Genomic DNA, 115,343 nt, shown 5'->3' with positions numbered 1-115,343 from the left:
GGAGTTGAGTACTCCTGAAGCGGTTCCTGAATATCCTACCAGGTAGAGTCCTTCTTTGAGGGCTTCCACAGTGGACTTTTTCAAAGGAATGTCTCTTAGGATGCTCGGTTCCGTTTTTTGAACGATTGAGTTGTCAAGAGGGCTGCGGATTTCGGACACAATGTACGGTTTATAGATTTTTCCGTTGTTGATGATTGCCATATAGAAGAGAGCCATCTCCAAAGGAGTGACCGATAAAAACCCTTGCCCGATGGAAAGGTTGACCGTGTCTCCGTCGAACCATTTGTTTCCATAGGTTCTTTTTTTCCATTCGGAACTAGGAATGAAACCTGTGATTTCACCAGGAAGATCGACTCCCGTTTTTTTATCCAAACCGAATAATCTTGAGTAGGCGAGGATCGGTTCCGCTCCCAACTTATATCCCAGTTGATAGAAATATACCGAGTTCGATTTTTCGATCGCTTGCGCTAGATTGAGTTCTCCGTGATTTTTTTTGTCCCAGTTCAAGAATACCTGATCCGGAACTCCTTTGAATGTGGACTTGAGAGTGAAGCTCGCAGGGCAGGAAAAGGTTTGTTTGGGATCGTAATTGATTTTATGTTCGCTCTCCATTGCTGCGAGCGCCACGAGCACTTTGTATGTGGATGCGGGAGGGAATTTCGACTGGATTCCTAAATTTAAGAACCCTCCGTTGTTTGTGACCCTTACGAAGTGATTGGATCTGTCCAATTTGTTTTTACCGGACAGAATGTTCGGATCGTAGGAAGGGTTGGACGCCATTGCAAGAATTTCGCCGGTTGTGGGACGAAGGGCTAGAACTGTTCCTCTTACTCCTTTCAGCGCTTTATAGGCGGCGATCTGCATGTCTCTGTCGATCGTTAGAATGAGGTTGTTTCCCGGAACGGAATGTTCTATGACTCTTTCTTCTTCGATGTTTCCTTCCGTATTTCTTTTTTGGATTCGGAAACCGTCTTGCCCTCTTAGGATGGTGTCATAAAGGGATTCTATCCCTCCTTTTCCCACCAATTGATAGGATTTGATTTCTTTTTCCTGAATATCGCTGGTTGTCGGTTTTCCCACATAACCGGAAACATGCGCAAGAGCGGGTCCCATGTGATAGACTCTTGCAGGAGAGGAAACTAAATAAACATAACGATTGATGTTATCGAGAACTAAGATCCTTTCCTGTTGCTCTCTCGAAATTCCTTCCAGAAGCACGAAAGGTTCTCTGGTTCTGATCTTTTTGATCAAACGGTTTTCTTGGAGGTCTTTTTCGAAGTAAGCGATCGGGATGGAAAGAGCTTCACAGAAACGATAGATGAATTCTTTTACCTTTTTGGGATCGTTTTTCAGAAGGCTTGTGTTGAGAATTACATCTAACGAGGCTGAGTTGGAAACGAGAGGCTGGGAAGTTTCCGGTGTTAGGAAGTTTCTGTCGAAAATTTGCCCTCTGTCCGCAGGGATAGACTCACTTCTTCTTACGAAACGTTCCGCTTTTAGGGAGTTTTCACTTCCTTGGATCACTTGCAGATTGAATAACTGAAGGATGTATGCAGTAAGTGTGAATACGATCATTCCAGTGAAGAAATAAAGTCTTCTTCGGAATGAATTTTCTAAACGAAACTCGGATGCGGATTGACTCATTGCCTCACCTCATCCGGATCCAATCGGTAGGCCCATGTGAAGAAAAAGAAAAGTGCGGGGCCGATGAATGCATTGTATAAAGATACATAAATAAAGGAATAGGAATGATTCGAGTGAAAGAACATCCAGAAAAGAAAATAAGTGATCACTCTGGATAAGAAAGTGAAACCCATTACATAGATTGTGATGGATATATAGTTTTCTGTGTATGCATTTCTTGTCACTTTACCTATGATGTAACCTATAATGGAATAGGATAATGAGTGCAGTCCTATCTTATAATACACTGCATTGTCCGCACCGATTTCTCCGCCTAAGGATGTATCGGTGAGAAGGCCTCCGAAAAATCCCAGCCAAAGTCCGTACATGGCTCCTTTGCGGAACGCAAAGAAAATGACGAAGATGACCATAAAGTCCGGACGAATCGCATTTCCTAATTCGAATATGTTGGAGCCGTTGAGAAAGTGGGACAATAACATTCCCACAACGATGAATACTTTATCTAGGATCATGGATTTGCCTCCCCTGGAGTGTTATCTGCTGGAGGAGTTGTGGTCGTAGTAGTAGGGTTAGTTGTCGATTCTCTTCCCGTATTTTGATTCGACCTTGTGTTTGTTCCTTGCGTCGGTTTACGGATGTTTTGTTGTTTCGGAGTATTGTCTTTTTCTCTAGGAAAATCGATTTCTCCGAAATAAGGGCCTTCGATTTGAATCGTTTTTTCCGCAGGCCATTCTTCTCTCCATTTTTCCGGAAGTTTCTTCAGCACGATTACGTTTTGGATGTTGTCGAATTCCACGAAAGGTCTCACATAAGCCGTCTTAAAGGATCCGTTTCTGGCTCCTTCTTCTACGATGATTCCCACAGGAATGCCGGGAGGATAAACTCCTGATCCTCCGGAACTGAATACCGGTTTTCCGATTTTACTGAAACCTTCCGTGAAGAAAGAATTTCCTCCGGTATTGTTCGGCTGTACAGGACCCATAGGAAAGGAACCGATCGCTTTCGGATCGATTACGATTCCTGAATCGATATAGTCTAACAAAACTTCCGTTCCTCGACCGCTGTTTCCGTTGAGAGAAGCCCAAAGGTTCGTGCCCGGCACTGCGACTCCCATAGAGAAGTTGGAATTGATCAAAGGTTGTACGACTGCGGAACCTTTGGAGACTGCGATGATTTTTCCTACGAGTGCTTCCGTGAATTTGCCTTTATCGTCTAGCGCACGTGCTACGACAGGCATGTAAGGTTTGATTCCTACTTCACTTCCTTTATTGATGATGATGGTTCTGTAGATTGCGTTCAGCCTTACGCTGAGGACTTCCGCTCGAACGGAAGGATAATCGCTTCGAAGAGGAAAGTTTAACTCTTGTCTTAGGATGGCATTTTCCGCCTTCAATCGGTCTACGTCTTTGGACAATTGGCGGTATTCCTCCATGACGTTCAGGCAGGAATCCCTTTCTTCCCTGACTCTTTCGAATGACTCAAGTTTGTTGTATGAACTTTTGATCAAACTTCCGAAGGAATCGAATGAGCCCGAGAAAAAGTCACCTACACCTTGAAAGGTGGCGATTCCTCTGACCATAAAATTCCCGTTCCAGATCAGTGAGGTGAAGGAGAATAGGAATACGAATCCTAAGGAAAGTGCTTCTCCGTTGCGGCTAAATCGGTTCCAAATCATTGGTATTATGTCACATTAAATTCAAGGGAAAGAATATTTCAAGCCGGTTATCTTAGGTCGGGATTTTTGGGACAGGCTTGGGTTTTGGTAGGTACCACAATTTAGGGAGAGGGTAGGGGGCAAGGGAGGAGCTGCCGAGATTTGTGGTACCTACCATGCGCCCCGGACAGAAGGAGCGCCCTCGTCGACTGATGGCCGGAAAGGCGCCCAGGGAAATAAGTTTAAGGCTGGGGATTTCTGGTATTTTGTAGTACCTCCTACGTTTGAGAGCGAGGTTTAGAGCAGAATGGGGAAAAGACGGTGCTTGGGGAAGGGAAAACTCGGCAGAAGGATTCAAGAGAAGGACTGCCCAGCTTCTTTCGGCAAGGCAGTCTTTTGGAGATCTTTATTGTTTTTTAGATTGGATTAACGGTCTGTGCAGACCCATTCATCTTCCCAATCGGCTTCATCATGATTTTTCCAATGCCCTCTTAGGTGTGTAGGTTTCGGTGATTTCCTTTCGATGGAAACTTGCCATTCAAATTCCCCATAAGATCCGTCATTTTCCGTCCAGTTTCCGGAAACATAATTGTCCGAGATTGTACCAGCGACTGTGCCACCGTTATTGGTGTAGGTGCCTGTAATTTTTTTTCCGTTTTGTTTGAGCACCATGGTTCCCAAGTCTCCACAGTTCCATCGTCCAGCGATGCTTTTGGAGAATCCGCCGTTTGGTTCTTGGTATACGGGTGCCTGTTGGCCGTTGGTAGGTCCAGTGTAACTAGGTACTTGTTGGTAATCTCCCCCTTTAACACCTTTTTGAGAATAGATGCTAGAAAATATGAAGAGTAGAGTTATACTTGCATATAACGAAATTCGATTGTGTTTCATGGAACCTCCTTGGGTTAGAGCAGGAAGGTAGTGGAATGAAAAAGGAATGTAAAGTAAAAAAATTATAGAATATAAAACTTTATTCCGAATGTTCTGTTTCTGTTAAAAACGCACGATTAGGATCTGTACTAAGTGCAACGATGACTAGTTCTAATATTTGAGAATTCAACTGTCTGTACATAAAGTTATACATTAGCAAATCCCTAAAAACCTTATATCTTGGATTAGAATCTGCAAAGCGGCTTTTTTCATCAAAAACCAAATTGATCAGCAAGGTATAAGCAAATAGTTCGTTGATGAATTTAATATTTGGAAATCTAAGTAATAAATCATCATCAGGGTTACTGATCCATTGAATCGGCTTTCTTCTAAAGACCCAGTAGGAAGTATATGCCGCTACTTTCTGTGGTTTAGCTTTCTCAATATTATGAAATTCTTTCAGACGTATTAAATCGGCAAAATAATCAACGACAGCTTCTTCGATAAGTGCATCATTTATAGAAAAGACTTCATTAAAATTGAGTGAATGAGCTTTGCAGATTCGATTTAAAAAATCGATTGCCTTTTCTCTTACAAAGATAAATCGATTCAAGATTTTATCTTATTTTGGCTGATTGATTAAATCGGCAAAGTCTTCCGACTCTAAGTATGCTTTGTAATTTTTGGATGCCTTTTCCAAAGGATAATCATCTGATTTGTTCGGAAGTGTATTCTTTTTTAGGATTCCTGATTTAATCCTATGGATGAATTTTTCTCCCGCTTGGATGGATTCCTGGCTAGCATCTTTCAGAATATTTTCCATAATCTTTGCCATTCCAGAAAACCTATCGATTTGAGTGCAGTGAAAATAGATTCGGTGAGGTTCTTTGTAGAAATCTATAATGCCAATAATTGTCGTACAGCACAAAACGAGACATAAAATGGAAAAATTTTTTCCCGAATCTAAGGATAGATGATCAAAAATATAAACGCTGCCAAATTCACTAGGAGCACAACTCCATAGACTATATTGCTTCTTCCTCTACTCAAAGACAACATTACAGTGAATACGGATAATCCCAGTAAGATGATGGATTTGATATCAAGTCCTAGAATGATTTTCATATCATAAAGAACACAAACGACCGCTACACTGGGAATGGTCAGTCCTATACTTGCCAATGCGGAGCCGAGTGATAAATTCAAACTGGTTTGAAGTTTGTTGTTTCTTGCGGCGATGATCGCTGCAACTCCTTCCGGAAGTAAGATGATGGCAGCGATGATGACTCCTACTAGAGTTACAGGTAAGTCGTAACTAATGATGATCCTTTCGATGGAAGGAGAAAGGGTTTTGGCTAATAATACAACGATTCCCAGACTAACGACTAGAAACAGTAAGCTGGTTCCTAAAACCCAATTACTGATCGTAACGCTGCTTTCTTTTTCTTCCTCTTCTTCTCCCGATAGAAAATACTCTCTGTGTCTTTTGGTTTGTGCGAATAGGAAAAAGGCATAGATGATGAGACAAGCGATCGATGCAAAAACAAGCTGAGGAATCGAGTAGTAAGATCCGTGTATGCTTTCCGTGAAAGTAGGGACAACAAGAGTTAAGACTACGATGGAGACGAGTGAAACAAGAGCGATGGTTACCGAATGTTGAGAGAAGGTTTGTTCGTGATGTTTCAGTCCTCCTATGAAAAGACAAAGGCCTACAATACCGTTGAGTATCAGCATCGTTGCGGAGTAGACAGTATCTCTTGCGAGAGAAACGGAATCTTCTCCTCCAGAAATCATCAGTGAGATGATGATGGAAACTTCTATGACTGTGATTGCGATGGCAAGGATGATCGTTCCATAAGGTTCTCCTACTCTATGGGCGATGATTTCGGAATGATGTACTCCCGACATTACACTCAAGATCAAGAGTACGCTGGCTATGGCTTTAAAGAGGTCGCTGTCTGGGATGAGTCCGGAAAAGAATAATCCCCAAGCGAGGGTAGGTATCAAAACGGTCCATTGCAGTAGTAATCTCATGTTATATATACTAGAGTTCATCCGCCTAATGGCAAACTTGTTTAGTTAGCTGGTTAAAAATGCTTTACTCGCATTCAAAAGTGCATCTGCTTTGTCTGCTCTATTTGCTTGTGAAAATTCTTGCATTTCTTCATTTATCTTCGCAAGGGAATCAGCTAAAAGGGCCTTTTCTTCGTTAGTGGATTTGCCTGGTGATACTTTATGTAAACCGAGAAGTGTTTCTAAATCTTTAAAGTTCATAATTATGTCTCCCAGCCATTCCATTCTCCTTTCAAATTGTTTTTGTACAATGAAAAAAGTAAAGAACCTTCGGTTTTTATATCGATATCTTCCGTCAGGTTTGGATAGATTCGTATTTTTTTATCGAGAAAATAGAATAAAACGGAACTATTCGAATTACTTCCTGTCGCATCGAGGATGAGTAATCCTCTGGCGTATGTTGGCCACAAATAACTTTACAATTGACCTGAATGTTTTTTGATTAAATCAAATCCTTTCTTCATATTTGATTTAGCTTCTGGGACAAAGAGCATTTCATCTAATTCTTCAATATCGCTTTCTGATATCCATTTGACTTCTTGATGTTTTTCACAATTGGGTCTTATGTCTGCATTTTCATCAATTAATTTTGCCAAATAAATAAAACCGGGAATGCACCCTTCATTTTCGGATAAAATTTCATATTCACTAAAAGGTAGTCTGTTTATTACTTTTATATTAATCCCAAAATCTTCTTTGTATCCATATTCAATTGATTGAATTAAGGATTTGTTCTTTTCTAGTTGTGAGCAGCCAAATTCCCAAATATCAGGGAATCTTTTTTTTGTCGATTTCCTTTTTGCAATTAAGAGACGATTGCCTTCTTTATTAAATACAAGTGCAACACAATGAACTTCGGCAAGCTTCGCATTCATTGACAAAGAAAGATATCTTTCTGAGTCTATAAATGATTTGTTATATTCAAATGCATCGTTGAATTCATCATAAATAAATGATCTTTCAACTTGCTCAAATATGTTTTCTAATTCATCAATGTTTTTAGTGTTTTGATTAACTATATTTTCAACTAATGGAAATTCTTTCTTGTCATCGTAATAGAAAGTATTTTTTATATTATCCCAGTTTTCATAATACCAAATTATTGGATAATGCCTTCCTAGCCATATTCCCTTTAACTTCTCATATCCAATAATTCTGAATTTTGACAAGAATTCCGATTTTTTTAATTTTGCTTCGAAATTGACCTTTAGTAGAAAAAACATCAATTCTGCTGAGACTACAATTTTTTCTCGCATTGAAAATTTTGCGATTCTGAATCCTAAGTCAATATCACTACCAATAAAATCAAGTAGAGGCTTATCGTAAAAGCTATTCAAAGATACTTGTATATTACGTAGATTTTCTTTTGGGGTTAGTGTATCGTAAGTTTGATTATCAGATTCAGCAACACTTGCCGACCAAATCACAGATTTAACTGAAATTAGCTTTCTTTGAGTTTCGTTAAACTTATGAAGAGCGTCAATAATGGATTTTAAAGCAGAACTTGCGAGTTCGAAAAGAGCAATTATACTTTCTATTGTTTTGGGTTTATAGTAGAATATTATTTCATCACCATAGTATTTCCAAACTTTAATATCTTCTATTTTTGAAGAAATTTCTTTATTAGTTAGTTGATAAAATCTTTGAATAGTTAAATGCCAATCGGTAGGGAATTTTTCTTTGAGCTCTGTTGAGTTTACTAAATCAAATGATAAGAATATATAAAATAAAGATCCTTTCCTTAGATCTTCTACAATATTCTCTTTTTTTAAAGATAAGCTTAAATCAAGTAAATTTCGTTGTTCATTGCTCTCCAATGGGAATAACTACCAAGAAAACAATCCAAGCCATTTTCCGCGCATTTCAGCAGCGTCTGCCGAAACACTAAAGTATTCAGAAAGTTTAGAAACATCTACTTTCCCGTTTTGTTCGAGTTCATAACATTTCTTAATAAATAAATTTTTTGGCATTAGCAAGCATGCAGCAAATTCATTTGCTTCACTTTCTTGTAAGGAGAAGCCTTTACGTGCATAAGAGTCTTTAAAATCAACAAGAGAATTCCATTTATCGTCATCGATTAGGAAACCCATATGTAAGAAAAGGTGGCCAAGTTCATGAGCAATAGTAAAATTATTTCTGCTTTTGGGCTTATTGTTATCGATGCTGATTTGGAAGGCAAAACCGACTTTTTGAATTAAACCATCTAGATCGCTTTCAAGCGAAGTATAATTGATTTTTCCCCCTAATTGCACAACTAAGTTTTCTAAATCAACAGGGATTGAGATTTGAAAAAAATCTAATAATCGGTCTACAATTGCTTGAATCGCTCTTCTTCGCTCAGGAGACATAATTGCACCAATCCTTCATTTTATTTAAACTTTGTCAATTCTTAATACGGTCAGCTTTTTTTTATACTTTAAGCTGAAACTAGATGATTTATAGAAGTTTTTCATGAAAATACCGTATCTATTATGTTTTGTTACGAAAGTAAAGTATAAATAAAGCTGCGACAACTAACTTAAGAAAACAATCTTATTGTTAGGTGTCATCCCTTGCCCCGGATCAACCGAGCGTTGCCGTCGAGGGCGAGCCGGAAAAAGGCCCTTTTCTTTATCTAGCGGAATGCCATATAACAAAAAAGGGAACTCGAAAGTTCCCTTTTGAATCCCGATCCCTTATTGTGTTAAGAAATCTGTAAATTTTCTCTATCAAGAATGCAATTGCGATCTTGAAAAAGAAAAACGCCTGTTATCTGATTCCCGGTTTGATGTATTTGAGTTCGTCTAGGTAACGACCTGTTCCAAGTACAACGCAAGTCAGAGGGTTTTCTGCACGGAAAACAGGAACTCCTGTTTCTTTTGTGAGGTAGTGCTCCAATCCGCGAAGCAAACAACCACCGCCAGTTAGAACGATTCCTCTTTCTACGATGTCGGCAGCAAGTTCAGGAGGAGTTCTTTCCAATACGGATTTGATTCCATCCAAAATTTCGTCTGTAGGTTCTTTGAGGGCTTTTCTGATTTCGTTGGAATCTAGTTCCAATGTGCGAGGAAGACCGGAGATCGCATCTCTACCTTTCACTTCCATCGTATCCACTCGTTTGTCTGCGAATGCGTTTCCGATGGTCAGTTTGATATCTTCCGCAGTTCTTTCTCCCACGACCAAGTTGTATTGGTTACGAAGGTATTTTACGATAGCTTCATCGAATTCGTCCCCTCCTGTTCGGATGGACTCTGCGATCACCATACCACCGAGGGAGATCACAGCGATTTCTGTGGTACCTCCTCCGATATCTACGATCATGTTTCCTGCAGGTTCATGGATCGGGATGTTGGCGCCGATGGCAGCAGCCAAAGCTTCTTCAATGAGGAAAATCTCTCGTGCTCCTGCTTGTTCTGCGGACTCACGCACGGCACGTCTTTCTACTTCGGTGATTCCGGAAGGAACTCCGATGACGATGCGCGGTTTTACAAATGTAGTGCGATTGTGGACTTTTGCGATGAAGTAACGGATCATCTTTTCCACGGTTTCGAAGTCGGCGATGACCCCGTCTTTCATGGGGCGGATGGCGACGATATCTCCGGGAGTCCTTCCCAACATTCTCTTCGCTTCTTGCCCTACTGCAAGCACTCTTCCTGTGGAAGCCTGGACGGCTACTACGGACGGTTCGGAGAGAACGATCCCTTGTCCTTTTACATGCACGAGTGTGTTTGCTGTGCCAAGATCGATTCCCATATCGTTTGAGAAGAGTCCGTAGAGATTGTCAAAAATCATATAATGTCCTGGTGAAAATCTGAAAAGGTAGGAAACTCGGGATGGTAAGGTCAAAAACCATCAGAAATGCATAAAACTACCTGTTCCCAATAATTTTCGGAAGGTTTTTGCTTTCAACCGTAAAAATTTTCCTTAGGGTTGGTACTATAAAAATGCTACCATTCAGCCAACTTTTAAAGAAGAGAAGTGAGAACGGTTCCGGGGAAAAGATCCTGGCCGCCATCGATTTAGGTACGAATTCCTTTCACATTGTCATCGTCCGTATCCGTCCGGACGGCACTTTGGATTCCCTCACTAAGGAAAAAGAATCCGTTCGTTTGGGAAGCGGTAGCGGGGATTATGCGGTGATCCAGGACGATGCCATTGAAAGAGGGATCGCCTGCTTAAAAAGGTTTAAAACATTGGCTGAATCGTATAAGGCGGAGATACGTGCAGTCGCCACAAGTGCGTTACGTGAAGCGGAGAATAGAGACATATTTCTTTCCCGCGCAGAAAAAGAAGTGGGTCTTAAGATCGATGTAGTCTCCGGAAATGAGGAAGCAAGGCTCATTTATTTAGGAATTTTGCAGGGTTTGCCTGTGTATGATAAGCGAATTCTTATGATCGATATCGGGGGAGGAAGCACGGAACTCTTGGTAGGAGAAAAAGGAGAAATTCTTTTTTCCACAAGCTTGAAGTTGGGGGCCATTCGCCTCACAGAAAAATTTCTGAAGAAAGATCCCATCACCATGATGGATCTTCAAAAATGCCGCATTCATATCGAATCCGTACTTTCATCTTTTTTACCTCAGATCGAACAATGGAAACCATTTCAGGTGATCGGTTCGTCCGGGAGTATCACCTCCGTAGCTTCCATGATTCTGGAAAAAAAAGGAGAGAAGAGGGAAAGATTGAACGGAGCCGAATTCACTTACGATCAGTTCAAAGAAATTCGAAAGGCGGTTTTGGAAGCGGACTCAATCAAAAAAAGATTAAAAATTCCCGGCTTGGACGCTAAAAGAGGGGATATCATCGTGGCGGGAATTCTTGTGTTAGATGAAGTTCTACACAGATTGAAATCCCCTTCTTTAGTGGTATCTGACTTTGCTTTGCGGGACGGGATCGTTTACGATACCATCGAATCCTGGTATCGTTTTGAGAACACGACTCTCCCCGCTTTGGACAATATCAGAGAGAAGGCGATTAAATCCGTTTCCAATCTCTATCCCCAAGGCAAAAAACATGCGGAACAAGTCGCCAAACTCACTCTGCAGTTGTTCGATGACCTAAAAGAATTACATGGATTAGGTGCTCAAGAAAGGGAATATCTGGAGACTGCCTGCCATCTCCACCAAGTAGGGCTTTGCATTTCGCACCACTCCTACCACAAACACAGTTACTACATCATCAAAAACGCGGAGTCCATGGTGGGATTCTCCAACGCAGAGATTGAAATCATCGCTCTTGTGGCTCGTTACCATCGCAAAGGCGGGCCGAAAGGAAAACACGAGGAATTCAAAGTGCTCCGTATTGAAGATCAGACTCTTGTCAAAAAATTGGCTGCTTTCCTTCGCATCGGAGACGGTTTGGATCGTTCCGAAAAATCACTTCTCGACCGGGTCGAAGCCAAGACGGAAGGAAATAAAGTGATTTGTGAGATGATTCACAAAAAGGAATCCGACCCTCATTTGGAATTATGGTCCGTGGAAGAAAAAAAAGATCTGTTTGAAGAAACCTTCGGAGTAAAATTGGAATTTCGATCCCAATCCCTATGAAATTTTTTTTTGACAAACAGTTGAAGAGTTTCGGCTCCTTCATACTCCACTGCTTTATCTTCTTATCTTCCTTTTCGTTGTTCGCATTGCCGATCGACCTGAGTAAAAATTGGAATGTCACCAACCATTGGATCGTAAAAGATCTTCCCAGTGCGCCGGATTGGATTCGTTTGGATACCCTTCCTCTGAAGAATGTATCCGATAAACTGTCGTTTGATGAAAACAAATTGCGGTATGTGACTTTGCATAAGACCTTTCTTATATCAGGCAAAGATATACAGGAAACGGAAGCGGATGCCTTCAGCCTTCATGTTCCTTATATCTCGAACGTCTTCGAAATATATCTGAACGGAGAAAGAATCAACGCTTCCGGGAAAATAGAAAACGGAAGGATCGTAAGAAGCGGTTACAGACGTCATATCATTATTCCCATAGACCGCAATTTGATTCGCGTGGGACAGAATGAGATTCGTATCTTAGTTGCGGCGGAACCTGGAGAAGAGTTAGACGTTTATTTATTGTTTAACGACATCCCCGCTAAAATAGACCTCGCTTCCGAAAATCAGAAGATCAACGAGGAATACCTCACCTACATGCTTTTGTTTCTTTATTTCTTCGTAGGTGTTTACCACGGACTTTTTTATCTCAAAAGAAGAAACGAAGAGTACAATTTATATTACGCTCTTTTTGCTATCGGCTTGTCCGTGTATATGGTGTTTCGTTCTCAAGCGATTTATCTATTGGAATTGGATCCTTACCTTCAATCTAGGCTGGAATATTTCGTAGTGTTCTTCACTCCGATTTGGTTGCCGTTGTTTGCGGATCATTTTTTCAGAGGAAAGGTGAGTCGCATTTCTAAATACTATCTGTATTTCGTTATCGTTATCGCAATCGTTCAGTTCTTCGTAAGCAGATCCTTATCCATCAAAATTCTGTTGAGTTGGCAGATCTCCGTTCTTATCTTTGCTCTTTACACCGTTTATATCATGGCGGCAGCGGTTGTTGCCAAAAATAAGGACGCCTATCGTATGTTTATCGGTTTTGCGGTCCTTATGATTACCGGAACCTGGGATGTGCTCGGTGCGACTGGGCTTCTCCCCATTCAAAACCTGAATTTACTTCGATTCGGTTTTTTGACTTTCGTTTTGGGGATTGCGGTCGTATTGGCGAATCGTTTTTTAAGAGTCCATAGACAGGTAGAAGTTTTGAACGCCACCTTAGAGAAGAAGGTGGAAGAAAGAACGAAAGAATTGCAAAATACTTTATCCAGAGTGCAAGAATTAAAGACCCAGCAGGACGGAGATTATTTCCTAACCTCACTTTTGTTAGATCCTATTTCGGGAACGAACGGAGAATCTGATTTACTGAACATTCAATCCTATACGAAACAAAAGAAAGAATTCGAATTCAGGGGCAAAAAAAGGGAGATAGGAGGAGACATCATCATCAGTGATGTGATCTTTCTACAAGGGAAATCTTACACGGTTTTCGTCAATGGAGATGCGATGGGAAAATCCATCCAAGGCGCAGGTGGTGCTTTGGTTTTGGGAGTCGTCTTTTTATCGGTTATCAAAAGAACCCAGTCCAAGGAAGAATACAGAAACAAATCTCCGGAACGATGGTTGAAGGAATGTTTTGTGGAACTTCAATCCATTTTCGAGTCTTTCGACGGTTCCATGCTTATTTCCGTTGTGCTCGGGTTAGTCGAAGAAGAGACAGGTCTTTTGTATTATGTGAATGCGGAACATCCTTGGACGGTTTTGTATAGGGACGGAGTCGCCGGTTTTATAGAAAACGAATTGGAACTGAGAAAGATCGGTACGAAAGGAATGGAAGGAGACATTCGTGTCCGCATTTTTTCTTTGGAGAAGGAAGATGTTTTGTTCGTAGGTTCCGACGGGAGAGACGACATCGTTCTGGGATCAGACCTTAACGGGAATCGTCATATAAACGAGGACGAAACTCAATTTTTAAGACGAGTGGAAGAATCGAAAGGTGATTTAAAAGGTTTGCTGGAGGAACTTTCCCGTTTCGGTGAATTATCCGACGACCTAACATTGATGAGAATCGAATGGAAGGGAGAAGCGAAACGTTTATCCAGAAAAGAATCTTTCGAAATTGCGGAAGGGGAAATTTTCCCCGACTCTGAATACCGCAGACTATTGGATTCAGGAAACGTTTCATCCGCTTGGGAACATATCCGAGCTTTGCTCGACCGTCCTTCTTTAGGAAAAGAGATTCAAGTTTATCTGTTGAGAGAAGCGGGAAGAGTCTCCCTATTATCAAAAAACTTTGCTTATGCGGCAGAGACTTTGGAATCCGTGCTTCCTTATTTTCCTACGGACAACGAGATTCTTCTTCAATTGAGTTTCGCATATAGAAAGTTAAAGAATTATGAGAAGGCGATCAATCTTTCGGAAAGAGTGAGATCCAGAGATCCTAAACATTTCAGGAATTTGGTTCATTTGGTGGAATGTTATAAAAACATCGGCCAACTAGAAAGAGCGAAAAAACTTTTTTCTAAGCTGGCCGGGCTGGCACCTGAGCATCCTCAGACGCTCAAGTGGAAGGAAATTTTATTCGGCTAGGGTTTCTGCCAAATCAACGAGTAGTCGGACTCCGTAACCGGTAGGTCCGCTCGTTTGTGTGCCGGAAGCTTTTTTTCTCCAAGCGGCTCCTGCGATGTCGATATGAGCCCATTCGATTTTTTCATCGACGAACTTCGATAAGAACATAGCAGCAGAAACGGTTCCGCCGCCTTTGCCGCCGCCTGTGATGTTTTTGAGATCTGCGATATCCGATTTTAAATCCTCTCCGTATTCGTCCCAAAGAGGAAGTTCCCAAATACGATCGTCCGAACTTTCGGAGGCTTTTTGCAGAGCCGTACGAAGAGGATCCGATTTTGTCATGATTCCTGCAGCTTCATGTCCTAGCGCGATGATGACCGCACCTGTCAATGTCGCCAAATCGACCATAAAATCAGGTTTGTGGTGTTTGGAAACGTATGCGAGAACATCACCTAACACAAGTCTTCCTTCTGCGTCCGTGTTTTGCACTTCCACAGTGAGACCGTTGTAAGCGGTATAAACGTCTCCCGGTTTGATCGCTTTTCCATCCGGCATGTTTTCCGCAACACCTATGGCTGCGATCACATGGATGGGGATCTTTAGTGCCGCAATGGCACCTATGGCATGTATGGCGGCGGCTGCACCGCACATATCGTACTTCATCTCGTGCATTTCTCCGGCAGGTTTGAGAGAAATTCCTCCCGTATCGAAAGTGAGACCTTTTCCTACGATTGCGAATTTCTTTTTCGCCTTAGCCGGTTTGTATTCTATGATGACCATCTTTCCGTTGAGTTCGGAACCTCGGCTGACTGCTAAAATTCCACCGAAACCTTCTTTTTTCAACTGAGGATCGTCCCAAACCTTAACGGTGAGTTTGTTTTCCTTTGCGATTTCCTTCGCTCTCGCTACGAAATCGTTAGGAGTGAAATAATTGGCAGGGAGGTGAGCGATATGTCTGGCACCATTCACATGTTTGGCGGTGATCCTGCTTTTTTCGAGACCTTTCTCCGCTTTTTTTTCTGCGGATTTATCTTCGAAAACGAAAGCGATCGGACCTGGATTCGTTTTTTCTTTTTTCTTTGTCTGCAAAACGGATACAGGATAGGAACCTATCGTCAAGGAATTGGCGACTTGATAGGCGATTCTTTCCGGAGAAAACTTTTTAGTGATTTCTTTGGAGAAATGAATTTGAAAACCTACTTCGTTCCATTTTAGAATTCGTTCTCCGAATTTGAGAAAAAGACCAGCCAGTTTTCTGAAAACCAGTTTCTCTTTTTCACCTAATCCTACGTAGATGATTTTTTCGGATTCGTCTTTCAACTCTTGTCCGAAGTCACCGCTGAAAACTTTTGCGTTGATTTGAGTTGGAAATTTTTTTCCCAATTCGTCTTTTACTTCTTCTTGAAAGAGTAGGATGAGTTTATAAAAAGAATCGCCCTTCAACGGGCCGATCTGAAAGCTTAGAGGAGAAGTTTCTATTTTCATTTTCCTTCCAATTCCTGGATATCTTTGATGATTTCTTCTACGTGACCTTTCACCTTCACGCTGTCATAGATTTTTTTGATTTTGAGAGACGAATCCAAAATAAAAGTGGATCTTACGATTCCCAGACCCTTTCTTCCCATAAAAACTTTCTCTCGCCAAACACCGTATTTTTCACAGATTTCTCCTGTTTCATCGGAAACCAATTCGAAGTTCAGCTCTTGTTTTTCGATGAATTTCGTATGAGATTTGGGACTGTCTTTGGAGATCCCGACCACATTGTATCCCAATTTTTTGATTCTAGCGAAGTTATCTCGAAAGTCGCAAGCTTCCGTCGTACATCCTGGAGTCATGTCCCTAGGATAAAAATAAAGCACTACACCTTTCTTTCCGACTAAGTCAGCAAGTTTCACCGTCTCATCTTTTGCGTTTTTTGCGGAGAAACTCGGGGCTTTTTTGCCTAATACTAATTCTGACATACACTCTCCCTGTTTTTCTTTCTCTTTTAGACAAAATTCTGTTGTAAAAGCAAGTCTTTATAGCGATAACTTAAACATGGAAGCCAAACTCAGAGCGCAATTGATTCGTGAGGGAAACCAAGCATTCAATGCGGGAGACATTCGCAAAGCCAGGGAAATTTTTCTCAAGACCGGCTACCAAGACGGACTCATTCGTCTGGGCGATCATTTTATGTACGATAAAAGGCTTCCTATGCTTGCTTTCGGTTATTATAAAAAGGCAGGCAGACAAGACAAAGTAGACGAGATCTTCCAAAGAATGGTGATGGCTTTGTCAGAATGGTTAGGAAAAGATAAATTCAAAACAAGCGAACCGATGTCCGCACCGAAAGAGGCGGCGGCTGCCAATGAGGAAGAAGGTTCCGGTGCGAAGGAACTCAATCCGGACGATTTCAGAGTGCACCCGATCTTAAGAGCGAAAGCGATTGAAATCCTGAACAAAGGGAGATGAGCCAAATCCGTTAATGATCGATTCCTTCACCTTACAAGCATTTATAGTTTCCGCACTGATTCTTTTTTCGATTCTTTCCAGTAAACTTTTTTTCCGCTTCGGATTCCCTATTCTGTTGATCTTCCTCGTATTTGGGATGTTAGCTGGTTCTGACGGTCCGGGAGGATTGGAATTCAGCGACTACAAAATGGCACAGTCCATAGGTACTTTTTCTTTGATGTTCATTTTGTTTTTGGGCGGATTGGAAAGCGATTGGGACGCTTTGTCCTCCAATCTTTCCGTCAGTTTAAAACTTTCCATCTTCGGAACCATACTCACCGCTTTGATTTTGGGAGTTCTCATCCACTGGTTTTTTCCGGTACTAGGTTTGATGGAATCTTTGCTTCTAGGTTCCATCGTAAGTGCTACGGATGCGGCATCCGTTTTCAATATCTTCAAAACGGGAAGTTCCGATTTGGAAGAAAGTTTGAAAAAGATTTTGGAATTCGAATCGGGTTCCAACGATGCGATCGGAGTTTTACTCACCACCATATTCATCAGTCTTATCACTGCGGATGCATCCACATTCTCCGGCTGGTATTTCGCTCGTTTTTTCTTTCTTCAGATTTTTGCGGGTGTTCTGATGGGATACAGTTTCGGGATGGTGATCGTTTACTTGATGAACTCCGTCAAACTAGGATATGACGGTCTTTATTTGGTATTCATTACCGCTTGCGTTCCTTTCGTATTTTCAGTAACTACCATCTTTCAAGGAAACGGATTTTTGGCCGTTTATATCGCAGGGATTTTGATCGGAAGATTCAAGTTCATTCATAAAAAATCCATCTTCCGATTTTTAAACGGATATGTCTGGATTTTGCAGATAGGCATGTTTCTCTGTTTCGGTCTTCTTGTCTTCCCTAGTCGTTTGGCTCAGATTTGGATTCCTGGAATCAGTATCGCTGTGCTGCTGATGGTGTTCGCCCGTCCTTTGGCCGTCTTCGTATCGTTAATCGGTGAAAAGGTTCCTTTAAAAGAAAAATTATTTATTTCTTGGGTGGGTTTGCGAGGGGCTTCTCCCATCATTATGGCGACTTTCCCTATCGCTGCCGGTTTAGCTGGCGGAGAACTTTTGTTCCATATAGTATTCTTCGTGGTATTGGTCTCTCTTTTGGTTCAGGGTTCTACAGTGCAAAAGATGGCGAAGTGGCTGGGAATTTTGAAGAAAGATTCTGAAAGTTTATATCGTCCTAGAGATTTCGACAATATAGAATTTCCGGGAATGAGCCTACAAGAGATGATCGTACCTTACAACTCTAAGGCGATTGATAAAGCATTATTCGAGATTAAACTTCCTGCGGAATCACATGTGCTTTTGATCGCAAGGGGAGAACAGTTTTTGATTCCTTCCGGAAACACCCAGGTTAAAGGCGGGGATGTAGTCTGGGTGCTTGCGAAGGATGAAGTTCTTTCCGAAATCGGAAGAACTTTCAGCGAAACTTAAACGATCTTCTATAAATTAAAATCTTTGGAAATTCCCAATTGGAGAGTTGTTGTCTCCAAACGTCTTCTTTCCGAATAGAATATATTGTCATAAAGAGTTTTTTGCACCAAGTCTCCCGCCAAACGAGTGTTTCTTGTCGTAAGGGAGGCATAAATGGAGCCCGCACTTCCTATGGAATTGCTCATATCCGTCACGATGATGTCTTTTTCCGTTGCGAAAAAAACTTTGATCGTGTCGGAAAGTTTCAAACTGATTCCCAACAAAAATCTGTTTCCGCTTACCTTAAAAGTTCCTTGGGAAGATTCCAAAGTAGTGTAAGAGGCCAAAGTGGTGTTTGAAAGAAGATAACCTTCCATCCTGGATTCGACAGTATATTTTCCGTCGGATCGAACCAATAAATTGCTGAATAACAATGAGTCGAAATAAAGAGTTAGTGTAGGAGTAAGATCGTATTCCAATCCCAGTCCCAAATAACCGAGTGAAGTCGAGGCTTTGTAGGTTTCCGAACCGGAAAGATAAACCAAATCGGAACTGCTTTCCAAATACATATTTTTGTTTTTCAGGTTTTGGTTGATCGATCTGAAAACGAATTTGGGAATCACTCTAAAAGATTCGAAAGGTGCGATTACGGTTCCGAAAGTAAGTTCGGTTTGAGTGAGTCCTGATTTATAGGTTCCGGGATTGATTTGAGAAAACCCGTATCTGTTGCCTGGAAAATTTCCGGAAAGAGAACCGTAACTGATTCCAAAGAGCAGATGAGTGAAAAGAGGATGGCTCAAAGAGGCATAATAGTCTAATCCTAGTTTGCCGCCAGCCGCCTTGTTCTGATCTTTCCAGTTTTCTTCCAACATCCTTCTGTAAAAAGGGGTGTATGTTTGGTTTCTTTTTTCCCAGTCGGATTCGTAGATCCCGTATTGAGCCGCTAATTTCAAGCGGACAACGCTTTTTTCCAATTTTCCCGCTTGGGAAAATACCGGTAGAGACACGGTCAGAAACAAAAGAGTGAGTATGAGTTTTTTCATATATCTCCTGTAAGGTTTTTATCGGGTGAGTTCTTTGTGAAGAGAAGGTGTTTTTTTATGTAGTTTAAAAAGGTAATACGTAGGTATGGCGGTAAGAGTGATCGTAAGACCCCAAAGAGCTGTCACGGGTTTTTCCGTAAATAGAACCACCATCACCGCGACATTTGCGAAAATATAAATGAGTATGGGAAGAGGATAAAAAGGAATTTTATAATCCGATTGAAATCCCATTTTTTTGAATCGAAAGGGAGTGGCGGCGGTCAAGCAGGACAAAAGAAGGATCGAACAAGTGATCATATAAAGAAGGGATTCGATATCTTTGATCGTCAAAAACAGAATGGCGATTCCTGCTTGGAAAAAAATCGCTACATAAGGACTTCCGTATTTCGGATGTAAGTTGGCAAAATTACTGAGAAAAGCTCCGTCTCTTGCCATTGCAAAATAGACTCTGCTTCCACCGATGAGAATCGCGGAAAGAGATCCGAGTATCACCCAAGTCACAAATGCAGTGGTTACGATCGCCAGTTTCTTTCCAAATAACGATTGAAAGGCGATCGCACCGATTCCATCCTGTCCGGAAAGTTCCGAGGAAGGAGCCGAAACTAAAAATAAAATGTTCAAAGAAAGATAAAGACCCGTGACCAAAAAACAAGCGGTGACTGCGGAACGAATGAGACTTTTTTCGGGAGAACGCACTTCTTCCGCAAGATAGGTGATCATGTTCCATCCTAAATAAGAAAAAGATACCGGAACGATCCCTATGAGAACTTTAGAAAAGAAAGAAAGAGTTGCGACTTCAGGAAAAGGCACCGAGAAAAGATAATTCCAATTCGTGTTTCCGATGGAGAAACCCAAAATCAAAAACAGGATCAAACCTGTGATTTTTACGACTGCGAAAAAATTTTGAACGATGACTGCCGATTTGATTCCGAAAAAATTCAAACCGCTGAATAAAAGGATGGGAACGATTCCGATAAATGTTTCCGTTCCTATTTGAAAATCAACACCTAATATGCGATATATGCCTGAATCCCAGATGGGGATTCCTGGAAATAAAATGACAATATACTTCCCGAATGCCAAAGCCAAAACGGAGATACATGCGGAAAAATTGGTGAGTAACGAAGACCAGCCGCTCATAAAAGCCAAAACGGGAGAGTAGGCTACTTTGAGATAAACGTAATCACCACCTGCATAAGGAAGAAGGCGGGCTGCATAAGCATAAGTGATGGAACCGCAGAGAGCTAAAAATCCTCCGACTCCCCAGCAGAGAATTACGATCCAAGGATTTCCTGTTTCTTTGAGTAAAAACCCGGAAGTGAAAAAAATCCCCGATCCTACCATTGAGGAAAAAAGAAGGGAGACTGAGTCGAAAGTGTTAAGTGACTTTTTTAGCTCCAGCTTAGCCGCCTAATAGACGTTTGACTACGGTTTCCGAAATAGGCTTCAGCGCGGAAGGGGACATTTGACCCAATTTACCGTTGAATTCCTCCGGATTGAGAATCATGCCTAATGAGAAAATATTTTCTCCTTCCACTTCCTTCTTCTTCAATTCTTCCACAAGGGCTTTGATGCTGGTTTGCGTATTGAGAAGGGAATCTGCCTTTTGAAAGGATTCCTGATTTCCGGATGTAAGCTCCGGAAACAGAGGTTCGTTTTCAAAAAGAACCTGAATCAAATCTTCTTTGGTGGATGCAGGATCTTCCAAAAGACCCAATCTGGATTGTTCTCTGGAAAGTTGTTTTTGCAGCTCGGTCAGCTTTGTTTGAATGTTATGATATTGAACGGGAAGGCTGATCGCAAAATCGGATTTGGATTCCAGCTTTTGAGGAGTTTTGGAAGAGAGTTCGTTCGAAGATACATCCTTAGTATCTTTTTTGTCCTGGACGAACCGTTCAGCAGAATTGAGAAGACGATTGAGACGAACATCCATGTCCTTACCTTCCTTAGTTACCTGAGTTATGTCTCACTGTCGGGGCAGGAAACTCCTCTGGATCTACCTATCATTTTATCGGTAGTTATGTACAAGGAAAATAAACATTTTTTTACAAAAAAAGTAAAGTATTATTAAAGTTGACTGGCTGTTTTGTGTCGCTTTTCTTGAGGGTGTCATTATGGAAAGAAACCAAATTCTACTCTTTCTCACCTTCCTCCTCTCCGCAGTAGCTACCGTCTTAGGTATTGTTCATATCGCTACCAACTCAGGTTCGTCCAAGTTTTCCTCCGGGACGGGAGGAGGGCTTTTCCAATCCAATGAAATCGGCGCAGCAGTGGTTTCCATCGTAGGAGAAATTCATTCGGGAGAGTCCACTTACGATTCTACCGGAGCGGATACCATATTACGAGAGTTACGTGATTTGGAAGAGGATGCCAACGTAAAAGGGATCTTGATCGAAGTGAATTCTCCCGGAGGAACGGTTGCCGCTTCTCAGGAAATTTTCAATGAACTTATGCACCTTCGCAAAACGAAGAAAATCGTAGTTTCCATGAAGGATGTGGCGGCATCAGGCGGATATTATATCGCTGCCGCTTCCGATTATATCTTCGCACAAAACGGAACCATCACAGGTTCCATCGGAGTGATTTCTTTCAGTCCTAATTTCAAAGGTCTGATGGATCGGTACGGAGTGTCCGTAAAAACCTTTAAGGCGGGAAAATACAAAGATATGTATTCTCCTTTCCGTGACTCCACCGCAGAGGAAGACGATATCATAAACAAACAGTTGATGGACACCTATCATAAGTTTGTGGAAGATGTTGCCAAAGGAAGAAATAAAACCGTTAAATCCGTAGAAGAATTGGCGGAAGGTAAAATTTATTCCGGAGAGGACGCTTTCCGAAACAAACTTGTGGATGATATCGGAGGAAGAAGGGAAGCTCATAAAAAACTTTCCGAACTTTGTTTGTACGAAGGTTTGATCCCTTTGTACGAAAAAGAAGTGACTCCGTTCGATCGTTTTCTTCAAAGTTTCGGAGTTCTCTTCGAAGGAAGCGCCATCTCTTCAAAAAAAATCAGCATGATGTTGGAATCTCCTCTTTTGGTCATTCTTCCTAGTTCTTTAGGGAAATGGAATTTATGAGAGATTTGTTTTATGACTTCGTCGATCTATTGGAAATTTTATTCTTAGAACCTTTGCGTTATGCGGAGGAAGTGAATGAGATCCCTTTTGCGGTTTCTAAATCCTCGAATTGGCTTTTTTCCATTTTGGCGGCACTCAGCATTTCCACAGGGATGAGTCTTTTGTCTCCACCTTACACGATTTCAACGATCAGTTTTCTTATTTTCGGTTTTATTTCCAATCTGATCATTCTTCGTTTTTTCCCCTTCTTTTTCGGGATCGTTTTGGATTATTACGTTCATAGCAAGGCGAGAAACATTCGGATCGGAACTCTCATCAGTTTCGCAAGGCATGCAGTCGTCGTCTTCGTTCTTTTCGGATCCGTGGCTATGATTTTGCAATCCTTAGGAATTTACGGAGTGGGAACAGGTTTGTTTCTTTTGTCGTTTCTTTTTATCGTTTATGCGGTGCTTGTAGGAAGAGGCGCTAAATACATTTATGATCTGAAAGATAAAGATGCGATTCGGTTTTCTTATACCGCTTTGGGAATCACTTTATTGTTTCCTTTTCTTTTGAATTTATATACGGCAACCACCATATTGCAGTCGTTCGCCGGAGGGTTTTAGTTGAATATTCTCATTACCAACGACGACGGTATCTCTTCTAGCGGAATCAAGGCTCTCGAAAAAGAGCTGGGTAAAAAACACAATACATATCTGATCGCTCCTCTCAAAGAACGTTCTGTCACTTCTATGGCACTTACCGTTTTTCAATCGATGAGGGTGGAACGAATCAACGACAATCATTACATTGCAGATGGGTTTCCCGTGGACTGCGTAAACATCGGTCTATATGCTGAGATCTTTCCTAAAATCGATTTGGTTCTTTCCGGAATCAACAGGGGAGTGAACATGGGATACGATGTACACTATTCCGGTACGGTAGGGGCTGCAAAACATGGAGGACTTCACGGTCTTCCTTCTTTGGCGGTCAGTTCCGGTAGAATCGATCCGGAAGACGGTTATGAAAGAGAAGCAAAGTTAGTCGGCCTATTTTTGGATTCGTATGTTACGAAGATCCTGCCGGGAGAGGTTTGGAATATGAACTTTCCTCCTGAGATCGGGGGGAGCGGGGGATTAGATCAACTTACATTTGTTCGACTGGGGAGAAGAAGATACACCGAAAAATACGATAAGACCAATATCATAGAAGGTGTGAGCGAATTCCAGTTGAACGGAAGCCTTCTAGGTCACGATCAGGAAACAGGAACCGATTTCGAGGCATACTATGCAGGTAAAATTCCTGTGACTCCCATTCAACTCGATCTAACGGACTCAAATAGATTGTCACTACTAGCAGGTTGAACGGCGGTTTTATGGCGGATTCCAACCAGAACGATTATCTTTCTTATATGAATAAAGGCAATTATGCCTTGGCTTTGACTCTTTTGGATCAGGAAATTTCCTCTTCTCCGGACGATCCTATTCTGCTTTATAATTTTTCTCTTTGCTGCTTTCAGACCAAAAATTTCAAAAAAGCGGTTCAGGTTTTGGATTCCATCATCGAAAGGTCTCCCAAATTCATCGAACTGGACAATGTGTACCGTCTGAAAGTTTTTTCCTATATCGAACTGAAGGATTGGGCGAAAGCGGAGGAAATCATACAATCCAGGCTGCAGATCGCCTTGGATGATCCGAAACTTCTTTCCTTTTTGGCCCATATTTATGAATATACCCATCGTTTGGAAGAAGCGATCGGAATCCACCGTCGCATCTTAAAGAGTAATCCCGATTATAGAAACAGCTTAAACTCGTTAGGTTATCTTCTTGCCCTGAAGCCTAGTTTGACTGCAGACGAAAAAAAGGAAGCTGTGGATTGCCTGAAAAAGGCGTTGAGTTTGGATCCTGAGAATCCTGCTTATTTGGATTCCTTCGGATTTTTTCTACAGAAGTCGGGAAATACGGAGGCTGCTTGGAAAGCTTTCCGAAAGGGCCTGAAAAAGAATCCGAATCATCCTATTTTGTTAGAGAGATTGAAGAACTTACGAAAATAATCCCTCCCTTTTGTTGACAGAGCGCTCCTCACCAAAAAACTGGAAAATCAGAACTTCTTTCGGGATGTAGCGCAGTGGTAGCGCATCTGTTTTGGGTACAGAGGGTCGCAGGTTCAAATCCTGTCATCCCGAATAAGGTTGTTCTATCAGACCCGGTAGCTCAGCTGGATAGAGCAACTGCCTTCTAAGCAGTTGGTCGGGGGTTCGAATCCCTCTCGGGTCAAGTTGATTCTCTTAAAACGGTGGGTGTAGTTCAGCGGTAGAGCCCCGGTTTGTGGTACCGGTCGTCGCGGGTTCGAATCCCGTCATCCACCCATTCGAAAGCCGCACACAGCGGCTTTTCTCATCCCAATAACAACTGTAATATTTAATATAAAATCGGATTCGAACGATCGGTTCTGTGAGAAACGTAGCGACCCATAGGGAGCGTGAAGCGTTTCGACCGAGCACATGGATGTGCGAGGACAGAAGCGAGACGGCCTGGAGTTTGCCTGACCCGGAAGGGAAGGCAACGTAAGGCGAATCCCGTCATCCACCCATGGAAAGAAGTTCGACTCCGCTTTCGCCTAGCCCTCCTGGCTAGAGCTCCCGCCCGCGACCATCCTTGGTCGCTTTTCGTCAAACTCCTTTCCATAACCTTAATATCATTCGCACACTCGTCCATCCTTGGACTCGCGATTCGGCGAACCTTTTCTCATAAAATAACAATAATGATACGAAGTGATAGATCGGATTCGAACGATCGGTTCTGTGAGAAACGTAGCGACCCATAGGGAGCGTTTTCCCGTAGATGAAGTATGGTTGTTAAAGATAGAAAATGATTAAGGACGACTCAGAGAGACATGCCTTTGATCAAACCTAACTTCTCCGTTCCAATTACTAAATAATCATTCTTATAAAAGCTCTTTCGATTGAAACCAATCCGGTAAATAGGGGAGTTGGTTTTCTTTCCAAGTCCAATCACCTAGCACTGTAATGATTGGTTCCTCGATCTGAAGTGCATAACGCAAACCTCTTCCTAAATCGGATCGAGTGGTGGCCCTGTAAGGGGAATCTTCTGCTTTATCCGCAAAATATTCTCTTTCATGGTTCCATGCGTATTCTAGGAAGAAGTCTTGGAACTTCAACTGGGAAGATTGGAATTTGTTTTTCAAATCCAACAATTCTTCTTCCTGCGTCGTTTTGAGAGATCTCTGTAGAATCAAAGATATTCCTCTTACGCTTTTGGAATAAAAGGTTCCCGCTCTAATGATTTTTCTGTTAGACGGAGATGTAAGTGCCCATTCATCCATGATGAGTTTTACATATCCCATAGACCCGTAAAATGAAAGAGTATGAGGCAGCCAATAAAATGCGGAATACCCGATTGAGAGTTTCGGTTTGAATTCTTTTTCCAAAAGAACCAAAGGATCATAAGAAATTGACAAAGCAGAAGATAGTGCCTCTTTCGATGTTTGTCGAATGGGATATCCTACTTCGCCGAGAGCAGGGGTATAGATAAGAGCTTCCCATTCTTGGGATATATTCTTTGAGTTCAGTTGTGAGGATATATTTTGAGTTATATGATGATCTGCGGAAATATTCGTCAATGTGATGTCTGCGCCGCCGATTTCCGAAGATCCCGTAGTGGTTGCAACAAGTAAGGCATTCGGTTGAGAATTGCGGAGTTCTTCTAGTGCGCTTTGGCCCGCTTCTCCCGAACCGCCGATGATCAAATATTGTTTTTGTCTCATTGGGTTCCTTTTTGTGTTCTTCCGAATATTTCTATCAAATTTCGATTGATAGATTTCAAACAACCTTTCTTATATTGATGGATTATTTTAGAAATGAAAGCAATCTTAATATGCAGTCAATGTTCCAGTGAACATCATATCACAGAATCGAAAATCCAAGGCAAAAAAGGAAAATTCCGCTGTAAATCTTGTAGTTTTCTGAATCCGTTCGACAGAAGTGAGGCCGGATCGCAAGAGGCTCCTGCTCCTAGCCCTAAATTAGTTTTATTTGATCTACAATTTGAAAGTGAAATTCCTGAAACTGAATTGCATGGCCAATGGAAAGGCCATTTTTTCGACGATTTCCGTTCCGTTTGGTTTGATGACAGACTTCTCATTTTACCGGCAGATGAGAATGAAATCTTCCAGCCGAAGGAATACATTTCCATTACAGGTTTAGCTCATCCTAAAAAGCTAAAGGGATTTCGTTTCGATGTAAGGCCGGATGATAGAGAAAACCAATCCAGGATGGTTTCCGTATCCGATACATTTTCGGCAAACTCCGGTTATCGTTTGTCTCTTACCGTTGAATCTGAATCGGAAACATCCGTACAAGGTAAAATTTATCTTGCGATTCCCGACGAAACGAATACCTATCTCAATGGGACTTTCAAAGCGCTTAGAATTCAAACAGTAGAATTCGAGAGCAACGGTACTTTCTCGAAGGAACTGCCGAGTTTCGTATCAAATAAGTTAGCTGCTAAGGTTTATACTTTGTCCGGGAACACTTTGCACCTTCAAGAAAGTTTTTCCAGGCTCTTCGAAGAGGAAAAAAGAATCTTATTGGAAACTCTTTTTGAACATTGGATTATCGGAGAAGGTGAAGCAGAGAGTTTGGTTTTGACGGAAGAGAATGTGATTTTTAAATTCTCTCTCTCCGAGAAAAAAATGACCGAATCTTTGATCTTTCTGATCGGCAATCAAGTCTATCCCGATGCAAGTTCCTGGGATACGATTAAAAATAAACTTGAATCCTTTTCAGACACTAATCCTAGTTTTGTGGGAATCCTAAAAAAGAAATTTCCTACGGAAATGGAACGTTTATTGGAGCCACCTTCTTCGAATCCATCCGGACAAGATCCTTCCATTGCAATCCAAAAGGATGATCCTATTTTGCTTCGAGAAATTTTGAATTCGGGTGTTTCTCCCAGTTACGTGTCCCCGGAGTCTTCCTTAAACCCGTTAAGCTTTTCTTTGTTACATGAAGCATTGTCTTCTGCAGGCGCAAAATGTGGACAGTTGCTCTTGGATTCGGGTGCAGATCCGAATCATGTGGATAAAAACGGAGAAACTCCTTTGTTTCGACTGTGCCAAAACAATGAGATATCTTTAAAAGATAAAACGACTTTGCTCGATTCATTGATCACTCTAGGAATCAATGTGGACCAACAGTCCTTGAACGGAATGACCGGTTTACATTGGTGTTCTATTTTCGGCGAACCTTCTCTTGCCAAGAGATTGATTCAGGGCGGAGCAAACATTCATATTGCAGATAACTTTGGTAATACGTCTTTGCATGAGGCATGTAAGTTCGGACATTCTTCCGTTTTGGCGCTTCTACTGGAGGCGGGAGCAATGCCGAATGTTTTCAATCAGGAACATCGTTGCGGTAGAGATTTGGCATTTGAAAGTTTGGAATCTGCGGAACTCCAAGGAAACGAGGAAGAAGTTGCTCGTTACGAAAGGATATTATCGTTGTTAGATGTTTATGGCGGCTAAACAGGAAGAGACATAATTCCTGCGGAGAGGAGCAAGCCCCCACCCTGAATTGGGTGGAGGAGGCGGGCTAGTGGGCTTTCCTCCCTTCCCTCTACACCAAATCCTTGTTTTTTGCATTTGGTTTTCCTGTTTTGCGAAAAATTTTTAAAAAGTTTTCACCTTTTTGCCCTTTTATTCCCAGACTTTTTTTCTAAGAACGATTTTGAGGATCGTATAGAGAAGTAGCCCCACCGGGCCGTACATGAAAGTCATAATTTGACAAGGGAGCACGAGCCATCTGGAAATTCCGTGCGCTTTCGCATCTTCGATTTCCCATGTGCCTAAAAACAGGTCGAAGGCCAAATAGTGAACCCATCCGGCTAACAACGCATAATCGTTTTGAAATAATTTTCTGACATTCTCCAAGCTGTCGAACCCCCCTTCTGCATGACCGAAGCTGGATCCGATGAAGAAAGAATAAAGTCCGCCGAAAACGAAAGTAGAAATTACGATCGTAGTTATTTTTTTCGTATGTTTCCAGTTTGGTGCTGCGATCAGCAATAGCCATCCTGCCATTGCGATCGGGTTCATGATTTGGAAAATATTCGAAGCGGTCATGATAAAACTCCTTGAGCAATTGGTTTTCTATGGAAATTAGGCATCATAAGAACGATACTTACAACTAAAAAGAAGATCGCTGCCAAATAACCGAACAGATACGGCTTGCTGGTAGCAAAGATCGATTCTCCCGACAAAGCTTGTACATTCATAATTACGATGATGGAAAAAATGGATAATCCTGAAATTCGAAGATATGGAATTTTGGAATCTAAAGAAATGTTATTGTCTTTGCGAGATAAAGTCCCTAGGAACCAAGCTACTACTGAAAAAAACTGCATTGCGTGCATTCCGAAAAAATGAGGCACTCTCATATCACCTGCAACGGTGCTCCATCCAAAGAATAGAATTCCGGGTCCGCCATCAGGTGCTCCGAAAGTATGGCCTCCGTTCGCATTCAAAATCCCTTGTTTCATTTCTTCCAATTGTTCCGGTCTAGGGGTGGTCATAAAAAAACCTAAGATCATACCGTAGGAAGCGATGAACAATCCCCACATCAAACATTCCTTAATGAATTTATTTACATCTGTTTTGCGAAGGATTCGTATCGTAACGAGGAGATGTGCGACCCAAAAGACGGTGATGCTGGTTCCCATAAGGGAAAAGATAAATCCGTTGAATGGAGTCGTAATATTGAAATGACTCGAGATTCCCCTTCCTGCTTGCAGAACAATACAGACGATTTCGATGAAAGTAGTAATCGTCAAAACCCAGGAAAGTTTTTGGATCGTTTTTTCTTGTAAGGAAAGAAACTGCAAAATCCAAACCAATGTGAAGGAATACACTGCGATCGAGACGCTGAATTTGATAGGTTTGATCCAAATCGGAGCGGATTGAAGCATTCTGGGATCCAGGAATAATAAAGGAAACAAAACCAAAAGGGAAAGACCCATAACGATTCCGTTCCAATACAAGGGATTGGATTTTTGTTTGTCCAACCATTCGAATTTGAGTTTCAGTGAATGCGGAAACATACTTGACTCCTACGGCAAAACCGGTTTTCTTAATGTAGACAGTGTAATCATTGGTTGTGGTCGCTGTCAACATAAAAGTAGACATTGTAAACATTATGGCAAAAAAAAATGCAACTCCCGGAGCCAAAACTCCTACCTTGGCTCCCTCGAAGAAGAGTAAATCGGCAAATACGGAATCCAGCTATCACCACGGAGACTTACGAAATACCCTTCTTGTTCGTTCCGAATCGATTTTAGAGGAGAAAGGGGTAGGTGCCCTTAGTTTAAGGGATGTTGCTTCCGAACTGGGGGTGAGTCACGCAGCTCCTTACCGCCATTTTCCTCGTAAGATCGATCTCTTATTCGCTTTGGCAGCCAGAGGTTTTTCCGATTTGAGCGATGCGATGCAGAAATCTTGGTCGGTGAGCGAAGATCCTTTGGAGAAATTGAAGGCTTCCGGCAGAGCTTACATTATGCTTGTTTTGGATCATCCCAGAAGAACAGAACTTATGTTTGGTGGTGATATTCAGTGTGAAGAGGCGCCGGATGATTTGAAAAAAATAGGGCAGGAAGCGTATTTAGGGCTCTATCGAATTGTGGAGTTCGGGCAAAAGGAAGGGGTGTTGAAAAAAACGGTTCCTACTCCTAGCTTATCCATGAGCGTTTGGAGTGCCGTACACGGATTTGCCGTGTTAAACGAAAGAACTTGGAGAGAAGCAAAAACATCTGAAGCCAAAAAAAGAATGGAGGAACAGATAGACATTCTTCTTCGGATCGTCATAGACGGTTCCAAAGAAGTTAAGTCGTAAAGTAGAGAACCCTGCTGGTTATTTTTGAAATATCGCCTGAGTTTTCAATGATGACTTCCATTTCGATCGGATAATCTTTCAGAATCATCACTAAACCGATTCCTGAATGATGAGGATCGTTTTCATTTAATTCTAGCTTTTGAATGTACAGTTCGTCGAGATCTTGTGCTTCGAAGATTTCTTTGAGATTGATTTCGTAAGTTGCAAGGCTCTTATCGTTGGTCCTATTGATGACTACCATCTCGAAAGCGTTTCCTCTGTGGATGAGGTCGATATCGATGTCTGCTTTTTTATCGAAGGAATATTTCGCTGCGTTCTCCAAAAGTTCGTTGAACACTGTGGAGATGGAGTTAACGATCTCGGAACTTTTCATCGCTTCCGGAGTTGTTCCAGAATCGGAAACAAAGGAAAAACCGTAGAAGTATCCGATGAAATCGGATAGGATACCGATCCTCCTCCAGTGTGCCATCAAATCAAGAGGTTTGAGGTGAACTGAAATTTTGGATTCAGGTTCTACTTTAAGAATGTGTTCTGATTTTAAGTTACCGTACTTTCGCATATTCGGTTAGTATAACTACGATAAGATATACTATTATTTTAAAGCCGCAAGCGCTTTTTCTAATGCGTAACGCATTAATCTTCTTTCTTCAGGATCTGTGCTGATTTTGTCGAAATGAAGAGGTTTTAAGAGAAAACCCTCACCGTCGAACTTGAGAAACGGATTTTCCTTTTTTTCTTGTTCATTTTTCAGGCCGATCACTTGGTAAGTTTCGATGGGAGTATGAACTCCTTTCACAACGATCTCTCCCTTCGCTTTGGTTTCGATGAATTCGTCGATAAGAGATTTGGTGGCGTTAGAGATCAAAATCCCGCCCGGCTCTGAAGCATGTTCCAGTCTGGAAGCCACATTCACCGGTCCTCCGATGATCGTATAGTCCATCCTTTCGTTTGTACCGAAATTACCTACTGTAACATAGCCTGTGTTAATTCCTATACGACAGGTTAAGTTGTGGTTGATTCCCGACTTGCGCCAATATTCATCTAACGCAGGCAGGCTGTCTCTCATCTCGATGGCCATTTTTACACAATTGAGTGCGTGCGCCGTATCGTTTTCAAAAACGGGCGCACCGAAGAAAATCATAATGGCATCCCCGATGAATTTATCAATGGTTCCGCCGTATTTGATGGCGATGGAAGACATCACGTCGAGATATTTGTTTAAACAATCGGAAAGAATTTCAGGTTCGATGGAATCGGTAATTGTGGTGAATCCTACGATGTCGGAAAAGAAAATAGTGAGTTTTCTTCTTTGGTAGGAGATGGAAGCTTCGTCTTCTTTCGAGCCGGTGATCATCTCGTACAATTGAGGGGAAAGATAACGTCTCATTCGATCCAAGAACATTTGGATCTTGTTGTTGTTTTCCAGAAGTTCGTTTTCTACTTCCGTAGAATGATCGATGATATTTTGGTAGAGAACTTCCAGTTCGGCGTATTTTGCCTGTTCTTCGCTTAATTGCGCTTGCAGATCTTCGGAACTCATGGAAGATTTATTTTCCCTTTCTCTTCATCACCATGACGGTGATATCGTCGTAGAGTTGAACACCTTCAATAAAGCTGTAAATATCGTTGTAAATTTCATATAACAATGCATCTGTGCTTGGCAAACCTGCATGTCTTTCCAAAGATTCTACCAGGCGTTTCAAACCGAATTGTTCCCTTTTGGAATTTTCAGCTTCCGTAGCGCCGTCCGTATAAAGCAGAACGATATCTCCAGGATTCAATTCGAATTTTTGTTCATGAATGAATTCGTCGATGGATTCGGTCAAACCGACTAACATACCGTTATCGGTAGTGTCTATGATTTCCGTTTTTTTATTGGCCTGTCGATAGACCAAAATGTTCTCATGTTGGCCGGCAGTAGTGAAAACTCCGTTTTTATAGGAAAAAAGAGAAAGAGTTAGGTTACGAATGTCTTGCATTCGGATATGAATGTTGGAGAACAAAATGGAATTGATCGCCTTCAAACATTCTTTTAGGTTTTGAGTCGCAGCACTAAGTGTTGTGATGAACGCGGTTTGTGTCATCAACATCACTACTCCTGAAGCCAAACCGTGGTCGGTAACATCGCCTACTCCGATGTAGATGGTTCCGTCTTCATGACGAATGACATCGTAGTAATCTCCCCCCACTTCGTTTGCGGAATCCATTCTAGCGGAGATCTCTAAGTCTTTTACTTTTTGTAATTCTTCTTTGCGAGGAAGAACCATTGCTTGGATTTGTCTGGCAACATCCAACTCCATACCGAGGCGCATGTTCTCTTCCAACATGGCTTGCTTTTCGGTATTAAAAATTAAATCTGCTTGTTCTTGTGTAGTGCGCGAAGTATTTAAGATCGCATATAAGATCAATCCGCCAGTAACTACCATGTACAATAAAATTAAGAAGATACCCATGGGCACAGCGTTCACAATGAAGAAGTTACTGCTTGTTTCCAGGAATTGAGGTTTGAGTAGGTAGGACATCTCCATCAACTTGTCGTTGAATTGGGACATCTCCGGATAAAATACGATCGTAAGAGTTGCATACTCTACAAGTAATACGCAAACTGCGAAAATAATTGTTTTCGTATTGTTTCGAATCGAGGCTAGAGCGATAAGAATGAAGAATACATAGACCATGGGCGCAGCATAGACCAAGCTTGGGTTCTTCTGTGAGTAGGCACTGTATCCTGTAACAAACGTTAGTAATGAAATTTCCAAAAAGGAAGAAAGAAATTTAAAGATATTGAGGTAATTCCCCGATTTCTTTAAAGAGAAGTAGACGATGAAATTGTAAAAGAGCAAAATGAAAATTGCAGAAAGCTGAAAATAGAATTCATTGATGGGTCGACCCGATATCAGCCCGAGAGTAGCAAAGATTACCAAGAACCCCAGGAAGAAAAATCGGAACCGCGTGGCGAAAGTCTCTGCACGCAATTCTCCTTGGTATGCAATTTCTTTGAGTTGCGTTTTGTAATAATCTGAGAGGACGAATCGGTTTTCGGTAGCGGGGGCTGAAGACATAGGTTACAGGTTTCTTTCTTTATATTTCGATATTGAGAATGGAGAAAATTAGCTATTAACGTCATACATTTTGCATAAATTGCAAATGATTTTTCATTTTTTTAGGAGGAACCGCAAATGGGGCAGATCCGCGTTCGGTTGGCAGAAACAGCAGAGGATAAGGAAAAAATTTTCCAGTTACGTTACGATATCTATGTTCAGGAAATGAACAGAAAGCAATCCTTTGCCGACCATTCTAAGGCACGAATCCACGAGCCCTATGACGATACCGGTTATCTTTTTTTAGCGGAAGACGAGGGAACTGTGGTAGGAACCGTTCGCATCAACTTCCGTAGGCACGGAGTTTTGGAATGTGAAGAGCTGTATGATATGGAACAGTTTCGCCCCTTCTACCCAGACAAAGTGTCCATGTCCACCAAGCTGATGGTAAAACGGGAGTATCGTTCCTCCGCCGCAGCCAGTATGCTTTGTATGAAGATCTACGAGCATGCCAGAGACAACGGAATCCTCATCGATTTTATTGATACCAACCCTCATTTGGTGCGCCTTTACAGCCAGGTAGGGTACAGATTGTACAAAAAAAACATCGATCACCCGGATTACGGGAATGTGATCCCTATGGCGTTTCTTTTGGACGACAACGACTATTTGCGTCAAATCCATTCCCCTTTTCTCAGGCTGGCCAAAAGGTATCCTGCGGGAACCGAACTGGCAGAACTGTTCAAAACTAAATTCGTTAACTACAAAGATGTAAGACCCCTTTTTTCTATGGAAGGGGAGGAAGTATGGAGCAGCATCGTTCACGACATGGCTCTTCCTCCCAGCCAAGTTCTCAGTTTTCTCAGAGGTTTTACAGAACAAGAGGCCACTAAACTTCTTTCCATGTTGGATCTCATCGAATACGAACCGGGTGCAGTGGTATTCAAACAGAATCAGGAAAGCCAAGGACTTTTCTGTGTGCTAGAAGGATCCGTAGAAGTGAATGTTGAGAAAGAGGATGGAAAAAAATCCGTGATCTCTATTTTAAACCAAGGAGAAATTTTCGGGGAATTGGGTTTTGTCGCTAAAACTCAGAGAAATGCTACTATTTCCGTCAGAGACAAAGCCAAACTTTTGATTTTGACTCCGAACGAATTTCAAAAGCTGGAACTGCAAAGCCCGAGTTTAGCTATAAAATTATTAACGAATTTGTTTGTTACCTTAGCGCAGAGATTTACAGAGATGTCCCGCCGCATGCTCGAATACAGAGGACTGTATGAGATGGGCGGTAAAGAATAGTCAGATAGCTGTTAACTGTTTAAGCGATTTCTAAAACGACTTGGTCCCAAAGTTTCTTAAAATTGGAAAGGGACTTGGACTGCCAAGATACATTTAAGGAACCTAATATCTTGATTTGATAAGAGGCGCTTTTTCTCGAATCGATGATAAACATAGAAAGTGTGGTGATCCCGGAACTGTTCACGAATTGGAGTTCGCGAAAGTCCATAGTGAGAAGAACACCTTGGCATTGTTTCGCAACATCACGTAAAAAGTTCTTAATCGGCTCGTAAGCAGGTAAATTCTGCAAACGTATCGAGCCTACGAATTTAACCGTTCTCGAGGCCTCGTCATATTGTATGTGGTAGTCTAAATCTTTGATTTCCATGAACCTTTGCCTAATTATATCTCTTCTACGTTGATGATGGCGCGCACCGTGATTTCATGAGTATCGGCATCTATTTCATTGAAACTGTAGCCGAAACGAACCGGATAATCCTTCAACATCATAAGAAGTCCCAGACCCGATTTCGTGTCCCCGTCTTCTTTTGACTCAAGTGTGGAAAAATAGAGTTCTTCCACGTTCTCCGCTTGGAGTCTTGAAACAAAGGATTCGAAACTTTCTCTTAAATTTTTAGATGTAACATTTGTTACGTCTATCTTTAAAAGATTGCCGTAATGTTTGAGTTCGATATTGATACGGCCTTCTCTAGCTTTAGAGAACTTAGATGCATTTTCCAATAATTCGTTGATGATGGTAGATAAAGAATTCGCCTTCGAATCGCTAGCTTCGTAGCAATAAGAATAGAAACCGGCCACAAAATTTGCAGTCAGTCCGCAACGACGCCAGTATGTTGTCATGTCAATCGGTTGAAATACTAACTTAAGTTGCCCGTCGGCAGGTAAGTTGTCCGGTATCGTTTGAAATTCACCGATAATCTTCGGTACTTTCTGATTCAAAATTGCCTCCGTTACTTTCGATACAAATGTGTTTCGATTTTCAGGGTAAAACGCACCCGATTGGACATATACTCTGATTGGCAACGAGAGTATACATCCGCCATACCTTCCGGATGTCCCATAAAAGACATCATCGACCAGCCCGTCATCATTCCCAAATGGATGGTTGGGTAAACCAATTGAGGTTTATCATCGTTACCTTCGTTGGTTGCGATGAAATCGGTGCGGGCATCCAGAGTAAAACCGAGATCTTTCATCAAGCTAGGAACTCTTTCCATCACGTATCTATCCGCAGGATGGATTTGCGCATGTTTGGCGACCATCTCTTGCAGAACAGGAGGTCCTGTGAAAGTTTTATCATTCGGACAAGTGATTAGGATTTTTCCTCCAGGTTTTAAAACTCTGTAGAATTCCTTCAGCGCTTTTTCCGGATCCTTGATGTGGATGAGGACCATAGAATTGAAGATGAAATCAAATGTATTGTCCGGATAGTCCAACGCACGAACATCAGAAACTTTCCAATCGATTTTAGGATAAGAAAGTTTACAATACTGAACCATCTCTTCCGAGATGTCGCAAGCAGACCAGTGCAAGTTGGGGTTTTTCTTGAGAAGAAAACTAGCAAGTATGCCTGGACCAGCGCCTGCGTCTAAAGCTTTTCCCTTTTCTTCGGAAAAATGAACCGAGTCTAAAAAGGGATCTAACAACAAACGAAATAAATTCGCCTGTGCAGAGAGCCTAGGCATCTCGTCATGAATCGATATCTTTTGTGTATATAAGTTTTCGCTCAAGGTTTGTATCTCGAATGTACTTCAGGACTGATGCTAGAAAAAGAATCTTTTTTTTTTGATTTGGTCAACTGAATTCTCAAACTTTTTGTCTAATTTGCTACAAATATTCAGAGAGATGTTTTTTCTATTCTTGGAAGCAGGACATCCTTTCCCTCTCATGCTTTCATCAGACATAAGATTGAAAAAGCGGAAGCAGCTTTTTACTGAATTGTGCAACCAGCGATGATTGTAGTAAAAAACTCTACCTAATCCGCCTTTTACGAAGTTTATAATAAAGCAATGCCTTCTCCTTTCTGCGGAAATGAGAAGGCATCTTTTCTAATCTGACGGGAAAAAAGGATCAGAAGAAAAATACGATACAAATCCCCGCAACTAATCCTACTACTAGCCCGATGGGAACAGTCAGCATGGGAACCATAGAGAGAGCTGTTCCCCATTTTGGTTCGATCAAAGAAATTACAAAGGGGATAATGAAACCAAGAGCCCCGCAAACGATAATCGATGTCGCAATGATCAGCAAGGATTTTAAAAAGACCATAGTTTCCTCCGTCTGGAAATCAATGCATGTTCGGACTGGGGGAGATGCCGGCAAGGTAATTTTAAGAAAGAAGGAGAGATTCTAATCTTTTCCTAACTTTCTAAGGAACGGAGGTGCTTTCTGTTCGCCGGTAAATTAGTACATACACCAAACAATTAATTTTTGAGGAAATCTCTCTTCTCACAAAATAAATTGTTGCTCTCTATTTGGCATTAGCCATGTTTAGCAACCATTTACCATTACCAGGAGAGGTATTGAAATGAATATTAGCAAAGCAGTTGATAAAGCATACGAAGGAAAATCTTTTAAGGAGATCGCAGACGCTCCCGTAGACGCACTACAAGGTGTGAGCGAAGGCGATGCAAAACACTTAAAAGAAGCTTTTAATGTAAAAACAGTGAAAGATCTAGCGAACCTAAAATATGTAAAATGGGCACAAGCCATCGTTACTTTAGCGGAAACAGAAAAATAAACGTAAGCTGAAATGACAATTCCAGCAAGTGATTTGCTGGAATTGTGAAGCAGATGGATCGCAATAGAGTCTACCTGCTTGCGACCCATTTTTGTTCTTGGTTTGTAGATTACTTTTTCTTTTTCTTATCTTCCTCTAAAGCATCCAATACAGTACCAATTACTCCTTTCACAATATCTTTCATTGTGTTAGGCTCTTCTTCCTCATCGCTGTCTTCTTCATCTTCATCATCATCTTCATCATCATCCTCTTCCTCTTCCTCTTCCTCTTCCTCTTCTTCTTCTTCTTCTTCTTCTTCTTCTTCTTCTTCTTCTTCTTCTTCTTCTTCCTCGTCTTCGACTTGCCACACGGTAGTCAGGTTGTTTACGAATTCTTCTTCATCATCAGTCAAATCGTCCACACCTACGATATCGCGAATGTCATTGAGAATTTTGGAAAGAAGAGCGTTGGATAGATACTCTCCCAATAGATCTACGGACTCTGTAAAAAGATCCTTTTTGTCTCCCTCTTCGATGGTTTTGTAACAGTTCTTCAGGATTTTTTTGGCAGATTGGCTCACTCCTAATTTTTCAAGAGTGTCTTGCATGTATGTGGAGATTTCATCGTATTCTTCTTCGGAAATTTCTCCGTCCGCGCCAGCCGCGTAACATAAAATAAGCCCGAGCCTGAATTCAAGAGGATAGTCTCCCATCGCATCGAGCATTTCCTCGTAATCTTCTTCGCTCATATCGGCTAGTTCCGAATCGTAGTCACCTGTGATCGAAGTATCGTCTCCCCATGTAGTTTCATCTAACTCAAAATTGGTGAGTTGTTTGATGATCCAACTGTCTCCCATATTGTATTTGGAATTCATCATATAGTCGTAAGGAATGTAACAATACCCTTCGTCTCCCCAGTCTTCTCCCCAAGAATTTCTGACGATGAAGACCTCATCCGGATCGGAATAACCTACGCATAACATCGCATGGCCGGAATGTTCGTCTCTAGCGACTTCTTTTTTTGTGGGGTTAGGAACAAGTCCCGGTTGTTTTTGGGAATCGAAAGAATTGAATAACGATAATCCGAAAATGATAGGATGACCTTCCGCAAGGGCTTCTTTCCAAGCTTTGAGGTTCACATCGACTGCTTGCGTGTCTTCTACGATGAAACTGGCTGCCTCTTCGTAGGCTTCTTCGGGAGGCTCTTCCGCAAATTGATCGATTTCATAAGGCCAGGTTTCTTCCGAACAAGCACCGGATTCTTGTAAGCCTTGGATGGCGGAAGCGATATAACATCCTTCATCGCTGTCAATGGCATCTTCCAATTCTCTCGCAGAATAATAAATAAAGAGCCGACTGACATCATAGTTATCTATTTTTTTGTGCCTTTTGACTAGGTATTCGTAGGCACCCGCTACCGCGTTTGACGTACAACTTTTCAGTGACTCTTGGTCTTCCACAGGAGTCATATATTTTCTTAAATCCACTTTAGGAGGAAGTTTGCTTACTTTTTCCGCAGCAAATCTTTTGGTTCCTGGTTTCGGACTGGAAGGACGATATCCTTTCGCAACTCTTACGGAGCCGTCTGCTCGTTTGAAAATATGCTCACTCATTCGCAAATCCTAATACAAAATAAAATTTGTAATTAAATACAATCAGGGAAAACAAAAATCAAGTGAATTATTTGAAATTTATTTTTCTGCGGAAAAATGAAAAATATGTCAGATTGTGGTCCTGCATCGGGGATTCTACTAAGTGAATTTAGATTTAAGAAGAAGGTTTTGGGCGCTTCGCATAGCATCTATTTGATGGACGAATCGTAGCCGCGACCGCGCTCTTCGCTCCAATCAAAAAAAAGAAACATAATTCACGCTCTCGGTCGCGGAACATCCTGTTCCGACTCCCGAGCTTCGGCCCTCCTGGCCTACGCCACCGCGAGAACTATGTTTCGTTGGCGGAAGAGAGATCAGGTTTCGTTTTGATTTTTGCTGCGATCGCTAGCGCAGGGAAGTTTTTTTGTTCTTTATTTTTAAGTGTGAGCTGGAATTTTATAATTTTCTCGATAGATGAAATATATCTTGTGTTATATGAAGAGAGATTCTTTTTTGAGCCCATTGGAATGATATGATTTTCATAAGCGGTAAGAAGTGTTTTGGGAAACAGGAAAAGAACATTCTTCTTATTGTGTATTCGTTTATGATATTTGGACAACGAGAGTTTTTATAATCTTAGATAGGGCGAGGTACCATGACTACAAATACTAAATTTTTTACAGATGAAGAAGTGGAAAGTTATAGGGAAAATATAAAATTGGAAGCTGATCAAAAGTCGAATCGCTTTTTGATTCTTTTGTTTGTGTTGTTGTCTATCGGCGGTTTTTATCTTTCCGGAGTTTTTTCTTCCTCTCCTTTAGATGTGATCATCTTAATGGGGATCATATTCTTTCATGAAATGGGTCATCTCGTCGCGATGAAAGCGGTCGGTTTTACCGATTTGAAAGTTTTTTTCATTCCGTTTATGGGCGCTGTGGCAATGGGAAAACAAAACGCAACCTCGCAGTTGAAGAAAGTATTTATTTCCTTTATGGGACCTATGCCCGGAATTTTATTGAGTATGTTGCTTTTTGAGTTTGCTCCTAAAGACAATCCGCATCTGGTTCAGGCAATGTATGTATTGCTCATTCTAAATTTTTTTAATCTATTGCCTGTTTTTCCGTTAGACGGAGGGAGAATCATCGACGATTTATTTTCAAAGAATTTGTATATTAGAATCGCCTTCAGTTTGATCAGCGGTGTCGCAATGTTAATCATTGCTTATTTTTTTGCAGAATGGATTTTTGCATTCCTCACTCTTTTGACATGGATCGGTTTGTATTCTACCATTCAATACGATAAAACTTCCCGTTTGGAAGGGTTAAACGGGGAAAATATATCCGATTTGAATTCTATTCTGCAATTGCCTTCGGAAAAATTGAATTATCTTTTGACTTCTCTCAGACAGGGGTTTTCTGCAGTTTACGATTCTAAACGTCGTTACAGCATAACTTATCAACATCTCCGAAACTTGGCAGATTATAACAATCATATCGCTTCTCCTCTTTCTCTTAGAGTGTTGGTGTTTCTTCTTTATTGTATTACATTGGTTTCCGCTTCCGTTTATATTCTGGAGATTCTTCCTGCTTTGATGATTTGAGAAAAAGGAAGATACTTCGGATATACTCCTTAACCGAAAGTGTCGATTCGGATTTGTCTTTTTCCATAAAAGGCAAATCTTGGCTGCATTTGTAGACGCTATAGTGACAAACGTAAATTTATAGTTATGCGTTATGTCTAACGCATTCTTTGGAATCATGAGTTAGAAATAATGATTTTAAATTTCTTGACTTGTCGATTAAATGCACTATAGAATTCGTAGAATGAAACAACAAATCGAAATTAGCTCTTTAGTATCGGCAAATGTAAAGAAAGTTTGGGATTATTATACAAATCCGAAACATATTACCTCTTGGAATTTCGCTGATCCTTCTTGGCATTGTCCTTCTGCAACTGTGAATCTTACGAAAGGAGGAGTGTACAATGCTAGAATGGAAGCCAAAGATGGAAGTTTCGGATTTGATTTCGAAGCTATCTTTGATGAAGTCATTGAAAATAGCAGCATCGCATACACCTTAGGTGATCAGAGAAAAGTGTTGATCAAATTTCTTGAGAAAGATCAAAAGACGGAAGTGATGATTGCATTTGATCCTGAAAATGAAAACCCAGTCGAGATGCAGAAAGATGGCTGGCAATCTATACTGGATAATTTCAAAAAATACGTAGAAAGTAATTGATGCTCACTCCACCTGTTTAGCGACGACTCCGTCAATGTCCGGGCCATTGTCATAGCTGTGAGGATAGACATACGGAGCGGATGTTGCCGGATTATTGACTGCCGAGGCGGAAGTCATTTTTAGATATAAAAAACCATTCGTTTGAATGTTGGTCACGAGCGTGCCATTGCATGTGCCGCTTGTAGTAGGAGTGCTTGCGTTTAAATTCGCCAAGTCGAAACCGTCTCCTCCCCCTGTGAGAAATCCATCCCCGGTAGAAGTAAATAACTGTTCCAATGTGAATATTTTTGTCGCCATATTGTAGAGAACCGGACGCAAACCCCCGAACCCCTGCCAAGAAGAGATTTTATTTAAAGTAGAGCTGGTATTATCATGCGTTAGGGTGAAGCCGCAATAATTTACATTGTCTCTCGATACTTCCGCAATCATGGGATCAAACGCATAACGATCGCTTGTTTCGCTGATTCTAAAAGGATTCTCATAAACTACAAAATCCACTCCTGTAACCGGTTTTACAGTTTTTCCTCCCCAAGAAACAACCATAGAAGCACCTGCTCCCGTTAGGTTGAGTGCATATACGTCGAGTGAGCCGGAGAATTCCCCCCCGCCGCAGACTCCATTGATCGCTTTTTTGGAATCATTGAACCCGCTGACTGTGGAGCTTGCAGAAACGACTGTGTTAGCAACTGGAATATCGCTGGGTAAAGAAGTAGGAGGACAAGGGCCGACGGATGACGAATTAGAACCAGCTAACAAAAGTAGCGGTAAAAGAGTAGCAGAGTCGTTCTTTTTTTCTTCCATACAATTTTCTGCAGCGAAGAATAAAAAAGTAGAAAGTATTATTAGGGATTTTTTAGAATTCTGCATATTTGATGTCCTCACAATTGTGAGCCTTGTTCTTTTAGAACAAGGCTTTGTTAAATATTTTAGAAAGCTTTCGTTTGTAAGTTAAATCCGAAATTGTTACAACCTGTGGTTTTTGGGTTGGTCGTAGAAACTGTTCCTGCAGCTCTTCTTGATGCAAGATCCGCTTTTGTTTCAGCTAACGTAGGTTTACCATTGAAGACGTCGCAAGTTAAAATTTCATTGCTTTCTGTAATTACCCAAAGAAAGGCGGAAATATTACTTTGACCTCTGGTTTTGTAATAGAATACTCTATCTGTATTGCTATATTCCACGATTTCAGCATTTACACTGAAACTTCCGTAGTCTACGTAAAGATATCCAGTTTTAGTACCTAGATTAGAACTAATGGTTAAGGAAGTTGTAGTGCCTGCAGGACAGCTTCCATTGCTACAACTGTTCGATTGAATATAAGTTCCCTTAATTTCAATTTGATCATCGATTTGCGCTTTTTGCGCCAAAGCCAACAACAGGTTGGTGTCCGCAACGGATTTGTCTACTTTATCGCCGTTTTCGCAAGCAGCGAAAAAAGCCAAAGCTACTAAGACGATTGTTAGTTTTGTTGTAAGTTTCATTTAGATTCTCCTAAATCTTGTATTGAATTTAGGGTCGCGCGATCAAAAAAACAAAGCTCCGCCTTCATTGCATTAGTGCATACTAAGGAATATGAAAGAGAGAGGTCTAAATTTTCCATTCGGGTGCCCCGGTTTACCTTCGGGGCCCCTTTACCATGGATAAGGATGGTAAGTGTGCAAAGAACCTATACCACGAGGGAATCTTTGCGGGGAAGATCTGGCTTGCCGCCGATACATCGTTAAACGAAGATCGAACGGTATTACAGTTGCGGGTCAGCACAGGACTTTCACCTGTTTCCTCCCTAAAGGTAATGTCAGAATCTTAATGTGACCCTAATCGGTCAAGCGGTAAAAATTCGATCTTCGCCTTAAATGCCTAAATGAAAGAAATTAATTTTCCCTATTTTTGTCGGAAAGAGATTTTAGAAAGGAAATCATCTCGGTGATCTCGGAAGCACTTATCTCTCTGGGAGCTTCATAATGATTCATTCTGGCAATGGCTGCCTCCAAATTCCTCACACTCCCATCGTGGAAGTAGGGAGCGGTAAGAGTTACGTTTCTTAAGGATGGAACTCTGAAGAATTTTTTATCTTCGTCCTTTCCCGTGAATTCATATCTTCCTTGATCGTTTGGATTATAAGAATAAACCGTATCCAGTTTTTTGAATTGAGAACCACCTAACATATATCCTTCGTGGCAGTTGGTGCAGCCCAGATTTAAAAAAGTTCTGAGTCCTCTTTTTTCATAATAATTGAGAGCATTGATATTTCCGTTGGCAAAATCATCGAACCGGGAAGGAGTGATTAAGGTTCTCTGGAATGCGGAAAGAGCGATTCTTAAAGAAGCGATGCTGACGGAAGGAGATCCCGGAAAGGCCGCTTTGAATAAATCCGCATATTGGGAATCCGCATTCAGACGATTCAAAAGTTCCGCTTCGGAAGGAAGCGCCATTTCTAAAGGATCCAAAAAGGGAACCACTGCCTGTTCTTCCAAAGAAGACTTTCTTCCGTCCCAAAAAAGAACTTTCAAATAACCTACGTTAAGGATACTAGGGGCGTTTCTTCTGCCTATCTGGCCGAAGGTTCCTCTGGAGACGGATTGTCCGTCCGTACCTGCCTGTCTTCCATCTAATATATGACAGGTGGTGCAGGATTGAATTTGATTTAGGGATAAATTTCTATCCGAGAAGATTTTTCTTCCCAGGTTGACCGTCGCTTCCGTGTCGGATTCGGAACCGGGGGATCTTGCGGGCAGCGCTCCGATTTTGGATTTTGTTTCTTCCAAAACATCCCATCCGTCCGCCAGTAAAAAAGCTCCCAGAGTTTTTTGAAGGCTTTGTTCCTTGTTTTGCGAGGAGGAAAAATCGGGGGCACAGAAAAGGAAAGAGAATATAAAAGAACAGAAGAAAACGCAGGAATAGATTGAACGAAGGAACATCGATTTCAAACGAGGAAGTTTGCCGATTTTGGTCAAGCAAACTTTCTCTGAACTATTTTGCAATCCGTACGGGAATGACATTTCAATTTCATTTGAAGCCGATTTGTAACGAAGTTTTTTGCAACCGCTCGGCTCTCCTTGGGATCGAACTTAAGCAATAGGAAAGGTAAAATTGTGTATTATCTAGGAAGAACAATCGGATTCGTTTTTATGTGGTGCCTCATCAAACCGATGCGCCTGATCTACGGAAACAAAAAATGTACATACGAAAATGAGCATATTCTAAAAGAATTCAAAGGTAAATCTGCGATCATCGTTTCGAACCATATCAAACCTAGAAATAAGTTTCTTAGGCTGATTTCCATGCCTTACGATGCGTTTATGATCCGGCATTTATTGAAGAAAAACGGAATTTATTCCACCGCTATGACTAGTTACGATTCCGGAAAAAGAAATAAATCCGCAAACAAACTCAGACCCGGTCAAGTCAGGAAAGAACAACTCATCAAAGGTATCGTGAAGTCCATGGATTTGATTCCTTTGAATCGAAATGAGAGTGATCCTGCAACCATTAAGGAAATCAAAAAAAGAATCGATTTGGGAAATTTAGGTTTGGGCATCTTTCCGGAAGGCACTTGGTTCAGAGGTTTTAGAAAGTCCCGTCGTATGCACGGTGGAATGGCGGTCCTCAGCAAAAGATACAATCTTCCGATTCTCCCCGTTTATATAGAGGCGTACAATTTGAACCAACCTCTTCGCATTGCAGTCGGGAATCCTATTTGGGAGCCGATGGAAGCTTCTCAGGTGACCGAATATATCTCGAAAGAGCTTCTGCGTTTGAAAGAAAGAAGACCGGTGGATGTAGGCCCGAACCAACTCCAAGGTCCCACCGAGTCGGTAACAGCGGCGACTGCCGTTTAGTCCGGGTTAGGTCCTCTTTGCAATAAGGTTTGGAAGTAGGAAATCCCTTCTTCGATGGGGTTTTCACTTGCTTTCCTTTTGCGGAGCATCCCAGTCATATCCAAAACGAGCAGTCCATACATCCAACTCCACATCAATCTTGCGATTGCAGTGTATTCATTTTTAGGATAATTGATTTCTCCCGATTCAAAGCCTTTTCTCAGGGTGTCTAAAAAGAAACGATAACTTTTAGGAAGCTGAGGAAACGCCTTTCTATGGAGACTCCCGTAATCGGTTACGAACATCACTTTGTGAAGTTCCCTGTTTGTGCTGGCAAATCGAAAGTAGGCACGAGCGATTGCGGCTAGTTTGTGATAGGTGGAGACCGCTTTTTCATCGGGAATCGAATTTTTCAGCATTCCCAAAAGTTCGTCTTCCCCGTGTTTGATGAGGTCTTTGACGAGGTCTACTTGATTTTCGTAATAGGAATAAGGGCTGGCAACACTGCAGCCCAATCGGTTGGCGATCCTTCTCATGGAAAGACCTTCCAGTCCTTCCTCTTTCAGAATCAGAAGAGACACGCTTCGGATCTCTTCTCGGGAGAGACTGTTCCTAACCCTGCGTTGTTTGGTGGATGAATTCAAAAAAATACCTAAAATCGAAATCCACCTACTAGGTTAGGAACTCTCCCGAAAAAATCGATAGATTTTTTTCCTAAAAAGCCGCGTTGACTTGCAGGTAGGCCATATGAGCATCCCTGGCAACTTTGCTTTTTCCTAAGAGGACATTAGGATTGATTTGATAACTGTTGGAGGCGGAATCATACAGAAGAGGGCTATTTCTGTAATTGCTGACAGAATCCCCCGCATGTAAATAACCTACTCCTGCCCAAATGGATACGTTGTCGTTGATGACTCCCATCCATGTCAAATCCACCTCGTTGTAGATTCTTTTTCCCAAAGAGTATGGCTGTGAATAAGGATTGTCGGAATAGTTTTCCGTACTTCCTTTTGCCGTACTGATAGGAGAAGAATTGGTTGTACCGATTCCGACAGGGGAGTTTGCAGCACCGCTGATGGCATACCAGGCATCTTGTCTTTCCGCTTTGTCGTTTTGAAAGTAAGCGATTTGAAATGTTCCCCAAGAAGAAGTTTTGTATTCTACACTTACGCTTTTGGAAACCAAGTTTTTCATATCTATGTTCTCTGAAATCCCCGCCACTCCGTTGAAGTAAGGAATGACTCCGAATCTTGGGTTCACCAATGTTTGGAAGGTGGATGTGCTTCCGTCGGATCTGTTTTTATCTCCGGAAGCATAGAGGATTTGCGCACCCACTCTTAACTTTTCGAAGAAAGTATAACCAGTTTGAGCGATATGAAATTGTCCTACGTATTTTTCTCTTTCCGTTTTCCAACTTTGGTAAGGAGTATCCACGGTTTGGCCTAGGAATTTTTCGTTCAGCCTTCTTCCCGTATAACCTCCCTGCCAAGCACTTTCCAAAGTCCAGTCCCAGGATCTTCCTTTCGCCAAAAAGTTGTTCGCTGTTCTATTTGTTAGTCGGAAACCTGCGGTGTACAATTCTTCGTTCTGACGGGAGCGATTCAAGGCCAAAGGATCGTCTGCGGAGATATTAGGAAGTCCCGTGGTCGCATTGTAAGTATTAGGTGTCCACTTTCTTACGATGTTTATACTGTAAAGATCCAAAACGACTTCATCCAAAATTTTCACAGAGTTGTAAGTACCGAATAAGGTGGTGTCTGTTCCTTTCGTATTTGTATTCGTTTTCGGATCGTTTCCGGAAACGACTCCGTTCGTACCGCTTTGGGTCCAAAAAGGACGTGCTGCAAAAACGTGAATTTTATAATCGGGGCGTTCGAACATGATTCTGGCGCCGTCATAAGATAAACCGTTGATGGTCCAGTTTCCTCCGCCGATCATTCTTTGGTCTCCATACGCCCATATTTGTCTACCGAGTTGGATTTTGACATCACCAGGTAGTTTTTTCAACATTAGAAATGCTTCTCGAACATTCGTAGTGTTCGGAACCGTAGTGGTTGCTTGGCCGGCATTGCTGATTGTAGGAGTGTTGTTAAAGAACATGGCTCGCACGTCTCCGGAAGAAGCAGGGGACTCTCCTCCCCAAACTCTTGCGTCTTGAACGGTAACTTTTGCGCTTACATAAGGACTCGGGTCTACGATGAAATAAAGGGAAGTGGTTTGTAACGTTCTATCCACATAACCTTTGTTCGAATTATCAAAATCCATATTGTATCTGGATTCTTGTCTAGGACGCAGATAAAGCCCGATTCTGAGAATATCGTTGATCCAAAGTTGGCTGGATTTATTCACTTTTCCCGCCAAATCAGGTTCAACGAACATGTGTTTAGTGAAGTCTGGATCCAAACCTTTTTCGATCATCGGAGACTTGTATTTTTCAGTCGCATCTGTCGAAGCAGCGGTATTTGTTTGCGGGGCGGGTTTAACGTCCTCCGCCCAAGCAATTCCGTAACTGAACAAACCGAACAGGATCGTTGAAACACAAAGAATCCTGTTTTTAAGAAAGTTAGATTGCATATTCACCTCCTACGTAGTTTTTAATATTCTAACTGTTTACAATCGCTTTCAAAATATAAAAGTAGGTTGGTATGCCAACGATAATATTAATAGGAAAGACCACAGATAAGGCAACAGTCAGATAAATACTTGGATTCGCTTCAGGAATGGAATCTTTCATTGCGGCAGGCACTGCAATGTAGGATGCGGATGCACATAAAACCACGAACATCAAAGCATCTCCCAAAGGCATTTGGATGATTTTTACAAGAACGATTCCCAAAGTTGCGTTGATCAACATGATTGCAAGAGTGGAGATCACCAAAAAGATTCCCGTTTTTTTGAGGTCTTTCATTTGTTTTGCGGCGTCGATCCCTTTATCCAAAAGGAAGAATGTAAGTAGTCCTTTGAAGATATCTTCCGTAAAAGGTTTTGTCGTGTTCCAACCTGTTTCTCCGGAAAGATAACCTACGATGAGAGACCCGATCAAAATATAAACGGAAGAACTGAAGAAAGCTTCATGAAGCAAATGTTTCCATTGGATCTTTTCCGCTTTGTTGCTTCTACCGCCTAATCTATCGATGATGACAGCGATTACGATGGCTGGAGATTCCATAAGAGCCATCCCCGCAACGATAAAACCTTGATACTCGTAACCTACGCTGTGTAAAAAGGCGCCTGCTGTTACGAAAGTCACTGCACTGATGGAACCGAAACTTCCCGCCAATGCGGCTGAGTTGTGGTGATCCATTTTGTAACGGAAGATGAAGTAGGAATAGATCGGAACGAACAATGCCATGAACATACAAGAAATGAGGGTGAGTAAATGTTCCTGTTCGAAAGGAGAATGGAATAGTTCGTGGCCTCCTTTGAATCCGATTGCGAAGAGAAGATAAAGAGATAGAAATTTAGAAACTCCGTCCGTGAGTTTTAAATCAGATTTAAAAAACACGACTCCCATTCCCAAGAAGAAGAATAAGACCGGCGGATTCAGTAGATTGTTTAATACACTTTGAATATCCATTGCATTTGCTCCTGTTTGTTACGATTCAAATAGACGCTTTTTTGTCCAAGAATATAAATGTAGACAAAAAATAAATTTTTTCCGTTAGAAATCTTGCCTGAAAACAGTGGATAGTTTTGTCCAAGGGAAAATTCTAGTAGAATTGTGAGACAAATTCTACGTATTTTCCCAATCCTCCTCCTTTTGGCCTTGGGATTAGGGGGATGTATCCTCAAGACGGAAGTTTTCTTTGGGGAAAACATCAGTCGCCTCGTAGAATACCGAATTCCTGGGAAGACCCCACCTCCCCAGGAATGCAATCATGAAGCCATCCAATCTTTGAAAGAAATGGTATGGGTTCCCAACCAAAATCGGGAAGCCGTCCGTGTTCGAAGGAACCCGGATGGCCTTTGGCTAAAATTTACTTTGAAAAACGAATCCTTACAGGCGGATTCCTTTTCGGTTTTGATTCAATGGATTAACTTCCCCTTCGTAGAGTTGTGTTCTGAAAATTCTAGCGGCGCTGTGATTGATGAATATAGCGGCTATAAATGGGAAAACTGGCTAAATTTTCTATCTCCCTTTCCGCATTTCAACGCAAATTTAGAATCCGGGGAGGAAAGGACATTTTATCTCAGAGTTTTTTCCAATGAAGACTTAAACTATCCCATTCGCATATTATCCGAGCAAACTTATAAAACCGTCGTTATGTTCCGTTTCTTGACGTTCGTGTTTTTTGCCATGATGGCAATGATTTATTCCGCCTGGGGTTGGTCCGAGTATTTGAAAACCAAACAACCTGTATATTGGGGGATTTCCCTTCATTACTTGGCGTTCTTCCTGTTAGTTTATCTGGTGCATGGAAAGGAGATCGCTTCTATTTTAGGGAGTTACAATTTACTAGTCCGTAATTCCTACTACATCCTTCTTGCGGTCAATCATCTTGCCTTTTTCATTTATTTGGCGACATTCGATCAGTATTCCGGAGGAAATATCAGGAAAAATATTTCTTTTTGGATGCTGGCGTTCGCAGGTTTTCTTTATCTTTTCGTTCCTTTTTATCCGACCATCTATGATTTCAGAATCTTTCTGATCGTGTTCTTGTTCGGATCTCTGGTCGGTTATCTTCTCAAAACCCATTTTTATCTGTTAGGAAAAGAGAAACCTCAGGAAAAATTTTTCCTTACCGGCTGGCTCGTATTTCAAGGTTTGGTGTTCTTTAAGACACTTTTCCACTTTGATTTTTATCCTTACCAATCCTTTGCAATTTATGCTTCCGTTTTCTTTCTTCCTTTTTTCACTGCGGGATCTTTTTTGTTTCTGCGTAATTTGGAAAAAAGAAAAATCATTACGCCCAAACAAAAACCGATCCATCAACTTCTCGATGTTCCTAAATATGTTTCGGATCTGCAAAGAATTCTGAACGAGGAAAAGCCCTATTTGGATTTGAGCTGTAATGAGGAACAAATCGCAAATAAGTTGGGGATCACCTATCATCAATTAAGTGAGATTGTGAACTCCGAGTTTAAGGTGAATTTTCCCACACTTTTGAATCAGTATAGAATCGAAGAATCGGGGCGTTTGTTATTGGAAAGAAAAGATTTGAATGTGGCCGATGTGGGGAAACTCGCAGGATTCGGTTCTCGTTCCGCATTTTATTTGGAATTTAAAAAACAGCTCGGAGTCAATCCGAACGAATATCGAAAACAAAAAGAAGCTAAAACGAATCAAGAGAGATAAAAAATGATTAAGGTGTGTTTGTTTATATGTCAGGAGAAAAGGTTCCGAAAGATGGCTTAGCTGGTCTTCGTGAGAATTGGAAGTCCGATTTGGCTTCCGGGTTTGTGATTTTTTTGATCGCATTACCATTGTGTTTGGGGATTTCTTTGGCCTCGGGGGCTCCTCCGATGGCGGGACTTTTTTCAGGCATTATGGGCGGTTTAGTCGTCTCACTTTTTAGCGGATCTTATGTGACAATCAACGGACCCGCAGCGGGACTGATCGCAGTGGTTTTGCACTCGATCACCACTTTGGGCGCGGGAGATGCCCGACTCGGTTTCGAATACACATTAGCCGTCATCGTAATTGCAGGTGCCATTCAAGTGGTATTGGGACTTGTAAGAGCGGGGAATTTAACCGTTTTTTTTCCTATCTCCGTGATTCACGGAATGATGTCCGCCATTGGGATCATCATCATCGCCAAACAGTTCTATATCGCATTGGGGATCAACCCTGAGTCCAAAACGATAGGAGGATTGATTTTAGAAATTCCTTTTTCTTTGGATAAAATCAATCCTGAAGTGGCAACCATCGGAATTTCTGCGATTTTGGTTTTGGTTCTACTCTCTTTTTCTAAAAACGCATTTCTTAAAAAATTACCTGCTCCTCTTGTTGCTGTCGTTATAGGAGTCGTGTTAGGAATTTACTTCGATTTGGAAGACGAACATTCTTATACTCTTCTGGATCATACCTATAAGATCGGTCCCGCCAGTTTGGTCACTTTGCCTGCGCACATCACCGACGGAATTATAACTCCTAATTTTAGTTTGGCGGGAACGGGAATCTTTTGGGTGATGGTAGTTACGATCGCGCTTATAGGAAGCATCGAATCTCTGCTTACCGCTTCCGCAATCGATAAAGTGGATCCTTACCGCAGACAATCCAATATGAATCAGGAATTAGTGGCAAAAGGATTTGGAAATTTTATATTAGGATGGATCGGAGGTCTTCCCATCATTGCGGAAGTGGTTCGTTCTTCGGCTAATATAAGTAATGGGGCAAAAACCAGATGGTCTAATTTTTTCCACGGGTTTCTTCTCCTTATTTTCATCGTTCTGCTTCCCGGACTGATTCATAAAATTCCTTTGGCGTCCCTAGCGGGAGTTCTCATTATGGTGGGAGTTCGTTTGACTTCTCCGAAAGAATTCATTCATGCATATCAAAAAGGCTGGGATCAGATTGTCGTGTTTCTGGTAACGATCTTCTTCACCATCTTCGAAGATCTTCTTGTAGGAGTGGCCGCAGGAATACTCACCAAACTCATCATCCAATTGGCATTCGGAGTTCCATTCAAAAACTTATTTTTCTCTCACGTGGAAATGAAGGAAGAGGGAAATCAAATCACACTTAGAATCAAAAAGGCTTTGATCTTTTCCAATCTTCTCAGCGTGAAAAGAGTTCTATTGAAACTTCCTTTAGGGAAGTCGATTCGAATCAGTTGCGAGGACATCAAATTTGTGGGTTATTCCGCTTTGGACTTCTTGAACGATTTTAAAAACGATTACGAAAGGGACGGCGGTGAGGTTGTCATTTCCGGAGTCGCCGATTTGGTTCCTATCTCCAATCATCCGCAAGCCTCCAGAAGACATATTTGATTTTTGAATCTCTTTTTCCTCAGGGAAAAAGGGATTGTCAAAATATTGATTTTGCATAGGATTAAGCCCGGTTCTCTTATGCAAAATCCAATCCTTTCCAGAAGATCCTTATTCCTCTTATTTTCTTTCTCATTATTTTTCTGTTCCAGTTTCATTTTTGCTTTGGATGTGCCTCTCGTCAAAGCGATGTTTACCGATGAAACGATGACTGTTTCTTCTCGGTTCGAAGAAGAGATGGAACAAATTCTGAGATATCATGAAAGTCAAACTTCAAATGAAGTGGCGGTTTTGATGATTCCTACTTTGGCGGGAGAAAGCATAGAAGCCTATTCCATAGAAGTGGCGCAAACTTGGAAGTTGGGGAAAAAACAAAAAGACAACGGGGTTTTGCTTCTGATCGCAAAGGAAGACCGCAAGCTCAGAATCGAAGTCGGCTATGGATTGGAAGGAGTCCTTACCGATGTTCTGTGCAGTAGAATCATAGAAGGAGAAATCAAACCTTATTTCAAAAAGGGAGACTACGAGACGGGGATTCGCAAAGGAGTCGATTCCATATTAGGAATCATTAACGGAACTTATGCGCCCGCACCTCCCAAGGACTATTCTTATTGGGGTCCATTGTCTTTTTTCGGAGACTTTGACGGAGGAGGGGAGAATATTCCTTGGCCGATTCGTCTGTTCGCATCCTTATTCGTTCTTTTTGTTCTGGGAATTTTTACCTATCAGGCAGCTACACTTCCTATCATCGGTTGGTTTCTTTACTTTTTTCTGTTTCCATTTTGGTCTCTTTTTCCGATCGCCTTACACGGAGTAGATATAGGTGTCTCCGTATTTCTGATTTATGCAGTGGGAATAGGACTTTGGAAGTTATACCATCTTCTTACCCCTCATGGAAGAAAAAGAATGGAAGAATATTCTTTCTCTTCAGGAGGAAGTTCCGGTTCGTACGGAGGTGGGGGGAGCGGTTATTCCTCAGGTTCTTCCTGGAGCAGTTCTTCTTCTAGCGGCGGTTTCAGCGGAGGAGGAGGAAGTTTCGGAGGCGGGGGAAGTTCCAGCAGTTGGTAAAATTTTTGAAAAGATAATTACTTCTCAAAATCAGGGGAACTTTTTCATTGAAACTTGGGTTCAATCCATAGTGGCCAAAAATTCCGTTCGATTCTATTGTCTGTTTTTATTTGCGATCTCTCATTCTCTCGGAGCCGAATCCAAAGATCTTCTTGATCTTTGGCATCATGCTCTTCATTACAATCCCGATCTTGCCTATTCCAAAGCGGAATACGAAAGAGCCATCTATGAGAATGAGAAAAGTTATGCGGGCTTTCTTCCTACTGTCACTGCACAGGCTTCTGCCCGTCAATCTTCTAGAAATTTTACAGGTTCGGGAACGGTCAATGATCCCAACTCTGCCGCCAATCAAGCCCAAGGTCAATCTTCCGGACAAGAGGCGGGTTCATCTTCCAATTCAGGAGCTGTGAATCGATATTCCTTGGGTTTGACTACGAATCAAAATATCTTCGCAGGCTTTAAGGACAGAAGCACTCTCGATAAAACGGAAGCATTGATTGTTGTCGCAAAGCAAACATTAGAAGATACAAAATTACGTATCTCTTACGAACTGAGGGTAGCTTATTCTCAAGTTTTATATTCTAAAAATCTTACCGCACTTACGGAAGAGATTTTGGATCGAAGGAAAAAAAACAGAAATCTAGTGAAACTTCGATACGAAGGAGGTAGGGAGCACAAAGGTTCCTATCTGATGAGCGAGGCTGCCGTCAAACAAGCAGAGTATGACTTGGAACAGGCGACTAGAACGGAAGAAGTAAATTTAGCCGAGTTAAAAAGAATTCTCACTTCTTCGATTGATCAGAAAAAAATCCAAATTTCGGGAAATCTTCTCAAACCGACACCTCCTAAAGAAACAAAATGGGAAGAATGGGTGGCAAACCATCCTCAGTTGATGGCGGAACAAGCGAAAGTAAAGGCAGCTTTGGCGGGAGTTTCCGTAGCGGAGAGTCGGTTTTATCCGGACGTAAGCATCAGTGCCACTATGACCCGCCAAGACGATGTTTGGCTGCCTAAACCGAGAAACTATTCCTTCGGATTGAACTTCAGTTATCCGATCTTTAACGGAGGGACAGATTACTATAACGTAAAAATCGCCCGCACCGAACATGAAAAGTCGATACATCAAAGAGACATCAAAAAAAACCAATTGGAATATTCTTTGGAACAATCTTACCAAGCTCTGAGGAATGCCATAGACAACGTAGATGTTCTGGAAAATTATTACCAAGCGGCGGAAGTGCGTGCAAAAATCGCCAGGTCTCAATATTCCAACGGGCTTTTGAGTTTTGAAAACTGGGATATCATCGAAAACGATCTGATCAACCGTGAAAAAAATCTTTTGTCCGGCAAAAGAGACGCAAATCTTGCGGACGCAACCTGGCTTAGAAATATAGGAAAGAGTATTTCAGATGAATAAAAAATGGATTTTGGCGGCCACGGCCCTTTTGGTTCTTCTCTCCGGAGGTTATTATTATTTTTTCGCAGGTTCTAAAAAGGAAAAGTTCGTTTATCAACAATTAAATGTAAAACGGGGAAACCTAAACGTATTCGTGAGAGCTACAGGAAGCGTTCAGCCCAAAAACAGATTGGAGATCAAACCTCCCATCGCGGGAAGAATCGAATCGGTTCTTGTAGAAGAAGGGAATGTTGTTTCCAAAGGTAAAATGTTGGCCTGGATGAGTTCCACCGAGAGAGCTGCCTTACTCGATGCTGCCAGAGCCAAAGGGGCGAACGAACTGAAAGAATGGGAAGATCTATACAAACCCACTCCCGTTCTTGCACCTCTTCGTGGTTTGGTGATCGCAAATAATATACGTCCCGGACAAACTGTCACTCAACAAGACATTCTATATGTTCTTTCCGACTCTTTGATCGTTCAGGCGAAGGTGGACGAAACCGATTTGTCCCGCATAAAAAAAGGACAAAAGGCGATGCTGACGATCGATTCTTTCCCGGGAGAAGCCATCCGTGGAGAAGTATCCCATATCGCCTATGAAGCTGTGACCGAAAATAATGTGACGGTATATACTGTGGATATCAATCCTTTATCTCATCCTGAATTTTTAAGAAGCGGTATGTCTTCCACTGTGGATTTTATCTTTGCGGAAGAAAAAGATGTTCTGGTTGTTCCGAACGAATCCGTCTTTCAAGAGAACGGAAAAAATTTCGTTTGGGTCAAAAAAGGAAAAGATTCCGAAAAATATGTCCCTCAGGAAGTGACTCTAGGGATATCCGATGACAGTTATACTCATTTAAAATCCGGGTTGGAAGAGGGAGAAGTTTTTTATCTGAAAAAACAAATTCAAAAACAGAAGCCGGCAGCGAACAGCGGAGGGCCTTTTTCCACTCCTCGTATTCCAAGGAGATAAGTTCTTTGGAACTCATTCGAATCAAGGACATCGTAAAAACATATAACACTGGTTCTTTGCAGTTCGCAGTGTTGAACAAAGTGTCCCTTTCCATCCAACAAGGGGAGTTCATCGCCATTATGGGAGCTTCCGGTTCCGGAAAATCGACTTTGTTGCAGATTTTAGGACTTTTGGACGGATTCGATTCGGGCTCTTATCTTTTGTTCGGTGAAGAAATTGCCAGTAAAACACCCGATCAACTTTCCGATCTTCGTGCAAGTAAGCTGGGATTTATCTTCCAGCAGTTCCATCTTCTGTCCAGAACGGATGCTTTATTCAATGTAAGTCTACCTAGTCTTTATTCTTCCATCGAGGCGCCTGAAAAACTAGCATTCTCACTGTTGCAAAAAGTAGGATTAGAAGATCGATCCCATCACAAACCGAACGAGTTGTCCGGAGGACAACAACAGAGAGTTGCAATCGCAAGAGCTCTTTTTAACTCTCCAGGAATTTTGTTTGCGGACGAACCTACGGGAAACCTGGATTCCAAAAGCAAAATCGAAATCATGAATGAACTGAAGAAACTTCATTCGGAAGGCAAAACCATCATCATGGTCACTCATGAACCGGAGATGGCGGAGTTTTGCGATCGAGTGATTCATTTCAGTGACGGAAAAATCGTCAGAGAAGAAAAACGATCCAAGCCTAAAAAAGAAAGTTTCGAAATTCATCCTTCTCCTAAAAGAAGAAACACTTCCGAAATCATATTCAAATCCTTGCAAACGGCACTCCGCACCCTTTTGGCTAACCGAGCTCGTTCCTTTCTTTCCGCACTTGGAATTTTATTCGGAGTGGCTGCTGTAATCGCCGTTATGGCATTAGGTGAAGGTGCTAAAAAAAGCATAGAAGATCAATTCAGTTCCATGGGTTCCAACCTTCTTATGGTGCGGACAGGAGGTTCCCGATCGGGAGGAGTTTCCATGGAGGCGGGGGCTGTGGCCCGAATCGATTTGTCCGATGTGGAGGCGATTCACAAAAAACTGAACGGAATCGTAAACATCAGCGGAACGGTCAACGGTAGGGCCCAGGCAGTGTATCTCAACCGAAACTGGAATACTATGATCATGGGAGTGCAGCCGGGTTACGGAGTTCTCAGAAACATGCTTCCTGCAAACGGGCGTTTTTTTACGGAAAAGGAAAATTCCGACAGAAATCTTGTGGCTCTTATCGGACAAACCGTAGTGCGCGAGTTATTCGGAGATACGGAGCCGGTAGGAAAATACATCAAACTCAATCGAATTCATTTTAAGGTGATCGGAGTTCTGCCTGAAAAAGGAAGCGGAGGGTTTCGGGATCAGGATGATATCGTTCTCGTTCCAATGCAAACTGCTCTTAGGCGGGTTCTGAACCGGGACAGCATCGATGGAATCGAAATGGAACTTTCGGAGTCCGTCGATAGGGATATTTTTTCGAGCGATCTTAAATCCATCCTGCATCAAAGACATAATACCAATGAAACGATGGGAAATTTATTCCAAATCATGAGTATGGCGGACATTCAGTCCGCAGTTTCCGAAACGAGCAAAACCATGTCTTCTCTTCTGATCGGGATCGCAGCTATCTCTCTCATTGTAGGCGGCATTGGAATTATGAACATTATGTTGGTCTCCGTTAAAGAAAGAACGAGAGAAATCGGTTTGAGAAAAGCATTGGGTGCAAGAAACAATGACATTAGAATTCAATTTTTAATCGAATCGGTTATGGTCAGTCTGATCGGTGGAGCAGTGGGAGTGTTCGTAGGAGTCGCAGCCATTTATTTTCTACAGGAGTTTGCAGGCTGGACGGCAATCATCTCTCCTTTTTCTTTGGGGGTCTCTTTGTTTTTTTCGACCGCAACGGGGATTATTTTCGGATGGTGGCCTGCCGAATTGGCATCCAAATTGAGTCCAATTACTGCGCTGCGTTACGAATAGATGAAGAAAAAAGTTTCTCCCAGAAAATCGCCTCAACAATCCAGATCCAAAGAGAGGTATCAAAAAATTCTGGATACCGCATTCGATCTGTTAAGTGAGTTCGGGTATGATGCACTCACTACCGATTTGATTGCGGAACGATCCGGCATATCCGTAGGTTCTATCTATCAATTTTTTCCCAATAAAGAAGCCATCGTTTATACTCATGCGGAAACTTGTTATCTCAATCTCCATGATCATTTTTTCGGTTTGATCCGGGAGGAAATGAAAACTAGAAAAAAATTCGATTCCAAACTCATCGATGTTACTCTGAATGCTTTTGCTAGAACTCTTGAAGAAGTGAAGGGATACCATCTGGTCGAATCCATCCTTTACACTCATCCCGAACTTCTTCTTTTGGATCAAAAAAGCAACGAACGATTTGCCAATTCTCTTGCTAAAATTCTTTTTCTTCCTTTATTTCCGAATCTTTCCAAAGAGAGGGCAACCCATGTTGCACTCATCACAGTGGAAACGGTCGATTCGATTTTTAAGTCGATTTATAGGGAACCTGGGCGCTCCAAACAGAAAGAGAAAAAAATCGTCGATGAGCTGAAGCTGTTCCTTTTGGCCTATTTCGAAAAATTAAGCAAAAACTAGCCTGAAAACCGTTATTTTTCCTTCGAAATCATCTTGACACATTTGACATATTGCCTTATATTTTTGAAAATATGAGGTATGCCTCATATTTAGGAAGACTAGGAATGAAACTAATTCACGTTATTTCGGTTCACCTTCTTCTCTTCGGCCTTCTGTTTTTTTCTTTGGGCCAGTGTAAGGGAGAAGATCCTGCCGCTTCAGCTTTTGTCCATGTCACGATGATGGACAACGCTTTCCATCCTCCGGTAATCCGCACATTCAAAGGCGGAAAAATCCGGTTCGTCAATGAAGGGAATAACCCTCATAATGCGATTGCAACAGATAAGTCTTGGACGACTGAGACTACCTATGGGCAACTAACAATGCTTCGGGGCGCACAGGCGGATGTTTTTTATCCGGAAGAAGGAGTTTTTCCTTACTTCTGTTCCTTCCATGCATCTCCGGACGGAAAAGTGGGAATGACGGGAGTGGCGGTCATCGGTAACGCTTCCTATTCGCCACAAACAAACGCAAGTAAATCGAAAATTTCCAAACAATGGTCCGGGGTCACTCGTAAGGTTCCTTCGCAATATCCCACCATTCAAAATGCAGTGGATGCGGCTCAACCTGGAGATTTGATTCTCATCGCAAAAGGAATTTATAAGGAAGAGGTGGTTGTAACGACTCCTTCTCTTGTGATTCGAGGAGAAGATCGTTCCGAAACCATCATCGACGGGGAATTCCTGAGAGGGAACGGAATCATGGTTGTTGGTGCGGACGGAGTTGCCGTAGAAAACCTAACAACTAGAAATGCGACTCTGAACGGAGTGTATTGGACCGGCGTAAAAGGATATAGAGGTTCTTATATCACCGCTTATAACAACGGGGATTACGGAGTATATGCGTTCGATTCCGTCGACGGAATTATGGAACATTCTTACGGATCAGGCTCTCCCGATTCCGGTTTTTACATAGGACAGTGTAATCCTTGTAAAGCGATTGTGTACAATGTGATCTCGGAGAACAACGCTTTGGGATATTCCGGAACCAATGCCAGCGGGGATTTGTATTTGCTGTCTTCCGTATGGAGAAAAAACCAGTTGGGACTAGGACCGAACACTTTGGATCGCGAACTTCTTCCTCCTCAGAAAAACATAGTCATCAAAAAGAATTTGGTCTACGACAACAACAACTTGGAAGCTCCTTCCAAAAAACTGGAAATTCCTTCCATAGGAAACGGAATTGCTTTGTTAGGTGGATTGGAAAACTCAGTAGACGGAAACCTTGTTTTTCATCACAAAAACTATGGAATCCTAGTGACTCTGAATATAGATGAGAACATTTGGATTTCCAATAACAACGAAGTGAAAAACAATACGGTTGTATCTTCAGGAAGGGGAGACATCGCAGTCAGCGGTCCTGTCAGCGTAGGAAACTGTTTTGAGAATAATAAATATAATGTGGCAAGCCCTCCTTTATTGGAGACATTCCAATCCTGCGGAAAAATTCGTTATCCTCTTTCGGGAGATCTTTCTTCTACCATCGGACTTTTGGCTTTGTTCGTGCAAGCGAACTTAGGCGATTTCGATTTGGGCGATTATAAAACCCAACCGGCTCCACCTAATCAAGAGAACATGCCTAAGGAACTTGAGAAAAAGATTCTTCCTGCACACGATGTGTTCGAAACGAATAAGTATCTGATTGAAAAAGCGGAACTTCCTTCGATCGCAAAATCCGAATTGGAAGCCTATAGAAAAGCGGGGAAATTAAACACTTCTGCGTTTCAGGTTCATTTTCCGGGAACATGGAAAACTTGGTTCTTCCACATTGTGGGATTCCTTCTTCCTTTTTCTATCTTCGCATCTTGGACCGGGCTTGCTCTTTTGGACAAAATGAACCGCAAACCGACATCCTTACAAGGCGATCTTTCCTTTTGGTTGATTCTGCTTCTTCCTTTTATCGGTTCTCTTCTCGTTCTTTTCTCTAAGGAAAGTTTGGTGCCGAAAAAAGTCAGAAACGTTGTAGTATTCGGAGGAACGGGACTTTTCCTTTCCATTTTGGTTATGGCGGTATATGCCATCATTGCAGTAACAGGCCCAGCGGCTTAATGAAATATTAGGAGATTGATTTATGGAAACAACATTAGCAGTACCGGGAGCATGGACTTACTTTATCGGGTCGTATGCATATTATCTTCCTTTCGTATTAACATCGATTTGGTCACCAATCGCACTTTTTGATTTGTCTCAAAAGAAGGATCTAACGGATTCAAAAACTTATATTTGGGCGTTCGTGATCCTTTTGATTCCCATCTTCGGAGCGGCCGCCTATCTTTTGTTCGGCAATTCAGGATTTGAGAAGAAGTTCAAACAGATCGCTGTAGGAGGCGGATTCGGAGTCTTGATCCTGGTTTGGATCTTGAGCTTGGTTTCCCAAATTTAGTTTGCATCTTTCTCGTTTCGGTTTGAGGTAAAAAGGTGGATCGGAAAAGTTTTCTCACCACTCTGGGGTTCGGAGTTTCAGGATTTATGGGAGCCATTTTCGGCTCCTATTCCAACAAAGCTCCGAACCAATACTCTTCGGGAGATATTTGTTCTTCTCCGCCTTCTGCAACTTCCGATGAAATCAAACAGCCGTTTCGATTCACTGCAGATTCGTATGTGAATTCGATCGGTGCCAACGGAAGTTTGCGAGCCACCAATAATTATGGGAGTATGGCTCATCCTCCTTTTCATATCAAAGAGGAATACACTAGCCGTTTTTATTTTCCACCAAACTATCGTTTGGATTCTGCGAAAACCAAAGAGTTTAATCTCAATGTGTTTCCTTTGAACGTGGATATCGCTCACGGCGTCAGTTATTCCGCTTGGACGTTCGATGGAACGGTTCCAGGTCCCATATTGAGAGCTAGATTGGGTGATGATCTTCTCATTCATGTGAAAAACTCTAGTCCTGATCCTCACTCCTTACATTTTCATGGAACTCATGATCCGGGAGAGGATGGTTGGGAACCAATTCCTTCCTTTGGAGAAAAGACCTATAAAATCCAAGCGGGTCCTGTGGGGATTCATCCTTATCATTGTCATGTGCCTCCTTTGACTCTTCATACAGCCAAAGGTCTGTTCGGTGCTTTTATCGTAGATCCTCTGACTCCCAGACCTCCTGCACACGAATTCGTTCTTACCTTTTCCGGTTGGGACACTAAGAACAAAGGCAAAAACGATTTTTATACCTGGAACGGAGTGTCCGGGCTTTACGATAGATACCCTATGAAGGTTCCTGTGGGAGAAAAAGTTCGGTTTTACGTTCAAAATCTTTTGGAACTGGAACCTGTGTTTACTTTTCACCTTCATGCACAGACCTTCGATATCATTCGTAATTTAGGAAGTACGAAACCGGACGGTCATTCCGATGTGGTGACTCTGGGCCCGACGGAAAGAGCAGTGATCGAGTTTACTCTTCCTAAAAAAGGAAGATATATGTTTCATCCTCATCAGACTCATATGGCTGAGAACGGAGGTATGGGTTGGATCGTCGCCATCTAAAGTTCATTCTCTTATCGGCTCTTTGTTCGATTTTATTTGTTTTCTATTGTTCTGAAAAGAAACAAAACGGACCTAAAATTTCGCAGGAGCTTTTAGGTTTGGATTTTCGGAGTCCGGAAGGGGATCGTCTGGATCCAGAATTTTGGAAAGAGAAGAAAAAGGTTTTGTATTTCGGTTTTTCCCATTGCCCGGACATGTGTCCTACTGCACTTACCAGCTTCGGACGCGCCTCTCTCATCTTAGGTGATAAAGCGAACAAGTATAGATTCGTTTTCGTAAGTTTGGATCCGGAAAGAGATTCTCCGGAAAAATTGAAGACTTATGTTACAGGTTTCCCTGGAAAAAATCTGACAGCATTGTCTCCTGCCCCGGAAACAATGAAAAAGCTACATGAAGTATTTCCTATCCTTCATAGAAAGGTAAACACGAATGGAAGTTATATGATAGATCATACGAATTTGATTTTCGTCATCGATGAAGAATTGAATCAAATCGCCAGTATACCAGGAGGAGTTTCTGCAACCGCTCTTGCGGAGAAATTGAGAGAAATCGATTCTATGTAGATTTGGGTATTTCTAAATATACCCTGGTTCCCGCAGGATAATTTCTGGAGATTTCGAATTTATTTCCCGGAAAACTATGATCCAACCTTTCTTTGATATTGCCAAGAGATCTGGACCAAAGTTTTTCTTCGTCGTTCAAAACCTCTTCGCTGATTCCTGCTCCCGTATCGAAGACGGTCAACTGAAGATTGCCATCTTTATCTTGTTTGGCGTTAATGAAAATGAACCAATTGCCTTGACTGGAATTTCTAAATCCGTGTTTGAAAGAGTTTTCTATGATCGGTTGAATCACTAGAGGAGGTATGAAGGTATTTTTAAAATCTCCCGTTTTTTTAAACTCTATCGTGACAGTATCGTAAAATCTTAATTTTTGAAGATGAAGATAATCGTCTATAAACTCCCATTCTTCTTCGAAAGGGATCAGATCTCTGTCCGTTTTGTCGGAGAAAAATCGGTAATTATTCGCCAATCTCAAAATCGCATCTCCGATTAACTCAGGTTTGATCTTATGAAGCGCATGAATCGTATTCAAAGAATTGAATAGATAATGAGGGCTCATTTTTGTTTGAAGTGTTTTTAATTGAACTTCTTTCAGGGATTTTTCCGTCTTAAAAAGATTCGCCTGAGATTCCTGCAGTTTTTGCGCGTTCGAAAACATCATTTTTTCCAAAGCAAGCCCTTGGCCGAAAACTCCGAATAAAACTCCCCAATAGGCGACCCTGGTAAAGCCGGATTGATCTCGTATCGCCAAATAGATTTCGATCACCACGAGAATCAATGTGGCACTGAATCCGATGAAATGAGGAAGTGCCATCGCCTTGCCCTTTCTCCAGGACAAAAAAGTAACTACGATCGGCCCAAGGATATTGAGGATACTGAAAAGTACTAAAAAGTATCTGATTTGTATGAAGAAAGAATGTACTTCAGGAGAAACATCCAAATTCAAACAAAGAACCGTGCTGGCTGTTCCTATGATTAGGTTGAGATAGATAAGAACGTCCAAAATATACCATTTTCCAGGACCGAATAACCTTCTTAAGCCGGAGTGCATGGGAATATAGACGAAGTTCGAAGCTATCATCGAAATGAAGAACAAACTGTATCTATCGGTGGATAAAAATCGAAAGTAATCGTTCGTGCTGAAGCCTAATAGTCCGAACAAAAAGGCGAATATGGAAAAATCGAGAAGGACAAAGTATCTTTTTTTATATCCTATGAAATATACAAGTGCACAGATGATTCCTATCATTAGGAAAAATGAATATAGAAACAAGGGAATCAAATTGTTGTTTGCGAATTTATTATATATAGTGGATTGGGATGCGATTCGGTTTTCGATGGAATTGATTCCGAAAAGAAACCCTTCTCTGTGAAGAATTCTAAGGTAATAGTATTGGTCCGGTTTTTGATCGAGAGAAACCCAGTTGAATTGAGTATCTAATAAAGAAGGTATCACCACCGCATCGTTTTCAAATTCATCTCCGAATTGAAACAGCAAATCCCCTTTGTCGGTATAAACTTGGAAATACGCACCCGCATGTTCCAATAGAGTGTATGGATTTTCGATATCTTCTATGTTTACCGCTTTGACTCTCATCCAAACGAATCTGGAAATCGCCAAATTGGTGAGCTCTTCCGTGTTCATCCATATATTCGTATCTACAATCCAGGGAAGATTTTCAAAAGTGTCGAATTCGTATTTACCTTCGGAGTTCTTCGGCAAATCACCTAACAAATATGAGGATTCAGGGGAGATGAAACTGAACTTTCGAGAGGTTTCCGATTTTTGTCTCTCGGACTTCGACATGTTTCTTTCGTTTGTAGGGTTGAATACTAGATAAAAGACAGTGGTAAGAGTGAAGGCGAACAGTGCGATGGATAAAAAAGGTTTTCCTATCTGAGCATCCAGCCATTGATATAATTTGTCTATCATTGCACCCTCAGATAGGAATTTTCTTTCCTAGCCTATTAATCATCAAGTGAAAAAGTGATCGCTTGTCTATGCGCCATCTTTCTCGGTTGGCCTTGCACATAACCGGGACTAAATCTTAGTCGTTTGACGATTTGCATAGTCGCTTCATCAAAACCGTAACCGGCTCTACCTGAAACGATTTTTGCGCTTTCGATACTTCCGTCTTCGTTTACCTGAACAAGAAGAATCACTCTTTTCTCATTGATATTCGCCGCCTTTGCCTGAGGAGGAAAATATTCCTTCAGGTCGAAATCGATGATAGGAGTAGGAAGCTTGTCTCCGTTATACGAAAAAAGATATCCGTCTTTGTCCGTCCCGTTCCCCGCAAGTTTATTAGGATCCAGATCGGATTCGTCCGGCGCATCTTTGTTTTTATCCGTTCCTTCCACCCATTCCTGTTTTTCCACAGGAGCCGGTGAGGAAGTTCCTCCGATGAGTTCCGGCGGAATTTCTTCGAAGTTTACATCTACGTCTTCGAATTCGGAGGTGTCCGCATATTCTTCCGTTCTCATCTGACTTATCTTATAACCGGCATAAGTTGTGATATGAAGAAGAAGACTGGCAATCAAACAAAGATGAAAGACTCTTTCTTTGTTTTGTTTGACCGATTCCTTGAATTCGACTACGAATTGAGCAAAGGTTTTCATTTTTTCACGCTGAGAGCGATTCTGGTGATTCCCGTTTTTCGAATGACTCCCATAAGCTCAGTGATTTTTCCGTAAGGAAGAGTCTCATCTGCCGAAAGAGTTAATCGCGTGTTAGGCTTTATTTTTGCTTCTCTTTCCAGCTTCCTTACGAGTTCAGTCGCATCTACGTCTTTCCCTTCGAGTAAAATCGCTCCGGTTTTAGTGATCGCTACTTGAGTGGACTCAGCAACATTCGGATCCGCAGCTTGTACTTTCGGAAGGTTGATATTCAAACTTTCCTTTTTGAGGAAGTTTGCCGTAACCATGAAGATCACAAGCAGCACTAAGATCACATCCACCATCGGTGTGATATTGATACTGCCGATTTCTTCTTCTTGAGAACTTGATTGAGCCATGATTTATACCTTCGATTTGTTGATCTGAAAGGATAAAAACTCTTTCTTGAGGATCTCTAAGTTCTGCAAAATGACTTTTGCTTTTCTGGAAAAATAATTATTCGCCATAACCACCGGGATCGCAACGGCAAGACCTGCAGCAGTTGCCAAAAGGGCTGTGGAGATGGAGCGCATCACAACTTCTGCACCTGAACTTCCTAAAGTCCCTAGACCGTGGAAGGCTTTGATTACGCCTAACACAGTTCCCAACAAACCGATGAAAGGTGCATTGTTTCCTAGTGTATTCAGGATCGGGAGTCTTCTTTCCAAAAGAAGTTTTTCGGAAAGAATTTGACCTTCTAGGCTTTCATCCAGTCCCTTTTTTCCCAGACTCAATTGTCTTAGAGCGAAGTTTACGAAACGAGAGTAGATGGATTCGTCGCTTACGTTCGTTTTCCAGTTTACTTCAGGTTCTTCCTGCAGTGAATTTCTGACTTCTTCCAGATACGTATCGTTGAGTTTCCCCATCGATTTTTTGAAGTATAAAAATCTTTCAAGAAAGACCGCTACTGCGACTATACTTGCCAGTCCCATGGAGATGAAAATAAGTTCTTCACCTAACCCTACATATTCTTGCATAACTATTCTCCTTTCTGAATTAAGTTAAATAATAACAGATTTAAAATTTCCGAATCGCTCACTTGATTGTTCGTCGCTTGAAAGCAGGAACGGATACATGCCGTCACTTTCGCATTGTTTGCACTTGAAATGAGCAGATTTTGACTTGTGGAAGTTTTACATTCATTGGTGTCGATTTTGATCGTCCAATCGGTCGTCTGACAATCGAATACGCAAGATTGTCCTCTCTCTGACATTTTACTAAATCCGCTGGTTTGTCGAATCGCTGTGCATTGCGTTTCTTTTGCGGATTGAGAAGTAACAGTCTGGGTTGTTCCTTGGCTTGCGGCCAGGATGACAAAACAATCCTCTTGTTTTTTTGCCGCAGTCGCACAGGAAGCGGTTGCGGAAGGCTGTGAAAGCGCCAATTGCAAAAGCAAAACCTCTCCATACTTGTCGTCGTATTTACTTTGGTCTTCACAGGAAGAAAAAGTAAACAATGTAACTAGAGTTAAAATTAGGCGGGTTAATCTCATCAGAAGTGAACCTCCATACCTACGTTGAAGAAAGGAATGACAGTGCCTCCGGGCATTTCCAAGGTTCCGAATGTCTGGCTGGGAACAGGATTCGTTGCGGAAAAAGGTTTTGAATTGTCGAAGTTTTCTCCGTTTGTGTTCTTGCGAAGATAAACGTTCACTATTTCCAGATACCAGTTGATGTATCCCCAGGAGTAGTTTTCGAACTTATCGAAACGAATGTCCAGACGATGAAAGTCGGCTCCTCTTTTTACGTTTCCATATTCTGACGTATAAGGATTGTTAGAGTAAACTGAGTTCCAATAAGTGATTCCGTTCAAAGGATTGGAAAATCTTCCTCCGTCATCGCCGATGATCGGTCTAGTAGGAGTGGAAGTAAGATAACTCCATCTTCCTCCGATTTGATAATCTTCCGTAACTCTCCATCCGTAAATCAAGTTGATGACGTGCGTTCTGTCCCAAGCCGCCAGTTGTTCCTTGGAGTTGGGGAAAAACTCGGCCAATATTCTTCTTTCCATTCCGGACAACTGAGAGTTGTCTCCGTCGTAGATTTGATAGATATTATTGTTCGTGAAAGTTTGAGACCAGGTATAAGACAACCAGCCGAACCAGTCTCTGCTTCCTTGTTTCGAGTTTTTTCGAATGAGTAGTTCGTATCCGTGAGACCAGCCTGTTTCCCTATTTGAATAGTTTAACGCTCTATTGGCGACGACAGGATTCGACATCCATTGGGTTTTATCCGGGTTCATCCCGATGGGAGTGGAGATATAAGGATCGCTTACGATGGTATCCGTAAATTGGTTTTTGAAAACCTCCACTTTGATCTGCCATACGGAATTGAATTTTTGATCCACACCCACACTGAACTTTCTTGCCTTCTCGAAACGAAGATCCGGGTTTCCCGTCTCTTTGTTAAAGACTGTCGTTTGAGGAAAACGAGCGACATCCCCGCCGTTTCCGTAAATGGTCAGACCGTTTCCTATTTTGGGGAAAGTATAAGCCATTGTGGCTCTAGGAGTCAGGGCACCGTTTCTTGTGACTTCCAAATGGTCGTAACGAACTCCCGGTTCGAATAAGAAGTTTCCGTATTTGAAGTGTAAGGTTGTGTAACCGTTGTAATAGCCGGAAATTCCTTTCACGCTCAATGGTTGTGAGGTGAAATCGGGATTTGTCGTATTGTAAGGGTTTGGTGAAGGATTGTTCGGGTTCGTAAGCCTGATTTGGTCTCCGTAGTCCCGGAAAGATAATCTACGATATTCGGATCCGAAGTCTATCTTCAAAAAATCGAAGGCCTTCCAAGTAGCATCTTGCCTCACGCCAGTATAGTTCGGTCTTACATATTGTTTTCCTTGGATGGTTCCGATTCCCACATTGTATTCCTGGATAGGATCAAAGTTAATCAATGTAATACGGTTTTGAAATTTGTCTCCGGGAGCCCAAGTATAACGAAGAGCCGTTGTTCTGAAACTTTGTCCGAAAGATGCTTTCGCTCCCGAAAAAGTGGAGATAGGATCTTTGGTAGGATCGTTCGCCACCTTGTTTGGCAGATCGATCGCAAAGTTATCCTGAGCGGTTAGGTTATAGAAAGAGATTTGGTGTTCCGGCGTGAAATTATAAACATACTTGATTTGAGAATCGTTGTATCTGGGAAGACGTATCCCTTCCGGAAGCAAACCGGAAGCACCTATGGTTTTATCCAAATATCCCAATTTACCAGCGATGGCCAAATACCCTTTTCCATTCGGAGTAGGAGTGGCTGCATAGGCTGTAGTGTTCCAAAGGGAAACTTGAAAAGCACCTTTCGCTTTTTGGATCGTGTCGACTGTTTCAATTTCGATCACCCCGCCTGTCGCGTTGTTAAAGTTCGCAGGATGAGCTCCCGAATACAAATCGATCGTTTTGATCAAATCGTTGTGAATGACGGAAGTTAAACCGTCCAAGTGATAAGGATAAAGAATCGGAAGATCGTCGTAAAGATAGGTATTCGATTGAGGATCGGCACCTCGGACAATGATACCGTTCGCACCACCTCCGAATCCGATATTGGGAATCACACCGGGAAGTGTTTCCAGGGAACGAAGAGCTTCTCCGAAAGTCCCGGGCATACGTTTGATTTCTTCGTATCGAACCTTTGTGCGGGCAGCCACTGTTTTTTCACGTTCGCCTTCCACCACAATTCCACCTTTAACGGAAGTTTGTTCTTTTTTTTCCGTATAGATGGTTCTTGATTCGTCTGTTGCACCGACGGAGATTTTGACCTCTTGCATTCCTGTATCTCTTAAAAGACGAAGAGTGTATTCTCCTTGAGAAGGAAACTCCAGAGTTACGTTTCCTTCCGCATCCGTTTGAAAAAACTTTTTGGTTTCAAAAACCATAATGGAAAGGTTCTTTTCGCCTGCATCTTTCTTAGGGCTGTATAACTTTGCTTTGATGCTGACGGAGAGCAGAGGGCTGCCCGTAAGGATCAGACAAAAGAATAAGAACTTACTTAATTTGTTGTTTACTGAGTTCATTGAAGTTCATGTACCAAGGTATGTCGCCTGGATCTTTCTCCAGGTAGATTAATAAACAAGTGATAGGGAAACCTACGAAAGGACATCCGACTCTGGTAAGTGAAATCGTACAAAGGTCTAAATTTCTTTTCAAGGGTTCATTGATTACAAGAATGGCCGGCTCAGGGATAGGAGTTCCGCATTTGTCCGCCGCAAATTTCGCTGCCGCATAAATTTGACTTTGTGCGTCGTTTACGGCGACTCTATCTTCTCCTGGAGCGCAGGATATAAAACCGGCTAACATAAAACTAGCGACTACAAATAAAGAGAGTTTTCTTTTCATCGTCCGCCCTTCTTTTTATTCGCATCTACAGGTTGTTTCATATCACCTACCACATCTGCGCTCACATGTACAACTGTGACAAGTCCCAGAGGAAAATAAGGTCTGTCTTCCTGTTGGATTTGGATGTTGATGAGAGTTCTTCCTTCCGGAAATTTTTCCAATGCTTGGCTCAGCGCCAGTTCCACATTCGGCTCCTTAGTTACGGGAATCATTCCCAGGATGTAGAAGGCGGAATCTTGTCCGTAACCTCTTCCCAAGATCACATAATCGCCGGAACGAACCACTGTCGCCGCATCGAAAACCTGTATCTCGTTTTTGATTTTCGCACCGATGCAGGAACTGAATCCGATCATCGAGACAGTTAAGAATATTTTAATATAGAGTTTCATGATGGGAAAAATCCGTCCTATTTTTTCCCTTTAGGAGGAGTGCCGCCGGAGAATTTAACCAAGTCCCCTTTGATTCCGAACCTGTGTCGGATCACCGGGCCGAAGATCGATTTATCGTTCCAGTAACGGATGTTAACAACCGCATCCGCATCTTCTCCTGCCAGCATTTCCGTATAAATTTCGTCGATAGGAGGGTTGCCGGTAGACATTGCGAAGAGGATGATATCGAAAGAATACCATGTAAAAGTTTTATCTACGGATTTGACAGTTTCATAGGGAATATTCGCTAGAGGACGATTGCTTGCGGCTACGCCTACAGAGGAGGAGGCACATCCTTGCAGGAAAAAATAAGAAGAAAAAAGGCAAAGGATGAGAGTTGTTTTTTTCATTTGAGAATCTCCGGTTGGAAGAAAAATGTTCCGGTGGAAGGTTCTCTGTCAACGGTTAATTCCGATTAACTGGGATTAACTACGAGATGGGGAATGAACGCTATTTATGAAGGAGTGAAATTCTTTTCAGCCGAGTCCCAAGGCATCTTTCAAGGTCTGAGCGAACGATCTGCCCACGGGAAGAACGGTCTCATCTTCGTTTTTCAACTGCACAGTATAAGCGCCTCCTTTGTCATAACGCAGACTTGTCACAAAATTCAGATTCACTAAGTAACCTTTGTGGATACGGATGAATTGTTTGTCCGGCAGTTTTTCTTCCAGCTCTTTCAATAGTTTTGCGGTTTCGTAATCTTTCGATTCGGTATGAATGACGGAAGATTTATTATTGGCGGAGATAAAATGAATTTCTTCGTAAGCAAGTATATGAGTGGCGGATTCGGAACTGAAACTTAGATGAGTGCCTGTTTCTTGGATCTGTTTGTTGTTCGTTTCCGCATCTTTCCAGAATCGAAGCGCTTTATCCACGGACTTTCTGAATCGATCGAAGGAAAAAGGTTTCAGCAGATAGTCGAGAGCCTCCAGATCGAATGCTTGTACCGCAAATTCACTGTAAGCGGTTGTAAGTATAAAAAATGTTCCCGAACGAGGAACTGATTTGATGATTTCGATTCCGGACATGGCTGGCAGGTTGATATCGATGAACACCAAATCGAAGTTCTTTTCTTTCATCAATTGCAAGGCCTTCGCACCGTCTTCTGCGATTCCCGCTAGTTTCAGTTCGGGACAGTTCATCACATAATCCATCATCAGCATACGTGCAGGATATTCGTCTTCGATGATCAGAACCGAATATATGTGATCTTCTTGCATATTTAGATGAAATTAAATGAGTCCGTATACTTTCAATCTTTCTTCTCTTCCTCTCAGCTCTATTTCTCCCAAAGACTGCATCGAATTTTTGTTTATGTCGGTGAGAAGTTCATAAGCGGTTTCGCTCATCAGGACTGTCACTCCTAACTCTTTCGTTTTTCCTTCCAATCGGGAAGCGGTGTTGACTGTATCGCCGATCAAAGTCCCGTCCATTCTGCTTTCTTGTCCTATTGTTCCTATGAGAACTTTACCGTAATGAATTCCGATTCCGATTTTAATCTTAGACTCTCCTTCTTCTTGTCTCTTTTTATTGAATTCTTCCAATCCAATTAACATATCTTTTGCGGCAAGAAGCGCATTGTTCGGAGAATTCGGAAAAAAAGCCATAATCGAGTCGCCGATGTATTTGTCTATATAACCTGATTTTCTTTCAATGGAAGGAGCGGTGAAGCGCATAAACGCATTCAGAAAATCGAATGTGAATCTGGGATTTAATTTTTCGGAGATGGAAGTGAAACCGCGTATATCCAAAAATAAGACAGCCACTTCTCCGTCGACTGCATCTCCCAAAGAAACTTCTCTTACATCCGACTTATTGAGCAAAGGAATGATTTGAGACGGAAAGAATCTTGAGAAGGCTTCCGTTAGGCTTTTCTGTTCTTCTAAAGACTTTGCCTGAATTTCCTGTTTTTCCTTTTGTATGAAATTGATTCTATCCGCAAGTGATAGGGAAAGGAATACCGCTTCCAAAACGGAACCTATCTGTAAGGAATAATTGGTAAGAAAATGATAAGGAAGGATTCCGAAATTCCTGAGTCCCACTACCAATGCTCCAACTAACACGATGGAGGAACCGATCAGAAAGAATCTGGCTTCGTTGTAACCTTTCGACCAGGCGTATAAGGAAACTCCGAATAAGGTAAGGGATCCGACAGATGTAAGAAGAACTCCCGTAGAAACGGAAAATCTGTAAAACCCGAAAAAGGCAGGGATCATGGATAGAGCCGCAATGGAAGCAACGGTGCTAAGATAGATATAAATCTTAGGCATTCTTACTTTTGCTTCTACGAACTTCCTTGCGAAAAGAAGGAGAAATGTAGAGACTAAACTGATGGAAACAGGGAAACACATATCCGCGTAACTCGGTGAATTCGGAAATATGTAAATATGAGTGTATCCCCAGATGCTTGCCTGCACCAGGGAAAGAAAAAATATATAAAGTATGTAATAGAGATAACTTCTATCTTTAATGCTGAAAAATAGAAATAAATTATAGAAAAAAACGACTCCCATCACTCCGAAGTAAGCCCCGAACCAAGTGGAGCGGAGAGAATCTTCCTCCAAATAAGTTTCCTTTTCCCAAAGATGCAGAGGAAGAAGCAAGGATCCTTGGCTTTCGAATCTCATGATCAAGTCGTAGTGTCCTGTTTCCGTCAGAGGGAGAGGAAAGAAAAAATTTCTATGTTTTAAGAATCTTTCCGAAGCGGGCAAACCTCTCCCTGCATGGATTTTTGAAATTTCTTTTCCGTCTTTAAACAGGAAAAGATCTATGGAATCGATTAAGGAAACCAGTTCTAGCCAAAGATCTGTTTGGTTGCCTTCTTCGATTTCGATGGACCAATGAACCCAATAAGCATGAGGAGAATATCCGAACCCCAATTGCCCTTTTGTTTTGTTTCCGTTCTCATTGTTTTGAATTTGCTGACGGATGGATTCGATCGTTTCCTTTTTGTCTTTATCTTCCCAATAGGTAGCGAAAGATGCCAGGTTTAAGTTCCCTGTTCCTTTTTTCCAATGAATGGAAGAAACCGGCTCCCCTTGAAGAGAAAACGCGACGGAGAAAAATAGGAGGAATAAGGCTAGGCGGTTTCTGAAATAAATTTCCGATGATTTCATAAAATTTGCATAATTTTACAGATCTCTTTCCTTCACTCAATCCTTTTTGTACTGTCCTTTTTCGGAAAATCGGTTAGATCAATATATATGTTTCGCTCTCGGATTGGCAATTTTCAGTTTCAGTTTCCCGATTTAAAAACCCTTTTGGCTAAGGCAAGTCCTCTCAGATCCGGAGATCAACTGGCGAATGTAGCGGCGGAGTCGGGGCAAGAGAGGGTTGCCGCACAGTTTTGTTTGGCGGATCTCCCTTTGGATCATTTTTTGAAAGAAGAGATTCTTCCGAGTGAAACGGACGAAGTGAGCGCACTCATTCAAAAACAATTCGATCCGGTTGCGTTTCAGAAAATCAGTCATTTAACAGTGGGAAGTTTAAGAGACTGGATTCTTTCCGAGGATTGTAAAACGGAAGATTTGACTGCGGTTCGTTACGGGCTCACTCCCGAGATGGTGGCTGCGGTTTCCAAAATCATGGCTCTGCAGGATCTAATCCTCGCCGGGAAAAAATGCAGAGTCGTCACGGCATTCAGAAATACCATCGGTCTTGAGAATCGACTTTCTGTTAGGTTGCAGCCGAATCATCCCACGGACGACAGCGCAGGAGTGGCGGCAAGCATACTCGACGGACTTCTTTTAGGAGCAGGAGACGCAGTGATTGGAATCAATCCCGCCACGGACAATCTGCCCACTTCGAGAAAACTTCTTCACTTAATGGACTCCATTCGAACTAAATACGAGATGCCTGTGCAAACTTGCGTCCTCAGCCATGTGACTACTTCGATGGAACTTATGAACGAGAATGCGCCTCTCGATTTGGTGTTTCAATCCATCGGAGGAACCCAAAAATTAAATGAAAGTTTCGGGATCAATCTTTCTCTTCTGAAAGAAGCATACGAACAGGCATTGTCTCTAAAAAGATACACCGTAGGAAACAATGTGATGTATTTCGAAACGGGACAAGGAAGTGCACTTTCCGCAAACGCACACTTCGGGATCGACCAGCAAACATTGGAAACGCGAGCCTACGCCGTGGCGAGGGAATTTTCTCCTTTACTTGTGAACACTGTGGTCGGTTTCATCGGACCGGAATATCTATTCAATGGAAAACAAATCATCCGCGCCGGTTTGGAAGATCATTTTTGTGGAAAGATATTGGGACTTCCTATGGGAGTTGATATTTGTTATACGAATCATGCGGATGCCGATGCGGACGATATGGATATGCTTTTGACTCTTTTGGGAGTCGCAGGATGCAATTACATCATGGGAATTCCAGGATCGGATGATGTGATGTTATCTTACCAAAGTACCTCTTTTCATGATGCTTTGTATTTGAGGCAGTCGTTAGGATTAAAGCCCGCTCCCGAATTCGAAGCCTGGCTGCAAAAGATGGGGATCACAAAAGAAAACCATCTTCCTGCAACAAACTTCGATTCTACGAAACTTCTTTCTTCATTTTCCGGAGGATTCCATGAGTAATTCGAATGCGAAAACACCCTGGGAAGATATGAAACGATTTACTTCCGCCAGGATAGGTCTTTCCCGTTCAGGAGGTTCTCTTTCCACAAAAGAGATGTTGCAATTAAGATTCGATCATGCAGGAGCCAGAGATGCGGTTTGGAACGCCTGCGATTGGAAAGAAATAGAAGAAAAACTTTCTTCTTGGTTGCCTGTGATTTCTTTACATTCTGCAGCAAACTCAAGACAAGATTATCTCTTACGGCCCGACTTAGGAAGAAAACTGGAGGAAACATCCCTTCAAACTTTGCGAAAATTTCCCAACTTACAAAAAGAATACGATCTTTCCATTTCCATCGTGGACGGGCTTTCTCCTTTGGCTGTGGAAAAAAACGTAGTCCCTTTTCTGGAATACTTACGCCCTCAGTTGACAGAGTTGTTTCCTAAAATCGCTCCTCTCGCATTTGTTACGAACGGAAGAGTCGCCATAGGAGATCAAATTTCGGAATCACTTTCCGCCAATATGACAGTGGTTCTGATCGGAGAAAGACCTGGACTTACTACTGCGGACAGTTTGGGAGTTTACATCACATATCAAAGTAAATCGGGGACTACGGACGAAAGAAGAAACTGTATCTCTAATGTAAGGTTAGGTGGTCTAAGTTATGAAAGAGCGGGGGCCAAACTGATCTATCTTTTGAAAGAAGCGCTTTCCCAAAAGATATCCGGAGTTTTATTGAAAGATAGGATGGTGGAAGGGATCGCAGGAGAAGAACAAAACAAACTTAGGTGATTTCTATGAGCACATAGGTAACATCGTCTTTCAGTTCTTCATCCGAGTAATCGGAAATTTCTTTCAGAACCAGTTCGGAGACTGTTTGGATTTCTTTCGTTTTCGATTTTTTTAAGATGCGAAGCAGATTCGCTTCTCCGAACAATTTACCTTCCGCTCTCGCTTCCGTGACCCCGTCCGTATAAAAGAAAAATCTGTCTCCTTTCGTGATGTTTTGAGACCAGTTTTGGTATTGAAACGTTTCTCTCCAGCCCAGGATGGATCCTTTCAAGTTCAAAAATTGAAACTTGGATTCGAACTGATTGTAAATCAATGGATTCGGATGACCCGCAGAAGAAATGATCACCTGGTTTTTTTTCGTATCAAATAACGCACAAGAGGCGGTGATGAAGTATTTACTTACTAGAAAGATGAGAGCTTGGTTCATTTTCAAAAGAACTTCCGCAGGGTTTTGGGTTTCTTTGGCACTTTCCCTGAATTGAACCTTTACCATAGAAGAAACAAGCGCGGCAGGAACTCCATGCCCCGCAACGTCCGCGATAAGAAATAATAATCGATGTTCGTCGACCTCGATCCAATCGTATAAATCTCCTCCTACCTGGGACATAGGAAGATAAGTGGCGCTAAGATTTAAGCCAGTTATGGAAGGGGCGTCTTTCGGTAGAAGATGACCTTGGAGTTGAGAGGCGAAAAAAAGATCTTGTTCCAGGCTGGAATTTTTCTTTCTCAGTTCCTCCGTACGGATCTGCACTCTCGCCTCCAAATCCTTAGTAAGAAGAGAAAGTTCTTTTTCGTTTTTAGCGTTTCGGAATGAGATCGTGATGGCGGAAAGAATCATCAAAATCAAAAAGCCGTATTGACTGAGATAGATGTTTTTACCGGAAGTAAGATCGATGATGATGTCGACGGTTCCGCATAAACTTAAAAGTAAAAAACCCGCACCGAGTATGTTTGCTTCCATTTTTTTTTGTTTTGCGGCTCTGTAAACGCTGACCACTACGAATGAAAAAACGAAGATCAGAGTGAATTCCCAAATTCGTAAAGCAATGATTCTTGAAGAATATTCTATATCGAAGATCTGTACGAAGGCCAAAAGGAAAATAATGGAGAGTAAAATCCATTCCTTCAGCCGAACCGGATCTCTGAAAATGGAATAATTAAATAATAATAAGGCGGCAGGAAGCAGAGTTTGGAATACGAAAAACACTCGAATCAGAGTATTGAATTCCAATTCAAAAACAGAGTGTGAAATGTTGAGAAGAGGGAGCCTCCACAAAACAAAACACATACTGGAGCATAACAGAAAAAAATTGGATCTAGGCTGTCTTCTGAGAAGGATCGAAAAGATTTGATAAGCTCCGATTCCGAAGAACAACATGATGATGCAGAAATCTCTTCCGTCTTCCCGAATGATATTGTTTCTGATCAATTCATAATTTCCGATTTGAGGAATGCTTCGGAAGATTCCTCCCGGAAAGGTTTTGTTTTGATAAAAGATCTGAATGCGGATCGTATTGATTTCTCCTTTTTTCAGAAGAGAATCTGGAAGAAAATAGAGTCTTTTATAATACCAGTTAGGTGAATATTTGCCATCGTTCGGAAGAACTCCAGTGCCTCCGATCCATTTTCCGTTGAGAAAAATTTTATCTGCCTCTTGCACTCGATCCAGATAAATCCCGACGGCTGAAGTGATTTCTTCTTTCGGAAATAAAAAATGAACCTCATATACCCCGCTTGTAGGAGGAGGAAATCCTTGGGAAGACAGACTGTTTCCTACTTCGATAGAAACCGGCTTTCCATTCGGAAGTTCTTGGAACGTCCAACCATCTTTGAGAGAAGTTTTGCCAAAAGGATTGATGGGAATTGGTTCTTTTGCAATCAGACCAAGAGGTAAAATCAATAGGAGAATGTACAAACAAAAGGGCTGCATGGTCTAAAATTGGATCTTGAGTTTATGGCAAATATGTGTAAAAATCAAGACAAAATCCGCCCGGTTCGATTTTTCCGGCCGAAGAAAACCGATGTGCCGATTGCGGCAATCGATGCGTCGACCATACCAACCAATTTTCTCCTTTTCCTCTAAGATAGACTGGGAAAGATACCCAGCCGTATTGATTTTTAAAACAATCGGGACGGAATCGGAAAGGAAATTTAAAATATTCTGCTTGTATGTTTTTCTTTCGGATATTGTAGAATGAAAGTTAGCTTTCGATTCCTTTTTTATCATGACAATCACTCAATTGAGATACATAGTCGCCCTCGATCTATACAAAAATTTCGCTAAAGCCGCAGAACAGTGTTTAGTTGCACAACCTACCTTGAGTCTTCAGGTGCAAAAAGTGGAACAGGAATTGGGGTTTTCCCTGTTCGACCGCAAAAAAAATCCGATCGTTACCACTAAATTGGGCAAAGAGGTCATCGAGCAGGCCAAACATACTTTGAGAGAAGCGGACAAATTGTACGAAATTGCAGGGCAGTTGAAGGACGAACCTACGGGAGATCTTTCCATAGGAGTGATTCCTACAGTTAGTAATTATTTGATTCCCGGAATTTATCGAACTTTGCAGACGGAACTCAGCCAAGTGCATTGCCGTATCTCTGAGCTGCCAACTTTGTCCATCATAGAAAAGCTGGATAAAGAAGAGATCGACATAGGGATCTTGGCAACTCCATTAAAAATTCCTAATATTGTGGAACAGCCTCTTTATTACGAACCGTTTGTGGTCTATTATCCGGAAGGTGTGAAGGAAAAATCCAAAACAGTGACTATGAAGAATATCGAAAAATATCCTCTTTTGGTTTTGGGGGAGGAACATTGTTTTCGACATCAGTCTTTGAAGATATGCAATCATAACTCTCTTGCAAAAATCGAAAGTGGAAGTGTGGAAACTCTTAGGAGGATGGTCGATTTAGGAATCGGAGTCACCTTACTTCCCAAACTCGCCGTTACGGAAACATCGGAAAGAGTCGTTCCTTTTGCTTCTCCCGAACCGGCAAGAGAGATCAGTATCGTTTACAAACACGGATTTTATAAGAATAAAATCTTACGGAAGTTAAATGAGATCATTCTAAAGCAGATTCCAAAGGAGTTTCATTCCAAAGAAAAATTTAAAATCATAGGAATCTCTCTTTAGTTCCCAGTTTCATAGTTTTTATAAATCTTATCATTTATACTATTTATTTTACAAATGTCTCTATTCGGACTATATTTATCTCATAAACCAAGGAGATGAATATGTCGAACATCAACCAACAAATCCCCGAATTCAGCGTGGAAGCTTTCCACAACGGGGCTTTCAAAAAAATCAGCAAAAAAGACGTATTGGGAAAATGGTCCGTTTTCGTTTTTTATCCTGCGGACTTTACTTTCGTCTGCCCGACTGAACTCGGCGATGTAGCGGATCATTACGCAGAACTGCAAAAGATGGGAGTGGAAGTGTATTCCGTTTCAACGGACACTCATTTCGTTCATAAAGCTTGGCATGAAGCGAGTGATACCATCAAAAAAATCAAATTTCCAATGTTAGGTGATCCTGCCGGAGTGATTACAAGAGGATTCGGAGTGATGATCGATGATGCCGGTCAGGCTCTTAGAGGAACTTTCGTGATCAATCCGGAAGGACAAATCAAAACTGCCGAAATCCACGATTTGGGTATCGGGCGTTCTGCGGAGGAATTGGTGAGAAAAGTACAAGCCGCTCAGTATGTCGCACAGAATGACGGAGAAGTTTGTCCTGCGAAATGGAAGCCTGGTTCCACAACTTTGAAACCTGGTTTGGATTTGGTAGGCAAAATCTAGATACAATAATCCCGGGCCGTTTCGCGGTCCGGGCAATACAACGGGAGAGAATTTATGTTAGATGAAGGAGCAAAAAATCAAGTAAAGGAATATTTCGAAAAAATTCAAACGGATGTTAGTTTGCAATTGAAGGAAGGTGATCATCCCAGTAGAGGCGAACTGATTTCGTTTTTGGAAGAAATTGTTTCCCTTCATCCCCGTCTAAGTCTTGTTCATGGAAATGAGAAGGGGTCGGGAGTCGATTTCTCCGTTCTGAAGAACGGTGTTTCCACGGGAATCGTGTTTTCAGGTGTTCCGGGAGGACATGAATTTAGTTCGTTGGTTCTTGCGATTTTGCAAGCGGGAGGAAATCCTCTCAAGCTGGAAGAAGGTATGCAGAAAGCCTTAAGGAACATAGAAGAAGATCTGCAATTTGAGACTTATGTTTCTTTGGACTGCCATAATTGTCCTGAAGTAGTACAGGCGTTAAATTCTTTCGCATTGATCAATCCGAACATCAAAAACAGAATGATCGACGGAGCTTTGTTTCCGGATCAAGTGAAAGAAAAAAACATACAGGGCGTGCCTGCCGTTTATTTGAACGGACAAAGATTTCTTTCCGGCAAAGCGGAAAGTTCAGCTATATTCGATAAACTGATGGAGATGTTTCCGCCTAAACAAAGTTCTTCCGGAAACATAGAAACCATTGAAAACAAAGAAGTGTATGATGTGACCGTAATCGGAGGAGGGCCTGCAGGAGTCACTTCCGCAGTTTATTCCGCAAGAAAAGGTTTAAAAGTTCTGATGATAGCAGACAGAGTCGGAGGGCAAGTCAGGGATACTATGGGAATCGAAAATATGATCTCCCTTCCTTACACGACAGGCCCCGAACTTTCCAACACACTTCTTTCCCAATTGGAGAATCATAATATTTCCAAAAAGGAAAATGTAAAGGTGCAAAAGATAGAGGACGGAGTTGTGAAAAAGATCGTTCTCAATACGGGGGAAGTCATTCAAACCAAAACGGTCATTTTATCTACGGGAGCAAAATGGAGAGAATTGAATGTTCCGGGAGAAAAGGAAAATATAGGAAGAGGAGTCGCTTACTGCCCTCACTGTGACGGCCCTTTTTTCAAAGGAAAAGATGTTGCTGTAGTAGGAGGAGGAAACTCTGGAGTGGAAGCCGCTTTGGATCTGAGCGGTATCGTCAACTCTGTCACCATACTCGAATTCGGTGGAAAATTGAACGCGGACCAAGTTTTGTTGAACAAAGTGAGCGAGTCTCCCAATATTCGCACCGTCACTTCCGCTCAAACCACCCGCATCGAAAGCGATGGGGACAAGGTAACAGCTTTGGTATATAAGGACAGAAATTCGGAAAAAGAAGAGTCTCTTTCCTTGGACGGAGTGTTCGTTCAGATAGGTTTAGTACCGAACAGTAGTTTTGTGAAAGATATCCTGGAAGTAAACCGATCCGGAGAGATCGTAGTGGATGAAAAATGCAGAACCAATGTGGAAGGAATTTTCGCTTGTGGAGATGTCACTCAAACCCCTTACAAACAGATCATCATTGCGATGGGAGAAGGCGCTAAGGCTGCCATTTCCGCTTTCGAATATCTGCTTCACAAAAACTAAACGGAGAAAGGCCGCCGAAAAGCGGCCTATTCTTTCGTAAGATGAAAGAATTTTTGAGGCAGAACGTCGCTGACAACGTCGATTCGTTTCGGGCCGGACAGAGTGTCCGCAAAACTGACAAGCTCTTCATCGGTTCGATAGATGAGGCTCCAATCCATCACTTCCATAATTCCAATTTCGTCCGAGTCTGAGGAAAAATTTCCCAGGAAGATCTCTCCTTTGGGTTTGAGGAGAGGATAAAGATGGTTGCATATCTTTTGTGCGGTTCTTGTTTTGATGTAATCGAAAAGACCGGCGGAATAGATCAAATCGATTTCGGTGTGTTTGACGAACTTACCTGGATTTGTCGCAAAACGGGAAATTTCGATATTCAAACAATGGAAGTCCAATTGTTTTTTCGTTTTCAAAAGAGCGATTCGAATCCCGTGTTTCGCTTCCGTGATGGCACGAGGGTCCTGGTCCAAAAGATAAATGGTGAGTTTATCGAGAAGGGAAGGGTCCGTGTTTTGAATGAGAGTGACCACTTCTCTGGCGGGGCCGCAGGCAATGGAGAGAACATAAAGCCTGGATTTCGTTTTTTTCAAACGATCCAATATGTTTCTGTAAAAAAAGTTTTGTCTATGGAAGACCGCTTGTGCGGATTTGAGATTCAAAGTGCATTTGTGAATGCTTTTTCCCAACAGGTTGGTTCCTTCCGTACTGTCCCTGTAAATGGAATCCATCATTTCGAAGTCTCCCGCATAACCTAACGGTTTTGTGGTCGCTCTTTTGATAAAGGGATCTAAAAATAAAATTTCTCTCAATTCGTGACGAATGTAATCGAAGTTATATTTGATCTCTTTTTCGGAAAGAGAGTGATAGAGTTCGTTCGATTTTTTCTTCAAAAATTCGTAAATGGGTTTGAGAAGCTGATAAGTGGCTTTGTAAATCTCTTCTTTCAGATTGTAAGCTACCGCATATTCGTAGTCGTTCAAGCCAGATTCCAGTTCGGACAATAAGGGGAGAACCATCTTGATTTTTTCTTTGGTTTGAAACACAAGAGATAAAGTGTCGTTATGCGGAACGACAGGCTCTTGAGAATCGATTCTATTTTTGATTCCCACGAGAGAATCGTGTAATGTGCGGAATAAGTCCAAGTGAATGGGGGAGTCGAATTGAATCCCGTATTCCCATCCTGTATCTTTTTTCTTCTCCCATCGGATCACTCCGCTTAGGCTTCGATTGTATTCCAATACGTCCGTAGAAATGCTCATTTCCAAGACGGAGCCTATTCTTTCGTCTATGGGGAGAGGAGTTTCCAGGGAAATTCTAGTTCCGTATTTGGATATGTCTCCGAGAACACATTCTATATTGCAATTGTTCCCGTTTAAGCTGTTTATTTTATACTTACATTCGTAAGACGGAACAAAAACCTCTTCTTTGGGAAGTTGTTTTTCCGTTTCTTTGTCAATTTGATTGGATGAGGTTTTTTCCATTATGGTTCTTCAATTTCCCTAGTAGATTGATTGCAATTTGATTTTGAGGTTCCGACATAAAAACGTCGTTTAACAAAGACTCGCATCTTTCCCTTTCTCCCAATCGTCTGTAAGAATCGGATAAGACTAACAAATTGTTGATGTGGGCGGGATTTCTGTAACGAAACCTTTCTCCGTATTCGACGGATTCTTTGTATTGTTTCGTTTTATTCAGATTCTTCGCCAAAAAATACAGATAGTTCGATTCCAAAGGATAAGAGTCTACAACTGATTTTGCATATTCGATTGCTTTTATGTTTCCTCCTTCTTTGATGGAACCGGAAACCATTTGTTTCAATTCGTCCAAAGAAACCGCTCTTGGCGAAGTGGGACCTTTGAATGTGATTTTCAAAAGAGAAAGATCGTCTATGATGTCTCCCGTGGATTCCAATTCCTGGACGATTTTTTTGATGTTTCCTTCTCCTTTCTCCACGATCTTCAGGAAAAAATCGACATCTTCCACCATAGCTTTGGCATTCAGATGAGGATCGAAAACCATCAGATCTTCTCTTCCGTCCGATCCGAGTATGATCTCGTCTCCCGGTTCCATTTGAAATAAACTCACAAAGAGTTTGCTGTTGACTTCCAACATACCTACTTTTCGGAAATAGAGCTGTGAATCCAGGAAGGAAGCTTTGCCGTCTCGATAGAGAACGGGGAAAGGATGTTCCGCATTGATATAATACATCAGGCCGATTTCCTCGTCGATGAGAGAGATCACCATGGAAATCATCATGGCACCGTCAAAACTTTCGAATGCCTTTTGAAGTTCGATGAGTGAATTTTTCAGCCAGCGTTCCGGGCATTGGTCTTGGAGAGTTTCCATCATCTTCGTTCTTTGGATCATGGAGTGGAAAACGGCACCGAATACGATAGCTCCTCCCGCTCCTTGGATGGATTTTCCCATGGCATCCGCATTCACTAAAACGATATAACGTTTGCCTCTTAAAGTGATGACGTTGGAAACACTGATATCTCCTCCGATCTCTCTATTCCATGTTTTGAAAGTGAATTTCTTTTTTTGATTCGTATAGAATTCTACATTGATGTTGTCGCTTTTTGCCAGGTTTAAGCTGAGCGGTTGTAAGACGAGGGAAGTGAGAAAATAATCTCCGTCTTGTTGTGATTTCAGATTGCTGATCAAATCCATTTTTTCGAATTCGGATTTGGTAAGAGAGAATTTGAAATGAGCGATCGTGACGGAAATGATGATGGTTCCCGACATGAAATATAAATTATTGATGATGGATGTGATTTGGTATTCCGCATCCAAGAGCAAGTTCACGATGAGATATTGAAGGACTATGATCAGACTGTTCAGCGCACCTTTGAGTGCGTTCCAAGGAAGAAACAAATTCACTGCGATCAATACCAAATTGAGTCCCGCATAATAGGAAGATTCGAATCCTCCCAAACGAGTGGTCATAAGAGTGATGCATCCTCCTACTACGAAAGTAAACACATAGGCGTGGATGGCATTCAAAGGATGAGGAGGAGAATATTTGATAAGAAAAAATTGCCCTAAAACGATGAGACTTGCGACCGCTCTTAAGGTAAGAAAATAATAGAGGTTATCTTCCAGGTATTCTTTTGGAATGATAAAATAGTCCAAACCGCCGAAAATCGGTACTAAAGTAAAACCTAATACGCAGATAAGCTGGATCCATTTTTTTTCCAATTCCAAAATGAATTTTTGGAAACTTTGCTGCTGAGAAATCATTTGTCCGTCCTTGACTGAAAGAAAAATTCAAATTATTAGAATAATACAAAAGAACTATGTACTTTTCTGTGTTAGGTTGGTACGCCTAACTCGTTTCTAAATGGTTCGGATATTTTATTTTTGTGACGGGGGAGGTCAAGGAAATAATAAATTTGAATGGGTTAGGCGGCGCAGGAACTCCGTTTTGCGGAGATTGCGTCAAACCTGTGGCAGGTTTTAGATTTTTTCCTAAGAATTTACAAAGATTGTACGATGCAAAAATGAAATTTTATAAAGAAGGAAGTCCCATCCAGGTTTGCACAACGGAATAAAGTTGTTTGGGAGAAATCGGTTTTGTAAGAAAATCGTTCATTCCCGATTCCATCGCTTTTTCTTTATCACCTTTCAGTGTGCCCGCAGTGAGAGCGATGATGGGAGTCGGCTCTCCTATTTCCTTTTCCATTTCTCTGATTTCCCTTGTGGCAGTATAACCGTCTTTAATCGGCATTTGAATGTCCATCAGGATGAGATCCGGCTTCCAAATCAGATACTTTTCGATCGCTTCTTTTCCGTCGATAGCGTCGATGATCGTGAAATCGGGAAACTTCCTCTGTAGAAGAGTTCTGGCTAAGGACCTGTTCACATCATTGTCTTCCACGAGAAGGATTTTTTTCTTAGGGCTTGTTTCCGATTCTTCCGGAACGGATGAGGATCTTTCTTGTGCGGGCAGAGGAGACGCCGGTTCGGATGCGGTACCTTCGTCCTTTTCCGCCAAAGGCAGATCCAAAATAAAATAAAACTCGGAACCTTTCCCCGGTTCACTCTTCAACTGCAAATGAGAATTCATTTTTTCCAAAAGGCGGCTGGAGATGGCAAGGCCGAGCCCTGTTCCTCCGTATTTACGAGTGATGGAGGAATCCGCCTGGGAAAAGGATTCGAAGAGTTTCGCACGTACATCATCCCCAATTCCGATCCCCGTATCGATCACAGCAAACCGGATCTGAGCTCGTTGTTTCGCATCTTCTTTCTGCTGTAAGCCGACGGATAGAATGACCGAACCTTCGTTTGTAAATTTAAGAGCATTGCTCAGCAGATTGATCAAAACTTGCCTGACTCGTAAAGGATCTAATTTAACGAATCGGGGGACTTCATTTTCTATTTCCAAACTCAGCTTTAGTCGTTTGGATTCCGCAGTATAACGGACGATATCAACCGTATTACTGCTGATTTTTCTCAGATCGACGCCTAACTCTTCTAATTCGAGTTTGTCTGCTTCGATTTTGGAGAAATCAAGCACTTGATTCACAAGTTCCAAAAGATTTTTTCCGGACAAATAAACATTTTTGATGTATTCTTGCTGGATGGCATTCAATCCGGATTGAAGCATGAGTTCCGAGAAACCGATGATTCCGTTCAAAGGAGTTCGGATCTCATGACTCATATTCGCAAGAAAAAGTCCTTTTGCTTCGTTGGCAGCTTCCGCCATCTCTTTGGCTTCGATCAGGCTTTCCGCGATCTTTTTTCGTTCCGTTAGATCCATATTGGAACCGCTGACACGAATCGCTTTTCCGTTTTCGTCCCGAACAATATGTCCTCTGGATAAAACGGGAATATAATGACCGTTTTTGTGACGAAAGCGACATTCTATTTCATAACTTTCCACTTGGGATTGAAGTGCATTTTCGAAGATGTGAAGCGTATGTTCCCTGTCATCTTCATGAACCATTCTGGTCCAAAGCAGTTCTTCCGGCTCCAATTCATTCGGAAGATATCCCAACATCCTCCACCATTTGGGAGAATAAAACAATTCGTTTTTCGCGAGATTCCAATCCCACCATCCGTCCGAGGAACCTTCCAAAACGAGATTGTATCTTTCGTTGGATTGTTTGAGAGCCAACTCGACTAATTTTTGTTCTGTGATATCTGAAATGATTCCGTCGACTCGAAAGGGAGTCCCTGATTCGTCTAATATAAGTTTTGTTTTACTTCGGATGTAACGGGTCTCTCCGTTCGCTTTTACGATTCTGTATTCGATCGTCAGATGTTTGTTTTCTTTCAGGTCTTTTTTTGCCTGATCGATCCAATCCAGTTTTTCGTCAGGATGAATCAGAGAGATCCATTGTCCCGCATCCCCTAAAAATTTTTCTACCGGGTAACCTGTGAGTTTCTCTACGGAAGGAGTCATAAAAGTGATTTTATATTCAGGATAACTGGCGGAATAGGCGACTTCTTCCAACGAATAGAGTATGCTGCTGATGATATCGTTATCGTATTTCAGAGGAGGGGTCATATTTTGCGGCCCCTGTGCAAAGAAAGCCTAGTCTAATATGGGCTCTGTTTTTTAAATTTGTGTCAATATATTTCATCCGAAAGAAATTGGGAGGATGAAAGGTTCGGCGGGCTATAGGAAAAATGCCACGAGAACCTAGGTTCTCGTTAGCAAGGTGTGTTTGTGAGGATGTGAAAGTTTCCTTTCCATCCATTTCATTCTCGCACGAATTCCATTTTCGGTCGTCCTGGCTTTAAAATTCGGACTATTTTATTGGCGTTTTCCCGATTTTCTGTACTGCCCAGGGGTCATTTTTGTCTGCTTTTTGAAGGCTTCGTGGAAGGTCGATTTGGAAGAAAAGCCGGATTCGAAGGCGATTGTCAGAAGGTTTTTTTCGGGGAACTTTGCGATTTCCGCCTTACAGTGTTCGATCCGCCATTCATGGGTATAGGAAACGAAATTGGTGTTCAGAACCGTACTGAAAAATTCGGTCAATCGGAACGGTGCGATCTTTAAAAGAGAGGCCAAGTCTTCCAAACGAAAGTCTTCTTCCAGGTAAGGTTTTCTCACTTCCATAATCTCTTTGAGTTTATGAAGCAGATCGTCCTGATCGATTTCTTTTAGATTCGTTTTTTTATAATGTTTAGGCTGATCTTTTCGAATCGCATCCAAATCGATGGGAATTTCTTTCCTTCCGATATTCAAAACTTCGGAATTTACGGATATATAAAAATAATCCGGGCAGGCAAACCATAACAAGGCGTAGTGGAAAGGAATGTAAAACAAAAGTCCGTTGATGGAAACAAGTCCGAAAGGAAGATAACCCAGCTGATTTAGGAAGTGGACCGTATGGAACACAAAGAACAAGGTCCAGGAAAGAAGCAGATAGAAGATGCGGCTGTAACCTTTTTTATAGAGATAAAAACCGCAGACGAAGTTCAGGAGATTGGCGGCCAGGGAAACGTAAAAATATAAAATGAGATTCCATTGAAAATCTTTTATGAAAAAGGATGCCACCAAACATACGTAAGATAACGCTAAGGCCGAATTCAAGATCCTCCCGAAACTTCCCTTAAAATGGGAGTTGGAAGGAAAGTTGCGAAGGAATAAAAGCTGGAAAATCAGAATCGCCCAAAGAGAAGATTTGAGAAGCTGGTTTTGCAGATAAGGAGATTCTGGCCAGAGAAGTTCGTAAGAATTTCCGAAACCCACCCAGAAATAAAATCCCAAACTGAATATTTCCAAAATCGCATAGAGATAAAAAATCTTTCGAGTGAAATAAATCAGAAGCATCCCGTACAAAATCACTATGGAAATCAAAAACAATATGCTCCACTGCACTTGGTTTCTAAGGAGACGATTCAGATAATACCCGTCCAAAGTAAAAAAGCGGATCGGGAACTGGATCAAGGAATCCGTTTCCATTTTTGCATAAATGATCTTTTTTTCGTAAGGAGCCAAAGGGAATCGAAAGGACGGCTGGCATCCAACTAACGGATGTTCTTTCTTTGGGACCAGGTCTCCCGCTGTTTGGAAATCCCCGTCGTTTTTCAGGGAAACATTATTGGCGGTGATTCTGTTGATTTGGCAGGATCTAAAGTTGAGGACATAGATATTGAATTCGGGATCTTTGTTTTCTACGGAAAAACGGAACCAAATCGGCTGCGTTTGAAATCCTAAGTCCATAGATTCGCTGGCGACAGAAACCCATTCTTCGTTAGGAATTTTTTCCAGGGATTTCCAATTGTAGGAGGGGTTTACTAAATATTCGAAAGTTCCTACCGCATATTCCCTGCCTAAGGACTGGCTCAAAAAGAAAGAAGAGGGGACATCTTGTGCGCTTAAAGGTGCCAGGAAAAAAAAACAAATTATGAAATGAAGAAACCCGGGCAAAAAAGCTGAGGCGGAACTGAATTTCATAAATCTGTAGAATGTATTCTGATCCTTCGAACGGCAAAATAGCAAATCGAATTTTTATAGAAAGAATTTTCCGTAAAATAATCGCATTTATTTCATCAGGATTCGATTCTTTGCATATTCAAAATCCTTCGAGGATGACTGCCATGCTGCAAAAACGTTTTCTACTTCTATTCACATTCTTTTTCTTTTTTGAGTCCTGCGGACTCGTCGGCAATGTGTTTCGTAAAGTCACAAGAGTTCTGTTTCCCAAAGATTGCACCGTAGAAGTGAAGTTGGATACGGACGGAATCAAATATATGGACGATCTTTGGGACTATTCTTTCCGGCTTTCTCATCGAACTCCTGCAAGTGATTTTGTTTCTTCGGTTAAGTTCACTCCCGAGGCAAAATACTATAGAGATTTGACAGGATACAATTGGAGTGAGGATCGGTTTTCTTTGAGCCAATGGAATCTTCTTCCCGGAGTCGCCTATAAGGTGGAGGTTTCCAAGTTTTACAGCGAAGAGGATTGCAGGCACAGTGCGGCTGTACATTTTGAAATTCCATCTTTATCCTACAAACCGAGATTTTCTATCCATAGTGAAAATACGTTTGAGTCGGAATTGGATAAGGTTCTTCCCTTATCCGTTGCCAGCATAGAAGAGTTTAAAGTTCGTTATGCGGAAGTGAGCCCGCAGATTTTGATTCAGGCAGTTGGGGCTGCGGGAGAAAAATACAATCGCCACACTTCCGGTATTTCTTGGAAAACAAAAACATGGAAACCGGGAGAGAAGATCAATGCGAATCAAGATCAAGGAATGAACTTGGATTCTTATTTCGGATCAGCGGGCAAAAAATCTTGGATCGCATTGGAGTTAGGTGCGAATGTGATTGATGAAGAAGGAAAGGAAAAATTCAAAACGGAAAACATTTTCCTTCAATCTACCAATTTGGGGATCAGCGCTAAGGCCGATCAGGAAAAAGTTTACGTTTGGGTGAACACTCTTAGCAAAGCGATTCCCGTAGAAAAAGTAAAAATCGGATTTTACGAATCAGGAATTCAAAAAGGAAGCTGCGAAACGGATGTGAATGGTTACTGTTCTCTTTCCGCCTCAAATATTGTACAGGGAAAATCCCTGATCATCGCAGAACAAGGAGAGACGGATAAGGCGTTTCTATATTTAGGCGCGACAAAACTCTATCATTACAATTATTATGCGGATGGAAATTCGCTTCATGCAAAACTTTATTTCGATAGAAAGCTATATCGTCCAGGAGACAGGGTAGAGATCAAAACTTTTGCAGGTGAAAAAAGAAATGGGAGTTTTTTTCCTTATGGAGGCAGATCTCTCACCTTTAAATTAAAAGATTCCCGTGGTAAGGATATTTTAAGCCAAACGGCGGTTACTTCTTCTCAAGGAGGCGCTCATTTAAGTTATACGATTCCTAAGGATGCTCCTTTGGGTCATTACGGTGTTTCTGTCTATCCTACCGAGAAAATAGAAAACTATATTTCTTATGACAGCTTTCAGGTGGAAGAATTTCGACCTGTTAATTTTGCGGTTTCTGTAGAACTCAAACAGAAGGTTTTGATGAACGAACCTGTGAAGGGAAAAATTGAAGGAAGGTATTTGTTCGGCGCTCCTATGGCGAATGCAAATGCAAAGTATTCCCTATTGAAGAAAACGAAGGGAATTTATTTTCCGGATTTTTCTCAATATCATTTCGGCGGGTATTCGTATTACAACGACTATGAGGACGACTATTCCGAAGATTCCTCTGGATATATCACTGGTGAAGAAGCAGTTTTAAATGAAAAAGGGGAATTGGCCTTCGAACTTCCTTTGAAGTCTTTGGCAACGGAATTTTCTACGTCTGGAAGTTCCATTTCCATCAATTCTCCTTATCGGCTGTTACTTGAGGCTTCCGTGCTTGATGTGGACGGTAAATCCGTTACGAAAACGGAAGCTGTTGATTATTATCCTTCCGACTCTTTGGTCGGCATCAAATGTGACGACCGTTACCAAGGAATGGAAAAAAATTTCAAATTCGAATTAGTGACCGTTTCCCCCGAAGGGAAGCCTCTGTCTGGAAAGAACTTAAAAGCCTATATCATTTATAATGATTGGACCTCTGTTTTATCCAAAGGGATCGGAAAGTATTTTTTCAGATCCAATCAATTGGAAAAGAAAATCGTCGATACTAAGAACCTAACAACTGCCGGCGGTAAAGCTCGGTTCGACTATAAGGTAAAAGATTCCGGTAGTTATACTCTAATCGTGACCAATGAAGATTCAGTCTACAGTCGTATCGATTTTTATGCTTATCAAAAAGAAACATATTATACCTGGGATTTCAGGGGAGACGATTCGATCGAATTGAAATCTGACAAACAAATTTACTCCATCGGAGATAAGGCAAAAGTTATCATCAAATCTCCTTTTACGAATGCTCGCGCCATTGTAACAGTCGAAAGAGACAACGTTTATTTTTCCGAATCGTATCAAATGAAAGGAAATAGCCTTCCGATAGAGATTCCTATCGAAGCGAAGTATCTTCCTAATGTGGAAGTGAGCGTTTTACTTCTTACCGGGAGACAATCTCTCCCTAAAGACGCTTCTGAAGAAGACAAAAAAGAGTTCAATGAACAAGATTTAGGTGCTCCTAGATCGAAAACAGGTTATATCACTCTAAAGGTGGATACTTCCGGTAAAATAGCTCCTTTGGAAGTTAAAACAGATAGAAATGAATACAGTCCTAGAGATAAAGTGAAAATATTCATCAAAACGACTCCTCGCTCGGAACTAGTAGTTTCTGTTGCTGACAGAGGGGTTTTGGATTTAGTAGGTTATCAATTTACAGACCCAATTTCCGTCTTTTATAAGCTTTGGCGGAACATTGTAGATACTTTCGATCTAAGAGAACTCATCATCAAACATTACGCCTATCAAAATAAAGGTGATAGCCCCGGAGGAGATTATGGGGAAGAGGCAGGGGGAGGATTCGGTTTCGATTCGGAAAGCGGAATTAGAAAAGATTTCCGTCACACCGCTTATTGGAATCCGAGCGTGATTGCAGATTCGGATGGAGAAGCTGAACTCGAATTCACTCTTCCTGACAATCTAACTACTTTCCGTGTTATGGTCGCTTCTTCAAATAACGGTACCTATGCGGCAAAAAACAAAGAATTCAGGGTGAAAAAGAGTTTGGTTCTGCAGAAAACAGCTTCTAGATTCGTGCGTATCGGAGACGAATTAGAATTAGGTGTTTCCGTAACGAATAATACTGAAAAAAACGGTAAGTTCAAAGTCGATATTTCTTCCTCCCTTCTTTCTTCCCAAAAACCGGAAATATTGGAATTGAATGCAGGCCAGACAAAACAAGTGGTTCGGAAGTTTAAACTGACCAAAGAAGATTATCTAAAAATTTCGGGAAAATCTTCACCTGACTCCGAATTGGTGGCTACATACGACGTAAAGGCAGAACCTGTTTCTTATTCCGATTATCCCGATTTGAAAAAAGCAGATATTTCCGATCTATTGAGAGTTACAATCCCTATCAAGGAATTGGATCCTGTTGTTACGGAAAGAATCACTGGTTTTACGGATTCTTCTTATAAACAGCAGATTCGATTTCCTTCCATCGATTCTGTTCTGGCCGGTAAGATGAGTTTGAATGTGAATCTTTCTGCGACAGCTTTAACGGGAATTAGGAATGCTTTTGATTTTTATCAATCTCAGCCTTATTTCTGTATGGAACAAAGAACTTCTGCGTATTTAGTGACTATCAGCGCAGGGGAACTTCTGAAAGAATTCAAGTATTTCCCTCCTACAAAAGACTCTTATGATTTTAATCAGATCGAAAAACTCTTCTTAGATGAAATGTCAGAGTTTCAATATTCGGATGGAAGTTTCAGTCTTTGGAAACAGAAGTGGGGGCGTTCCGGTTATCCTTATTTGACTGCTTATGTGGCTCAGGCGATGCAATTGGGGAAGGAAAAAGGCTTTCGATCCAATGAGACTGCCATGAAAGAAGCGGTTAAATATTTAGAAAACTATGTTAAAAATCCTTATGAAAGCAAACAGGAGTCTTGGCAAACATTGAGTTTAATCTATTCCGTATTGGCGAAGGAGAAAAAGGATGTAACCGGTCTGCAAAAATCCTTGTTCGATAATTTTTCGAGTCTGAATCCTAAATCCCAATCGATTTTTCTTTTGGCGTATGCGGAAAAAAATAACATAAATCAGGTCTCTTCAGATTCTATTTTTAAAAAGCATTATGATTTGTTTTTAAAAAATATCATTTGGGAAAAAGATTCTGTTCGAGTCGTATCCCAAAAGGAAAATTATTGGGATTCTTACTATAGTCAGGCGACTGTTCTTTCCGGACTTTTAAAATTAATGATTCGAGTAGAATCAGAAAACAAAAAGATCCCCGAGTTGATTCGAAATATCATGATAGAAAGATCTACCGAATACTGGAGGGACAGTCATAGCTCCGGAAATTTAGCATTCGCTTTACGAGAGTATCGCAATCGTTATGAAGTCGGCGGTTCGGATACTGAGGGAGAGGTATATTTCGGAGAAAAGAATTTGATCAGTGAATCCTTTTCCGGTTCTTCTTCGAATCTATTACAGGAAGAGTTTTTCATAGATAGACTTTTTGATAAAAAACAACCGACACCTACCGATCTTTCTTTCCAGAGAAAAAGTACAGAAGGAAGGCTTTATTTTTCATCTAACATACGATATACTCCTGTAAAGGATGATCGCAAGGCGAGTTCGAATGGAATCAATGTGGAGAAAAAAATCTACAGAGTGGATGGAAGAAATGCAAACGGCGATCCTATTCTTAAAGAGACAGGTGATCAGATGCAGAGAGGAAAAACCTATCTTGTAAAGATTGCAGTGAACTCGGATGAGGATCGTCCTTTCCTGATGGTTGTCGATCCTATTCCCAGCACTGTAGAAGTTGTAAATACTTCCTTTTTAACCGAATCAAGAAGATCCGGCGAAAACACTCATAGTGATAGTTATGAGGGAGAGGAATATGAAGATGAAGGAGGATCTGTCTTTCAGATGAGTTATGGGGAATTCGAGGAATTCAGAGACGATCGGGTTTTGTTTTCAAGAGACCGCATCCATAAAGGTAAAACCGAATTTCAGTATTTTTTACGTCCTCTTGTAAAAGGAGTAGCTTTGAGTCCTGCTGCGGAAGTTTTTCTGATGTATCATCCGAGTATAAAGGCTAACACTTCTACCACCAAATTGAAAGTAGACTAAAAAGAATGTCTTTTTCTTTTCTTTTACGGCCTAAATGGGGGATACCACTTGGTATCTCTCTTGCTGTAGCTGTTTATTTATGTATTCCCGTTTCTAGCGATGATTTTAAATCGCAATCTTCTCTGAAGATTGTTTCCAAAGAGAAGGAAAGTTTAGGCAGTCGTTCCAATACCGCAGGTGCACTCAGGGATTGGGTGAGTATAGATGAGTATCCCGAACATGTACTGCAGGCTGTAATTCTTGCAGAAGACAAAAGGTTTTATTTTCACCCAGGTTTTGATCCGGTTGCTTTGGGCGGGGCCTTGTATTCTCTGTTTCACTGGAAAGAAAAAGTCAGAGGAGGTTCCACTATCACTCAACAGTTGGTTAGAATCCATTCTTCCAGCATTAGAAAACTTCCTAAATGGATTCGAAAGTCTGTAGAAATTCTAGTTTCAATTCGTTATACGCTTTGGCTTTCTAAGAAAGAGATTTTAGAAGCATATCTGAATTCAGTAACGATTCGTTCCAATTACGAAGGCTTTCCTGCGGCAAGTCTTAGATATTTTAAAAAACATATTCGTTTTTTATCGATGGAAGAAGGGATTGCTCTCGTTGTTTTGATTCGTTCCAATTCACCTAATATAGATATGTTTGTGAAACGAGTGGAGGATTTAAACCGCAGATTGAATATAGAGACTCCTTTGCAAACCTCTTATTTGATTTCTTCTTTGGAGTTTGTTTCTCCGGAGAAAAAAAAAGAAGAAGAGTTAAAATCAGAAAATCATCATTTTAAGTTTTGGATTCAATCCTTACTTCCCGACACGAACGGAATTTTGGAGACTCGATTCTCGAACGAAGTCAACCGACATCTCCATCATATCGTATTATCTGAATTAGACGGTCTAAAAAAATATAATGTTTCGAACGCTTCCGTTGTGGTTTTGGAAATTCCGGAAAAGGATTCCAGCTATGTGGATTTGATCGGGATGATCGGTTCCAGAAATTTTTTCGAAGACGGATTCGGTCAGGTAAACGGAAGTTTGGCATATAGAGATGCGGGAAGCACTTTAAAGCCTCTTCTTTATGCTTCCGCAATGGAGAAAAAGTTAATCTCTGTAAATTCGATTTTAAATGACGAAAACAAAACCTTTATTTTGGAAAAAGGGGAAGGGAGCTATACACCTAGAAATGCGGACCTGAAGTTTTGGGGAGATATGACGGTTGCGGAAGCTTTGGCCAATTCCAGAAATATTCCTGCTGTTGAAGTAATACAAAGATTAGGTGTTCCTGAATTTTTGGATTTTCTCAAAAGATCGGGAATGAATCACCTCAAAGAAAAACCGAATTTTTACGGGCAGGGACTTTCTTTGGGAACTGGCGGTGCCAGTTTATTTCAGCTAACAAGGGCCTACGCGTCTTTTCCTTTGGATGGAAAGTTACCTCAGGTTTTTTTAGGGAAAAATCAATCAAAGGATATCTTTTACGGAAAAAGCGAAAGGTTGTTTTCGAAAGAGACTGCGGAAGAGATATCCTTTATACTCAAGGATTCCAAGATTAGATCTCGTGCTTTCGGGAATAGAAGTTTTATGGACTTTCCTTTTCCTGTTTCCGTAAAAACGGGAACTTCTAAGGATTTTCGCAATTCATGGACCATCGGTTATACGAAACGTTATGTGGTAGGTGCTTGGGTAGGTAATTTTTCAGGTGAAAAAACGATGGAAGTTTCCGGCTCTTGGGGAGCGGGCAGAATTTTCCATAGTGTTATGCGCTATTTGATGGCTAAGGAATCGGATAAATCATACGTTCCTTCTGTAACGGAAGCCGTTCGGATTTGTAGAAAAACTGGAAAACTTGCCAAAGATGTCTGCCCTCATGTCAGCCTGTACATCAGGCCTTCCGGTTTTCCTAAGGAATTTTGTTTGAAACACGGCTTGGAAACTGACATCTCTGAGGTTGATTCAGTTTCGATCCTAACTCCTTCGGATGGACAAATATTTATTTATAACCCTAATCTTTCTAAGGAAAATCAACAAATTCCAGTTCGATTGAAAAATTATTCCCATTCTTTTGCTAAAAGAAAAACAAATCTTTATTTGAATCGATCTTACTTGGTTTCTCTTTCTCAGGCAGGTGAAGCGAGGATTCCCATCGTTCGAGGTAAACACGTTCTTTCCATACAAGAGGATGGAAAAGAGATTCAAGAAATCAATTTCCAGGTCAGATGAAATACAATCACATTTCTTTTGTTAGTTTATCTTTTCTCGTTTTGATTTTTCTTTTTCCCCTGCCTATTTGGATTTTAGGAGCCTCGGATTGGTTTGTCTATTTGACTTGGGAAAAAATATTCGTTTTTTCTTTGTTTGTAGGCATTTGTTTGTTTTGTAGAGAAAAGATACGGAACCATTTTGTTTCCACTAGCATTTGTTTCCTTTTGTTTTCTCTTTCCTTTCTTTGGGTGTTATATGAACAAAAGTTTAATATTTCGATACGTTTCTCTCTTCTTTTTTATCTTGTGGAAAACTTTTTTCAATTGAGGGAGGATGCCTTCTTTCTGATGTCTCAGTGGAAGTTGGGAATTTATTTTGTTTTTTTGTCTTCTATCCCCGTTTTTCTTCTGTCGTTATCCGAGAAAAGAGCTACATTACTTTATGCGAGTTTCGCCTTATTTTTGTTTTTCGCTTATTTGGCATCTTTACAAATCCCTGAAAGAAAAACAATATCAGAGGCTCCCTTTTCTGAATCTTCCGAAACAATTTCCGGAAACTATACTTTTCCCGCTCAGAAACTTTCTTCCGAGACAGACGTAGTCATTTTCTTTTTGGAAGGAGTCGGTAGCAAAGATTGGAATCGGAATGATTCGCAAGAGTTTCATTCCAATCAACCGGTGGGAGAGGTTCGACATTTTTATATTCCCGTTCCTCATAGTAGTAAAAGCATTTTTACGGGACTGACCGGGATGATTCAGATTGGAGACACAAGACCTAGACTGGATCTTTTTCCAAAAGAAGAGTCTTTACCTAAGATATTCGAGAAGAACGGGTATCGTACGATGTTTCTCTTTTCACAGCCTTCCGTTTTTGAGAACATAGATGAAATTGCGAAACAATACTTTCAAACTTATACGGATCAGGTGAAGATCCAGGAAACCTTCCAAAATCGTTTTACTGAGTTTAGTTGGGGAACAGACGATTTGGCTTTGCTCGAGATTCTGGATTCATCGGTGATTTCTTCTTCTCAGCCTCTTTTTTTATGGATCGGTTTTTCGAATACTCACAGTCCTTATTTTGTTTCAGAAACAAACCCATTTCTCCCTAAAAATAAGAAAGATCCTTACGAAAGGTTTTTATCTGCCTTAAGATACGACATTCACTTGGTGGATAAAATGATGAATCGTATTGTTTCAGAGAGGAAGAGAGATGTTCTTTTTATTCTCACTTCGGATCACGGAGAGTCTTTCGGAGAAGACGGTTTTTTCGGTCATAATTTTTCTATTTATAATTCGGAAACTAAAGTTCCGTTTTTGATTCGTTATACGAAAAATTCGAAACCTTTTCTTCTTCCTGCAGGAAATTCGGCAGATTTTAAGAACTCCCTTCTTTCTTTGTTTCAATTTCCTGGTGTGAGTATCGATTCAAAAAGAAATTTTTTTTCCGAGGATTATGAAATGAATCTGAGATTGAAGTCCTGGAACTCGGATGCGTATTTAGGAATCATTGAAGGACACAAAAAATGGATCTATCATTCGGAAAAAGGAACTCTTTATGAGATGGATTTAGAAGAGAAGGATCGAAAGGAACGGATAAGTGGTAGGGATAAATCCGAATTTCTCAGAAAATTCCACGAAGGAAGAGATTAGAGGGCCGATTCCTTCTTGCTATTTTTCCAGGAGAGTTGTGATTTTATCCATGAGCTCGGAACCTAAAAAAACTCTCTTCCATCGATTCTTAAGTTTTTACTTTAAAATTCTATGTATTCTTTCGGTCGATTTGGTCGTAACGAATATTAACGCAAAGGTTTTGGCCTTGAACGACAATTACTCCACTCATATCGTCACTCTGCTGGGAATGTTGGTCGTTCTTCTTTTGTTTTGGTTCTTGTTTTCTTTTATCGATAAGTTCACTAAGATCGTTTTGAAACTGACTGTGGAAGTGGGGAATTTGGTTTCGTTTCGTAAAACAGCGATTTTGCTAATTCTCTCCTTTTTAATGTTAGGTGTTTTTTATCTTTATCACTATTCTTGGTTCGGCTCCTGGCCTAATTTAACTTTAGCTTCCGTTTTCGAGTCTATCGGGCAAATTCGCTTTTAGTTTTTCGTTCTTTTCTTTTTAGAAAGATCTGCGACAGGGATGCGCACGGGAAGCCGCATCTTTGATGCGGCCGAAGCGATAGTGGAGCCGGAAGCAGCCCGGCCCTTCTCCGAGAGGTTCGGAGAAGGGGTCGCCCTTACTTTGATTTTTGTATTCGTTGTTATCCGCCGATCAAATCCAAAAAGTCTTCTTCCAGTGCGTTTAAGTATTCCTTTTCGTTTGTGATGAGGTAGAGTTGGATGTTTCCTTCGTAAATCATCAGGGTTTTTTTTGCAAGTTTCGTCGAACTTATATTTGTCGTTAGGTGTCCGTTCGTTTTCCATCCTTCGAAAAATATTTCGAATGCGGAAAGAAGATCGGAGATGGTTTCTTTCAATTCCTTTTGAAAATCGTTTTTTATGTGAATCGTTTGTGCGGAGAAGTTGGCGAAGGGACATCCGAAAAAATCTTTCGATGCCGCCTGTCTCTTTAATAGTTTTGCCCAGGCTTCGATCCAATCTGCGGGTGTTTCTTTCTTTCGATAGAGATAGGTCACTAACCGGATCAGTTCTTGTCTTTGTTCCTCCAAGTAGGCTTTTCCCAGGTCGGATTTGGATGGAAAGTATTGGTAAAAACTTTGTTTGTGAGAGCCTGAATCTGTGAGCAATTGGTTGACTCCCGTTGTTTCGTATCCGTGTCGGTAAAACAGGTTTTTGGCGGTGGTCAGAATTCTTTCTTTTGGTCCCGATCGGTTCATTTGTTTCTATTTTATATTTTAGACTAAGCTGTCTAATTTTTTCTGGACAGTTTTTGAAAATGAAAGTAGTTTAGACAAGTTGGTCTAATTTCGGTTGAGGGGTTGGATCTTTTTGTGGGAGGTACCACATTTTATGAAACAAATTGTATTTGTAAAAAAAGGAATCATCGATTGGGAAGAAGTCCCCGACCCAGAAATTACCGGCCCAGGCGAGGTTTTGGTGCGCCCTTTGGCAGTCGCCAGATGCGATTTGGATTTAGGAATCATTCAGGGCCAGACCTTGTTCCGTCCCCCTTTTCCCATCGGTCATGAATTTGTGGGAGAGATAACTCAAGTTTCTCCTGACTTGGAGGGAGAGTTTTCTCCCGGGAAGAGGGTAGCGGTTTCGTTTCAGATCTCTTGTGGTACCTGCCCCCATTGTCAGACGGGTGATTCCAAATCTTGTTCCACTCTCCCTCCCGTGACCAGCTTCGGAATGGCGCCAGGTGCAAAAACTTTCGGCGGAGCGCTTGCGGATTTGGTTCGAGTTCCTTACGCAAAACAAATGTTACTTCCTTTAAAAGAGGATACGGATCCGGTTTCCGTTGCGAGTTTGTCGGATAATATCTCCGAAGCTTGGAAACTTGCGGGGAGATTTTTAGAAGTGGACCCTTCTTTGTCCGTTTTGGTTTTGGGCGGCCTTGCTTCCAGCATCGGACTTTATACTGCTCTACTTGCTTCCAAGATGGGAAAGGGAATCGTAAAGTATGTTGATACCGACAAACAAAGAGTAGATCATGCGACTCGCCTGGGGATCGATGCGGAATGGGTGAATGTGATCCCTAAATCTTTCGGTAAGTTCGATTTGGTTTGTGAGGCGGCTTTTTCCAAGGAGGCTTGGGAATCAGGTTTGCGGTCTCTCAAAAGTAAGGGAAAGTTTTCTTCCGCTTCCATTTATTGGACGAATCGTTTAGAGATTCCTTATCTGGAATTGTACAATGTTGGCGCAGAACTTCACCTAACAAGAGTCGATTCCAGAGAGTATATGGAGAAACTGCTCGGTTTGATCGAATCGGGGATCTACGATCCCGGCCCTATCGTCACCAAAACAGCTTCTTTTCGGGATGCGAAAGAAGCTTGGATGGAACCTAGCACAAAATTGGTGATCAACGATTTTCGATGAGACTGTTCTTAGTTTCCTGAGGGCGGATTTAAGTTTTTGATCTCTTCGAATTCGAAAGGATTATGGGCGCTGAAGATGCGTATGTTTTGATTCGAAGAGGCGAGCTGCCTCAATCTGGTTTGATTGTGCAGTCTATCCTTACGATTGGTTTGGACTGCTGCTTGAAAGAGACCGACTAACGGAGCACAGCGGCGTTTGTCTCCGTGGATTTCCCTTGGATCGAAGTAGGCGTCTCCCGCATGGAGGAGCCATCCTTTTGCATCCTGCACTGCGACTCCGCAATGACCTAAGGTATGGCCGAACAAAGGTACGAGAAGGATTTCTTCCGGCAGACCTCTCAAATTGCGGATCGATTCGAACCCGAACCAGGGCTCTCCTTCTTCCGTATAAGTTTCGAAAGTAGGCTTATGCTCCCACATAACAGGAAGATATCGATGTTTTGCTTTGATGCTTTTTCTTTCCATTGCGGCTTTCCATTCGGTTGCATGCAAATGGATGCGTGCCTGTGGAAAATCGGAAAGACCTCCTACATGATCCAAGTCCATATGAGTCATCACTATATGACGGACATCTTCCGGTTTATAACCTAATGCTTGTATTTGCGCTTTGGCGGAAAGGGATGGGTCACGTTTGGGATTGGCATAGACGTAAGTGAACATAAAACCCAGTCTTTGGGCGGGGTGGATGAGGTCTTGGCTCCCCAAACCGGTATCTACAAGTATGAGTCCGCTGGAAGGAGTTTCGATCAATAGACAATGGCAGGCCAATGTACGCCCGTGGATGGATAGACGTTGGATGCATGCGCAATTCAAATGATGGACTTTGATCATATTTGTAGTACCTCTTAAAAAGGAATAATCATTCCCTTTTGGCCTTTTTAGCACCCCTATGATTTTATTGTCAAGGAATAGTTATTCCTTTTTTTGTGATTCAATGCCTAGGATTTCCGAAACCCATAGAGAGATGCGTCAAAAGCAGATATTGAATGCGGCTTGGCGCTGTTTTTTCCGTTCCGGTGTACAAGCTACCACAATGGAAGACATCATCGGCGAAGCAGGATTGTCCGCAAGCGCCATGTATCGTTATTTTAAGGGGAAGGAAGATATCATTTTCTCCGCAATTTCCGCTTCCTTAAGTGAGTTGAGTGTTCGGTTGATTCCTATTTTCGAAAGTATGAGAGAGAAGGGACCGAGTGAGTGGATCACATCCGTTACGACTGAAATTCAAAATTTTTCCGCAAAAGAAGAGTTCAATCTTCTGCCAATCGCCATTCACGGTTGGAGCGAAGCACAGCGAAGCGAATCCATTCGTAAATTGATTGCTGAGTTTTATTTAAAGATACGTTTGCGTTTGGAAATTTTGGCTGAAGACTGGCAAAAGAACGGGCGTATATCGAACGTTACTAGTCCGGCGAACATTGCACAGACGCTTATGTCTTTGGTTTTGGGATTTGTCGCTCAGACGGCAATCACCGGAGACACTACTTCTCTTGCGCATTCGGAAGGAATCTCTGCTTTTTCAGTAAAGAGGAATTAAGCGGCCTTCATTCCCCGCAGCAATGTGTCGATGGAAGATTTTACGAATTGTGCGTAATTGATATGGAACATTTCCAAACCTTCTTCTTCCTGTGCCTCTTTGACAAGCGGGGAAGGAAAACCGTGGGACCAGGCTCCTATGGCCAAAGCATGACATTGCATTAAAAATAAGAAACCTTCTTCTTCCGATTTCAGCTTCAATGTTTTTGACAAAAGAGGTAAAATCGCTGTTAGTTGATCCTTCAGACTGCGTTTGAATTCCCGGATGGTTTCCAAGCTTGCATTTTTTTCGAGGATCGTAGGAACGATCGGCAGGATCTTCAAGAACCGGGAATGGTCTTCGAAGGAATCCACAAACCATTGAGAAAAATCGGAAGGGTTTATGGTTTCTTTCGTTTCAAGATATTTTCTGAGATCATGAAACCAGATCTCGTAATCGATCAAATGAACCCGCAGGCAAAGATCTTCCTTTGTGGGAAAATAAAGATAGAGAGTTCCTTTTGCGATTTTCGCTTTTTTTGCGACCTCGTCCATGGACAGTTCCGCCCAATCTTTCTTTTGCAAGAGTTGGGCGGCCGCTTGGAGGATTCCCGCTTTTTTGGAAAGTTTGTCTTTTTCCAAAACGGCTCTCTTTTTCGGGGATTTTTCCATCAATGCTGCTCGGCTCATCGACTCCATTTTTCAAAAGATTGGGAAAGAATCCAGAAAAAAACTTGTTTCTGACCTGAGGTCATTATAAACTGACTTTCAGTCATATATAAGTGACCAAAAGTCATTTTGTGAATAGGAGTCAATTTATGTCAGTTCAGAAACAAACGGTTTTGATTACGGGAGCAAGCACGGGGATCGGCAAAGAAGCAGCGCTCTATTTTCAGAAGCAGGGCTGGAACGTAGTCGCCACAATGAGAAATCCTTCCAAAGAAACCCAATTGAGTGCTTTGGAAAATACGATTTGCGAACGATTGGACGTTACTGATACGGCGAGCATTCGTTCTGCGATCGAAACCAGTTTGAAAAAGTTCGGTAAAATCGATGCTGTCGTCAATAATGCAGGTTACGGACTGACAGGTCCTTTTGAAGGTGCGACACCGGAACAAATTCAAAGACAATATGATACGAACGTATTCGGACTTATGTCTGTTACTCGAGAAATTCTGCCTCATTTCCGCAAAAACAAATCGGGAGTCATCATCAATGTGGCTTCTATGGCGGGAAGACTCGCATTTCCTTATCATAGTTTGTATCATGGCACCAAATGGGCGGTAGATGGTTTCAGTGAATCCCTTCGTTTTGAATTGGAACCGTTCGGAATTAAAGTGAAAATCATCGAGCCGGGGGCGATTAAAACAGATTTTTACGATAGATCGAACGACAACACTGTGTCCGCATCTCCTTCCGATTATAAGGAATTATGCGAACTCGCTTTCAAAAATATGAAATCTGCGGAAGAAGGAGCGATCTCTCCTGTGGCTGTAGCAAAATCGATTTATCGTGCGGCATCCGACGGCTCTAACAAACTGAGATACGTCGTAGGACCGGATGCAAAATCTTTTTTATTCCTTCGTAATTTTCTCCCGGACGGGGTTTACGCAGGTTTGGTGAAGATGAGTGTATTCAAAGGAAGTAAATGATTCAGCTGCAGGATTCGTAATGAAAAAGTTCTTTTCCTTACGAATCAGGATTGACATCTTTCAAAATAGAAATTTCTTTTTGACAGTATGTCCAATCCCTTCGTAGAACTTTGTTTACAAAAGTTATCGATCCTCGGAAACGTAACCGTCAGAGCTATGTTTGGCGGATACGGATTCTATTTCGAGGGAATTATGTTCGCTCTGATCGCATACGATGTTTTATACCTCAAGGTAGATTCGGAAACGATCGGAAATTTCGAAGAGGCAGGCCAAAAACCTTTTACCTATCATGGAAAAGCGGGCAAACCTTCTGTGATGAGCTACTGGACCATTCCCGAAAACGTTTGGAAGTCTCCTAAAAAACTGAAAGAATGGTGTGAAATTTCTCTCGAGGCCGCCAAACGGGGAAAATCGGGTGTTAAAAAAACAAAATCTTCCGCAAAGTCGGGAGTCGATTCGTCTCTAAAAAAACGCCCCAAAGCTAAAAAGAAACTGTCTAAAAAGCCATGAAATTACATTTATCTGTTCGTTTAAGTTTTATTCTTTTCTGTCTTTCGTTCGGAGGAGTTTCTCTTTCTGCAGACTGCACCAACCCACTTTCCGAAGAACAGAAAATCGAAGCATTGATTCAGTCCGTAAAAGGTTTGGACGGTGTCTTCATTCGGAACGGATCGGAACACAATGCAAAAGAAGCGTCCGACCATTTGCGTATGAAATTAGATTCCGCAAAAAAATCGTTTTTTGCTCCCAAAGAGAAAGATTGGACCGCTCAATTATTTATTGAAAAAGTAGCCTCTAAATCTTCTCTTTCGGGAGATCCTTATCAAATCAAAACGAAAGATGGAAAAACCATACTAGCGCAGGTTTGGCTGAAGAAAGAACTGGATAAAATCAATTTAAGATGTAATTGATACGAGGTGGTTTGTGCGTTTTGTTCGGATAGGAAGTTTTTTGATTCTGTTTTTTTTGCTACGAGGCGGATCTTTGTTCTCCCAAACTTTGGCGGACAGTTTTTCCCTCAAAACCGATTTTCAAGCGAAGCCCAGCTTTTATGAAGAATCGTCACCGTATCTGGTGAATCGAGGAGGGTATGTTTACATAGGCCAAACCTCTCAGTCGGATCAAACGGGTATTTATTTTTACAATCTTAAAGATAAAAAGAAAATCTTCGAGACTGTTCCGATCAGGGAATATGTTTCGAAACATCCTTCTTTGCTCCAAGAAGGAGCTGCAGGATGGAAAGAGGACGCGTTTCCTTTTTCTTTAACCAATCTATTGTTTTATGATGTGAAAGAAGGTCAGGCTGGATTTATCGTAGAACATTCCCATTTCAAACTTCCGAATAAAAAGTTTTATTTTTTCGTTTGGAATTTGAATGCAAATCGGATCGAGTTTGTTGAGGAGATTCATGAGAAAAAAGGTTCCGACAAGTCTTCCTATGCAATGGCATTACCGATCGGATTCGATACGGTTTCTAAACAAGCTTACTTTGCATTTGCAGTCGATGCGAATATGGCAGATAAAACGGCAAACGATGTAGATGTTTCCGTTTATAAATATTCCGAAGGAAAATTAAAAAAGGTATATAATTATGCAGACGGAAGATTTCCATATAACATAATATATCACGAATCTTCCGGGAAAGTGTTGCTACAAACCTATGTGGAAAGTTATGAGAATAATTCTCCTAAAGGCCGTTTGTTGGACTTAAATACTTTGGATTCTATCTCAGTTGTTATTCCTACTGTTCCTTACGGCGCTTGTTTCTCCAAAGACGGCAGTAGGTTTTATCTTGCTTCTTCCGACACGGGAGAACTTCAAGTATATGAAACAAATACGGGTAAGTCGGTCAAAAAAGTGAAGTTAGGGACTCATGGGCATTCTATGGGGTTTTGGAAAGAAAACGAACTTGTATGGGTTCGTAATTCAGGGATTCATATTTATGATGTTGCAACTTTGAAACAGAAAAAATTGATCCCAACGAAAAATTATTATAAAGGGCAGATCAATGTAAGTGGTTCTTTGGTAATCCCCGATTTCGGAATATTACTTCGAAACGGTTTTGAAGGGCCGGATGGAGCGGCAGGATTTCGACTTTTATTATCCTATCCTTAACCGGGCTGTCGCCCGGTTCGGATTCTATTTGTTATTTTCCACCTAACCAGGCAGACTTGTTGTCTTTCGCATATTCTTGGAAGGCGATCGGTGATTTTCCAGTGATTTTTTCCACAGAATCAGTGATTGCGGAAGAATGCCCGTCTCTGAGCGCTCCTGCGATCATCACCATAAAATCACTATAATCGTTCGGTAATCCTGCACTCAAAAGCCCTGCTTTAAAATCCTCGGGAGTGATGTTCACATACTCTATATTCAAACCTGTCGTTTGTGAAAGGATTGTTGCCACTTCCGAATGAGTGAGAGTTTCTTTTCCTGTTAGAGTGAAGGATTGAGCTTTGTTCTTATCCAGACCGATTAACAATTGAACGGCGGTTGATGCGATGTCTCTTGAGTCTATAAAGCTGGTTTTCGCATCTCCTGCAGGGAAATAAATTTTTTTGTCCTTCAAGATTCCTCCTACCCAGAAGGTATGGAAGTTCTGCATAAACCAATTCGGGCGAATGATGTTCCAGTTGAGCCCTGAGCTTTCCAGTAAAATCTCTGTTTTGCGGAAAGGTGCTTCCGGTGGAGCGAATTCCACTCCCATCGCAGTCATAAGAACTACTTTTTTTAGGGAAACTTGTTTTGCTTTTTCGATCCAAGGGGAAAGGATCGCATACTGATTCGTATAACCGGGAGGAGAAATAAAAAACGCAGAATCTACTTTTTCAAGAATGTTCAAACCTTTCTCAGGTGCGAGTGCATCCGCTTCGACCCAAGTGAGTCCCTTTTGTTGTTTTCCTTTTTCAGGATGTCTGGTTCCCGCAAATACTTCATGTCCTAGGGCAAGCAATCCTTGCACTACATTTTGGCCCACATTTCCGCCGGCTCCATATACAAATACTTTCATTTAGATGATCTCCTGTATAAATCTAATATACGCTCAAAATTATAGACTGTCTATGCCTTAAAGTATTAAAAAAATGTCTAAAAGTATAAAATTGTAGACAAATGGATAAAATTTGGTATTTTATTGAATATGGACCTCCTTTCCGAAATTATCAACGATGCTTCCTGGAAAAAAGACCTTCTTGCCAAAGACAAACTGTATGAGTCTTGGGGATTTCGTTTTCCTTGCGAAAGGAGCGGAGGCTTTCATGTCATCACGCAAGGCTCTTGTTATGCGAGATTTCTCGGGATTCAATTGGAATTGAAAAAAGGGGATATCCTTTTCATCACAAGAGGAATCACTCACGAATTGCTTTCACATCCGGATGCTAAGGTTCGTGAAATCAGTCATTTGAGAGAGGCGGATGCGGAGAAAAATCACAAAGATCAAACTCCTGTTACAAGTTTCGTTTCCGCAAGATACGAAGTGCCCGACCGCCCTCAACATCCTTTTTTTCTGGAGCTTCCTCCTTACATTCGTATCTCCGAGGAAGAGATCAATTCGCATCATTCCCTGCATACCGTCATCACTATGATTTCGAAGGAAATGGATCAGGGAATTGCCTCCGATCTGATTTTACAAAGATTAACGGATATTATGTTGTATTATATGCTTCGTCATTGGCTGGAGAAAAACCCTTCCGCCGAGCCCGGTTGGGTGACTGCGTTTCGGGACGATCATATTATGCGAGCTTTAGAAGCATTGCATAAGAACCCTTCTTTCGATTGGACGATCGAATCCTTAGCCAAAGGAATCGGAATTTCCAGAGCGAATCTCGCTTCCAAGTTCAAGGAAGTGCTTCATATTCCGCCTATGGAATATTTGGCGAGGATGAGGATGGATAAAGCTAGGGATTTATTCCAAAAAGAGAACACTACACTGGAAGAAGTGGCTTTGGCTGTCGGCTATTCTTCCGCATTCGCTTTTTCCAAAGCTTACAAACGTTTTTTCGGAGTCTCCCCTGCGAGAGAATGGAAAAAAGCGATTTAAGTTTTAAGGAAAAACGGTGGTCGGCGCCGTTCTAACCATTACATAAGTTTGATTGGAGAATGTATCTCTGGGTTGAACGAATTGGAGATAATTCACTTTGCCTTGGCACATTTCTTTCGTGTTGAAAAGTAGACTTAAACCCGGTTGAGGAAGATTCGATTTATAAACCAAAGCTTGTAGTTCCCCGTTGCTTGCATTCATTTTACTGACTGCCATTTGGAATCTTCCGCTTCCGTCTCCGGATTCTTTATCGCCAACTCCCGTATAACGAGTTCCATCCGGCGGTCCCAATATATTGGAATAAACGGAGTTGGTGTGACTTAAAAGAAATCCTGGTCGCACTTTATCGAGTATGCCGGAAGTGGAAGTTCCTAAAAACGAATGCCATATTTCCGTCCCGTCTAAAGCAAGTTTTTGATAGAGAAGGTTTTTTCTAGGGACAACTCCTTGAAAAGGAGAAGCAGCGGATGCTCCGTACGGTTCGTCCACCAATGCGAAACTATACAACTCTTGGTCTTTTTTAATGAGACTGTTGATGGATCCTTCCGTTCCTGTTCCCGAACCTCCGTAGTATTTGATCGAAGAGAAGTTGAGGGATTTATCCGCAATTGCCAGATACGGACGATTATATGTTCCTACCGAATTCGGATGGCCTGTAAAACCGTTCATATTGCCCGTCGTCCTTCCTCCGATATAAATCTTATCTCCCTGTTGCACTATGGTATATGCGTATTCGGAACCGGTGCCGGATAAAAACGTTTGAGCGATAGGGACTCCTGCCGACGACAAAAGCGCATAACAGACATCATTGTCCGAATAACTTCCCATTGAGGCGACTTTAGGTGACGGGAACTCGGAAAAGCCCAAATGAGGAGGGCTTGCCGTGGTTGTCATAATGAGCAGATGGATTTGGTCGGAATCGTCGACGAGTAGAATCCCTCTGTCTCCGTTGGCGTTCGGACTGTCGAGATAGGTATGCCACAAACGATTGCCGGACGAATTGTATCTGGCAACAAACAATGTGTTTGTGGCCGTTTTGGGAGAGATTCCTCCCGGGATTTCCGTTCCGGTGGCGACGGAAGAAACGGCGATATCTCCGTTTGTGAACAGTCCTAATGCTACTACCTCTTCGTTGTCACCGCTTACTTCCCCTAAATAGTCTAACCACTGTATTTTGCCGTCTCTTCCATCCAATTTGACGATAAAACCTTCTTTTGTGACCCCGGTCGTTCCCGAGTAAGATTGATTTTTCCCCGCACTGGAAGTGTCAGGAGAGATCGGTTCGCTGGCAAATCCCGCAATGACGATGTCTCCGTCCGGGAGGACTACGTTTTTCGTAACAACGACATAGTTATTTCCAGTACCTATTTTTTGTTCCCAGACTTGTTCCGTTTTGCAAGTGCGGAGGTATTCTTTGATTGCGGCGGTTAATAAAAAGTTTTCGGTGAAAGGATCACCTGCATTGTTTAGGTTGAGTTTACAGAACGAAAAACAAATAGGAAGTGAAAAACTCAAAAGTAAAGGTCGGAGCCACTTCGTTGCCATAGCGCCTAATATATATTTATCTTCGCAGTCCTGCAAGCGAGTTTGCAGGTATAACGTTTCATTTTCTTAAATTTTGAAATTAATTTCTGATAAAAGTGTCAAATCTGTTTTGAAAAAGATCTTTCTTCTGAGACATTTCAAGGTTTTCCCGAACCACTAGTAGCAAAGAAGTGGATCGGAGTTTCTGGAAATGGGATTAAGGATAAGGCAAAGGGAAAAAGGAACGAGGTTTTTTATCTAAGCGTAGTTGAATGATTGTAGGAGATTGTTGAATCGAAATAGCACTTCTCAAAATACCTCCGTCACAGGCAATCATACTTCCTAAGGTCTGTTCAATGGATGAGTTGAGGGGCCAGTATTTAGCAGTTTGGATGGAGCCGTCGGAGCGAAATTGGAACAAAGTGTCCGCATTTGCTCCGGGAAAATCGGAAGCATATCCCGGATCGGATATAAAACTGTTCATTGCAAATAGGGAATGATCGGAAAGGGCTTGGATCCCTCCTACACTTTCTTCTGTTTGTGTTGTTCCAATATAAGTCGCCCAAACTCGATTTAACGAAAGATCAAACTTAGAGATTAAAATATCTCTCCCTCCTATATAAGGATTGATGACTGGAGTGACTCCATTTGTAGTCGCTGTCATTTGCACATAGATTTGAGAAGATGTAATCGCTGTTATAGATGAGAAAAAATCGCTGGTCGTAGCAGGAATGAATGTATGGCGTTCATAGGATCCGTTGGGAAGAAACGTAACAAGATAATTGATTCTCTCTGAATTTCCAGGATGATCTATGATCGGATTATTATAAACGTAATCTAATGCTTCAAAACTCTGGCCTGTAACTACGATTCTTCCGTCATCAAGTAGGAATAATTCATTATTTCTTTGCGCACCCGTTCCTCCTTGGACGCTGTACCATTGTGGATCTCCTGCCGGGCTGAGTTTAACTAGATACCCATCTGCATCGCTTGTCGAAGCAGGAGTGGTGACCGAATTTCCAATATTTGCGGGTAAGGATAGGGAAACTAAGGAAAGAAAGATATTTCCATCTTTCGAAATCTTTAAATCTGTCATGTCCGTATTGTCACTTGGATTGCCGAAATAAGTGTTCCAGAGTAAATCCCCGTTCGGTGAAAATCGATACACCCCTGCATTATTATAATTACTGTATAACGATTGTTTTGGGGTGCCGATTTGTGTTTTGGCAAACATTCCTACTGTGATTTCTCCATTGAATTCCTGAATATTTCCGATCGATTTAAAATCGTTTGTCATCAAATCGGCAAGATGGTAGGACCAAAGAAGATTTCCGTTCTTATCTAAATGAATCAAAACCGAATTGAATGTGCTTCCTGATACTCCAATGAAGGAGTTTTTCGCTTTTGCGAAAGGGGAAGATGTAACGAACAAAACATAATAGGATTGATCGCTCGCCTGATATACCTTTGGTGGAATTCCGGAAGAATCGGAAGGAAATAGATAGGAAAATTCAGTGCTTTCGCATACATTGTTATTGGTTCCAGAGGACAATAAACTTCGGATTAGATTTGCAAAGGCAAAAGATTCCGTGAACGGATCGGAAGGGTTGTTCAGCGTTAATTTACATTGAGAAAAAATAAAGAGTATGTTGAAACAAAACAAAAATGAAAGTCTTTTCACATTTACTGTGATTGTAGTAAAGGTGCAAAATGCAAGGGAAATTCAATAGCATAGCAAGAAGCTTCTTATATCTTCCTCAATGATCGTGTTATTAAAGAAATTTGTGGGAGATTCTCTTACTTATTAACGGAATCATCCGTTGATAAAGGATGTATCAATGAGAAAGAAAAAAGTTATTTTTATTCCAGGATTTGGAATTTTCCTTCTGAAAAGCTTTTTTTTAAAAAAGCAAGTCCATCTCTCCCTGAACGAAAGTTCGGGCCGAAACGATAGATCTCAGCAACTTCTTTGATCTCTCCTGAAGCATACAACAATGCGGTTTGATTTTTCCATTCTCCCGATTCCTTCATTTTTTCCGAAAGAGAAAGATAAGAATGGATTCTACCGTTTTGCATCGAGTAGGCGATTCTGTTTTTGCACCTGCATTTGTTTTCCGAATTGGCAATCCCGCAATGGCTTCCTAAAAATTCGTTCATTCTGAGTCTGGCTCTGGATAATTTTTTACGGAAGTTAGCCGGTGTGATTCCCATGATCCAAGCACCTTCTTCCCCAGTGACTTGGAATACTTCTCCTAATAAAAACGCCATTCTGTGGTTTCTTTTCAAACAAAGAAGCATGGCATGTGTGCAAGCGGCCTGCACATTCATAGAGATGAATTCCGTTTCTTCGGAAGTATTCGTCTCTACAACTTGTGATTTTTGAAGTTCCGAATGAACCAATTTGAATCGAACTTTTGAAGTTTCTAAAAGACTTTTTTTAAAATTGATGAGATGATTGACTGCGATCCTGTAGACCCAAGTGGAGAGTTTGCTTTCCTTGCGGAACCCGCCCAGATTCGTTATGACTTTGATGAGGATTTCCTGAGTAGCATCTTCCGCATCGTCCGGATCCCAGAGAAATTTCAGAGACAAACCGAAAATTTTCTCTTGGAAGATCAGAACCAGTTCCTTTAAGGATTTTTGATCTCCCTTCAAGGTTCCATCTAACAAATCTAGGTGGGGATCGTTCATTTACTTTTTATTGACAACCAATGTGACGATTAACGCTAAAAAGGCGGGAAGCCCCTGCGTGAAAAGTATGGAGAATTTTGCGGTCGCTGCTCCGAAGATGGCAGCCACTACGATACATCCCAAAAAGAAAACAGTGGTTTGGAATTTTTGAGATTGGTCTTGGATCCAGAATAGCGCCCAAAACAAACCCGCTGCCAGAAACCCATTGTACAAACCTTGGTTTTTGGCCAGAGTTGCAGAAGCCGAAGCCACTTCCGGGGTCATTTTAAAGATTTTTAAGCCGATTTCGGACTGCCAAAGAAACATCTCCAAGATTAAAATGAGAACGTGTTCTACTGCCACGAATCCTACTAAAATTTTTCCAAGTAATGCCATGCATTGATCTCCTATTTTAAGCCTTTTGACAACGAGCCGCAGCTGATTGTGACAGTTTTCAGAAAAAAAGCTAGGATTTGTATAAATATATATCCGCTATAGAGAATAAAGTGTCCGTAATAACGGATATATTCTTGATAAAGCAGACGGTTTTTGCGAAAATAATAAGGAAGAGGGGAAAATGCTATGTCACTGCAAAAGGAAAACAGCTCGGTTCACAAAGCCGTAATCGAAGCAAACGATCAATACGTGAAAGAATTCGGGGAAAAAGGAAATCTCCCTCTTCCTCCGGGGAGAAGATTCGCCATACTTACCTGCATGGATGCACGTCTGGATCCTGCTAAATATGCAGGACTTTCCGAAGGAGATGCTCATGTCATCCGCAATGCAGGAGGAAGGGCAAGCGACGATGCCATTCGTTCCTTAGTCATCTCACATAAGTTACTCGGAACACAGGAGTTCTTTGTCATCCATCATTCCGATTGCGGGATGCAACTCTTTAGTGATGAAATCATTCGTAAACTACTCCTTAAAAGTCTCAAAACTGCCACAGTTGATTCGAATGGTTGGAAAAATGTAACGGAAGAAGGTGGATCAAAAGCCGCAAGTTTTGTCCCTTTTCTTACTTTTACGAATTTGGAAGAAAGTGTAATAGAGGACGTAGAGAGAATACGCAACCATCCGCTGGTTCCGAGGGATATTCCCGTCTATGGTTACTATTATGATGTGAAAACAGGAAAACTCGTCGAAGTGCCCGAAGCGACGAAGTTAGGAAGGGCTGCTTAAGAATGGTGTGTGCTAGGCTCAAGGCCGATTCAACTTTATCTGGTTAGGTTGTTCGGCTTTGGGTCCGTTTTTATCAAATGTAAGGAGGTTCTTTATGTCGCTGCAACAAGAAATCAACGAAATTTACGAAGAGTTATTGGAATTGAACGAAGATATGTTGTCCTCTTTGAAAAAATGGGCCAGTTACGATTGTATTTATGAAGATGACTTTCGTTCCGAAAAAGAAATTTCCATTTGGAACGATTGAAAGTTTAAAGCCTTTTTTCGATCGCTTTGTTGTACACTTCCTTGTAGGACTTCACTCTTTTTTCCCAAGTCCAATCCAAGTTCATGATTCTTTTTCTGGTTTCGAAAAACTTTTTTTCATTTTCGTAAAGAGTTTCCGCTCTTTCTAGCGCATAACCTAGGGAAGCCGGATCATTTGGTTCGAAAACGATTCCTGTGTATTGATCCTCGAGTAAGGATTCGGAAACAGTATCTTTCAAACCTCCTACTCTGGATACGATGGGAATGGTTCCATAGGCATGGCTGTACAATTGATTCAGGCCGCAAGGTTCGAACAAGGAAGGCATCAGAAAAAAATCACTGGCAGCTTCTATCTTTCTGGCGAATTCTTCGTTGTATCCTTTGAAAAAATAAAAACGATCTTGTTCCGTATGGGAAAGATGAAAGAGGATGTTTTGTAGATCTTCTTCTCCCGCTCCCAGAAATATATAATAATGAGAAAGATGTTTTCTTTCGTTGAATGCCTGTAAGAAGGTGGGATATCCTTTTTGATAGGTGATTCGCCCTATGATTCCTACAAGAGGACGAGAAGGATCTATTTTCGGTCTTCCGATTTCTTCGTACAAAGAGATTTTGTTTTTTAGTTTTCCGTCTTCGTGATCTTCCGTTCCGTATTTGCGAAAAATTCTTTCATCTTGGGAGGGACTCCATTCTTCAGGATCGATCCCGTTGATGATTCCTGTATAGTCTGCTTCTCTTTTACGAAGTATATAGGAAAGACCAAACCCATTCGCATCGGAAAGAGTTTCGTTCCTGTATCCTGGGCTAACTGTAGTAAGTTGATCGCAGGATAAGATCCCCGCTTTCATATAATTCGTTTTGCCGTCATGAGAATAGGCTTCCGGATAGAGGAAAAAAGGCGCGTCTTTAAGAAATCCTGTCATCCATTGCGGATGATCCCCTTGGTAAGCTAAATTGTGGATCGTGAAAACGGACGGTTTTCCATAAGGGGAATTTTTCTGTAATGCGACTGCCAAGGAAGTGTGCCAGTCGTGGCAGTGAAATACATCCACGGCAAGTTCCAGACTTAAAAAATAGGCTGCGTAAGAATAAACTGCGAAGCGGAAATGTTCGTCCGGATTTCCGTAAATCGACGATTGGTCTCTAAATAGGGGGGAATCGAAAAAATAAAGTTTCACCCCTTTCCATTCCGCTTCTCTAAACTGGGATTGCCGGAGGATTTCCGTGACTATGTTGGAATGTGGTACCTCCTCCGTTTTGATACAAGAAAATAGGTTTCCTGTATAGAGGGGAGTTTCCTTAAAACCGGAAATTAAGGGCAATGAGACAAAAGTTTCGTCCGTTTTTGACTGCTCTTTCGTGAGAGATGAGAGCATGTCGGACAATCCTCCCATCTTTATGTAGGGAAAATATTCTGCCGTTGCATGGAGAATCTTCATATTCTGTTATTGACACCGACTCGCAAGATGGGAAGCTAGAAAAACACGATTTGAAATCTAGGAGAAATCCATGCCAGTATCTGCTAACTTACGCGGCCTTGCCGACCTTGGCTTAAAGCCATCTGAAGTCTTCCATAACCTATCCTATGAGGAAATTTACCAGCACGAATTGAATAATAAAGAAGGTGTAGTTTCCGACAATGGCACCATGATGGTGGATACTGGAATTTTCACCGGCCGTTCCCCTAAAGATAAATACTTTGTAGATGAACCTTCTTCTACGGGAAACATTTGGTGGGGACCTGTGAATACGAAAGTTTCCGAAGCGATCTTCGACGAACTTTACGGCGAAGTAGTGAAGTTTTTGGACAACAAAAAACTTTATGTTTTCGACGGTCACGCAGGAACAAATGCGGAAACTCGCATCTCTCTCAGAGTGGTTACGGAAAGAGCTTGGCAACATCACTTTTGCACAAACATGTTCCTTCGTCCTACTAAGGATGAATTAGCGAACCTTCTTCCTGAATTTACAATCATCAACGCATCCGGTTACAAAAACACAAAATACAAAGAGCACGGTTTGAACTCCGATGTATTCGTAATCTTCCATCTTGCTAAAAAAATCTGTATCATCGGTGGTACGGAATACGGCGGGGAGATGAAAAAAGGTATTTTCTCCGTAATGAACTACTACCTTCCTTTGAAGGGAGTGTTGACTATGCACTGTTCTGCGAACGTAGGTGCACAAGGGGATTCCGCTCTTTTCTTCGGTCTTTCCGGAACAGGAAAAACGACTCTTTCTACGGATCCGAACCGTAAACTCATCGGTGACGATGAACATGGTTGGGATGACAAAACCATCTTCAACATCGAAGGCGGTTGTTATGCGAAGACGATCAATTTAGATCCTGCTACCGAGCCTGAAATTTATGCTGCGATCCGCAGAGATGCTCTTTTGGAAAACGTAGTATATGATGAGACTACTAAAAAAGTAGACTATTCTTCTGCTGCTAAAACGGAAAACACTCGCGTATCTTACCCGATCTTCCACATCCAAAACATCCAAGCAGATTCTAAAGCTGGTCACCCAAACACTGTGATCTTCCTTACTTATGATGCTTACGGTGTTCTTCCTGCAGTTTCTAAACTTTCCATCGAACAAGCGATGTATCACTTCCTTTCCGGTTACACTGCGAAAGTAGCGGGAACAGAAAGAGGTGTGAAAGAGCCGCAAGCTACTTTCTCTGCTTGTTTCGGTCAGGCGTTCATGACTCTTCATCCTACTTTCTATGCAAAGTTGTTAGGTGAAAAAATGAAGAAGCACAATGTAAACGCTTACCTCATCAATACCGGTCTTGTTGGTGGAAAATACGGTGTAGGAAAACGTATGAATCTTCCTGCGACTCGCCAAATCATCAATGAAATCCTCAACGGAAACATCGAAAAATCCGAGTTCGAAAAACACCCTGTGTTCCAAGTTTCTTTCCCTAAAGCAGTGAACGGTGTAGATGCTCAAATCCTCAACCCACGTAATGCTTGGGCGGATAAAGCTGAATACGATAAAACTGCGGCGGATCTTGCGAAACAATTTGTTGAGAACTACAAAAAGTATCTCACAGGTGGTTCTAAAGAGTTCGACTTCAGTGCTCACGGTCCAGTCGCTTAAATTCGAAACTGTTAAGTTTACCAATTTACGTAAGTAAGTTGGTTTTAATCAAAGCCGCTCCTGAAAGGGTAGCGGCTTTTTTTATGGCGCCTCGAATCGGTTAGTTGATTGGGAAACAAATGAAAACCGACCGGGCCAGTCCGGGGTGCGCTTCGCTCCCGTCTGCCTGCGGCAGACCGCGCCCTACCTGTCCCTGGCGCAAGATGATATAAATGTTTCCCTTTTCATGTTTCGTTCTTTTTAAAAGTAGGACAGTATTATGAGACATAATGTAGCGGGAGGGTGTAAATGGAGTTCCTACAATAATTCGGACAGAAAAATCAAGCAATCCTTTGATCATATATCTTACGAAATTCCATAGGACTTGTAAAGTCCAAAGTAGAAT

Annotated in this window: 105 protein-coding genes and 3 tRNA genes (1 of these 108 running past the window's edge); 48 read left to right on the top strand and 60 right to left on the bottom strand. The window is 41.7% G+C overall.

What is annotated here, in order from left to right:
• The 12 genes from mrdA to EHS15_RS17570 form a co-directional block, all read right to left on the bottom strand.
• Positions 1–1,644 carry the 5' portion of a penicillin-binding protein 2 gene (mrdA, locus tag EHS15_RS17625; RefSeq protein ID WP_135761907.1) on the bottom strand. It extends 297 nt beyond the left edge of the window, so the window shows 1,644 of its 1,941 coding nt (coding positions 1–1,644); its start codon is at positions 1,642–1,644; the stop codon falls past the left edge of the window.
• A complete protein-coding gene (mreD, locus tag EHS15_RS17620; protein WP_135761906.1) occupies positions 1,641–2,156 on the bottom strand; it encodes a rod shape-determining protein MreD in 516 nt (171 codons plus the stop codon). Before mreD ends, mrdA begins: the two co-directional genes overlap by 4 nt.
• Positions 2,153–3,319 carry a rod shape-determining protein MreC gene (gene mreC / locus EHS15_RS17615; protein ID WP_135761905.1) on the bottom strand — a complete coding sequence of 389 codons (1,167 nt, stop codon included), beginning with the start codon at positions 3,317–3,319 and terminating at the stop codon, positions 2,153–2,155. Before mreC ends, mreD begins: the two co-directional genes overlap by 4 nt.
• 405 nt (positions 3,320–3,724) lie before the next feature.
• Entirely contained in the window at positions 3,725–4,186 is a 462-nt protein-coding gene (locus EHS15_RS17610) for a hypothetical protein (RefSeq protein ID WP_135761904.1), read from the bottom strand.
• Between the two features lie 79 nt (positions 4,187–4,265).
• Positions 4,266–4,778, bottom strand: a complete 513-nt coding sequence (locus EHS15_RS17605; RefSeq protein ID WP_135761903.1) for a hypothetical protein — start codon at positions 4,776–4,778, stop codon at positions 4,266–4,268.
• 9 nt (positions 4,779–4,787) lie between these two features.
• Positions 4,788–5,000, bottom strand: a complete 213-nt coding sequence (locus EHS15_RS17600) for a hypothetical protein (protein ID WP_135761902.1) — start codon at positions 4,998–5,000, stop codon at positions 4,788–4,790.
• A 128-nt stretch (positions 5,001–5,128) separates the two neighbouring features.
• Positions 5,129–6,199 carry a calcium:cation antiporter gene (locus EHS15_RS17595; RefSeq protein WP_135761901.1) on the bottom strand — a complete coding sequence of 357 codons (1,071 nt, stop codon included), beginning with the start codon at positions 6,197–6,199 and terminating at the stop codon, positions 5,129–5,131.
• 45 nt (positions 6,200–6,244) lie between these two features.
• The gene (locus tag EHS15_RS17590; protein WP_135761900.1) at positions 6,245–6,439 is read right to left on the bottom strand and encodes a hypothetical protein; all 195 of its coding nucleotides are present in this window, start codon (positions 6,437–6,439) and stop codon (positions 6,245–6,247) included.
• 2 nt (positions 6,440–6,441) lie between these two features.
• Complete coding sequence (locus EHS15_RS17585; protein WP_135761899.1) at positions 6,442–6,648, bottom strand: hypothetical protein; 207 nt, start codon at positions 6,646–6,648, stop codon at positions 6,442–6,444.
• A gap of 6 nt (positions 6,649–6,654) precedes the next feature.
• Positions 6,655–8,055, bottom strand: coding sequence for an NUDIX hydrolase (locus EHS15_RS17580; protein WP_135761898.1), 1,401 nt, complete (start codon positions 8,053–8,055; stop codon positions 6,655–6,657).
• A gap of 9 nt (positions 8,056–8,064) precedes the next feature.
• Positions 8,065–8,586: an ImmA/IrrE family metallo-endopeptidase gene (locus EHS15_RS17575; protein ID WP_135761897.1), complete on the bottom strand. Its 522-nt coding sequence runs from the start codon at positions 8,584–8,586 to the stop codon at positions 8,065–8,067.
• Positions 8,587–8,986: 400 nt separating this feature from the next.
• Entirely contained in the window at positions 8,987–10,009 is a 1,023-nt protein-coding gene (locus tag EHS15_RS17570) for a rod shape-determining protein (RefSeq protein WP_002972591.1), read from the bottom strand.
• Between the two features lie 152 nt (positions 10,010–10,161).
• Between EHS15_RS17570 and EHS15_RS17565 the strand changes: the two genes are divergently transcribed.
• Both EHS15_RS17565 and EHS15_RS17560 read left to right on the top strand, forming a co-directional pair.
• Complete coding sequence (locus tag EHS15_RS17565) at positions 10,162–11,763, top strand: Ppx/GppA phosphatase family protein (RefSeq protein ID WP_135761896.1); 1,602 nt, start codon at positions 10,162–10,164, stop codon at positions 11,761–11,763.
• Complete coding sequence (locus EHS15_RS17560; protein WP_135761895.1) at positions 11,760–14,351, top strand: SpoIIE family protein phosphatase; 2,592 nt, start codon at positions 11,760–11,762, stop codon at positions 14,349–14,351. Before EHS15_RS17565 ends, EHS15_RS17560 begins: the two co-directional genes overlap by 4 nt.
• Here EHS15_RS17560 and EHS15_RS17555 read toward each other — a convergent pair.
• Positions 14,340–15,815 (bottom strand): leucyl aminopeptidase, encoded by a 1,476-nt coding sequence (locus tag EHS15_RS17555; RefSeq protein ID WP_135761894.1) that lies wholly within the window; start codon positions 15,813–15,815, stop codon positions 14,340–14,342. The genes EHS15_RS17560 and EHS15_RS17555 overlap by 12 nt on opposite strands.
• Positions 15,812–16,291, bottom strand: coding sequence for a thioredoxin-dependent thiol peroxidase (gene bcp / locus EHS15_RS17550; protein WP_135761893.1), 480 nt, complete (start codon positions 16,289–16,291; stop codon positions 15,812–15,814). The genes EHS15_RS17555 and bcp overlap by 4 nt, the downstream gene beginning before the upstream one ends.
• Before the next feature lie 76 nt (positions 16,292–16,367).
• On the opposite strand from bcp, the gene EHS15_RS17545 reads away from it, so the two are divergent.
• Both EHS15_RS17545 and EHS15_RS17540 read left to right on the top strand, forming a co-directional pair.
• Positions 16,368–16,781, top strand: a complete 414-nt coding sequence (locus tag EHS15_RS17545) for a hypothetical protein (RefSeq protein ID WP_135761892.1) — start codon at positions 16,368–16,370, stop codon at positions 16,779–16,781.
• Between the two features lie 13 nt (positions 16,782–16,794).
• Complete coding sequence (locus tag EHS15_RS17540) at positions 16,795–18,264, top strand: potassium/proton antiporter (protein ID WP_135761891.1); 1,470 nt, start codon at positions 16,795–16,797, stop codon at positions 18,262–18,264.
• A gap of 8 nt (positions 18,265–18,272) precedes the next feature.
• Here EHS15_RS17540 and EHS15_RS17535 read toward each other — a convergent pair whose 3' ends face one another.
• The 3 genes from EHS15_RS17535 to EHS15_RS17525 are packed head-to-tail and all read right to left on the bottom strand — an operon-like array spanning position 18,273 to position 21,219.
• The gene (locus EHS15_RS17535) at positions 18,273–19,286 is read right to left on the bottom strand and encodes a hypothetical protein (RefSeq protein ID WP_135761890.1); all 1,014 of its coding nucleotides are present in this window, start codon (positions 19,284–19,286) and stop codon (positions 18,273–18,275) included.
• Between the two features lie 18 nt (positions 19,287–19,304).
• A complete protein-coding gene (locus tag EHS15_RS17530; RefSeq protein ID WP_135761889.1) occupies positions 19,305–20,687 on the bottom strand; it encodes an APC family permease in 1,383 nt (460 codons plus the stop codon).
• Between the two features lies 1 nt (position 20,688).
• Positions 20,689–21,219: an LIC10415 family protein gene (locus EHS15_RS17525; RefSeq protein ID WP_135761888.1), complete on the bottom strand. Its 531-nt coding sequence runs from the start codon at positions 21,217–21,219 to the stop codon at positions 20,689–20,691.
• A 181-nt stretch (positions 21,220–21,400) separates the two neighbouring features.
• Here EHS15_RS17525 and sppA point away from each other — a divergent pair, with 181 nt between their 5' ends.
• The 7 genes from sppA (at position 21,401) to EHS15_RS17490 (ending at position 24,712) form a co-directional block, all read left to right on the top strand.
• On the top strand, positions 21,401–22,366 hold the full coding sequence (sppA, locus tag EHS15_RS17520) for a signal peptide peptidase SppA (protein ID WP_135761887.1): 966 nt from the start codon (positions 21,401–21,403) through the stop codon (positions 22,364–22,366).
• Positions 22,363–22,971 carry a hypothetical protein gene (locus EHS15_RS17515; RefSeq protein ID WP_135761886.1) on the top strand — a complete coding sequence of 203 codons (609 nt, stop codon included), beginning with the start codon at positions 22,363–22,365 and terminating at the stop codon, positions 22,969–22,971. Before sppA ends, EHS15_RS17515 begins: the two co-directional genes overlap by 4 nt.
• Positions 22,972–23,709: a 5'/3'-nucleotidase SurE gene (gene surE, locus EHS15_RS17510; protein WP_135761885.1), complete on the top strand. Its 738-nt coding sequence runs from the start codon at positions 22,972–22,974 to the stop codon at positions 23,707–23,709.
• Between the two features lie 11 nt (positions 23,710–23,720).
• Positions 23,721–24,398, top strand: a complete 678-nt coding sequence (locus EHS15_RS17505) for a tetratricopeptide repeat protein (RefSeq protein ID WP_135761884.1) — start codon at positions 23,721–23,723, stop codon at positions 24,396–24,398.
• Between the two features lie 60 nt (positions 24,399–24,458).
• Positions 24,459–24,530 (top strand) — tRNA-Pro (locus EHS15_RS17500).
• A 17-nt stretch (positions 24,531–24,547) separates the two neighbouring features.
• A tRNA-Arg gene (locus EHS15_RS17495) sits at positions 24,548–24,621 on the top strand.
• Positions 24,622–24,640: 19 nt separating this feature from the next.
• A tRNA-His gene (locus EHS15_RS17490) sits at positions 24,641–24,712 on the top strand.
• A gap of 579 nt (positions 24,713–25,291) precedes the next feature.
• Here EHS15_RS17490 and EHS15_RS17485 read toward each other — a convergent pair.
• Positions 25,292–26,131 carry a hypothetical protein gene (locus EHS15_RS17485; protein ID WP_135761883.1) on the bottom strand — a complete coding sequence of 280 codons (840 nt, stop codon included), beginning with the start codon at positions 26,129–26,131 and terminating at the stop codon, positions 25,292–25,294.
• 93 nt (positions 26,132–26,224) lie between these two features.
• On the opposite strand from EHS15_RS17485, the gene EHS15_RS17480 reads away from it, so the two are divergent.
• Entirely contained in the window at positions 26,225–27,889 is a 1,665-nt protein-coding gene (locus tag EHS15_RS17480) for an ankyrin repeat domain-containing protein (RefSeq protein ID WP_135761882.1), read from the top strand.
• 171 nt (positions 27,890–28,060) lie between these two features.
• Here the strand turns inward: EHS15_RS17480 and EHS15_RS17475 are convergent, their stop codons facing one another.
• Both EHS15_RS17475 and EHS15_RS17470 read right to left on the bottom strand, forming a co-directional pair.
• A complete protein-coding gene (locus EHS15_RS17475; protein WP_135761881.1) occupies positions 28,061–28,486 on the bottom strand; it encodes an ABA4-like family protein in 426 nt (141 codons plus the stop codon).
• On the bottom strand, positions 28,483–29,460 hold the full coding sequence (locus tag EHS15_RS17470) for a hypothetical protein (protein ID WP_210416372.1): 978 nt from the start codon (positions 29,458–29,460) through the stop codon (positions 28,483–28,485). The genes EHS15_RS17475 and EHS15_RS17470 overlap by 4 nt, the downstream gene beginning before the upstream one ends.
• A gap of 95 nt (positions 29,461–29,555) precedes the next feature.
• On the opposite strand from EHS15_RS17470, the gene EHS15_RS17465 reads away from it, so the two are divergent.
• On the top strand, positions 29,556–30,248 hold the full coding sequence (locus tag EHS15_RS17465) for a TetR/AcrR family transcriptional regulator (RefSeq protein WP_135761880.1): 693 nt from the start codon (positions 29,556–29,558) through the stop codon (positions 30,246–30,248).
• On the opposite strand, the gene EHS15_RS17460 is transcribed toward EHS15_RS17465, so the two are convergent.
• The 3 genes from EHS15_RS17460 to EHS15_RS17450 are packed head-to-tail and all read right to left on the bottom strand — an operon-like array spanning position 30,238 to position 32,926.
• Positions 30,238–30,807: a slr1658 superfamily regulator gene (locus tag EHS15_RS17460; protein ID WP_135761879.1), complete on the bottom strand. Its 570-nt coding sequence runs from the start codon at positions 30,805–30,807 to the stop codon at positions 30,238–30,240. The two genes, EHS15_RS17465 and EHS15_RS17460, sit on opposite strands and share 11 nt — an antisense overlap.
• 33 nt (positions 30,808–30,840) lie before the next feature.
• Entirely contained in the window at positions 30,841–31,788 is a 948-nt protein-coding gene (locus EHS15_RS17455; RefSeq protein ID WP_135761878.1) for an adenylate/guanylate cyclase domain-containing protein, read from the bottom strand.
• 7 nt (positions 31,789–31,795) lie between these two features.
• A complete protein-coding gene (locus EHS15_RS17450; protein ID WP_246052281.1) occupies positions 31,796–32,926 on the bottom strand; it encodes a PP2C family protein-serine/threonine phosphatase in 1,131 nt (376 codons plus the stop codon).
• 501 nt (positions 32,927–33,427) lie between these two features.
• Here EHS15_RS17450 and EHS15_RS17445 point away from each other — a divergent pair.
• Positions 33,428–34,588 carry a GNAT family N-acetyltransferase gene (locus EHS15_RS17445; RefSeq protein WP_135761876.1) on the top strand — a complete coding sequence of 387 codons (1,161 nt, stop codon included), beginning with the start codon at positions 33,428–33,430 and terminating at the stop codon, positions 34,586–34,588.
• Positions 34,589–34,607: 19 nt separating this feature from the next.
• Here the strand turns inward: EHS15_RS17445 and EHS15_RS17440 are convergent, their stop codons facing one another.
• The 4 genes from EHS15_RS17440 to EHS15_RS17425 form a co-directional block, all read right to left on the bottom strand.
• Positions 34,608–34,955, bottom strand: coding sequence for a slr1659 superfamily regulator (locus EHS15_RS17440; protein WP_135761875.1), 348 nt, complete (start codon positions 34,953–34,955; stop codon positions 34,608–34,610).
• Between the two features lie 14 nt (positions 34,956–34,969).
• Positions 34,970–35,527 carry a slr1658 superfamily regulator gene (locus EHS15_RS17435; RefSeq protein WP_135761874.1) on the bottom strand — a complete coding sequence of 186 codons (558 nt, stop codon included), beginning with the start codon at positions 35,525–35,527 and terminating at the stop codon, positions 34,970–34,972.
• Between the two features lie 11 nt (positions 35,528–35,538).
• Positions 35,539–36,318, bottom strand: coding sequence for a class I SAM-dependent methyltransferase (locus EHS15_RS17430; RefSeq protein WP_246052279.1), 780 nt, complete (start codon positions 36,316–36,318; stop codon positions 35,539–35,541).
• A gap of 340 nt (positions 36,319–36,658) precedes the next feature.
• Positions 36,659–36,856, bottom strand: a complete 198-nt coding sequence (locus EHS15_RS17425; RefSeq protein ID WP_135761873.1) for a hypothetical protein — start codon at positions 36,854–36,856, stop codon at positions 36,659–36,661.
• A gap of 259 nt (positions 36,857–37,115) precedes the next feature.
• On the opposite strand from EHS15_RS17425, the gene EHS15_RS17420 reads away from it, so the two are divergent.
• Entirely contained in the window at positions 37,116–37,328 is a 213-nt protein-coding gene (locus EHS15_RS17420) for a hypothetical protein (protein ID WP_135761872.1), read from the top strand.
• Between the two features lie 109 nt (positions 37,329–37,437).
• Here EHS15_RS17420 and EHS15_RS17415 read toward each other — a convergent pair whose 3' ends face one another.
• Positions 37,438–38,919: a C1 family peptidase gene (locus tag EHS15_RS17415; protein ID WP_135761871.1), complete on the bottom strand. Its 1,482-nt coding sequence runs from the start codon at positions 38,917–38,919 to the stop codon at positions 37,438–37,440.
• A 634-nt stretch (positions 38,920–39,553) separates the two neighbouring features.
• Between EHS15_RS17415 and EHS15_RS17410 the strand changes: the two genes are divergently transcribed.
• Positions 39,554–40,498, top strand: coding sequence for a site-2 protease family protein (locus EHS15_RS17410; RefSeq protein ID WP_135761870.1), 945 nt, complete (start codon positions 39,554–39,556; stop codon positions 40,496–40,498).
• Positions 40,499–40,721: 223 nt separating this feature from the next.
• Complete coding sequence (locus tag EHS15_RS17405; RefSeq protein WP_135761869.1) at positions 40,722–41,135, top strand: SRPBCC family protein; 414 nt, start codon at positions 40,722–40,724, stop codon at positions 41,133–41,135.
• A 3-nt stretch (positions 41,136–41,138) separates the two neighbouring features.
• On the opposite strand, the gene EHS15_RS17400 is transcribed toward EHS15_RS17405, so the two are convergent.
• From EHS15_RS17400 to EHS15_RS17390, 3 genes are all read right to left on the bottom strand, one after another.
• Positions 41,139–42,002, bottom strand: coding sequence for an LIC_13355 family lipoprotein (locus tag EHS15_RS17400; RefSeq protein WP_135761868.1), 864 nt, complete (start codon positions 42,000–42,002; stop codon positions 41,139–41,141).
• Positions 42,003–42,061: 59 nt separating this feature from the next.
• On the bottom strand, positions 42,062–42,613 hold the full coding sequence (locus EHS15_RS17395; protein ID WP_135761867.1) for a hypothetical protein: 552 nt from the start codon (positions 42,611–42,613) through the stop codon (positions 42,062–42,064).
• A gap of 390 nt (positions 42,614–43,003) precedes the next feature.
• Positions 43,004–44,086 (bottom strand): cytochrome-c peroxidase, encoded by a 1,083-nt coding sequence (locus EHS15_RS17390; RefSeq protein WP_167884281.1) that lies wholly within the window; start codon positions 44,084–44,086, stop codon positions 43,004–43,006.
• 138 nt (positions 44,087–44,224) lie between these two features.
• Between EHS15_RS17390 and EHS15_RS17385 the strand changes: the two genes are divergently transcribed.
• On the top strand, positions 44,225–44,971 hold the full coding sequence (locus tag EHS15_RS17385; RefSeq protein WP_342775531.1) for a lysophospholipid acyltransferase family protein: 747 nt from the start codon (positions 44,225–44,227) through the stop codon (positions 44,969–44,971).
• On the opposite strand, the gene EHS15_RS17380 is transcribed toward EHS15_RS17385, so the two are convergent.
• From EHS15_RS17380 to EHS15_RS17370, 3 genes are all read right to left on the bottom strand, one after another.
• A complete protein-coding gene (locus EHS15_RS17380; protein ID WP_135761865.1) occupies positions 44,968–45,594 on the bottom strand; it encodes a TetR/AcrR family transcriptional regulator in 627 nt (208 codons plus the stop codon). The genes EHS15_RS17385 and EHS15_RS17380 overlap by 4 nt on opposite strands.
• A gap of 70 nt (positions 45,595–45,664) precedes the next feature.
• On the bottom strand, positions 45,665–47,524 hold the full coding sequence (locus EHS15_RS17375; RefSeq protein WP_135761864.1) for an alginate export family protein: 1,860 nt from the start codon (positions 47,522–47,524) through the stop codon (positions 45,665–45,667).
• Between the two features lie 28 nt (positions 47,525–47,552).
• On the bottom strand, positions 47,553–48,527 hold the full coding sequence (locus tag EHS15_RS17370; protein WP_135761863.1) for a sodium-dependent bicarbonate transport family permease: 975 nt from the start codon (positions 48,525–48,527) through the stop codon (positions 47,553–47,555).
• Positions 48,528–48,671: 144 nt separating this feature from the next.
• Between EHS15_RS17370 and EHS15_RS17365 the strand changes: the two genes are divergently transcribed.
• The 11 genes from EHS15_RS17365 (at position 48,672) to EHS15_RS17315 (ending at position 61,992) form a co-directional block, all read left to right on the top strand.
• Positions 48,672–50,246, top strand: a complete 1,575-nt coding sequence (locus tag EHS15_RS17365; protein ID WP_135761862.1) for a helix-turn-helix domain-containing protein — start codon at positions 48,672–48,674, stop codon at positions 50,244–50,246.
• A 26-nt stretch (positions 50,247–50,272) separates the two neighbouring features.
• Positions 50,273–51,880, top strand: a complete 1,608-nt coding sequence (locus tag EHS15_RS17360; protein ID WP_135761861.1) for a SulP family inorganic anion transporter — start codon at positions 50,273–50,275, stop codon at positions 51,878–51,880.
• A 78-nt stretch (positions 51,881–51,958) separates the two neighbouring features.
• Complete coding sequence (locus EHS15_RS17355) at positions 51,959–52,945, top strand: TPM domain-containing protein (protein ID WP_135761860.1); 987 nt, start codon at positions 51,959–51,961, stop codon at positions 52,943–52,945.
• A gap of 70 nt (positions 52,946–53,015) precedes the next feature.
• Positions 53,016–54,362 carry a TolC family protein gene (locus EHS15_RS17350; RefSeq protein WP_135761859.1) on the top strand — a complete coding sequence of 449 codons (1,347 nt, stop codon included), beginning with the start codon at positions 53,016–53,018 and terminating at the stop codon, positions 54,360–54,362.
• Positions 54,355–55,314 carry an efflux RND transporter periplasmic adaptor subunit gene (locus EHS15_RS17345; RefSeq protein ID WP_135761858.1) on the top strand — a complete coding sequence of 320 codons (960 nt, stop codon included), beginning with the start codon at positions 54,355–54,357 and terminating at the stop codon, positions 55,312–55,314. The genes EHS15_RS17350 and EHS15_RS17345 overlap by 8 nt, the downstream gene beginning before the upstream one ends.
• 5 nt (positions 55,315–55,319) lie before the next feature.
• Positions 55,320–57,266 (top strand): ABC transporter permease, encoded by a 1,947-nt coding sequence (locus EHS15_RS17340; protein ID WP_135761857.1) that lies wholly within the window; start codon positions 55,320–55,322, stop codon positions 57,264–57,266.
• Entirely contained in the window at positions 57,267–57,905 is a 639-nt protein-coding gene (locus EHS15_RS17335) for a TetR/AcrR family transcriptional regulator (RefSeq protein ID WP_135761856.1), read from the top strand.
• Between the two features lie 104 nt (positions 57,906–58,009).
• Positions 58,010–59,992 (top strand): plastocyanin, encoded by a 1,983-nt coding sequence (locus EHS15_RS17330; RefSeq protein ID WP_246052277.1) that lies wholly within the window; start codon positions 58,010–58,012, stop codon positions 59,990–59,992.
• 22 nt (positions 59,993–60,014) lie between these two features.
• Positions 60,015–60,326, top strand: coding sequence for a PLDc N-terminal domain-containing protein (locus EHS15_RS17325; RefSeq protein WP_135761854.1), 312 nt, complete (start codon positions 60,015–60,017; stop codon positions 60,324–60,326).
• A gap of 86 nt (positions 60,327–60,412) precedes the next feature.
• Entirely contained in the window at positions 60,413–61,429 is a 1,017-nt protein-coding gene (locus EHS15_RS17320; RefSeq protein ID WP_210416374.1) for a multicopper oxidase domain-containing protein, read from the top strand.
• A 98-nt stretch (positions 61,430–61,527) separates the two neighbouring features.
• On the top strand, positions 61,528–61,992 hold the full coding sequence (locus tag EHS15_RS17315) for an SCO family protein (RefSeq protein WP_246052275.1): 465 nt from the start codon (positions 61,528–61,530) through the stop codon (positions 61,990–61,992).
• Here the strand turns inward: EHS15_RS17315 and EHS15_RS17310 are convergent.
• The 11 genes from EHS15_RS17310 to EHS15_RS17260 all read right to left on the bottom strand — a co-directional run bounded on the left by EHS15_RS17310 (position 61,985) and on the right by EHS15_RS17260 (position 72,518).
• On the bottom strand, positions 61,985–63,925 hold the full coding sequence (locus EHS15_RS17310; RefSeq protein WP_135761851.1) for a sensor histidine kinase: 1,941 nt from the start codon (positions 63,923–63,925) through the stop codon (positions 61,985–61,987). The two genes, EHS15_RS17315 and EHS15_RS17310, sit on opposite strands and share 8 nt — an antisense overlap.
• A 35-nt stretch (positions 63,926–63,960) precedes the next feature.
• Entirely contained in the window at positions 63,961–64,611 is a 651-nt protein-coding gene (locus EHS15_RS17305; protein WP_135761850.1) for an energy transducer TonB, read from the bottom strand.
• The gene (locus EHS15_RS17300) at positions 64,608–65,006 is read right to left on the bottom strand and encodes an ExbD/TolR family protein (protein ID WP_135761849.1); all 399 of its coding nucleotides are present in this window, start codon (positions 65,004–65,006) and stop codon (positions 64,608–64,610) included. Before EHS15_RS17300 ends, EHS15_RS17305 begins: the two co-directional genes overlap by 4 nt.
• 3 nt (positions 65,007–65,009) lie before the next feature.
• Positions 65,010–65,624, bottom strand: a complete 615-nt coding sequence (locus EHS15_RS17295; RefSeq protein WP_135761848.1) for a MotA/TolQ/ExbB proton channel family protein — start codon at positions 65,622–65,624, stop codon at positions 65,010–65,012.
• 2 nt (positions 65,625–65,626) lie between these two features.
• On the bottom strand, positions 65,627–66,139 hold the full coding sequence (locus tag EHS15_RS17290) for a hypothetical protein (protein ID WP_135761847.1): 513 nt from the start codon (positions 66,137–66,139) through the stop codon (positions 65,627–65,629).
• Positions 66,139–68,652, bottom strand: coding sequence for a TonB-dependent receptor plug domain-containing protein (locus EHS15_RS17285; protein ID WP_135761846.1), 2,514 nt, complete (start codon positions 68,650–68,652; stop codon positions 66,139–66,141). The genes EHS15_RS17290 and EHS15_RS17285 overlap by 1 nt, the downstream gene beginning before the upstream one ends.
• Positions 68,624–68,974, bottom strand: coding sequence for a hypothetical protein (locus EHS15_RS17280; RefSeq protein WP_135761845.1), 351 nt, complete (start codon positions 68,972–68,974; stop codon positions 68,624–68,626). The genes EHS15_RS17285 and EHS15_RS17280 overlap by 29 nt, the downstream gene beginning before the upstream one ends.
• Positions 68,971–69,363, bottom strand: coding sequence for a hypothetical protein (locus tag EHS15_RS17275; RefSeq protein WP_135761844.1), 393 nt, complete (start codon positions 69,361–69,363; stop codon positions 68,971–68,973). The genes EHS15_RS17280 and EHS15_RS17275 overlap by 4 nt, the downstream gene beginning before the upstream one ends.
• 17 nt (positions 69,364–69,380) lie before the next feature.
• Entirely contained in the window at positions 69,381–69,752 is a 372-nt protein-coding gene (locus EHS15_RS17270; RefSeq protein ID WP_135761843.1) for an LIC20211 family lipoprotein, read from the bottom strand.
• Positions 69,753–69,878: 126 nt separating this feature from the next.
• Positions 69,879–70,622 carry a LytR/AlgR family response regulator transcription factor gene (locus EHS15_RS17265; RefSeq protein ID WP_135761842.1) on the bottom strand — a complete coding sequence of 248 codons (744 nt, stop codon included), beginning with the start codon at positions 70,620–70,622 and terminating at the stop codon, positions 69,879–69,881.
• A gap of 12 nt (positions 70,623–70,634) precedes the next feature.
• On the bottom strand, positions 70,635–72,518 hold the full coding sequence (locus EHS15_RS17260; protein WP_135761841.1) for a 7TM diverse intracellular signaling domain-containing protein: 1,884 nt from the start codon (positions 72,516–72,518) through the stop codon (positions 70,635–70,637).
• 87 nt (positions 72,519–72,605) lie between these two features.
• Between EHS15_RS17260 and EHS15_RS17255 the strand changes: the two genes are divergently transcribed.
• Positions 72,606–73,994: an ethanolamine ammonia-lyase subunit EutB gene (locus EHS15_RS17255; protein ID WP_135761840.1), complete on the top strand. Its 1,389-nt coding sequence runs from the start codon at positions 72,606–72,608 to the stop codon at positions 73,992–73,994.
• Positions 73,987–74,766: an ethanolamine ammonia-lyase subunit EutC gene (gene eutC, locus EHS15_RS17250; RefSeq protein WP_135761839.1), complete on the top strand. Its 780-nt coding sequence runs from the start codon at positions 73,987–73,989 to the stop codon at positions 74,764–74,766. Before EHS15_RS17255 ends, eutC begins: the two co-directional genes overlap by 8 nt.
• On the opposite strand, the gene EHS15_RS17245 is transcribed toward eutC, so the two are convergent.
• The gene (locus tag EHS15_RS17245) at positions 74,759–76,696 is read right to left on the bottom strand and encodes a PP2C family protein-serine/threonine phosphatase (RefSeq protein WP_135761838.1); all 1,938 of its coding nucleotides are present in this window, start codon (positions 76,694–76,696) and stop codon (positions 74,759–74,761) included. The genes eutC and EHS15_RS17245 overlap by 8 nt on opposite strands.
• Positions 76,697–76,991: 295 nt before the next feature.
• Here EHS15_RS17245 and EHS15_RS17240 point away from each other — a divergent pair, with 295 nt between their 5' ends.
• The 3 genes from EHS15_RS17240 (at position 76,992) to ahpF (ending at position 80,179) form a co-directional block, all read left to right on the top strand.
• Positions 76,992–77,900 (top strand): hydrogen peroxide-inducible genes activator, encoded by a 909-nt coding sequence (locus EHS15_RS17240; RefSeq protein ID WP_135761837.1) that lies wholly within the window; start codon positions 76,992–76,994, stop codon positions 77,898–77,900.
• A gap of 101 nt (positions 77,901–78,001) precedes the next feature.
• Entirely contained in the window at positions 78,002–78,565 is a 564-nt protein-coding gene (gene ahpC, locus EHS15_RS17235) for an alkyl hydroperoxide reductase subunit C (RefSeq protein WP_135761836.1), read from the top strand.
• A 54-nt stretch (positions 78,566–78,619) separates the two neighbouring features.
• Positions 78,620–80,179: an alkyl hydroperoxide reductase subunit F gene (ahpF, locus tag EHS15_RS17230; protein ID WP_135761835.1), complete on the top strand. Its 1,560-nt coding sequence runs from the start codon at positions 78,620–78,622 to the stop codon at positions 80,177–80,179.
• Between the two features lie 26 nt (positions 80,180–80,205).
• Here the strand turns inward: ahpF and EHS15_RS17225 are convergent, their stop codons facing one another.
• From EHS15_RS17225 to EHS15_RS17210, 4 genes are all read right to left on the bottom strand, one after another.
• Positions 80,206–81,654 carry a PilZ domain-containing protein gene (locus EHS15_RS17225; RefSeq protein ID WP_135761834.1) on the bottom strand — a complete coding sequence of 483 codons (1,449 nt, stop codon included), beginning with the start codon at positions 81,652–81,654 and terminating at the stop codon, positions 80,206–80,208.
• Positions 81,626–83,413: a PP2C family protein-serine/threonine phosphatase gene (locus EHS15_RS17220; protein WP_135761833.1), complete on the bottom strand. Its 1,788-nt coding sequence runs from the start codon at positions 83,411–83,413 to the stop codon at positions 81,626–81,628. Before EHS15_RS17220 ends, EHS15_RS17225 begins: the two co-directional genes overlap by 29 nt.
• A 268-nt stretch (positions 83,414–83,681) precedes the next feature.
• Complete coding sequence (locus EHS15_RS17215) at positions 83,682–85,682, bottom strand: PAS domain-containing protein (protein ID WP_135761832.1); 2,001 nt, start codon at positions 85,680–85,682, stop codon at positions 83,682–83,684.
• Positions 85,683–85,931: 249 nt separating this feature from the next.
• Positions 85,932–87,581: a helix-turn-helix domain-containing protein gene (locus tag EHS15_RS17210; RefSeq protein WP_135761831.1), complete on the bottom strand. Its 1,650-nt coding sequence runs from the start codon at positions 87,579–87,581 to the stop codon at positions 85,932–85,934.
• A 143-nt stretch (positions 87,582–87,724) separates the two neighbouring features.
• Between EHS15_RS17210 and EHS15_RS17205 the strand changes: the two genes are divergently transcribed.
• From EHS15_RS17205 to EHS15_RS17190, 4 genes are read left to right on the top strand one after another with little or no spacing between them, the layout of a single operon-like run.
• On the top strand, positions 87,725–92,842 hold the full coding sequence (locus tag EHS15_RS17205; RefSeq protein ID WP_135761830.1) for an alpha-2-macroglobulin family protein: 5,118 nt from the start codon (positions 87,725–87,727) through the stop codon (positions 92,840–92,842).
• 5 nt (positions 92,843–92,847) lie between these two features.
• On the top strand, positions 92,848–95,049 hold the full coding sequence (locus tag EHS15_RS17200; RefSeq protein WP_135761829.1) for a transglycosylase domain-containing protein: 2,202 nt from the start codon (positions 92,848–92,850) through the stop codon (positions 95,047–95,049).
• The gene (locus tag EHS15_RS17195; protein ID WP_135761828.1) at positions 95,046–96,680 is read left to right on the top strand and encodes a sulfatase-like hydrolase/transferase; all 1,635 of its coding nucleotides are present in this window, start codon (positions 95,046–95,048) and stop codon (positions 96,678–96,680) included. The genes EHS15_RS17200 and EHS15_RS17195 overlap by 4 nt, the downstream gene beginning before the upstream one ends.
• Before the next feature lie 37 nt (positions 96,681–96,717).
• Positions 96,718–97,131 (top strand): hypothetical protein, encoded by a 414-nt coding sequence (locus EHS15_RS17190; RefSeq protein ID WP_246052273.1) that lies wholly within the window; start codon positions 96,718–96,720, stop codon positions 97,129–97,131.
• Positions 97,132–97,291: 160 nt separating this feature from the next.
• On the opposite strand, the gene EHS15_RS17185 is transcribed toward EHS15_RS17190, so the two are convergent.
• The gene (locus EHS15_RS17185; protein ID WP_135761827.1) at positions 97,292–97,867 is read right to left on the bottom strand and encodes a TetR/AcrR family transcriptional regulator; all 576 of its coding nucleotides are present in this window, start codon (positions 97,865–97,867) and stop codon (positions 97,292–97,294) included.
• A 133-nt stretch (positions 97,868–98,000) separates the two neighbouring features.
• Between EHS15_RS17185 and EHS15_RS17180 the strand changes: the two genes are divergently transcribed.
• On the top strand, positions 98,001–99,029 hold the full coding sequence (locus EHS15_RS17180; RefSeq protein WP_135761826.1) for a zinc-dependent alcohol dehydrogenase: 1,029 nt from the start codon (positions 98,001–98,003) through the stop codon (positions 99,027–99,029).
• An 8-nt stretch (positions 99,030–99,037) separates the two neighbouring features.
• Here EHS15_RS17180 and EHS15_RS17175 read toward each other — a convergent pair whose 3' ends face one another.
• A complete protein-coding gene (locus EHS15_RS17175; protein WP_210416371.1) occupies positions 99,038–99,859 on the bottom strand; it encodes an MBL fold metallo-hydrolase in 822 nt (273 codons plus the stop codon).
• A gap of 103 nt (positions 99,860–99,962) precedes the next feature.
• Here EHS15_RS17175 and EHS15_RS17170 point away from each other — a divergent pair, with 103 nt between their 5' ends.
• Positions 99,963–100,565 (top strand): TetR/AcrR family transcriptional regulator, encoded by a 603-nt coding sequence (locus tag EHS15_RS17170; RefSeq protein WP_167884279.1) that lies wholly within the window; start codon positions 99,963–99,965, stop codon positions 100,563–100,565.
• Here the strand turns inward: EHS15_RS17170 and EHS15_RS17165 are convergent.
• Positions 100,562–101,233: a TetR/AcrR family transcriptional regulator gene (locus EHS15_RS17165; protein WP_135761824.1), complete on the bottom strand. Its 672-nt coding sequence runs from the start codon at positions 101,231–101,233 to the stop codon at positions 100,562–100,564. The genes EHS15_RS17170 and EHS15_RS17165 overlap by 4 nt on opposite strands.
• Before the next feature lie 128 nt (positions 101,234–101,361).
• On the opposite strand from EHS15_RS17165, the gene EHS15_RS17160 reads away from it, so the two are divergent.
• The 4 genes from EHS15_RS17160 to EHS15_RS17145 all read left to right on the top strand — a co-directional run bounded on the left by EHS15_RS17160 (position 101,362) and on the right by EHS15_RS17145 (position 104,310).
• Positions 101,362–102,195, top strand: coding sequence for an SDR family oxidoreductase (locus EHS15_RS17160; protein ID WP_135761823.1), 834 nt, complete (start codon positions 101,362–101,364; stop codon positions 102,193–102,195).
• An 87-nt stretch (positions 102,196–102,282) separates the two neighbouring features.
• The gene (locus EHS15_RS17155; protein ID WP_135761822.1) at positions 102,283–102,705 is read left to right on the top strand and encodes a TfoX/Sxy family protein; all 423 of its coding nucleotides are present in this window, start codon (positions 102,283–102,285) and stop codon (positions 102,703–102,705) included.
• Positions 102,702–103,106, top strand: coding sequence for a DUF5329 family protein (locus EHS15_RS17150; protein ID WP_135761821.1), 405 nt, complete (start codon positions 102,702–102,704; stop codon positions 103,104–103,106). Before EHS15_RS17155 ends, EHS15_RS17150 begins: the two co-directional genes overlap by 4 nt.
• 40 nt (positions 103,107–103,146) lie before the next feature.
• The gene (locus EHS15_RS17145) at positions 103,147–104,310 is read left to right on the top strand and encodes a YncE family protein (protein WP_135761820.1); all 1,164 of its coding nucleotides are present in this window, start codon (positions 103,147–103,149) and stop codon (positions 104,308–104,310) included.
• A gap of 31 nt (positions 104,311–104,341) precedes the next feature.
• Here EHS15_RS17145 and EHS15_RS17140 read toward each other — a convergent pair whose 3' ends face one another.
• Positions 104,342–105,202, bottom strand: coding sequence for an NmrA family NAD(P)-binding protein (locus tag EHS15_RS17140; protein WP_135761819.1), 861 nt, complete (start codon positions 105,200–105,202; stop codon positions 104,342–104,344).
• Positions 105,203–105,331: 129 nt separating this feature from the next.
• Here EHS15_RS17140 and EHS15_RS17135 point away from each other — a divergent pair, with 129 nt between their 5' ends.
• On the top strand, positions 105,332–106,231 hold the full coding sequence (locus EHS15_RS17135) for an AraC family transcriptional regulator (RefSeq protein ID WP_135761818.1): 900 nt from the start codon (positions 105,332–105,334) through the stop codon (positions 106,229–106,231).
• Positions 106,232–106,234: 3 nt separating this feature from the next.
• Here the strand turns inward: EHS15_RS17135 and EHS15_RS17130 are convergent, their stop codons facing one another.
• The 4 genes from EHS15_RS17130 to EHS15_RS17115 form a co-directional block, all read right to left on the bottom strand.
• Positions 106,235–107,776 (bottom strand): hypothetical protein, encoded by a 1,542-nt coding sequence (locus EHS15_RS17130; RefSeq protein ID WP_135761817.1) that lies wholly within the window; start codon positions 107,774–107,776, stop codon positions 106,235–106,237.
• A gap of 196 nt (positions 107,777–107,972) precedes the next feature.
• Positions 107,973–109,436 carry a hypothetical protein gene (locus EHS15_RS17125; RefSeq protein WP_135761816.1) on the bottom strand — a complete coding sequence of 488 codons (1,464 nt, stop codon included), beginning with the start codon at positions 109,434–109,436 and terminating at the stop codon, positions 107,973–107,975.
• Positions 109,437–109,615: 179 nt separating this feature from the next.
• Entirely contained in the window at positions 109,616–110,446 is an 831-nt protein-coding gene (locus EHS15_RS17120; protein WP_135761815.1) for an RNA polymerase sigma factor, read from the bottom strand.
• The gene (locus EHS15_RS17115) at positions 110,447–110,821 is read right to left on the bottom strand and encodes a DUF1304 domain-containing protein (protein WP_135761814.1); all 375 of its coding nucleotides are present in this window, start codon (positions 110,819–110,821) and stop codon (positions 110,447–110,449) included. It abuts the gene before it with no gap.
• A gap of 186 nt (positions 110,822–111,007) precedes the next feature.
• Between EHS15_RS17115 and EHS15_RS17110 the strand changes: the two genes are divergently transcribed.
• Together EHS15_RS17110 and EHS15_RS19185 are read left to right on the top strand one after the other, a co-directional pair.
• The gene (locus EHS15_RS17110; protein WP_135761813.1) at positions 111,008–111,607 is read left to right on the top strand and encodes a beta-class carbonic anhydrase; all 600 of its coding nucleotides are present in this window, start codon (positions 111,008–111,010) and stop codon (positions 111,605–111,607) included.
• 94 nt (positions 111,608–111,701) lie between these two features.
• A complete protein-coding gene (locus EHS15_RS19185) occupies positions 111,702–111,854 on the top strand; it encodes a hypothetical protein (RefSeq protein WP_167884278.1) in 153 nt (50 codons plus the stop codon).
• 4 nt (positions 111,855–111,858) lie between these two features.
• On the opposite strand, the gene EHS15_RS17105 is transcribed toward EHS15_RS19185, so the two are convergent.
• The gene (locus EHS15_RS17105; RefSeq protein ID WP_135761812.1) at positions 111,859–113,292 is read right to left on the bottom strand and encodes a glycogen/starch synthase; all 1,434 of its coding nucleotides are present in this window, start codon (positions 113,290–113,292) and stop codon (positions 111,859–111,861) included.
• A 70-nt stretch (positions 113,293–113,362) separates the two neighbouring features.
• Between EHS15_RS17105 and pckA the strand changes: the two genes are divergently transcribed.
• A complete protein-coding gene (gene pckA / locus EHS15_RS17100) occupies positions 113,363–114,958 on the top strand; it encodes a phosphoenolpyruvate carboxykinase (ATP) (RefSeq protein ID WP_135761811.1) in 1,596 nt (531 codons plus the stop codon).
• Positions 114,959–115,058: 100 nt separating this feature from the next.
• On the opposite strand, the gene EHS15_RS19270 is transcribed toward pckA, so the two are convergent.
• On the bottom strand, positions 115,059–115,343 hold a 285-nt coding region (locus EHS15_RS19270), incomplete at its 5' end, for a hypothetical protein (protein WP_210416370.1).

The sequence above is a fragment of the Leptospira idonii genome, from assembly GCF_004770995.1.
Lineage (GTDB): Bacteria > Spirochaetota > Leptospiria > Leptospirales > Leptospiraceae > Leptospira_A > Leptospira_A idonii.
The sequence above is the reverse complement of the archived record's forward strand: the minus strand, read 5'-3'. Positions and strand labels throughout refer to the sequence as shown.

Excerpts from the sequence above, each read along its gene's own strand:
- EHS15_RS17265 (WP_135761842.1), bottom strand. The coding sequence starts at position 70,622 with ATGCAAGAAGATCACATATATTCGGTTCTGATCATCGAAGACGAATAT.
- EHS15_RS17115 (WP_135761814.1), bottom strand. The coding sequence starts at position 110,821 with ATGGCATTACTTGGAAAAATTTTAGTAGGATTCGTGGCAGTAGAACAC.
- EHS15_RS17415 (WP_135761871.1), bottom strand. The coding sequence starts at position 38,919 with ATGAGTGAGCATATTTTCAAACGAGCAGACGGCTCCGTAAGAGTTGCG.
- EHS15_RS17140 (WP_135761819.1), bottom strand. The coding sequence starts at position 105,202 with ATGAAAGTATTTGTATATGGAGCCGGCGGAAATGTGGGCCAAAATGTA.
- EHS15_RS17360 (WP_135761861.1), top strand. The coding sequence starts at position 50,273 with ATGTCAGGAGAAAAGGTTCCGAAAGATGGCTTAGCTGGTCTTCGTGAG.
- EHS15_RS17610 (WP_135761904.1), bottom strand. The coding sequence starts at position 4,186 with ATGAAACACAATCGAATTTCGTTATATGCAAGTATAACTCTACTCTTC.
- EHS15_RS17440 (WP_135761875.1), bottom strand. The coding sequence starts at position 34,955 with ATGGAAATCAAAGATTTAGACTACCACATACAATATGACGAGGCCTCG.
- ahpC (WP_135761836.1), top strand. The coding sequence starts at position 78,002 with ATGTCGAACATCAACCAACAAATCCCCGAATTCAGCGTGGAAGCTTTC.
- EHS15_RS17475 (WP_135761881.1), bottom strand. The coding sequence starts at position 28,486 with ATGACCGCTTCGAATATTTTCCAAATCATGAACCCGATCGCAATGGCA.
- EHS15_RS17575 (WP_135761897.1), bottom strand. The coding sequence starts at position 8,586 with ATGTCTCCTGAGCGAAGAAGAGCGATTCAAGCAATTGTAGACCGATTA.
- EHS15_RS17195 (WP_135761828.1), top strand. The coding sequence starts at position 95,046 with ATGAAATACAATCACATTTCTTTTGTTAGTTTATCTTTTCTCGTTTTG.
- EHS15_RS17300 (WP_135761849.1), bottom strand. The coding sequence starts at position 65,006 with ATGGCTCAATCAAGTTCTCAAGAAGAAGAAATCGGCAGTATCAATATC.
- EHS15_RS17310 (WP_135761851.1), bottom strand. The coding sequence starts at position 63,925 with ATGATAGACAAATTATATCAATGGCTGGATGCTCAGATAGGAAAACCT.
- EHS15_RS17270 (WP_135761843.1), bottom strand. The coding sequence starts at position 69,752 with ATGAAAAAAACAACTCTCATCCTTTGCCTTTTTTCTTCTTATTTTTTC.
- EHS15_RS17345 (WP_135761858.1), top strand. The coding sequence starts at position 54,355 with ATGAATAAAAAATGGATTTTGGCGGCCACGGCCCTTTTGGTTCTTCTC.
- EHS15_RS17165 (WP_135761824.1), bottom strand. The coding sequence starts at position 101,233 with ATGAGCCGAGCAGCATTGATGGAAAAATCCCCGAAAAAGAGAGCCGTT.
- EHS15_RS17455 (WP_135761878.1), bottom strand. The coding sequence starts at position 31,788 with ATGAGTTCCGAAGATCTGCAAGCGCAATTAAGCGAAGAACAGGCAAAA.
- EHS15_RS17240 (WP_135761837.1), top strand. The coding sequence starts at position 76,992 with ATGACAATCACTCAATTGAGATACATAGTCGCCCTCGATCTATACAAA.
- EHS15_RS17405 (WP_135761869.1), top strand. The coding sequence starts at position 40,722 with ATGAAACAACAAATCGAAATTAGCTCTTTAGTATCGGCAAATGTAAAG.
- EHS15_RS17330 (WP_246052277.1), top strand. The coding sequence starts at position 58,010 with ATGAAACTAATTCACGTTATTTCGGTTCACCTTCTTCTCTTCGGCCTT.
- EHS15_RS17525 (WP_135761888.1), bottom strand. The coding sequence starts at position 21,219 with ATGGATGTTCGTCTCAATCGTCTTCTCAATTCTGCTGAACGGTTCGTC.
- EHS15_RS17210 (WP_135761831.1), bottom strand. The coding sequence starts at position 87,581 with ATGAAATTCAGTTCCGCCTCAGCTTTTTTGCCCGGGTTTCTTCATTTC.
- EHS15_RS17205 (WP_135761830.1), top strand. The coding sequence starts at position 87,725 with ATGCTGCAAAAACGTTTTCTACTTCTATTCACATTCTTTTTCTTTTTT.
- eutC (WP_135761839.1), top strand. The coding sequence starts at position 73,987 with ATGAGTAATTCGAATGCGAAAACACCCTGGGAAGATATGAAACGATTT.
- EHS15_RS17160 (WP_135761823.1), top strand. The coding sequence starts at position 101,362 with ATGTCAGTTCAGAAACAAACGGTTTTGATTACGGGAGCAAGCACGGGG.
- EHS15_RS17460 (WP_135761879.1), bottom strand. The coding sequence starts at position 30,807 with ATGCGAAAGTACGGTAACTTAAAATCAGAACACATTCTTAAAGTAGAA.
- EHS15_RS17150 (WP_135761821.1), top strand. The coding sequence starts at position 102,702 with ATGAAATTACATTTATCTGTTCGTTTAAGTTTTATTCTTTTCTGTCTT.
- EHS15_RS17185 (WP_135761827.1), bottom strand. The coding sequence starts at position 97,867 with ATGAACCGATCGGGACCAAAAGAAAGAATTCTGACCACCGCCAAAAAC.
- EHS15_RS17255 (WP_135761840.1), top strand. The coding sequence starts at position 72,606 with ATGTTTCGCTCTCGGATTGGCAATTTTCAGTTTCAGTTTCCCGATTTA.
- EHS15_RS17200 (WP_135761829.1), top strand. The coding sequence starts at position 92,848 with ATGTCTTTTTCTTTTCTTTTACGGCCTAAATGGGGGATACCACTTGGT.
- EHS15_RS17325 (WP_135761854.1), top strand. The coding sequence starts at position 60,015 with ATGGAAACAACATTAGCAGTACCGGGAGCATGGACTTACTTTATCGGG.
- EHS15_RS17600 (WP_135761902.1), bottom strand. The coding sequence starts at position 5,000 with ATGGCAAAGATTATGGAAAATATTCTGAAAGATGCTAGCCAGGAATCC.
- EHS15_RS17355 (WP_135761860.1), top strand. The coding sequence starts at position 51,959 with ATGCAAAATCCAATCCTTTCCAGAAGATCCTTATTCCTCTTATTTTCT.
- EHS15_RS17535 (WP_135761890.1), bottom strand. The coding sequence starts at position 19,286 with ATGAAAAAACTCATACTCACTCTTTTGTTTCTGACCGTGTCTCTACCG.
- sppA (WP_135761887.1), top strand. The coding sequence starts at position 21,401 with ATGGAAAGAAACCAAATTCTACTCTTTCTCACCTTCCTCCTCTCCGCA.
- EHS15_RS17130 (WP_135761817.1), bottom strand. The coding sequence starts at position 107,776 with ATGGCAACGAAGTGGCTCCGACCTTTACTTTTGAGTTTTTCACTTCCT.
- EHS15_RS17110 (WP_135761813.1), top strand. The coding sequence starts at position 111,008 with ATGTCACTGCAAAAGGAAAACAGCTCGGTTCACAAAGCCGTAATCGAA.
- EHS15_RS17570 (WP_002972591.1), bottom strand. The coding sequence starts at position 10,009 with ATGATTTTTGACAATCTCTACGGACTCTTCTCAAACGATATGGGAATC.
- EHS15_RS17375 (WP_135761864.1), bottom strand. The coding sequence starts at position 47,524 with ATGCAATCTAACTTTCTTAAAAACAGGATTCTTTGTGTTTCAACGATC.
- EHS15_RS17540 (WP_135761891.1), top strand. The coding sequence starts at position 16,795 with ATGATCGATTCCTTCACCTTACAAGCATTTATAGTTTCCGCACTGATT.
- EHS15_RS17155 (WP_135761822.1), top strand. The coding sequence starts at position 102,283 with ATGTCCAATCCCTTCGTAGAACTTTGTTTACAAAAGTTATCGATCCTC.
- EHS15_RS17515 (WP_135761886.1), top strand. The coding sequence starts at position 22,363 with ATGAGAGATTTGTTTTATGACTTCGTCGATCTATTGGAAATTTTATTC.
- ahpF (WP_135761835.1), top strand. The coding sequence starts at position 78,620 with ATGTTAGATGAAGGAGCAAAAAATCAAGTAAAGGAATATTTCGAAAAA.
- EHS15_RS17555 (WP_135761894.1), bottom strand. The coding sequence starts at position 15,815 with ATGAAAATAGAAACTTCTCCTCTAAGCTTTCAGATCGGCCCGTTGAAG.
- EHS15_RS17120 (WP_135761815.1), bottom strand. The coding sequence starts at position 110,446 with ATGAACGATCCCCACCTAGATTTGTTAGATGGAACCTTGAAGGGAGAT.
- EHS15_RS17370 (WP_135761863.1), bottom strand. The coding sequence starts at position 48,527 with ATGGATATTCAAAGTGTATTAAACAATCTACTGAATCCGCCGGTCTTA.
- EHS15_RS17565 (WP_135761896.1), top strand. The coding sequence starts at position 10,162 with ATGCTACCATTCAGCCAACTTTTAAAGAAGAGAAGTGAGAACGGTTCC.
- EHS15_RS17470 (WP_210416372.1), bottom strand. The coding sequence starts at position 29,460 with ATGTTTCCGCATTCACTGAAACTCAAATTCGAATGGTTGGACAAACAA.
- EHS15_RS17220 (WP_135761833.1), bottom strand. The coding sequence starts at position 83,413 with ATGATTTCTCAGCAGCAAAGTTTCCAAAAATTCATTTTGGAATTGGAA.
- EHS15_RS17590 (WP_135761900.1), bottom strand. The coding sequence starts at position 6,439 with ATGAACTTTAAAGATTTAGAAACACTTCTCGGTTTACATAAAGTATCA.
- EHS15_RS17595 (WP_135761901.1), bottom strand. The coding sequence starts at position 6,199 with ATGAGATTACTACTGCAATGGACCGTTTTGATACCTACCCTCGCTTGG.
- EHS15_RS17485 (WP_135761883.1), bottom strand. The coding sequence starts at position 26,131 with ATGAGACAAAAACAATATTTGATCATCGGCGGTTCGGGAGAAGCGGGC.
- EHS15_RS17335 (WP_135761856.1), top strand. The coding sequence starts at position 57,267 with ATGAAGAAAAAAGTTTCTCCCAGAAAATCGCCTCAACAATCCAGATCC.
- EHS15_RS17425 (WP_135761873.1), bottom strand. The coding sequence starts at position 36,856 with ATGGTCTTTTTAAAATCCTTGCTGATCATTGCGACATCGATTATCGTT.
- pckA (WP_135761811.1), top strand. The coding sequence starts at position 113,363 with ATGCCAGTATCTGCTAACTTACGCGGCCTTGCCGACCTTGGCTTAAAG.
- EHS15_RS17225 (WP_135761834.1), bottom strand. The coding sequence starts at position 81,654 with ATGGAAAAAACCTCATCCAATCAAATTGACAAAGAAACGGAAAAACAA.
- EHS15_RS17395 (WP_135761867.1), bottom strand. The coding sequence starts at position 42,613 with ATGAAACTTACAACAAAACTAACAATCGTCTTAGTAGCTTTGGCTTTT.
- EHS15_RS17465 (WP_135761880.1), top strand. The coding sequence starts at position 29,556 with ATGGCAAAAAAAAATGCAACTCCCGGAGCCAAAACTCCTACCTTGGCT.
- EHS15_RS17170 (WP_167884279.1), top strand. The coding sequence starts at position 99,963 with ATGCCTAGGATTTCCGAAACCCATAGAGAGATGCGTCAAAAGCAGATA.
- EHS15_RS17285 (WP_135761846.1), bottom strand. The coding sequence starts at position 68,652 with ATGAACTCAGTAAACAACAAATTAAGTAAGTTCTTATTCTTTTGTCTG.
- mreD (WP_135761906.1), bottom strand. The coding sequence starts at position 2,156 with ATGATCCTAGATAAAGTATTCATCGTTGTGGGAATGTTATTGTCCCAC.
- EHS15_RS17305 (WP_135761850.1), bottom strand. The coding sequence starts at position 64,611 with ATGAAAACCTTTGCTCAATTCGTAGTCGAATTCAAGGAATCGGTCAAA.
- EHS15_RS17320 (WP_210416374.1), top strand. The coding sequence starts at position 60,413 with ATGGGAGCCATTTTCGGCTCCTATTCCAACAAAGCTCCGAACCAATAC.
- EHS15_RS17290 (WP_135761847.1), bottom strand. The coding sequence starts at position 66,139 with ATGAGATTAACCCGCCTAATTTTAACTCTAGTTACATTGTTTACTTTT.
- EHS15_RS17245 (WP_135761838.1), bottom strand. The coding sequence starts at position 76,696 with ATGCAGCCCTTTTGTTTGTACATTCTCCTATTGATTTTACCTCTTGGT.
- EHS15_RS17175 (WP_210416371.1), bottom strand. The coding sequence starts at position 99,859 with ATGATCAAAGTCCATCATTTGAATTGCGCATGCATCCAACGTCTATCC.
- EHS15_RS17480 (WP_135761882.1), top strand. The coding sequence starts at position 26,225 with ATGAAAGCAATCTTAATATGCAGTCAATGTTCCAGTGAACATCATATC.
- EHS15_RS17450 (WP_246052281.1), bottom strand. The coding sequence starts at position 32,926 with ATGGTCTATGTATTCTTCATTCTTATCGCTCTAGCCTCGATTCGAAAC.
- EHS15_RS17545 (WP_135761892.1), top strand. The coding sequence starts at position 16,368 with ATGGAAGCCAAACTCAGAGCGCAATTGATTCGTGAGGGAAACCAAGCA.
- mreC (WP_135761905.1), bottom strand. The coding sequence starts at position 3,319 with ATGATTTGGAACCGATTTAGCCGCAACGGAGAAGCACTTTCCTTAGGA.
- EHS15_RS17420 (WP_135761872.1), top strand. The coding sequence starts at position 37,116 with ATGAATATTAGCAAAGCAGTTGATAAAGCATACGAAGGAAAATCTTTT.
- EHS15_RS17400 (WP_135761868.1), bottom strand. The coding sequence starts at position 42,002 with ATGCAGAATTCTAAAAAATCCCTAATAATACTTTCTACTTTTTTATTC.
- EHS15_RS17560 (WP_135761895.1), top strand. The coding sequence starts at position 11,760 with ATGAAATTTTTTTTTGACAAACAGTTGAAGAGTTTCGGCTCCTTCATA.
- EHS15_RS17280 (WP_135761845.1), bottom strand. The coding sequence starts at position 68,974 with ATGAAAAGAAAACTCTCTTTATTTGTAGTCGCTAGTTTTATGTTAGCC.
- EHS15_RS17135 (WP_135761818.1), top strand. The coding sequence starts at position 105,332 with ATGGACCTCCTTTCCGAAATTATCAACGATGCTTCCTGGAAAAAAGAC.
- EHS15_RS17180 (WP_135761826.1), top strand. The coding sequence starts at position 98,001 with ATGAAACAAATTGTATTTGTAAAAAAAGGAATCATCGATTGGGAAGAA.
- EHS15_RS17445 (WP_135761876.1), top strand. The coding sequence starts at position 33,428 with ATGGGGCAGATCCGCGTTCGGTTGGCAGAAACAGCAGAGGATAAGGAA.
- EHS15_RS17215 (WP_135761832.1), bottom strand. The coding sequence starts at position 85,682 with ATGACCCCTCCTCTGAAATACGATAACGATATCATCAGCAGCATACTC.
- EHS15_RS17505 (WP_135761884.1), top strand. The coding sequence starts at position 23,721 with ATGGCGGATTCCAACCAGAACGATTATCTTTCTTATATGAATAAAGGC.
- EHS15_RS17260 (WP_135761841.1), bottom strand. The coding sequence starts at position 72,518 with ATGAAATCATCGGAAATTTATTTCAGAAACCGCCTAGCCTTATTCCTC.
- EHS15_RS17275 (WP_135761844.1), bottom strand. The coding sequence starts at position 69,363 with ATGAAACTCTATATTAAAATATTCTTAACTGTCTCGATGATCGGATTC.
- bcp (WP_135761893.1), bottom strand. The coding sequence starts at position 16,291 with ATGTCAGAATTAGTATTAGGCAAAAAAGCCCCGAGTTTCTCCGCAAAA.
- EHS15_RS17295 (WP_135761848.1), bottom strand. The coding sequence starts at position 65,624 with ATGCAAGAATATGTAGGGTTAGGTGAAGAACTTATTTTCATCTCCATG.
- EHS15_RS17105 (WP_135761812.1), bottom strand. The coding sequence starts at position 113,292 with ATGAAGATTCTCCATGCAACGGCAGAATATTTTCCCTACATAAAGATG.
- EHS15_RS17410 (WP_135761870.1), top strand. The coding sequence starts at position 39,554 with ATGACTACAAATACTAAATTTTTTACAGATGAAGAAGTGGAAAGTTAT.
- EHS15_RS19185 (WP_167884278.1), top strand. The coding sequence starts at position 111,702 with ATGTCGCTGCAACAAGAAATCAACGAAATTTACGAAGAGTTATTGGAA.